This is a genomic window from Qipengyuania sp., assembly GCF_048550555.1.
In the GTDB taxonomy this organism is placed as follows: Bacteria; Pseudomonadota; Alphaproteobacteria; order Sphingomonadales; family Sphingomonadaceae; genus Qipengyuania.
In genome coordinates this window covers 1-111,539 of the sequence record NZ_JBLYYF010000034.1, presented here as the reverse complement: position 1 = coordinate 111,539, position 111,539 = coordinate 1, and the positions used below count along the sequence as shown (strand labels likewise).

109 protein-coding genes (1 of these 109 running past the window's edge) are annotated in these 111,539 nt (G+C 66.9%); 74 read left to right on the top strand and 35 right to left on the bottom strand.

The annotated features are described in order from the left end of the window. On the top strand, positions 1–682 hold the 3' portion of the coding sequence (locus ACN4E0_RS08645) for an outer membrane protein assembly factor BamD (protein WP_419567154.1). The gene continues 122 nt to the left of window position 1, outside the view; only the last 682 of its 804 coding nucleotides appear in the window; its start codon lies beyond the left edge, outside the window; its stop codon occupies positions 680–682. A 15-nt stretch (positions 683–697) separates the two neighbouring features. Here the strand turns inward: ACN4E0_RS08645 and ACN4E0_RS08640 are convergent, their stop codons facing one another. After that, positions 698–1,852, bottom strand: a complete 1,155-nt coding sequence (locus tag ACN4E0_RS08640; RefSeq protein ID WP_419567153.1) for a diguanylate cyclase — start codon at positions 1,850–1,852, stop codon at positions 698–700. 129 nt (positions 1,853–1,981) lie between these two features. On the opposite strand from ACN4E0_RS08640, the gene recN reads away from it, so the two are divergent. Genes recN through ACN4E0_RS08625 form a run of 3 tightly spaced genes read left to right on the top strand, consistent with a single transcriptional unit; the run spans position 1,982 to position 6,340 of the window. Beyond that, positions 1,982–3,646, top strand: coding sequence for a DNA repair protein RecN (gene recN / locus ACN4E0_RS08635; RefSeq protein WP_419567152.1), 1,665 nt, complete (start codon positions 1,982–1,984; stop codon positions 3,644–3,646). Next, positions 3,646–5,847 carry an NAD-dependent DNA ligase LigA gene (gene ligA, locus ACN4E0_RS08630; RefSeq protein WP_419567151.1) on the top strand — a complete coding sequence of 734 codons (2,202 nt, stop codon included), beginning with the start codon at positions 3,646–3,648 and terminating at the stop codon, positions 5,845–5,847. The genes recN and ligA overlap by 1 nt, the downstream gene beginning before the upstream one ends. A gap of 1 nt (position 5,848) precedes the next feature. Continuing rightward, positions 5,849–6,340 (top strand): CinA family protein, encoded by a 492-nt coding sequence (locus ACN4E0_RS08625; protein ID WP_419567149.1) that lies wholly within the window; start codon positions 5,849–5,851, stop codon positions 6,338–6,340. On the opposite strand, the gene ACN4E0_RS08620 is transcribed toward ACN4E0_RS08625, so the two are convergent. Then, complete coding sequence (locus ACN4E0_RS08620) at positions 6,341–7,012, bottom strand: SDR family oxidoreductase (protein WP_419567147.1); 672 nt, start codon at positions 7,010–7,012, stop codon at positions 6,341–6,343. It abuts the gene before it with no gap. Between the two features lie 143 nt (positions 7,013–7,155). Here ACN4E0_RS08620 and ACN4E0_RS08615 point away from each other — a divergent pair, with 143 nt between their 5' ends. After that, entirely contained in the window at positions 7,156–8,625 is a 1,470-nt protein-coding gene (locus ACN4E0_RS08615) for an FAD-binding protein (RefSeq protein ID WP_419567146.1), read from the top strand. A gap of 12 nt (positions 8,626–8,637) precedes the next feature. On the opposite strand, the gene ACN4E0_RS08610 is transcribed toward ACN4E0_RS08615, so the two are convergent. The 4 genes from ACN4E0_RS08610 to ACN4E0_RS08595 form a co-directional block, all read right to left on the bottom strand. Next, a complete protein-coding gene (locus tag ACN4E0_RS08610) occupies positions 8,638–9,219 on the bottom strand; it encodes a DUF2061 domain-containing protein (protein ID WP_419567145.1) in 582 nt (193 codons plus the stop codon). Between the two features lie 70 nt (positions 9,220–9,289). Continuing rightward, positions 9,290–10,195, bottom strand: a complete 906-nt coding sequence (locus ACN4E0_RS08605) for a 50S ribosomal protein L11 methyltransferase (protein WP_419567144.1) — start codon at positions 10,193–10,195, stop codon at positions 9,290–9,292. Continuing rightward, the gene (gene bla, locus ACN4E0_RS08600) at positions 10,188–11,108 is read right to left on the bottom strand and encodes a subclass B3 metallo-beta-lactamase (protein ID WP_419567143.1); all 921 of its coding nucleotides are present in this window, start codon (positions 11,106–11,108) and stop codon (positions 10,188–10,190) included. The genes ACN4E0_RS08605 and bla overlap by 8 nt, the downstream gene beginning before the upstream one ends. A gap of 1 nt (position 11,109) precedes the next feature. Next, positions 11,110–11,820 (bottom strand): SDR family NAD(P)-dependent oxidoreductase, encoded by a 711-nt coding sequence (locus ACN4E0_RS08595; protein WP_419567141.1) that lies wholly within the window; start codon positions 11,818–11,820, stop codon positions 11,110–11,112. A 109-nt stretch (positions 11,821–11,929) separates the two neighbouring features. Between ACN4E0_RS08595 and sdhC the strand changes: the two genes are divergently transcribed. Genes sdhC through sdhA form a run of 3 tightly spaced genes read left to right on the top strand, consistent with a single transcriptional unit; the run spans position 11,930 to position 14,552 of the window. Continuing rightward, on the top strand, positions 11,930–12,310 hold the full coding sequence (sdhC, locus tag ACN4E0_RS08590) for a succinate dehydrogenase, cytochrome b556 subunit (RefSeq protein ID WP_221602768.1): 381 nt from the start codon (positions 11,930–11,932) through the stop codon (positions 12,308–12,310). Between the two features lie 11 nt (positions 12,311–12,321). Beyond that, positions 12,322–12,708 carry a succinate dehydrogenase, hydrophobic membrane anchor protein gene (sdhD, locus tag ACN4E0_RS08585; protein WP_419567140.1) on the top strand — a complete coding sequence of 129 codons (387 nt, stop codon included), beginning with the start codon at positions 12,322–12,324 and terminating at the stop codon, positions 12,706–12,708. Continuing rightward, on the top strand, positions 12,708–14,552 hold the full coding sequence (gene sdhA / locus ACN4E0_RS08580; RefSeq protein WP_419567138.1) for a succinate dehydrogenase flavoprotein subunit: 1,845 nt from the start codon (positions 12,708–12,710) through the stop codon (positions 14,550–14,552). Before sdhD ends, sdhA begins: the two co-directional genes overlap by 1 nt. Positions 14,553–14,600: 48 nt before the next feature. On the opposite strand, the gene ACN4E0_RS08575 is transcribed toward sdhA, so the two are convergent. Together ACN4E0_RS08575 and ACN4E0_RS08570 are read right to left on the bottom strand one after the other, a co-directional pair. After that, positions 14,601–14,891, bottom strand: coding sequence for a type II toxin-antitoxin system RelE/ParE family toxin (locus ACN4E0_RS08575; protein WP_419567137.1), 291 nt, complete (start codon positions 14,889–14,891; stop codon positions 14,601–14,603). Then, on the bottom strand, positions 14,884–15,135 hold the full coding sequence (locus ACN4E0_RS08570; protein ID WP_419567136.1) for a type II toxin-antitoxin system ParD family antitoxin: 252 nt from the start codon (positions 15,133–15,135) through the stop codon (positions 14,884–14,886). The genes ACN4E0_RS08575 and ACN4E0_RS08570 overlap by 8 nt, the downstream gene beginning before the upstream one ends. Before the next feature lie 75 nt (positions 15,136–15,210). On the opposite strand from ACN4E0_RS08570, the gene ACN4E0_RS08565 reads away from it, so the two are divergent. Further along, entirely contained in the window at positions 15,211–16,518 is a 1,308-nt protein-coding gene (locus tag ACN4E0_RS08565) for a M20/M25/M40 family metallo-hydrolase (RefSeq protein WP_419567135.1), read from the top strand. 24 nt (positions 16,519–16,542) lie between these two features. Here ACN4E0_RS08565 and ACN4E0_RS08560 read toward each other — a convergent pair whose 3' ends face one another. Both ACN4E0_RS08560 and ACN4E0_RS08555 read right to left on the bottom strand, forming a co-directional pair. Further along, the gene (locus ACN4E0_RS08560; protein ID WP_419567134.1) at positions 16,543–17,619 is read right to left on the bottom strand and encodes a jacalin-like lectin; all 1,077 of its coding nucleotides are present in this window, start codon (positions 17,617–17,619) and stop codon (positions 16,543–16,545) included. A 464-nt stretch (positions 17,620–18,083) separates the two neighbouring features. Next, the gene (locus tag ACN4E0_RS08555) at positions 18,084–18,743 is read right to left on the bottom strand and encodes a peptidylprolyl isomerase (RefSeq protein ID WP_419567133.1); all 660 of its coding nucleotides are present in this window, start codon (positions 18,741–18,743) and stop codon (positions 18,084–18,086) included. Between the two features lie 130 nt (positions 18,744–18,873). Here ACN4E0_RS08555 and ACN4E0_RS08550 point away from each other — a divergent pair, with 130 nt between their 5' ends. Together ACN4E0_RS08550 and ACN4E0_RS08545 are read left to right on the top strand one after the other, a co-directional pair. Then, on the top strand, positions 18,874–19,263 hold the full coding sequence (locus tag ACN4E0_RS08550) for a BlaI/MecI/CopY family transcriptional regulator (RefSeq protein ID WP_221599741.1): 390 nt from the start codon (positions 18,874–18,876) through the stop codon (positions 19,261–19,263). Beyond that, positions 19,260–21,020, top strand: a complete 1,761-nt coding sequence (locus tag ACN4E0_RS08545; protein ID WP_419567132.1) for a M56 family metallopeptidase — start codon at positions 19,260–19,262, stop codon at positions 21,018–21,020. The genes ACN4E0_RS08550 and ACN4E0_RS08545 overlap by 4 nt, the downstream gene beginning before the upstream one ends. A 90-nt stretch (positions 21,021–21,110) precedes the next feature. Here ACN4E0_RS08545 and ACN4E0_RS08540 read toward each other — a convergent pair whose 3' ends face one another. After that, on the bottom strand, positions 21,111–21,965 hold the full coding sequence (locus tag ACN4E0_RS08540) for a neutral zinc metallopeptidase (RefSeq protein WP_419567130.1): 855 nt from the start codon (positions 21,963–21,965) through the stop codon (positions 21,111–21,113). 89 nt (positions 21,966–22,054) lie between these two features. Here ACN4E0_RS08540 and ACN4E0_RS08535 point away from each other — a divergent pair, with 89 nt between their 5' ends. From ACN4E0_RS08535 to ACN4E0_RS08515, 5 genes are all read left to right on the top strand, one after another. Continuing rightward, the gene (locus ACN4E0_RS08535; RefSeq protein WP_419567129.1) at positions 22,055–22,810 is read left to right on the top strand and encodes a 3-hydroxybutyrate dehydrogenase; all 756 of its coding nucleotides are present in this window, start codon (positions 22,055–22,057) and stop codon (positions 22,808–22,810) included. A 6-nt stretch (positions 22,811–22,816) separates the two neighbouring features. Continuing rightward, positions 22,817–23,161: a hypothetical protein gene (locus ACN4E0_RS08530; RefSeq protein ID WP_419567128.1), complete on the top strand. Its 345-nt coding sequence runs from the start codon at positions 22,817–22,819 to the stop codon at positions 23,159–23,161. Positions 23,162–23,218: 57 nt separating this feature from the next. Beyond that, entirely contained in the window at positions 23,219–24,682 is a 1,464-nt protein-coding gene (gene guaB / locus ACN4E0_RS08525) for an IMP dehydrogenase (protein WP_419567127.1), read from the top strand. A 151-nt stretch (positions 24,683–24,833) separates the two neighbouring features. Continuing rightward, positions 24,834–26,006, top strand: coding sequence for an RsmB/NOP family class I SAM-dependent RNA methyltransferase (locus ACN4E0_RS08520; protein WP_419567125.1), 1,173 nt, complete (start codon positions 24,834–24,836; stop codon positions 26,004–26,006). 68 nt (positions 26,007–26,074) lie between these two features. Beyond that, the gene (locus tag ACN4E0_RS08515) at positions 26,075–26,581 is read left to right on the top strand and encodes a tetratricopeptide repeat protein (RefSeq protein WP_419567124.1); all 507 of its coding nucleotides are present in this window, start codon (positions 26,075–26,077) and stop codon (positions 26,579–26,581) included. Between the two features lie 35 nt (positions 26,582–26,616). On the opposite strand, the gene ACN4E0_RS08510 is transcribed toward ACN4E0_RS08515, so the two are convergent. Both ACN4E0_RS08510 and ACN4E0_RS08505 read right to left on the bottom strand, forming a co-directional pair. Further along, positions 26,617–27,093, bottom strand: coding sequence for an RNA pyrophosphohydrolase (locus tag ACN4E0_RS08510; protein ID WP_419567123.1), 477 nt, complete (start codon positions 27,091–27,093; stop codon positions 26,617–26,619). Continuing rightward, positions 27,090–28,040, bottom strand: a complete 951-nt coding sequence (locus ACN4E0_RS08505) for an alpha/beta hydrolase (RefSeq protein WP_419567122.1) — start codon at positions 28,038–28,040, stop codon at positions 27,090–27,092. The genes ACN4E0_RS08510 and ACN4E0_RS08505 overlap by 4 nt, the downstream gene beginning before the upstream one ends. Before the next feature lie 178 nt (positions 28,041–28,218). Between ACN4E0_RS08505 and ACN4E0_RS08500 the strand changes: the two genes are divergently transcribed. Both ACN4E0_RS08500 and ACN4E0_RS08495 read left to right on the top strand, forming a co-directional pair. Then, on the top strand, positions 28,219–30,162 hold the full coding sequence (locus ACN4E0_RS08500; protein ID WP_419567121.1) for a 2-oxoacid:acceptor oxidoreductase subunit alpha: 1,944 nt from the start codon (positions 28,219–28,221) through the stop codon (positions 30,160–30,162). Then, complete coding sequence (locus tag ACN4E0_RS08495; protein ID WP_419567119.1) at positions 30,159–31,193, top strand: 2-oxoacid:ferredoxin oxidoreductase subunit beta; 1,035 nt, start codon at positions 30,159–30,161, stop codon at positions 31,191–31,193. The genes ACN4E0_RS08500 and ACN4E0_RS08495 overlap by 4 nt, the downstream gene beginning before the upstream one ends. Positions 31,194–31,221: 28 nt before the next feature. On the opposite strand, the gene ACN4E0_RS08490 is transcribed toward ACN4E0_RS08495, so the two are convergent. Beyond that, positions 31,222–31,935, bottom strand: coding sequence for a phosphatase PAP2 family protein (locus ACN4E0_RS08490; protein WP_419567117.1), 714 nt, complete (start codon positions 31,933–31,935; stop codon positions 31,222–31,224). Between the two features lie 45 nt (positions 31,936–31,980). On the opposite strand from ACN4E0_RS08490, the gene ACN4E0_RS08485 reads away from it, so the two are divergent. Genes ACN4E0_RS08485 through ACN4E0_RS08470 form a run of 4 tightly spaced genes read left to right on the top strand, consistent with a single transcriptional unit; the run spans position 31,981 to position 36,854 of the window. Continuing rightward, positions 31,981–32,946 (top strand): metal-dependent hydrolase, encoded by a 966-nt coding sequence (locus ACN4E0_RS08485; protein ID WP_419567190.1) that lies wholly within the window; start codon positions 31,981–31,983, stop codon positions 32,944–32,946. 6 nt (positions 32,947–32,952) lie between these two features. Further along, positions 32,953–34,344, top strand: a complete 1,392-nt coding sequence (locus ACN4E0_RS08480) for a cryptochrome/photolyase family protein (RefSeq protein WP_419567116.1) — start codon at positions 32,953–32,955, stop codon at positions 34,342–34,344. Between the two features lie 51 nt (positions 34,345–34,395). Continuing rightward, positions 34,396–35,640, top strand: a complete 1,245-nt coding sequence (locus ACN4E0_RS08475) for a class I SAM-dependent methyltransferase (protein WP_419567115.1) — start codon at positions 34,396–34,398, stop codon at positions 35,638–35,640. Between the two features lie 2 nt (positions 35,641–35,642). Then, the gene (locus tag ACN4E0_RS08470; protein ID WP_419567114.1) at positions 35,643–36,854 is read left to right on the top strand and encodes a serine hydrolase domain-containing protein; all 1,212 of its coding nucleotides are present in this window, start codon (positions 35,643–35,645) and stop codon (positions 36,852–36,854) included. Between the two features lie 40 nt (positions 36,855–36,894). Here ACN4E0_RS08470 and ACN4E0_RS08465 read toward each other — a convergent pair whose 3' ends face one another. The 3 genes from ACN4E0_RS08465 to purF all read right to left on the bottom strand — a co-directional run bounded on the left by ACN4E0_RS08465 (position 36,895) and on the right by purF (position 39,535). Beyond that, positions 36,895–37,242 carry a PilZ domain-containing protein gene (locus tag ACN4E0_RS08465; RefSeq protein ID WP_419567113.1) on the bottom strand — a complete coding sequence of 116 codons (348 nt, stop codon included), beginning with the start codon at positions 37,240–37,242 and terminating at the stop codon, positions 36,895–36,897. 110 nt (positions 37,243–37,352) lie between these two features. After that, positions 37,353–38,063, bottom strand: coding sequence for an SDR family NAD(P)-dependent oxidoreductase (locus ACN4E0_RS08460; RefSeq protein WP_419567111.1), 711 nt, complete (start codon positions 38,061–38,063; stop codon positions 37,353–37,355). Further along, positions 38,063–39,535, bottom strand: a complete 1,473-nt coding sequence (gene purF, locus ACN4E0_RS08455) for an amidophosphoribosyltransferase (protein WP_419567110.1) — start codon at positions 39,533–39,535, stop codon at positions 38,063–38,065. The genes ACN4E0_RS08460 and purF overlap by 1 nt, the downstream gene beginning before the upstream one ends. Before the next feature lie 171 nt (positions 39,536–39,706). On the opposite strand from purF, the gene ACN4E0_RS08450 reads away from it, so the two are divergent. From ACN4E0_RS08450 to ACN4E0_RS08410, 9 genes are all read left to right on the top strand, one after another. Next, positions 39,707–40,948 (top strand): lipoprotein-releasing ABC transporter permease subunit, encoded by a 1,242-nt coding sequence (locus ACN4E0_RS08450; RefSeq protein WP_419567109.1) that lies wholly within the window; start codon positions 39,707–39,709, stop codon positions 40,946–40,948. Continuing rightward, entirely contained in the window at positions 40,941–41,627 is a 687-nt protein-coding gene (locus ACN4E0_RS08445; protein ID WP_419567106.1) for an ABC transporter ATP-binding protein, read from the top strand. The genes ACN4E0_RS08450 and ACN4E0_RS08445 overlap by 8 nt, the downstream gene beginning before the upstream one ends. Positions 41,628–41,677: 50 nt before the next feature. After that, positions 41,678–41,956 (top strand): hypothetical protein, encoded by a 279-nt coding sequence (locus tag ACN4E0_RS08440; RefSeq protein ID WP_419567105.1) that lies wholly within the window; start codon positions 41,678–41,680, stop codon positions 41,954–41,956. An 82-nt stretch (positions 41,957–42,038) separates the two neighbouring features. Further along, the gene (locus ACN4E0_RS08435; RefSeq protein WP_419567104.1) at positions 42,039–42,548 is read left to right on the top strand and encodes a hypothetical protein; all 510 of its coding nucleotides are present in this window, start codon (positions 42,039–42,041) and stop codon (positions 42,546–42,548) included. Between the two features lie 7 nt (positions 42,549–42,555). Further along, positions 42,556–43,035: a glutathione peroxidase gene (locus ACN4E0_RS08430; protein WP_419567102.1), complete on the top strand. Its 480-nt coding sequence runs from the start codon at positions 42,556–42,558 to the stop codon at positions 43,033–43,035. Between the two features lie 74 nt (positions 43,036–43,109). Further along, the gene (dnaE, locus tag ACN4E0_RS08425) at positions 43,110–46,586 is read left to right on the top strand and encodes a DNA polymerase III subunit alpha (RefSeq protein WP_419567101.1); all 3,477 of its coding nucleotides are present in this window, start codon (positions 43,110–43,112) and stop codon (positions 46,584–46,586) included. Between the two features lie 128 nt (positions 46,587–46,714). Then, the gene (locus ACN4E0_RS08420) at positions 46,715–48,313 is read left to right on the top strand and encodes a long-chain fatty acid--CoA ligase (RefSeq protein ID WP_419567100.1); all 1,599 of its coding nucleotides are present in this window, start codon (positions 46,715–46,717) and stop codon (positions 48,311–48,313) included. Next, positions 48,306–48,824: an N-acetyltransferase family protein gene (locus tag ACN4E0_RS08415; protein WP_419567098.1), complete on the top strand. Its 519-nt coding sequence runs from the start codon at positions 48,306–48,308 to the stop codon at positions 48,822–48,824. Before ACN4E0_RS08420 ends, ACN4E0_RS08415 begins: the two co-directional genes overlap by 8 nt. Further along, entirely contained in the window at positions 48,821–49,252 is a 432-nt protein-coding gene (locus ACN4E0_RS08410) for a DUF1330 domain-containing protein (protein ID WP_419567096.1), read from the top strand. Before ACN4E0_RS08415 ends, ACN4E0_RS08410 begins: the two co-directional genes overlap by 4 nt. Before the next feature lie 88 nt (positions 49,253–49,340). On the opposite strand, the gene ACN4E0_RS08405 is transcribed toward ACN4E0_RS08410, so the two are convergent. The 5 genes from ACN4E0_RS08405 to ACN4E0_RS08385 form a co-directional block, all read right to left on the bottom strand. Further along, positions 49,341–49,532 (bottom strand): DUF559 domain-containing protein, encoded by a 192-nt coding sequence (locus ACN4E0_RS08405; RefSeq protein ID WP_419567095.1) that lies wholly within the window; start codon positions 49,530–49,532, stop codon positions 49,341–49,343. A 199-nt stretch (positions 49,533–49,731) separates the two neighbouring features. Then, complete coding sequence (locus tag ACN4E0_RS08400) at positions 49,732–50,829, bottom strand: PA0069 family radical SAM protein (RefSeq protein ID WP_419567093.1); 1,098 nt, start codon at positions 50,827–50,829, stop codon at positions 49,732–49,734. A gap of 150 nt (positions 50,830–50,979) precedes the next feature. After that, complete coding sequence (moaB, locus tag ACN4E0_RS08395; protein WP_419567092.1) at positions 50,980–51,507, bottom strand: molybdenum cofactor biosynthesis protein B; 528 nt, start codon at positions 51,505–51,507, stop codon at positions 50,980–50,982. Between the two features lie 12 nt (positions 51,508–51,519). After that, a complete protein-coding gene (locus ACN4E0_RS08390; protein WP_419567091.1) occupies positions 51,520–53,238 on the bottom strand; it encodes a transglycosylase SLT domain-containing protein in 1,719 nt (572 codons plus the stop codon). After that, positions 53,235–54,020 (bottom strand): hypothetical protein, encoded by a 786-nt coding sequence (locus ACN4E0_RS08385; RefSeq protein WP_419567089.1) that lies wholly within the window; start codon positions 54,018–54,020, stop codon positions 53,235–53,237. Before ACN4E0_RS08385 ends, ACN4E0_RS08390 begins: the two co-directional genes overlap by 4 nt. Positions 54,021–54,099: 79 nt before the next feature. Between ACN4E0_RS08385 and ACN4E0_RS08380 the strand changes: the two genes are divergently transcribed. The 7 genes from ACN4E0_RS08380 (at position 54,100) to ACN4E0_RS08350 (ending at position 62,285) form a co-directional block, all read left to right on the top strand. Then, positions 54,100–55,749: an electron transfer flavoprotein-ubiquinone oxidoreductase gene (locus tag ACN4E0_RS08380; RefSeq protein ID WP_419567087.1), complete on the top strand. Its 1,650-nt coding sequence runs from the start codon at positions 54,100–54,102 to the stop codon at positions 55,747–55,749. A gap of 107 nt (positions 55,750–55,856) precedes the next feature. Continuing rightward, positions 55,857–56,666 (top strand): 4-(cytidine 5'-diphospho)-2-C-methyl-D-erythritol kinase, encoded by an 810-nt coding sequence (locus ACN4E0_RS08375; RefSeq protein ID WP_419567085.1) that lies wholly within the window; start codon positions 55,857–55,859, stop codon positions 56,664–56,666. Further along, positions 56,666–57,391 (top strand): N-formylglutamate amidohydrolase, encoded by a 726-nt coding sequence (locus ACN4E0_RS08370; RefSeq protein WP_419567189.1) that lies wholly within the window; start codon positions 56,666–56,668, stop codon positions 57,389–57,391. The genes ACN4E0_RS08375 and ACN4E0_RS08370 overlap by 1 nt, the downstream gene beginning before the upstream one ends. Before the next feature lie 89 nt (positions 57,392–57,480). Further along, positions 57,481–59,325 carry a dihydroxy-acid dehydratase gene (ilvD, locus tag ACN4E0_RS08365; protein WP_419567084.1) on the top strand — a complete coding sequence of 615 codons (1,845 nt, stop codon included), beginning with the start codon at positions 57,481–57,483 and terminating at the stop codon, positions 59,323–59,325. Positions 59,326–59,363: 38 nt separating this feature from the next. After that, positions 59,364–59,714 carry a hypothetical protein gene (locus ACN4E0_RS08360; RefSeq protein WP_419567082.1) on the top strand — a complete coding sequence of 117 codons (351 nt, stop codon included), beginning with the start codon at positions 59,364–59,366 and terminating at the stop codon, positions 59,712–59,714. Next, positions 59,707–61,092, top strand: coding sequence for an NAD(P)H-hydrate dehydratase (locus ACN4E0_RS08355; RefSeq protein ID WP_419567081.1), 1,386 nt, complete (start codon positions 59,707–59,709; stop codon positions 61,090–61,092). The genes ACN4E0_RS08360 and ACN4E0_RS08355 overlap by 8 nt, the downstream gene beginning before the upstream one ends. Further along, the gene (locus ACN4E0_RS08350) at positions 61,089–62,285 is read left to right on the top strand and encodes a class I SAM-dependent RNA methyltransferase (RefSeq protein ID WP_419567080.1); all 1,197 of its coding nucleotides are present in this window, start codon (positions 61,089–61,091) and stop codon (positions 62,283–62,285) included. Before ACN4E0_RS08355 ends, ACN4E0_RS08350 begins: the two co-directional genes overlap by 4 nt. Here ACN4E0_RS08350 and ACN4E0_RS08345 read toward each other — a convergent pair. Genes ACN4E0_RS08345 through ACN4E0_RS08330 form a run of 4 tightly spaced genes read right to left on the bottom strand, consistent with a single transcriptional unit; the run spans position 62,282 to position 65,046 of the window. Further along, positions 62,282–63,058 carry a hydrolase 1, exosortase A system-associated gene (locus tag ACN4E0_RS08345; RefSeq protein WP_419567078.1) on the bottom strand — a complete coding sequence of 259 codons (777 nt, stop codon included), beginning with the start codon at positions 63,056–63,058 and terminating at the stop codon, positions 62,282–62,284. The genes ACN4E0_RS08350 and ACN4E0_RS08345 overlap by 4 nt on opposite strands. After that, on the bottom strand, positions 63,055–63,735 hold the full coding sequence (locus ACN4E0_RS08340; protein ID WP_419567077.1) for a hypothetical protein: 681 nt from the start codon (positions 63,733–63,735) through the stop codon (positions 63,055–63,057). The genes ACN4E0_RS08345 and ACN4E0_RS08340 overlap by 4 nt, the downstream gene beginning before the upstream one ends. Positions 63,736–63,743: 8 nt before the next feature. Beyond that, positions 63,744–64,046: an acyl carrier protein gene (locus tag ACN4E0_RS08335; protein ID WP_370034023.1), complete on the bottom strand. Its 303-nt coding sequence runs from the start codon at positions 64,044–64,046 to the stop codon at positions 63,744–63,746. 34 nt (positions 64,047–64,080) lie between these two features. After that, complete coding sequence (locus ACN4E0_RS08330) at positions 64,081–65,046, bottom strand: GNAT family N-acetyltransferase (protein WP_419567076.1); 966 nt, start codon at positions 65,044–65,046, stop codon at positions 64,081–64,083. A 26-nt stretch (positions 65,047–65,072) separates the two neighbouring features. Here ACN4E0_RS08330 and ACN4E0_RS08325 point away from each other — a divergent pair, with 26 nt between their 5' ends. The 12 genes from ACN4E0_RS08325 (at position 65,073) to ACN4E0_RS08270 (ending at position 80,166) form a co-directional block, all read left to right on the top strand. After that, positions 65,073–66,587 carry an acyl-CoA ligase (AMP-forming), exosortase A system-associated gene (locus ACN4E0_RS08325; protein ID WP_419567075.1) on the top strand — a complete coding sequence of 505 codons (1,515 nt, stop codon included), beginning with the start codon at positions 65,073–65,075 and terminating at the stop codon, positions 66,585–66,587. Then, entirely contained in the window at positions 66,584–67,810 is a 1,227-nt protein-coding gene (locus ACN4E0_RS08320) for a pyridoxal-dependent decarboxylase, exosortase A system-associated (RefSeq protein ID WP_419567074.1), read from the top strand. Before ACN4E0_RS08325 ends, ACN4E0_RS08320 begins: the two co-directional genes overlap by 4 nt. Positions 67,811–67,971: 161 nt before the next feature. Then, on the top strand, positions 67,972–68,616 hold the full coding sequence (locus tag ACN4E0_RS08315) for an XrtA/PEP-CTERM system exopolysaccharide export protein (RefSeq protein WP_419567073.1): 645 nt from the start codon (positions 67,972–67,974) through the stop codon (positions 68,614–68,616). Between the two features lie 15 nt (positions 68,617–68,631). Next, the gene (locus ACN4E0_RS08310) at positions 68,632–70,149 is read left to right on the top strand and encodes an XrtA system polysaccharide chain length determinant (RefSeq protein WP_419567072.1); all 1,518 of its coding nucleotides are present in this window, start codon (positions 68,632–68,634) and stop codon (positions 70,147–70,149) included. 15 nt (positions 70,150–70,164) lie between these two features. After that, positions 70,165–71,223, top strand: coding sequence for a capsular biosynthesis protein (locus tag ACN4E0_RS08305; RefSeq protein ID WP_419567070.1), 1,059 nt, complete (start codon positions 70,165–70,167; stop codon positions 71,221–71,223). Positions 71,224–71,227: 4 nt separating this feature from the next. Continuing rightward, entirely contained in the window at positions 71,228–72,898 is a 1,671-nt protein-coding gene (locus ACN4E0_RS08300; RefSeq protein ID WP_419567069.1) for a preprotein translocase subunit YajC, read from the top strand. 13 nt (positions 72,899–72,911) lie between these two features. Then, entirely contained in the window at positions 72,912–74,111 is a 1,200-nt protein-coding gene (locus ACN4E0_RS08295; protein WP_419567067.1) for an XrtA/PEP-CTERM system-associated ATPase, read from the top strand. 15 nt (positions 74,112–74,126) lie between these two features. Next, complete coding sequence (locus ACN4E0_RS08290; RefSeq protein ID WP_419567065.1) at positions 74,127–74,996, top strand: XrtA system polysaccharide deacetylase; 870 nt, start codon at positions 74,127–74,129, stop codon at positions 74,994–74,996. Further along, entirely contained in the window at positions 74,993–76,051 is a 1,059-nt protein-coding gene (locus tag ACN4E0_RS08285) for a FemAB family XrtA/PEP-CTERM system-associated protein (protein ID WP_419567064.1), read from the top strand. Before ACN4E0_RS08290 ends, ACN4E0_RS08285 begins: the two co-directional genes overlap by 4 nt. Position 76,052: 1 nt before the next feature. Then, positions 76,053–77,276 (top strand): TIGR03087 family PEP-CTERM/XrtA system glycosyltransferase, encoded by a 1,224-nt coding sequence (locus tag ACN4E0_RS08280; protein ID WP_419567063.1) that lies wholly within the window; start codon positions 76,053–76,055, stop codon positions 77,274–77,276. Beyond that, positions 77,266–78,255, top strand: a complete 990-nt coding sequence (gene xrtA / locus ACN4E0_RS08275; protein WP_419567061.1) for an exosortase A — start codon at positions 77,266–77,268, stop codon at positions 78,253–78,255. The genes ACN4E0_RS08280 and xrtA overlap by 11 nt, the downstream gene beginning before the upstream one ends. A gap of 12 nt (positions 78,256–78,267) precedes the next feature. After that, entirely contained in the window at positions 78,268–80,166 is a 1,899-nt protein-coding gene (locus ACN4E0_RS08270; RefSeq protein ID WP_419567060.1) for an XrtA/PEP-CTERM system amidotransferase, read from the top strand. On the opposite strand, the gene ACN4E0_RS08265 is transcribed toward ACN4E0_RS08270, so the two are convergent. From ACN4E0_RS08265 to ACN4E0_RS08250, 4 genes are all read right to left on the bottom strand, one after another. Then, on the bottom strand, positions 80,163–80,861 hold the full coding sequence (locus ACN4E0_RS08265; protein WP_419567058.1) for a pirin family protein: 699 nt from the start codon (positions 80,859–80,861) through the stop codon (positions 80,163–80,165). The two genes, ACN4E0_RS08270 and ACN4E0_RS08265, sit on opposite strands and share 4 nt — an antisense overlap. A 102-nt stretch (positions 80,862–80,963) precedes the next feature. Continuing rightward, positions 80,964–82,076, bottom strand: coding sequence for a cell division protein ZapE (zapE, locus tag ACN4E0_RS08260; RefSeq protein WP_419567057.1), 1,113 nt, complete (start codon positions 82,074–82,076; stop codon positions 80,964–80,966). Continuing rightward, positions 82,073–82,543, bottom strand: coding sequence for a PaaI family thioesterase (locus ACN4E0_RS08255; RefSeq protein ID WP_419567056.1), 471 nt, complete (start codon positions 82,541–82,543; stop codon positions 82,073–82,075). Before ACN4E0_RS08255 ends, zapE begins: the two co-directional genes overlap by 4 nt. Next, positions 82,543–83,325, bottom strand: a complete 783-nt coding sequence (locus ACN4E0_RS08250; RefSeq protein WP_419567055.1) for a succinate dehydrogenase iron-sulfur subunit — start codon at positions 83,323–83,325, stop codon at positions 82,543–82,545. The genes ACN4E0_RS08255 and ACN4E0_RS08250 overlap by 1 nt, the downstream gene beginning before the upstream one ends. A 214-nt stretch (positions 83,326–83,539) precedes the next feature. Between ACN4E0_RS08250 and ACN4E0_RS08245 the strand changes: the two genes are divergently transcribed. Beyond that, positions 83,540–84,265 (top strand): SDR family NAD(P)-dependent oxidoreductase, encoded by a 726-nt coding sequence (locus ACN4E0_RS08245; protein WP_419567054.1) that lies wholly within the window; start codon positions 83,540–83,542, stop codon positions 84,263–84,265. Positions 84,266–84,447: 182 nt separating this feature from the next. Here ACN4E0_RS08245 and ACN4E0_RS08240 read toward each other — a convergent pair whose 3' ends face one another. Further along, positions 84,448–85,464, bottom strand: a complete 1,017-nt coding sequence (locus tag ACN4E0_RS08240; RefSeq protein ID WP_419567052.1) for a D-alanine--D-alanine ligase family protein — start codon at positions 85,462–85,464, stop codon at positions 84,448–84,450. Between the two features lie 143 nt (positions 85,465–85,607). Here ACN4E0_RS08240 and ACN4E0_RS08235 point away from each other — a divergent pair, with 143 nt between their 5' ends. Continuing rightward, on the top strand, positions 85,608–86,237 hold the full coding sequence (locus tag ACN4E0_RS08235) for a class I SAM-dependent methyltransferase (RefSeq protein WP_419567051.1): 630 nt from the start codon (positions 85,608–85,610) through the stop codon (positions 86,235–86,237). Positions 86,238–86,276: 39 nt separating this feature from the next. On the opposite strand, the gene ACN4E0_RS08230 is transcribed toward ACN4E0_RS08235, so the two are convergent. Beyond that, the gene (locus ACN4E0_RS08230) at positions 86,277–88,961 is read right to left on the bottom strand and encodes an Rne/Rng family ribonuclease (protein ID WP_419567050.1); all 2,685 of its coding nucleotides are present in this window, start codon (positions 88,959–88,961) and stop codon (positions 86,277–86,279) included. Between the two features lie 56 nt (positions 88,962–89,017). On the opposite strand from ACN4E0_RS08230, the gene ACN4E0_RS08225 reads away from it, so the two are divergent. The 10 genes from ACN4E0_RS08225 (at position 89,018) to ACN4E0_RS08180 (ending at position 99,094) form a co-directional block, all read left to right on the top strand. Next, a complete protein-coding gene (locus ACN4E0_RS08225) occupies positions 89,018–89,281 on the top strand; it encodes a hypothetical protein (protein WP_419567049.1) in 264 nt (87 codons plus the stop codon). 131 nt (positions 89,282–89,412) lie between these two features. Next, complete coding sequence (locus ACN4E0_RS08220) at positions 89,413–90,276, top strand: N-acetylmuramoyl-L-alanine amidase family protein (protein WP_419567048.1); 864 nt, start codon at positions 89,413–89,415, stop codon at positions 90,274–90,276. A 76-nt stretch (positions 90,277–90,352) separates the two neighbouring features. Further along, positions 90,353–92,851 carry a penicillin-binding protein 1A gene (locus tag ACN4E0_RS08215; protein ID WP_419567047.1) on the top strand — a complete coding sequence of 833 codons (2,499 nt, stop codon included), beginning with the start codon at positions 90,353–90,355 and terminating at the stop codon, positions 92,849–92,851. Between the two features lie 43 nt (positions 92,852–92,894). Next, positions 92,895–93,437 (top strand): peroxiredoxin, encoded by a 543-nt coding sequence (locus ACN4E0_RS08210; RefSeq protein ID WP_419567045.1) that lies wholly within the window; start codon positions 92,895–92,897, stop codon positions 93,435–93,437. Positions 93,438–93,514: 77 nt separating this feature from the next. Continuing rightward, complete coding sequence (prfB, locus tag ACN4E0_RS08205) at positions 93,515–94,642, top strand: peptide chain release factor 2 (protein WP_419567043.1); 1,128 nt, start codon at positions 93,515–93,517, stop codon at positions 94,640–94,642. 1 nt (position 94,643) lies between these two features. Next, entirely contained in the window at positions 94,644–95,678 is a 1,035-nt protein-coding gene (locus ACN4E0_RS08200; protein WP_419567042.1) for a hypothetical protein, read from the top strand. A gap of 19 nt (positions 95,679–95,697) precedes the next feature. Further along, on the top strand, positions 95,698–96,525 hold the full coding sequence (locus tag ACN4E0_RS08195; RefSeq protein ID WP_419567040.1) for a caspase family protein: 828 nt from the start codon (positions 95,698–95,700) through the stop codon (positions 96,523–96,525). Between the two features lie 20 nt (positions 96,526–96,545). Next, on the top strand, positions 96,546–97,292 hold the full coding sequence (locus tag ACN4E0_RS08190) for a class I SAM-dependent methyltransferase (protein ID WP_419567039.1): 747 nt from the start codon (positions 96,546–96,548) through the stop codon (positions 97,290–97,292). Positions 97,293–97,296: 4 nt separating this feature from the next. Further along, the gene (locus ACN4E0_RS08185) at positions 97,297–98,703 is read left to right on the top strand and encodes an NAD(P)H-dependent flavin oxidoreductase (RefSeq protein WP_419567037.1); all 1,407 of its coding nucleotides are present in this window, start codon (positions 97,297–97,299) and stop codon (positions 98,701–98,703) included. A 7-nt stretch (positions 98,704–98,710) separates the two neighbouring features. Next, positions 98,711–99,094: a hypothetical protein gene (locus ACN4E0_RS08180; RefSeq protein ID WP_419567036.1), complete on the top strand. Its 384-nt coding sequence runs from the start codon at positions 98,711–98,713 to the stop codon at positions 99,092–99,094. Between the two features lie 25 nt (positions 99,095–99,119). On the opposite strand, the gene ACN4E0_RS08175 is transcribed toward ACN4E0_RS08180, so the two are convergent. Further along, entirely contained in the window at positions 99,120–100,136 is a 1,017-nt protein-coding gene (locus tag ACN4E0_RS08175; protein ID WP_419567035.1) for a 2-hydroxyacid dehydrogenase, read from the bottom strand. A 107-nt stretch (positions 100,137–100,243) separates the two neighbouring features. Between ACN4E0_RS08175 and ACN4E0_RS08170 the strand changes: the two genes are divergently transcribed. Further along, a complete protein-coding gene (locus ACN4E0_RS08170; protein ID WP_419567033.1) occupies positions 100,244–100,711 on the top strand; it encodes an SH3 domain-containing protein in 468 nt (155 codons plus the stop codon). 13 nt (positions 100,712–100,724) lie between these two features. Here the strand turns inward: ACN4E0_RS08170 and ACN4E0_RS08165 are convergent, their stop codons facing one another. Then, entirely contained in the window at positions 100,725–101,156 is a 432-nt protein-coding gene (locus ACN4E0_RS08165; RefSeq protein ID WP_419567031.1) for a hypothetical protein, read from the bottom strand. Between the two features lie 62 nt (positions 101,157–101,218). Further along, positions 101,219–102,415 (bottom strand): thiolase family protein, encoded by a 1,197-nt coding sequence (locus ACN4E0_RS08160; RefSeq protein ID WP_419567030.1) that lies wholly within the window; start codon positions 102,413–102,415, stop codon positions 101,219–101,221. A 104-nt stretch (positions 102,416–102,519) separates the two neighbouring features. Between ACN4E0_RS08160 and ACN4E0_RS08155 the strand changes: the two genes are divergently transcribed. From ACN4E0_RS08155 to ACN4E0_RS08105, 11 genes are all read left to right on the top strand, one after another. After that, positions 102,520–103,950 carry a coniferyl aldehyde dehydrogenase gene (locus ACN4E0_RS08155; RefSeq protein ID WP_419567029.1) on the top strand — a complete coding sequence of 477 codons (1,431 nt, stop codon included), beginning with the start codon at positions 102,520–102,522 and terminating at the stop codon, positions 103,948–103,950. Further along, positions 103,947–105,197, top strand: coding sequence for an SMP-30/gluconolactonase/LRE family protein (locus ACN4E0_RS08150; protein WP_419567028.1), 1,251 nt, complete (start codon positions 103,947–103,949; stop codon positions 105,195–105,197). Before ACN4E0_RS08155 ends, ACN4E0_RS08150 begins: the two co-directional genes overlap by 4 nt. A gap of 118 nt (positions 105,198–105,315) precedes the next feature. Then, the gene (ndhC, locus tag ACN4E0_RS08145; protein WP_221604010.1) at positions 105,316–105,690 is read left to right on the top strand and encodes an NADH-quinone oxidoreductase subunit A; all 375 of its coding nucleotides are present in this window, start codon (positions 105,316–105,318) and stop codon (positions 105,688–105,690) included. A 4-nt stretch (positions 105,691–105,694) separates the two neighbouring features. Further along, positions 105,695–106,261 (top strand): NuoB/complex I 20 kDa subunit family protein, encoded by a 567-nt coding sequence (locus ACN4E0_RS08140; protein WP_247715180.1) that lies wholly within the window; start codon positions 105,695–105,697, stop codon positions 106,259–106,261. A gap of 9 nt (positions 106,262–106,270) precedes the next feature. Beyond that, entirely contained in the window at positions 106,271–107,188 is a 918-nt protein-coding gene (locus ACN4E0_RS08135; protein WP_419567027.1) for an NADH-quinone oxidoreductase subunit C, read from the top strand. Further along, the gene (locus tag ACN4E0_RS08130; protein ID WP_419567025.1) at positions 107,188–107,727 is read left to right on the top strand and encodes a hypothetical protein; all 540 of its coding nucleotides are present in this window, start codon (positions 107,188–107,190) and stop codon (positions 107,725–107,727) included. Before ACN4E0_RS08135 ends, ACN4E0_RS08130 begins: the two co-directional genes overlap by 1 nt. Continuing rightward, positions 107,724–108,941, top strand: coding sequence for an NADH-quinone oxidoreductase subunit D (locus ACN4E0_RS08125; RefSeq protein WP_419567024.1), 1,218 nt, complete (start codon positions 107,724–107,726; stop codon positions 108,939–108,941). Before ACN4E0_RS08130 ends, ACN4E0_RS08125 begins: the two co-directional genes overlap by 4 nt. Beyond that, complete coding sequence (locus ACN4E0_RS08120; protein ID WP_419567023.1) at positions 108,941–109,609, top strand: complex I 24 kDa subunit family protein; 669 nt, start codon at positions 108,941–108,943, stop codon at positions 109,607–109,609. The genes ACN4E0_RS08125 and ACN4E0_RS08120 overlap by 1 nt, the downstream gene beginning before the upstream one ends. Continuing rightward, a complete protein-coding gene (locus ACN4E0_RS08115; protein WP_419567022.1) occupies positions 109,609–109,749 on the top strand; it encodes a hypothetical protein in 141 nt (46 codons plus the stop codon). The genes ACN4E0_RS08120 and ACN4E0_RS08115 overlap by 1 nt, the downstream gene beginning before the upstream one ends. Continuing rightward, positions 109,746–111,041 carry an NADH-quinone oxidoreductase subunit NuoF gene (gene nuoF / locus ACN4E0_RS08110; RefSeq protein ID WP_419567020.1) on the top strand — a complete coding sequence of 432 codons (1,296 nt, stop codon included), beginning with the start codon at positions 109,746–109,748 and terminating at the stop codon, positions 111,039–111,041. Before ACN4E0_RS08115 ends, nuoF begins: the two co-directional genes overlap by 4 nt. Next, a partial coding sequence (locus ACN4E0_RS08105) for a 2Fe-2S iron-sulfur cluster-binding protein (RefSeq protein ID WP_419567019.1) occupies positions 111,041–111,539 on the top strand: 499 nt, incomplete at its 3' end. The genes nuoF and ACN4E0_RS08105, both read left to right, overlap by 1 nt.

The window sequence follows — 111,539 nt, the reverse complement described above, 5'->3', positions numbered from 1 at the left end:
GCGCGACGTGGAAACGCTCTATTGGGAGGCGAAGCGGCGGCTCGACAACGGCCAGGCCGATCTGGCCGCGGCGCTGTTCGACGAGGTCGAGCGGCAGCACCCCTATTCGCCCTGGGCCCGCCGCGCGCAGCTGATGAGCTCGTTCAGCTATTACGTCGGCAAGGATTACAACAAGGCGATCCAGTCCGCCCAGCGCTTCCTGCAGATCCATCCGGGCAACAAGGACGCGCCTTACGCCTTCTACCTGATCGCCCTGAGCTATTACGAGCAGATCAGCGACGTCCAGCGCGACCAGAAGATCACCGACCAGGCGCTCACCGCGCTGCAGGAGATCAACCGCCGCTATCCCAATACCGACTATGCTGCCGACGCGCGGCTCAAGATCGACCTCGTCCGCGATCACCTCGCCGGCAAGGAAATGGAAATCGGCCGCCATTACGAACGCTCGGGCAAGTGGATCGCGGCGCAGATCCGCTTCCAGAACGTGGTCGACACCTACCAGACCACGAGCCACGCGCCCGAAGCGCTCTACCGCCTGACCGAAACCAGCCTCGCGCTCGGGATTCCCGACGAAGCGGTCAAATATGCCTCGGTGCTCGGCGCCAACTATCCGGGCAGCGAATGGTACGAGAAGGCCTATGAGCTGGTGCAGGACCACGCCGCCGGGGTCCAGCCGAGCTGATCGGGCGAGCGCGCGTCAGGCCCGCAGGGCCTGCGGTTCAGTCTGGAATCGGTCCGGATCAGCGCCCGACTGGTGCGTCATGACCCGGTTGCGTCCGTCGTTCTTGGCGCGATAGAGCGCCCGGTCGGCCTGCGCATAGAGCGGGTTCCAGTCCTCCGGGCTCGATACGACGGCATCGGCCACACCGATGCTGACGGTAATCGTTTCACCATGCGGCATGCGGGCGCAGCCGATCTCGCGCAGCAATTGCAGCGCGATGGCCGGATCGAGCGCTTCGGCGCTGCCGAGCAGGCCGAATTCCTCGCCGCCGAGCCGCGCGGCGCAGATCTCGCCACGCGCGTGGCTGGCCAGCAGCGTGGCGAGCGTGCGCAGGACCCGGTCGCCCATGTCGTGGCCGAAGCGGTCGTTAATCGTCTTGAAGCGGTCGATGTCGACCACCATCAGACGCACTGCCCCGGACCTCTCGGCGAAGGCCTCGAAGCGCTCGATCAGCGCCCGCCGGTTGGCGAGGCCGGTCAGCGGATCGCGCCGAGCGAGTTCGGCCGACCGGTGACGCTCCTCGACGAGGCTCAGCAGCAGGCGCTGGTGGCGCACCATCATGGTCAGCTGGAACCCGACGCCGATCGCCATGGCGATCGCAAGGACCAGATCCATGACCATGCCGGTGCTCGCCAGGACCGCGATCGTCGGCCCCATGGTGACGACGACCACCGTCATGCCCACGCTGCGTTCGGCCATCAGGCAATAGCCGAGCACGAGCCCGCCGATCGACATGATCGCGGGATAGTAGATGCGCGTCTCGAGCGGTGCGCTGGCCCAGCTGGCGATGCACCAGATACTGCCCACCGCGGCGGTCAGCAGACACAGTTTCCAGACCGTGTCGATGATCCGGCGCGCGTCGCCGAAATCCCCCTCGGCGCGAGGGCGCGAAAGGAGGACCAGGCCGGTGGCCGAGAGCAGCAGGATGATCAGCGGCAGCCCGTAGGCGACCAGCGCGCCGGCCCCGGCGCTGGCACCGTAGACCACCATCGGCAGGCTGAGGATGAAGCCGACGAACAGCAGGCGTGCCTGGCCGCGCATGTGCTCCGCGGTCAGCAGGGTGAAGTCCTCGCGCAGATGCGCGGGAACGTCCGGTCCCGACAGGGCTCCGAGGAAGCGTCGCGAAGTCACCATCCGGTCCTAGGCGCGCAATTGCTAAGGCGGCGTTTACGCATGCGCTCGACAGCGGCGCGGCGTGCTTGTCGATAGGATTTGCCGGCCTGCTGACTTGGGTGCCGGCTTTGGCTAGGAAGCAGGAGCATGCTGACCCGGCTTTCCATCCGCAACATCGTGCTGATCGAGTCGCTCGACCTCGCCTTCGGGCGCGGACTCGGCGTGCTCACCGGCGAAACCGGGGCGGGCAAGTCGATCCTGCTCGACGCGCTCGGCCTCGTGCTGGGCAACCGCGCCGACAGCGCGCTGGTGCGCGGGGGCGAGGACAAGGCGAGCGTGACGGCGACTTTCGAATTCGCCGTCCTGCCCGCCGGACTCGCCGCGGTGCTCGACGATGCCGATCTCGAGATCGAGGAGGGCGAGCCGCTGATCCTGCGCCGCCAGCTGAAGGCGGACGGCAAGAGCAAGGCCTTCGTCAACGACCAGCCGGTGAGCGTCGGCCTGCTGCGCGAGATGGCGGGATTCCTGGTCGAACTGCACGGCCAGCACGACGACCGCGGGCTGGTCAATCCGCGCGGCCACCGTGCCCTGCTCGACCGCTTTGCCGGGGGCGAGACCGGTCGTGTGGCGAAGAACTGGACGAGATGGCGCAGCGCCGAGGAGGCGCTGGCGGAGGCGCGCGAAGCGGTCGAGAACGCCAAGGCCGACCAGGATCTGCTGCTCGCGCATCTCGCCGAGCTGACCGCGCTCGAGCCGCAGGCGGGCGAGGAGGCCCGGCTCGCCGAGACGCGCGCGAGCATGCAGAAGGGCGAGAAGCTGTCGGGCGACCTCGAGGAACTGCGGCACCTGTGGGAGGGTTCCGATTCGCCGCTCGCGGCGTTTCGGGTGGCCGCGCGGCGGCTCGACCGGATCGCGCCCGAACATCCCTTGCTCGCCGATGCGCTCGCCGCGCTCGATCGCGCGGTGATCGAGGCGGGCGAGGCCGAGGACAAGCTCCAGGCCGCGGCCGAGGCGCTCGAGCACGATCCCGCCGCGCTCGACGCCGCCGAGACGCGGCTGTTCGAATTGCGCGCACTCGCCCGCAAGCATCGCTGCGAGGTCGACGAACTGCCGCGGATCATGCGCGAGATGCGCGCCGCGCTCGATTCGATCGAGGGTGGCGAGGCGCAGCTCGACGCGCTCGAAGCGGCGGCGAAGGATGCCGGCCAGCGCTATCGCGCCGAGGCCGAGGCGCTCCATGCGACGCGGGTAGCGGCGGCGATGCGGCTCGACGAGGCGGTAGCGCGCGAACTCGCGCCCCTGAAGCTCGATGCCGCGCGTTTCCACACCGCGGTGAGCGAACTGCCCGAGGAGAAATGGGGTGCGAGCGGCATGGACAGCGTCGAATTCCTCATCGCCACCAATCCCGGCGCCGATTTCGCGCCGCTCGCCAAGATCGCCTCGGGCGGCGAGCTGTCGCGCTTCATCCTCGCGCTCAAGGTCGCGCTGGCCGAGCAGGGCGGAGCGGCGACGGTGATCTTCGACGAGATCGACCGCGGCGTCGGCGGCGCGGTTGCTTCCGCCATCGGCGAACGGCTCGCGCGGCTTTCGGCCGACGGGCAGTTGCTCGCGGTGACGCACAGCCCGCAGGTCGCCGCGCGCGGGCGGACGCACTACATGATCGCCAAGTCGAGCGACGGCACCGTCACCAAGACCGGCGTGGTGCTGCTTGACGAGGCCGGCCGCCAGGAAGAGATCGCGCGGATGCTCAGCGGCGCCGAAGTGACGCCCGAAGCGCGGGCGCAGGCGGATCGGCTGCTGGAGGGGGTGTGATGGCAACGCCACATGCGGCGGCGACCGATCTCACCGAGGCCGATGCCGCCAATGAATTGATGCGCCTGGCGAAGCAGATCGCGCATCACGACCGGCTCTATCACGCCGAGGACGCGCCCGAGATCAGCGACCAGGAATACGACGCGCTGGTGCGGCGCAATGCCGAACTCGAGGCGGCGTTTCCGCAGCTGGTGCGCGCGGATTCGCCGAGCCGAAAGGTCGGGCATACCGCGTCCTCCTCGCCGCTGAGCAAAGTGAGGCACGAGGTGCGCATGATGAGCCTCGACAACGCCTTCTCGGCGGAGGAGGTCGAGGAATGGGTCGCGCGCGTGCGGCGCTTCCTTGCGCTCGACGAGAAGGCGCCGCTGGCCTTCACCGCCGAAGACAAGATCGACGGATTGTCCTGCTCGCTGCGCTACGAAAAGGGCGCGCTGGTGCGCGCGGCGACGCGCGGCGACGGGCAGGTGGGCGAGGACGTCACCGCCAATGTCGCGCATATCGCCGATATCCCGCAGCAGCTCGGCGGCGATGCGCCCGAAGTGTTCGAGATTCGCGGCGAGGTCTATATGGCGCGCGCCGATTTCGAGGCGCTCAATACGCGGCTGATGGAGGAGGCGCGCGACGCGGCAAAGGAGAAGGGCGAGGAATTCGACGCGGCCAAGGTCCGCCAGTTCGCCAATCCGCGCAACGCGGCCGCCGGATCGCTGCGGCAGAAGGATGCCGACGTCACCGCGCAGCGGCCGCTCAAATTCTGGGCGCATGGCTGGGGCGCGGCGTCGGAGGTGCCGGGAAAGACGCAGACCGAGGTGGTGCGCCGGATCGAGGCCTGGGGTGTGCCCGTCTCGCCGCTGTTCGCGCGGTTCGAGAGCGCTTCGGAGATCCTCGAGCATTACGCGAAGATTGCGGAACAACGCGCTGACCTACCGTATGAAATCGACGGCGTGGTCTACAAGGTCGATAGTCTCGACTACCAGCAGCGGCTCGGCTTCGTCGCCAAGGCGCCGCGCTGGGCGCTGGCACACAAGTTCCCGGCCGAACGGGCCGAGACCACGCTCGAGGCGATCGACATCCAGGTCGGGCGCACGGGCAAGCTGACCCCGGTCGGCCGGCTCGCCCCGGTGCTGGTGGGCGGGGTGACGGTGACCAATGTCACGCTCCACAATCGCGACGAGATCGCGCGGCTCGGCGTGCGCCCCGGCGACCGCGTCGTGGTCCAGCGCGCGGGCGACGTCATTCCACAGCTTGTGGAAAACCTCACCCGCGATGCGGATCGCCAGCCGTGGCATTTCCCCGACCACTGCCCCGAATGCGGCAGCGAAGCGGTGGCCGAGGAGGGCGAGGTCGATGTGCGCTGCACAGGCGGTCTCATCTGTCCGGCGCAACGCACGGAAAGACTGAAACATTTCGTCAGCCGCGGCGCGCTCGACATCGACGGTCTGGGCGAGAAGACGATCGACCAGTTCTTCGCCCTCGGCTGGCTCGAAAGCCCCGCCGACATCTTCCGTCTGAAGCATCGGCGCGGGGAGATTCTCGCGCTCGAAGGGTGGCAGGAGCGGTCTGTGGATAACCTGTTGGCAAGCATCGAGGCGCGGCGCGAGCCCGATGCGGCACGGCTGCTGTTCGGGCTCGGTATTCGCCATGTCGGCGCGGTCACCGCGCGCGACCTGATGAATGGGCTGGGCGATATCCGCCTGCTGCCCGAAAAGGCCGCGGAGTTCGCCGCCTATCGCGACGACAATCCGCGCGGCGAGGACGAGAAGGAAAGCCCGTTCAACACCCGCATGGTCGAGGCGGTGAAGCGTATCTTCGAGGTCCGCACCGGCGGCATCGGGACAGCGGTCGGCCATTCGCTGGCGGATTTCTTTCACGAGGACCACAACCGGGCGGTGTGGAACGACCTGATCGGCGCCGAACCCGGCGCGGGCGTCGTCGATCCGCCGCGTTACGAGGTCGAGACGCGCGCTAGCCGCGTCAGCGGCAAGACCGTCGTCTTCACCGGCAAGCTCGAGACGATGAGCCGCGACGAGGCCAAGGCGCAGGCCGAACGGCTCGGCGCCAAGGCCAGCGGCTCGGTCAGCGCCAAGACCGACCTGCTCGTCGCCGGGCCGGGCGCGGGGAGCAAGCTCAAGAAGGCCGCCGAACTCGGGATCGAGGTCATCGACGAGGCAGGCTGGGCCGAAATCGTGAAGGCGGCGGGCTAGCATGCTCGGCGCAATGCACCCGCAGGCGCTGCGCATCGCCGCACTGCTGCGCGAACGCGGCGAAAAGCTCGCGGTGGCGGACGGGGCGACCGGCGGGATGATAGCCGCCTCGCTGCTCACCGTGCCGGGGGCGCTCGATTTCTTCGTCGGGGGCGGGGTGGTCTATTCCTTCCGCGCGCGCGACGTGCTGTTCGCGCTTCCCCGCGATGCCTACGAGGGGATGCGCGGGGCGAGCACGGACTATGCGCTGCTCCAGGCCCAGGCGATCCGCGACAATTTCGGCGCCGACTGGGGCCTCGCGGAGAGCGGCTCGGTCGGCGGATCGACCCACCCGGGCGGCGCGCCCGCGGGGCGCAGCTGCGCCGCGGTGGTCGGCCCCGACGGATTCGCATTCACCCGGCTCACCGAGACCGGCCGCGACGACCGCATCGCCAATATGGAAGCCTTCACCCGCGCCGCGCTGCAGGCGCTGGAGGAGGCGCTGTCGCGCTGATCAGTCGTTGGGCATGATGTGGATCTCGCGCACCGCCGAAGTCTTCGGCTGCGCGAGCGCGAAGACCACCGCATCGGCGACATCCCCGGGCTGGATCTTGTCGCGCTTGGGCTCGTCGAAGAAGGGCGTGTCGACCATGCCCGGCGTGATCACCGTGCAGCGCCCGCCCCATTCGCGCATTTCCTCCGCGAGATTGCCCGCCAGACCCTGCACGAACCATTTGGTCGCGCCATAGACCGAGCCCTTGAGATGGTCGCGCCCGGCCTTCGACCCGGTGACGACGAAATGCCCCCGGGTCTTGCGCAGGTGCGGCAGGGTCGCATGCGCCGTTGTCAGCACGGCGAGCACGTTCAGATGGATCATTGCGTGCCACTCGTCGGGATCGCCCGTCTCGATACCCGGGCTGGAAACCCCCGTTCCGGCATTGGCGAAGACCGCATCGAGCCCGCCGAAGCGCGCCACCGCCCGCTCGACCGCGCGCTCGAGTTCGTCGCGCTGCGTGATGTCGCAGGGCAGCGCCAGCGCGCTCGCGCCGATCTCGCCGGCGAGATTCTCGAGCCTGTCCTTCGAGCGCGCGAGCAGCGCGAGGTTCCAGCCTTCGGCAGCGGCGGCGCGCGCGGTGGCGGCGCCGATGCCGCTCGACGCGCCGGTGATGAGCAGGGTTCTGGGCATGGGGTCTCCTTGGCGTTTTCGCTTCGCTGGAAGAGCGTCCCCGCCATGCGGAAGTTCCCTCGCGGGACATGTCGTTCCTGTCCTCGCATCGCCGCGCGGAAATGGTTATGACGCGCGTACAGGGACTTGGCAGGGGGGACGCCATGATCGCAGTCTATCGACGTACCATGCGAAAACGCGCCGATGCGCGCGCCGTGGGGACCGAAGGCAAACGTTGGGTTCGCTCGTGGATCAATGTCTATCGCACCGAAACCGAAGCGCGCGTGCCCGCCGACGAGGCGCGCCTCGGCAGCCTGATCGGCGAGGGACTCTACAGCTGCGTCGGCAAGTCGCACAGCTACAACGGCGTGCAGGTGGTGCCCGGCGTCACCGCGATGATGATGCGGGAGGGCGGGCTCAAGACGCTCGCCTACGATCCGGCGACCGGCAGGGTGCGGGTCGGTGCCTCGGTCTCGGTGCGCGAGCTCAAGACCTTTCTGCGCGACGAGCATGGCCGTGGCCTGCTCAATTCGGGCAATTACATGGAGCAGTCGGTGATCGGCGCGCTGGCCACGGGCACGCACGGTTTCGGCCCTCGCGCGGTGATGGCCGACAGCATCGTCGAGCTGACCTTCCTCGATGGCGCGGGCAGGCGCGTGACGCTGAAGCGCGGCGATCCCGATTTTCGCTATGTCGCGCTGTCCTTCGGCACGATCGCGCCGATCATCGAGCTGGTGCTCGAGACCAAGCCGCTCGAACCCTATGTCTCGGTCAGCTCGATGAGCCGCATGTCCAAGCTGGACGAGCTCAAGCAGGGCTCGATCGCCGCCAATTGGGCGGTCATGCCCTATACCGATCCCGAGGATCCGGTGGTGATGCTCCACGCGCTCGCCGAGTGCCACGAGGCGGAAAATCTCCAGGCGCATCCGGAACCCAAGGGCGGGAAGGGCAAGTTCGCCGCCTGGGTGCTCAAGCGCTACTACGCCCTGGACCGTTTCCTGCCCGCCTTGCGCCGCCCGATGCAGCGCTTCATCGACTGGCTCGACCTCAAGCAGAGCGAGCGGGTGATCACCGACCCGGGCGACCTCGATTTCCTCTACGACCCCAAGCCGGGGCTCAAGGAGAACCGCGCGCCGAGCATCACCCGGGGGCTCTTCTCGACCACCTACACCGGCTACAATCTCGCCTTCTTCGTCCCGCTCGAAAAGGCGCCGGCGGTGGTCAAGTTCATCATCCGCGAGGCCGACGCGCTGCGCGACCTCGGCTTCTACCTCAAGGGCATCATCTCGGTGCGAGAACTGCCGGGCACGGCGGGGCCGGTTTTCGCTGCCAACGCCCACCGGCCGGTGGCTGCGATCGACCTCTTCGCCGACCCCCGCGACTATGCCTGGCTCGAGCGGCTGCAGCGGCTGGTGATGCATTACGAGCCGGAGACGCGCCCGCATTTCGGCAAGAGCGCGCTGGGGCCCGATTTCTGCTCCGCACTCGACGACAATCATCTCGCCGAGCTGATGCGCATCCACCGGCAACATTATCCGCAAGGGCGGCTGATGTTCTCCGAACGCGTGCGGACGATGCTCGGCGTCGGGCGTCCGCTGCCCGGAGAATCGGCGGCGGATGCGGGCTTCGCCTGAGCGGCGCCAGCGTCAGGAAGTGAGGGGTTCGGCCGGCGCGGGGTCGGGTGCGAGCGCGACCGGGGTGGCGGCGACGAGGCCATACCCGATATGCGCCCAGGCGCGCTCGTGGAAGAAATAGAGCACCAGCTTGGTCGCCACCTCCAGCCCGCCGATCGAGGCGGCGGTGGCGACGTTGCCGGTGAAGAGCCAGGCGAGCAGCGTGGTGTCGAGCGAGGCCAATATGCGCCAGGTCGCGGTCTTGGTGGTGCTGCGACTATAGCTTTCGCGGCGCCGGTTGCCGGTGTGGCTGGTCCCCCAGCTGGTCCATTCCCAGAACCGTTCGTGCAGATAGTAGAGCACCATCTTGGTCGCGACTTCGGTCAGCGCGATCATGCTGGCCGCGCCGAGCGCCTGGCGCGAAGTGTGCTCGAGCCCGACCAGCGGTCCGAGATAGGTGATCAGCAGATAGGACAGCAGCAGCGTGTCGAGCGAGCCCACGGCGCGCCACGACACTGCCTTGGCCAGCGACCTGCGACGCGTGGCCTGATGCTGTACCGGGAGCGCGGCCGGCGTGTCGGATCCGGTCATCGGAGGCTCGGCGGCGGTGCGCATCACCTTGGTTTAACCGTCAACCCGGCGGTTTGTCGAGCGTTTGCGTGCGCAGGGCCGCGAGGGCGCAGGACTAGCGCACGCGGCTCCTGCGCAGCCACAGCACCGACCAGTCGCCCTTGACCAGCCGGCGCGCGAGACGGAAGCCGCGCGCGCGATAGGCGCGGCGCACGCGCGCTTCCTGCGTTTCGAGCAGGCCGGCCAGCAGCAGATTGCCGCCCGCGGGGATCGCCGCGGCGAAGGACGGGGCGAGTTCGACCAGCGGGCCGGCAAGGATATTGGCGATGAACAGGTCGTAAGGGCCGCGCAGCTCGAGCAGGGGATCGTCCATCCCGTCGGCGATCACCATGGTCAGTTCGCCTGCGCCGTCGCCTTCGGTCACGCGGTTGAGGGCCATGTTGTCGCGGACCACGCCGGCGCAGACCGGGTCGATGTCCGATGCGGTCGCCTGCGCGCGCGGCCACAGGTGCATCGCGGCGAAGGCGAGCAGGCCCGTCCCGGTGCCGATATCCGCGATCCTGCGCGCGACGATCCCCTCGCGCTTCATCAGGTCGAGCATGGCAAGGCAGCCGGCGGTGGTCTGGTGCTGGCCGGTGCCGAAGGCCTGGCTGGCGGGGATGACGAAGTCGACCATCGCCGGATCGGCCCGGTGTTCGGGGGTATGGACGTGAAATCGCCCCGCGCGGATCGGCTCAACCCCCTTCTGGCTTTCGGTCACCCAGTCGGTTTCGGGCAGCTTCTCGACCGCGAATCCGGGCGGCTCGTCCGCGAACAGCCTGCCGACGCGCTCGAGGTCGAAGGAGGTCGGTTCCCGGTCGAGATAGACTTCGAAGACCCATTCCTCGGGCAGGTGGTCGGCCACTTCCATGCCGGTCACGACCCATGTGTCGGGCCAGTCGACCGCGTCCTCATGAGCGACGAGTGCCGCCCGCGCGACGGTCTTGGACACCTCGGCGGAGATCTTCCAAGCGTCAGTCATCGCCGCGCTCCCTGGCGAGGCGCCGGTCGAGCCGCTCGGCGACGGCGGCGGCATAGGCGCGGCAGCCGCCGCGATCGACCAGCGGCGCTTCGCCCAGCAGCCGGTCGCGCATCTTCGCTGCGCTGGGGTGCGGGGCCAGGACGATGTCGCAATCGAGCGCGGCGATGTCGGCAATCCCCTTGCGGAATGCCGCGAGGAGTGCGGGATGGTCGGAGAAGCGATAGGTGTCGTCGCTGATCGGGTTCATGCTGTCGACATAGACGATGCGCTTGCACTCACCGCCTTCGCACTCCTGCCAGGTCCAGCTCGTCGCGCCGAGCGTATGCCCCGGAGACGCGATCGGCTTGAACTCGTGCCCGGCCGCGGTGATTGCGCGCCATTCGGGGTCGAGCACCTCAAGCGCGTCGTCCTCGACCGGCGAAAACGGCGGATGGCCGCTGCCCGCCTGCGGGTCATCGGTCGAGACGTGTCCCGTGCGCAGCACCGCGGCCGCCGGGGCGCTGGCGGTAACGGTCGCGCCGGTCGCCGCCAGAAACCGCGCCATGCCGCCGACGTGATCGAAATGCTCATGGCTCATGAACACGCGGCGCACATTGCGCGGGTCGAAGCCGAGGGTGCGGATATTGGCGAGGACGATTTCCGCTCCGTTTTCGGTGCCGGTATCGATCACCACATCGCCCTCGGCTCTGCCGACCACGAGGATCGCGGCGATCCCGCAGGTCCCGACGTAATAGGTATCGCCGTAGATCCGGAAGGGCGGCCCGGGCTTGTCCCATTCGTCGAAATCGGTGCAGCGTTCCGCCCACGCGCGGCGTGCAGCAGCATCCACCGCATTGTCCGGCGACGCGGCCATCTCCGCGGTCTCGGTGGTGGTGCATGCGGCCGCCATCAGCGCGAGCGCAAGCCCGGACATCCTAGCGGACATAGCTGGCCCCGTTCGCGTCGAGCGTCGCGCCGGTCAGGCTGGGCGGGGCGTCGAGCGCGCAGAACTCGATGAGCTTGGCGATCTCCTCGGGCTCGGCGACGCGGCCGAGCGGGATGTCGGCGAGCAGGCCGGGTCCGCCGCGGCTCGCCAGATAATCGCCCGCCATCGCGGTATCGGTGAAGCCGGGGGTGATGGCGAAGCTGAGGATGCCTTCGCCGGCATAGGCGCGGGCGATGCTCTTGTGCATCGCCAGCATCCCGCCCTTGCTCGCGGCATAGTGCCAATGCGCCGGCGAATCGCCGCGATGCCCGGCGCGGCTGGCGACATGGACGATGCGTCCGGGAATCCCGCGTTCCTGCCAGTGCTTCACGGCGAAGCGGCTGAGCTGGGCCGATGCGGTGAGGTTGATCCGCATCGTGTCTTCCCAGGCATCGAGCCATTCGATGTCCGACCGGTCGATCGGATTGGGATCGAACAGGCCGGCATTGTTGACCAGCACGTCGATCTGCCCGCCCGCGCGGGCGAGCGCGGCGAGCCACAGTTCCTGCGGCGCGGTGGGCTCGGTGAAATCGGCGGGGACGGTGTCGACCGAGGAGCTGTGCGTCGCCTGGCCGACGACCCGCGCGCCGCGCGCCTCGAGCGCGGCCTTGGCCGCCGCGCCGATCCCGCGGCTCGAGCCGGTGAGAAGAATGCATGTCATGCGAAGCCTCTTCGAAAAATTTGCGCAACTTGTCGAGGCCGCGCGCCTTGTCACGCACGTTCACATCGCTAAGGGAGGCACACCAATTCGTTTGAACCGGAAGATGACCATGGCCAATCGCCCGATGGCGCCGCACCTGCAAATCTGGAAATGGGGGCCGCACATGGCGGTCTCGATCCTCCACCGCATCACCGGCGACGGGCTCGCGCTGGTCGGCCTCGGCGTGCTGCTGTGGTGGCTCGGTGCGATGGCGGCGGGGGCCGAGGCCTATGCCGTCTTCGCCGAGGCGATGGGATCGCCGCTCGGCCTGGTCGTGCTGGTCGGCCTGTCCTGGGCCTTCTTCAGCCATATGATGAGCGGCCTCAGGCACTTCGTGCTCGATATTGGCGCGGGCTACGAACTCGACACCAACAAGACCTGGTCGATCCTCGCGCCGCTGCTCGGCATCCTTCTAACCGCGGGCTTCTGGGCCCTCATCCTGCTTCGCTAAAGGCAAGACCCATGGCTAACGGAACCCCCATTGGACGCGTGCGCGGGCTCGGCTCGGCGCATGAGGGCGCGCATCACTGGCTGCTGCAGCGCTTCACCGCGATCGGCAATCTGGTGCTGATGCTGTTCCTCGCGATCAGCCTCGCGCTGCTGCCCAACTACAGCTTCGGCACCGTCACCGGCTGGGCCGGGCAGACGCTGCCCGCGACCGCACTGGCGCTGCTGATCGTCTCGGTCTTCTGGCACGCACGGCTCGGCCTGCAGGTGCTGATCGAGGACTATGTCCACGACGCCGGAACCAAGTTCGGCGTCCTTGCCCTTCTCAATCTTGCAACCATTGGCGGCGGCGCCTTCGGCCTCGTCTCGATCGCCCGCATCGCCCTTGGAGGAGCCGCCTGATGGCCCGGAACGAAACCTTCAGCATCAACGGTCGCGAATATCCGATCACCGACCATACCTATGACGTGGTGGTCGTCGGCGCGGGCGGTTCGGGCCTGCGCGCCACCATGGGCGCGGCCGAGAGCGGCCTCAAGACCGCCAACATCACCAAGGTCTTCCCGACCCGCAGCCACACCGTCGCGGCGCAGGGCGGCATCGCCGCCAGCCTCGGCAACAACACGCCCGACCACTGGCAGTGGCACATGTACGACACCGTCAAGGGCTCCGACTGGCTCGGCGACCAGGACGCGATCGAATACATGGTGCGCGAGGCGCCGCAGGCGGTCTACGAGCTCGAGCACGCCGGCGTGCCCTTCAGCCGCAACGACGACGGGACGATCTACCAGCGCCCGTTCGGCGGTCACATGCAGAACATGGGCGAGGGCCCGCCGGTGCAGCGTACCTGCGCCGCCGCCGACCGTACCGGCCACGCCATGCTCCACGCACTCTACCAGCAGAGCCTGAAGTACGACGCCGACTTCTTCATCGAATATTTCGCGCTCGACCTGATCATGAAGGAAGGCGCCAACGGCGAGAAGGAATGCGTCGGCGTCATCGCCATGTGCCTCGACGACGGCACCATCCATCGCTTCCGTTCGAAGGCGGTGGTGCTGGCGACCGGCGGCTACGGCCGCTGCTATTTCACCGCGACGAGCGCGCATACCTGCACTGGCGACGGCGGCGGCATGGTGCTGCGCGCCGGCCTGCCGCTGCAGGACATGGAGTTCGTGCAGTTCCACCCGACCGGCATCTACGGCGCGGGCGTGCTCATCACCGAGGGTGCGCGCGGCGAGGGCGGTTACCTGACCAATTCCGAAGGCGAGCGCTTCATGGAGCGCTATGCACCGAGCGCGAAGGACCTCGCCAGCCGCGACGTCGTCAGCCGCTCGATGGCGCTCGAAATGCGCGAAGGCCGCGGCGTGGGCCCCGAAAAGGACCACATCTACCTCCATCTCGACCACATCGACCCCGCGGTGCTCGCGCAACGCCTGCCCGGCATCACCGAGAGCGGCAAGATCTTCGCCGGGGTCGACCTGACCCGCGAACCGCTGCCGGTTACGCCGACGGTCCATTACAACATGGGGGGCATCCCCTGTAACTATCACGGCGAAGTGATGGCAGGCGATACCAGCGATCCCGAAAAGATCGTCCCCGGCCTGTTCGCGGTGGGCGAGGCGGCCTGCGTTTCGGTCCACGGCGCGAACCGCCTCGGCTCGAACTCGCTGATCGACCTCGTGGTCTTCGGCCGCGCGACCGGCCATCGCCTCAAGGAGCTGATCACCCCGGGCACGAGCTTCGACGAGCTCCCCGCCGACAGCGCCGAGCTGGCGCTGACCCGGCTCGACCACTTCCGCTATGCCGACGGCGGCACCTCGACCGCGGCACTGCGCGCCGACATGCAGAAGTCGATGACCCGCCACGCCGCGGTGTTCCGCGACAGCAAGCTGCTTGCCGAAGGCGTCGACCAGCTCAAGGAGATCAACAAGCGGATGACGGACATCAAGGTCCACGACCGCTCGCTGATCTGGAACAGCGATTTGATCGAGACGCTCGAACTCGACAACCTCATGGCGCAGGCCAATGTCACCATGGCTTCGGCCGAAAACCGCAAGGAAAGCCGCGGCGCCCACGCGCACGAGGACTTCCCCGACCGCAACGATGCCGAGTGGATGAAGCACACCATCGCCTGGTTCGAAGGCTGGGGCGGCAAGGGCGGCGGCGTAAAGATCGACTACCGCCCGGTCCACGAATATACGTTGACCGACGACGTGACCTACATCCAGCCGAAGAAGCGGGTTTATTGATCCCGACGAGGCGCCGCTGCGCTATGCGGCGGTGCCTCGGGACCTGCGTCAGAGCTGGTCGCTCGGGTCCATCCGGCTGTGCAGCACGCGGACGACGAGAATAGTGTTACCCTCTAGTCGGTAGTAGATTCGGTGGTCACCGCTTGGCGCCCGGTGGAAGGGGCCGAAGGCGCTGTCATAGCGCGGGTGCCGCTGCGGGAAATCGCCTAGGTCATCCATCACCGCCCTCAGCGAGGCGAGATACTGGCGCGCCTGATCGCGACCCCATTGCTGCTTGGTATAGGTGGCAATTGCGTCGAGGTCGGCCTCAGCCGAAGGCAGGACCACGACATCAGGCATCGGTGTCGCTACCGAAGTGGCGCTCCATGAAGCTGTCCCAGTCGAACGGGCGCGCGGGGCCGCTGTCGAGGCCTTCCTTGAGCGCGCGGTCGAGTGCCTCGCGCCTGGCGTCCTGCGCCATATAGTGCCGCATCGCCTCGCGCACTACCTCGCTGGTGGTCGCGAATTCACCGCTCTCGACCTTCTTGCGCGCGAAGTCGGTATAGGGTTTGCCGAGGGCGATCGAAGTGTTCTTGCTGGCCATCGCTCGAGGATACCAAAAATTGGTAAAGCCGGCAATCGCGTTGACTTGAGGCAGGGCGCCGGGCCAGTTTGTGGCATGCGCAAAATCCTCCCCGTGCTGGCCATGGTGGCCAGCTTCGCCTCGCCCCTCGCCGCCCAGCTTTCGCAGCCCGAACACGCTATCGTCGCTTCGGTCGAGGATGGCTACGAAACCGATGTCGCGCTGCTCGAAAAGATCACGCTGATCAATTCGGGCTCGCACAACCATGCGGGCGTGAAGGCCGTGGCCGATGCGCTGGTGCCCGAATTCGAGGCGCTGGGCTTCACTACCGAATGGATCGACCAGTCGGCCGCAGGTCGGGCAGGGCACCTCTTCGCGCGGCACGAGGGCGCGCCGGGTAGCACCAAGATGCTGCTGATCGGCCATCTCGACACCGTCTTCGAGCCCGATTCTCCCTTCACCGGTTTCGTCCGCGACGGAGACACGGCGGTCGGCCCCGGAATCCTCGACGACAAGGGCGGGGTGATCGTTATCCTTTCCGCATTGCGCGCGATGCAGGCGGCGGGCACGCTCGACGATGCGAATATCGTCGTCGCGCTAACCGGCGACGAGGAGGATGCGGGCGACCCGCTCGAACTTGCGCGCAAGGATCTGATCGAGGCGGGGCAATGGGCCGATGTCGCGCTCGGGTTCGAGGCGTTGTCGATCCTCGATGGCAAGGATACGGGCGTCGTCGCGCGGCGCTCCTCGGGCAGCTGGACGCTCACCACCAGCGCGAAGAGCGGGCACAGCTCGGGCATTTTCGCCGAGGGCGTGGGCTATGGCGCGATCTACGAGATGGCTCGCATTCTCGATGCCTTCCGGCGCGAGCTGCCGGAAGAGAACCTTACCTACAACGTCGGCTTCATGGCGGGCGGAACGCCAGCGGAAATCGGCGCGGACGGCCTCTCCGCCACCACCACGGGCAAGACCAACATCATACCCTCGACCGCGGTCGCGCGCGGCGACCTGCGCGCGCTGACGCAGGAGCAGAACGAGCGCACGGCGGAAAAGATGAGGGCGATCGTCGCCGAGCACCTGCCCGGGACCGAGGCCGAAATCGCCATCGAGTTCCGCTATCCGCCAATGGCCCCGACCGCGGGCAATGACGCGCTGCTCGCCCGGCTCAACGCGATCAATGCCGATCTCGGGCTGGAGGCGATGGCGCCCTATCCGCCCTCGCGCCGCGGCGCCGCCGATATCAGCTTCGTCGCGCCTTATGTCGACGGGCTGGCGGGCATGGGCCCCTCGGGCAGCGGCAGCCATGCCGCGGGCGAATCGATCGACCTGCGCTCGATGGTGCGCCAGGCGCAGCGCGCCGCGATCCTAATGAGCCGGCTGGCGCAGGAGAGTCCGGCGCGATAGCCGCCCCACCGCTCGCGCGCGGCTTCAGCTTTCGATCCAGCGATCGTCGAGCGGCTTCGCACCGGCCGCAGCGTTGACGTCGGTCACTTTGACATGGACCTTCGTGTAGGTGATGCCATCGTAGCTTCCGTTCACGTCGAAGACGAGTTCGGATCCGTCGGTCGTCACGACCTTGACCTGTGCATTGTAGGGCAGGGAGATGTCGGCGCGGCCGATCGTCATTGTCGCATCGACCGTGGTCTTGGCCGGCACCTTGATCGGAAACTTCCAGGTCTCGGTCTTTTCCTCGGTGTTTTCCTGGCCGTAGGTGCCCGAAACGCTGACCTTGAAAGAGAATCCGGTCTCGGTCTGGGCGACGATCGGGATGCCTGCGGTGACCTTGTAGGACAGGGCGAATTCCATTCCCGCGGTGATCGACCAGGCTTCCTTGCGGGTCAGCTTCTTGCTCGCCTCGAACGTGTATTCCTGCGGCTCGTCGAGCTCGTTCTCATAGGTCGTCGACGCGATCGAATCAGGGCGGACATTGGGTGTTTCCAGGCCGATGGTCGGATAATTCATGTTGAGCATGACCGATTCCCGGATCGGTTTGACGAACACGAAGCCCATGCTGTCGACATCGCTCCCGGCGCGCCCCATCACGCCCACGCAAAGCCCCGAGCCGACATCGATCGGATATTCCTGCTTGAGGCCCCACTTGTTCATCTTGGCAAAGAATTCGCGGTTGCGATTGGTCTTGAACTTGATCGCGCCCAATCGCGTACCGGCGCCATTGCCCCATAGCGACATGCTGGTGATGAGTTCGCCCTTCTCGAAGGCGAATTCCTGATAGGGGCCCGAGCCGTTGCCGAATTGCTCGACCCTCCCGTTCGTCAGCCAGACCTTGACCGCCTTGATCTGCCAGCCGCCGATCCAGACGCCGATCTTTTCGATCATCGCGCCATCGGAACCGCCATAGAAGGAGAATGCCGTCCCGCCCCCTCCGCCGATGATCAGGACCCTGACATAGGGCGTTGTGGCGGAGACATCCGCAGCGAGTTTTTCGACCGCATCGTCGCGCTGCTCGTCTTCGGACGGCGCCGCCGGTGTGTGATCTGTCCACATGATCGAAATCCCCTCTGCTTATTGAAAATCAAGGAAAATGAATACCAAATTATCATCCCTAAGTAATCGAGTCGCTACTGGACTTTACACCAACACCAAGGAGTCAAAAAGTGCTTTCGCAAAATTCTATTGAGAATGTGGGATTGTAATATTCCCGTCATCGATTTCGAGGGGTTGATAGAGTCGGGAGTATTTCTTGCGGACGCTGGACTGCCGCGACGGCAGGTGTTTGCCATCGGGCTCCACTCATCTGGCGCCGCACGCGCCGGCATGACACGATGAACGTGGCGAGCCGGTCGGTATCGCGGTCTCTGAATCGACCTATCTCTCGGCGCGCGACGCGATCGCCCTTCCCGGCACCGAAGTGCACGTCTTGAGGTGCGTCGACGAGGTGAAGATCCTCAGCGTCGATACGGTGACGGTCTCTGAGCAGGGCGGCGCATTGCCGACCTGGCCGGGGCGGGTTACTCGGACGAGGACTCTTCGGGGACCGCCTCCACCCGGCGCATGTCGAGGATCTCGACCGGCTCGGCGAGCAATTGCCCCTTCATCCAGCCTTCGCCCTTGTCGGGATCGGGCGGCATGGCGTGGATCGCGTGGACCACGTCCATCCCCGCGACGACATGGCCGAACACGGCGAAACCGGCCTGCAGGCTCGGATCGGACGAGCCGGGGGTGGCGTCGAGCCCCGTCTGATCCTTGATCATGATCGAGAAGTCTCCGGTCGCACTGCCCGGATCGTAGCGCGCCATCGACAACGCCCCGTCGGTATGACTGAGCCCTGTCTCGGTGGTCGGTTCATGCGCGATCGGCGGCAGCACGCGTTCGGGGTCCATCTGCGTCCCGCCCTGCAGCAGGCCGTTGGGTGGCTCGCCCCAGTCGAGGTGCATCGCGCGGTAGAAATGCGTGCCGTCGAAGCGGTCCTCGTCGACATAGCGCAGGAAATTGGCCGCGGTGATCGGCGCGCGCTCGGTCTCGATCGCCACGGTGATGTCGCCCTTGGTGGTCTCGATCACCACCAGCTGCGTTGCGAACTCCTCCGGCGCGGCGGGTGCCTCGTCCTGCGCGAGCAGCGGCGAGGCGAGGAGCGCGAGGGGGGCGAGCAGGGCGAATGCGCGTGTCATTCATCCACCCTGATAGGGCGTTGGTCGAGAAGCAAGCGCGTTTCGCGCCCGTTCAGCCAGGCTACAGGTTTACAGGCGTAGTCGTTGCGGCTACAGGCGTAATCGAAAAATTACCCTTACGGAGTGGAAAATGGCCAAGCGCAAGGATGCACCGGGAGAACGGATCAGCGAGGCCGAACACGCGGTAATGGAAGTGCTGTGGGACCAGAATCCCATCTCCGCTTCCGAAGTCTGCGACGCGATCTGCGCCCAGCGCGACTGGTCGATCCCCACCGTCAAGACGCTGCTCAGCCGCCTCGTCCAGAAGGAAGTTGTCGGCACCGAACCCGAGGGTCGCAAATTCCTCTATCGTCCACTGATCGAACGCTCCGACTATGTCGGGGGTGAGAGCCGTCGCCTGGTCGACCGGCTGTTCGGCGGGCGCGCAGCACCGCTCTTCGCGCAGCTCGCCGAGAGCGAGGCGCTGAGCGACGAGGATCTCGCCGAAATCGAGGCGCTCTTGAGGGAGATGCGCAAATGACCGAGCTACTCCGCGACTATTGGGACTGGTTCCTGTTCGATACCTTGCTGTGGACCGGCGTGCTGATCGGCTTCGCCCTGCTGCTGCGCCGCCCCGTCGGGCGCCACCTCGGTGCCGGCGCCGCCTATGCGCTGTGGTTCCTGCCGCTCGCCCGGCTGCTGTTCCCGCCGGTCCAGCTACCGGCCTGGATGCAGCCCTCCTTCCTGCAGGCCGAGACCGCCTTCGAACCGGCCATGGCCGAGTTCGATCCCGCGATGGCCGATTTCGCCGCCGCCGTGCCCGCTGCTGACGCCGGGCTGTCGCAGGCGTCCTTCGTTGCCCCGGTCACGCCGGCGCCGCTCGAATCGCCGATCGACTTCGTCACGCCGCTGGTGATCCTGTGGCTGCTGGGCGCCGCGATCTTCCTGACCCGCCGCTTCTGGCTCTATGGCGAGCTGCGCCGCGAGCTGCTCGACGACGCGCGGTCGGTGGGCGAGGTGGGACGCATCCGCCTCGTCGAGACGACCGCGATCTCGGGTCCGATGGCCTTCGGCGTCTTCGACAAGGTCATCGCGCTGCCCGACGGCTTCATGGCCACCCGCCCGCGCCAGGTCCGCGACCTCGCCATCGCGCACGAGCTGGCGCATCACCGCGGCCACGATATCCTGGTCAACGTGCTGATACAGCCGCTCTTCGCGGTGCACTGGTTCAACCCGCTCGGCTGGATGGGCTGGACCGCGATGCGCCGCGACCAGGAGGCCGCCTGCGACGCCCGCGTCGTCGCCAGCCGCAGCCGCGACGAGCGTGCCGCCTATGCCGCGGTGATCGCCGATTTCGCGCGCCGCCCGCAGATATGCCCCCGGCCCGCGCTGGCCGCGCCGATGGCCTGCCCGGTGCTGGGCGACAAGTCGATCATCCACCGCCTGCGCAACTTGCCCATGACCGACGATTCGCGCCGTCGCCGCATCGCGGCGCGCGGGGCGGTGGGCGCCGCGCTGCTGGCGCTGCCGATGACCGCCAGCATCTGCTACGTCGGCGCAGCGCCCGCGCTGGCGCATGAGACGCCTCCGGAAATGACCGAAGTGGTGGCACCGGTGGCGCCGGTGGCACCGCCGGCCGCTCCCGCGCCGCCGGCGATGGTCCATCACGCCGCGCTGACCTATCTGGACGGCGAGGCTATGGCCGAGCACCTGCGCGAGCGGGTCGAGGCCGGCCGCGAACGGGCCGAGCTGGCCCGCGAGAAGTCCGAGCTGGCGCGCGAACGGGCCGGGGAGGCGCGCGACCGTGCCGCAGAGCTGCGTGAGCGCCACGACGAAAGCTATGCCGAGGGCCGTCGGGACTGGGCCCAAGGGCGCATCGAGTATGCGCGCGGCCGCCAGGACTGGGCTGCGGGACGCATCGAGTGGGCGGCGGGACGCGTCGCCCATGCCGAGGCCCGGGCCGAACGCGCCGAGGCGCGTGCCTATGCCGACTCCGGAAGCTGGGGCGAAGACATGGGCAAGGCGATCGCCCAATCGGTGACGGTGGCGGTGAGCAACGTGCCCGAAGTGGTCGAGAGCTGCCGCTATCCCGACAGCCCGGTGACCTCGAAGCAGAAGAACGGCCGGACCGTGATGTATGTCTGCGACACCGCTGGCGACCGCATCGCGCTCAAGGCGCTCGAGCAGACGCGCCGCGGGATCGAAAGCAACGACCGCCTGTCCGACGAGATCCGCCGCGACATCCTGCGCGATCTCGACGAGGAGATCGGCGAACTGCGGCGCTCGACCCGCAGCTGACGCTGAGGACCAAGTTTCGCGCCGACCCTGCGGCGCCATCGAAGAGGACGCGGTCGCCACGGCCGCGTCCTTTCGCTTGTTTGCCGGGGTTCAGCCGATCGCGGTGATGCGGTCGCAGGCGCGGTCGTCGCCCTGGAGGCCGAGCCGCAGGGCATCGCTGCGCTGCTTGCTGGTCCCGTGGGTGAAGTTCTCGCTCGAGACGCGGCCTCCGGTCAGGCGGTCGTCGCCGATCGCTGCGGCGGCCTGCATGCCTTCCTCGATATCGCCCGGTTCGATGAGGTTGCGGTTCTTGCCCGCCCATACGCCGGCATAGCAATCGGCCTGCAGTTCCATCAGCACCTGCAGTTGGTTCGCGCGGCGCGGGTTCTGTTCCTGCGCGCTGCGGATCTGGTTGGAAACCCCGGTGAGCGTCTGGACGTGGTGGCCGTATTCATGCGCGAGTACGTAATAGCGCGCGAAATCGCCGCCCGCGCCGAGCTGGCTCTCCAGCGTGTCGTAGAAGCTGGTGTCGATATAGATCGTCTGGTCGCCGGGGCAGTAGAAGGGACCCATCGCCGAACTGGCATTGCCGCAGGCGGTGCGCACCCCGCCGCCGCCGTAGAGATCGAGCGTCGGCTGCTTGAACTGGTCGCCATAGCCCTGCGCCGAGAAGGTCTGCGACCAGGTCTCGTTGAGCGACTGGAGCCCGTTGCAGGCCTCGCGCGAATAGGGGCTGCTGGTGCAGATCGCCTGTTCGTCGGTATTGGCGGGTCCGGCCTGCTGCTGGCCCTGCTGGACGCTTTCGACCATTCCCGCAGTCTGCATCGGGTCCAGGCCGAAGACGAAATAGCCGAGAGCGGCGATCACGATCGTGCCGCAGCCGATCCCGCCGGCCTTGCCCCCGGGCATGCCGCCGCCGCTCGAACGCACGTCGATATTCCCGGTATTGAACGGATTGAGCCGCATGCACTCCCCCTTTGGCCTGGCCGCTTTACAGCGCACCCCATGTGCGCGATGTCGGCCTTCGATTATCGACATAACGCCTGGAGCCCCGAATGTTTCTCGAAGGAAAACGCGCACTCGTCACCGGATCGACCAGCGGCATCGGCCTCGCCATCGCGCGGGCGCTGGCGGGCGAGGGGGCCAGGGTCGTGCTCAACGGTTTCGGCGACGAAGGCGAGATCGCGAAACTGTGCGAGGAACTTGGCGCCACGCATTCGGGCGCCGACCTGACCGACGTCGCGCAGATCGAAACGATGATGGAGCAGGCGGGGGAGATCGACATCCTCGTCAACAATGCCGGGATGCAGCACGTCGCCCCGGTCGAGGAGTTTCCGGTCGACAAGTGGAACCTCATCCTCGCGCTCAATCTCAGCGCCGCCTTTCACACCACCCGGCTCGCCGTCCCGGCAATGAAAGCCAAGGGGTGGGGGCGGATCATCAACACGGCGAGCGCGCACTCGAAGGTCGCGAGCCCGTTCAAGGGCGCCTACAACGCCGCCAAGCACGGGCTCGACGGCTTTACCAAGACCATCGCGCTCGAACTCGCCGAGCACGGCGTGACGGCGAACTGCATCAGCCCCGGCTATGTCTGGACGCCGCTGGTCGAGAACCAGATCCCGGACACGATGAAGGCGCGCGGGATGACCCGCGACGAAGTGATCAACGACGTGCTGCTGGTGAAGCAGGCGACCAAGAAATTCGTCCAGCCCGAGGAAATCGGCGCGCTCGCCGTGTTCCTTTGCCGCGACGAGATGCAGAACGTCACCGGCGCCAACTGGAGCATCGACGGCGGCTGGACCGCGGAATAACGCTCCATGACTACGGTCGAGATCGCCTTCCTCGCCGCCATGGCGGGCAGCCTGCTCGTCAGTCTTGCCGCGATGGTGCTGGCGCTGCGCGAACCGGGCCTGCCGCGCAAGCCGCTCTGGGCCCTGCTTGCGCTGGTCGGCGTCGGGGGCGGGGCTCTGGTGCTGGCGCGTCCCGACCGAGTCTACTGGTTCCTGGGGATCGCCTGGCCAACGGCATCCTTCACCGGTCGCGGCGCTGGCTGGCAACCGCAGGTGCTGCAGTTCCTGTTTCCCGTCGGGGCGCTGCTCGTCTTCCTCCGCCTGTATCGCCACCGCGCCGGCGGCAAGGAAGTCGGGAGAGGCACTAGCTAGTTTCCCATTCCGTCGTTACATGGGCCGCCACATTTCCCCCGGCAGGCGATTCTCCACGTGGCACATCTCGACATCCCCCTCGGTCTCACTTTCGACGACGTTCTTCTCGTTCCGGCCGAGAGCGATATCCTCCCCTCGATGGCCAATACCGCCACGCGGCTGACGCGCGAGATCGCGCTCAACATCCCGGTCGTCTCGAGTGCGATGGACACGGTGACCGAGGCCGACATGGCGATTGCCATGGCGCAGCTCGGCGGGATCGGCGTGCTACACCGCAATCTCGAAGTCGACGAACAGGCCGCCGCGGTCCGCGCGGTCAAGCGCTACGAGAGCGGCATGGTGGTCAACCCGATCACCATCCATCCCGACGCCATGCTGGGCGAGGCGCAGGAAATCATGGCCAAGAACCGCATCAGCGGTATCCCCGTGACCGATCGCGGCGGCAAGCTGGTCGGCATCCTCACCAATCGCGACGTCCGCTTTGCCGACAATCCGCGCCAGCCGGTGAGCGAGCTGATGACCACCGAGAACCTCGCCACCGTGCCGCTCGGCACCAGCCAGGAGGAAGCGCGCAAGCTGCTCCACCAGCGGCGGATCGAGAAGCTGCTGGTGGTCGACGACAGCGGCCGCTGCGTCGGGCTCATCACGGTCAAGGATATCGAGAAGGCAGTCGCCTATCCCCATGCCACCAAGGATGCGACCGGTCGCCTGCGCGTGGCCGCGGCGACGACCGTGGGCGACAAGGGGTTCGAACGGACCGAAGCGCTGATCGATGCGGAGGTCGATGTGGTGGTGATCGACACCGCTCACGGCCACAACAAGGACGTCGCGCGCTCGGTCGAGCGGGTGAAGAAGCTCTCGAACAGCGTGCAGGTCATCGCCGGCAACATCGCCACCGGCGAAGCGGCCAGGGTGCTCGCGGGCGCGGGCGCCGATGCGGTCAAGGTCGGTATCGGCCCGGGCTCGATCTGCACCACGCGCGTGGTCGCCGGAGTCGGCGTGCCGCAGCTCACCGCGATCATGGACTGCGTCGAGGAAGCGGAGAAGCTGGGGGTGCCCGCGATCGCCGATGGCGGCCTGCGCACCAGCGGCGATGCGGCCAAGGCGCTCGCTGCCGGGGCCTCGTCGATCATGGTCGGCTCGATGCTCGCGGGAACCGAGGAAGCGCCGGGCGAGACCTTCATCTACCAGGGCCGCAGCTACAAGGCCTATCGCGGCATGGGCAGCGTCGGCGCGATGGCGCGCGGCAGTGCAGACCGCTATTTCCAGGCCGATGTCAGCCAGCAGAAGCTGGTCCCCGAGGGGATCGAGGGCCAGGTGCCCTACAAGGGGCCCGCCAGCGCGGTGGTCCACCAGCTGGTCGGCGGGATCAAGGCGGCGATGGGCTATACCGGCAGCGCCACGATCGAGGATCTGCGCAAGAATGCCAATTTCGTGCGCATCACCAATGCGGGCCTGACCGAGAGCCACGTCCACGATGTGGCGATCACGCGCGAGGCGCCGAACTATCCGACGCGCTGAACCTCCCCGACACGGGGAGGGGAACCATGCGCAGCATGGTGGAGGGGCACCCTATGCTTGATCAAGACCTGCAGGTTCGGAGCCTCGGCTCTTGCCACTCCACCCCGAGGCCTGCGGCCTCGCGGTCCCCCTCTCCCCGGGGGAGAGGAGCATGACCCCCGCTGCCAGGGTCCAGACCGCGATCGAGCTGCTCGACGCGATCATCGCGGCGGCGCGCGCCAAGGCCGCGCCTGCCGACCGCATCCTTGCCGACTGGTTCCGCAACAACCGCTTCGCCGGATCGAAGGACCGCCGCGCGATCCGCGAACTGGTCTTCGCCGCGATCCGCGCCTGCGGGCCGGTGCCCGAGACGGGGCGGGCGGCGATGTTGCGGCTGGCCGAAACGGATGACAGCCTGGTTCCGCTGTTCGACGGCTCGAATTACGGCCCGGCGCCGCTGGGCGAGGGCGAGCAGGCGGCCCAGGGCGGCGTCGCGCCTGCCTGGCTCACCGAACGGCTGGCTGCTGCCGATATTGCCGGGCCCGAGGCCGAGGCCCTGCTCGAGCGCGCGCCGCTCGACCTGCGCGTCAACACGCTCAAGGCCGAGCGGGCGACGCTGGCGCTTCCGGCCGATGCGGTCCCCACCGATGCGCCGCAAGGGCTGCGGCTCGAACCCGGAACGCCGGTCGAGCAGTGGGTGGAATTTCGCGAGGGGAAAGTCGAGGTGCAGGACACGGGTTCGCAGCTCGCCTGCCTCGCGGTCGGTGCACAGCCGGGCGAGACGGTGATCGACCTGTGTGCGGGTGGCGGGGGCAAGACGCTCGCGCTCGCGGCGGCGATGGACAATCTCGGCCGGTTGATCGCCTCCGACACCGACCGTGGCCGCCTCTCGCGCCTCGCCCCGCGAGCCGAGCGGGCGGGGGCATCCAATATCGCGACCGTGTTGCTCGACCCGCAGCAGGAACTCGACGCGCTCGCCAGTGTGGCGGGTCGGGCCGATGCGGTCCTGATCGATGCGCCGTGCTCGGGCACCGGCACCTGGCGGCGCAATCCCGAGGCGCGCTGGCGGCTCGACGAAAAGGAACTGGCGCGGCTGACGGCGATCCAGGCGCATCTGCTCGACGTCGCCGCGAAGCTGGTGAAGCCGGGCGGCCGGATCGTCTATGTCACTTGCTCTCTGCTCGACGAGGAGGGTGCGGACCAGTTCGACGCCTTCCTCGCGCGCCATCCGAACGTCGCGGGCCGGGCGCCCGATGTCCCGCTGGGCAGGCCGCGCGGGAAGGGAATGCGCCTGACGCCGTTCCATGACGGCACCGACGGATTTTTCATCGCCTGTGCAGGGTGAACATGTTAGCCATGCCGATTATGGCTGACACGCCTATCCCTGGACGGACTTCCCTTTTGGAGACGATCATGCGTTTCGCACCCGCCGCCGCCGCCCTTTCGCTGGCGCTTGCCATGACTTCCAGCATGAGCTGGGCAGGGCAACGCGAGCCTGCGCCGCGGGCTGCCGTGCTGATCACCGAGGGCCAGGCGGCGCTCAGCCAGGGCGACACGCAGGGTGCGATCGATGCCTATGAGGCGGCGCTGGCGATCGACCCGGGCTATACGCCGATCTTCCTGCGCCTTGCCGAGGCCGCGCGCGCCGAGCGGCTGCAGGGCAAGGCGATCCGCTATTATCGCGAAGCGCTCGTGCGCGACCCGCGCAATCTCGCCGCGATCGCGGGCGAGGGCGAGGCGCTGGTCGAAAAGGGCGCGGTCGAGAAGGCCAAGGGCAATCTCGCCAAACTCGAATCGCTGTGCGGGTCGAGCTGCGCCGAAACGCGCACGCTCTCGGCGCGGATTGCCGCCGGCCCGCCGCCGCGCGTCCAGACCGCCGAAGCGGTCCTGCCCGACGCGACGACGCCGCAGGCGAACTGACCCGGGGCGAACCCCGGGTGCTCCTCCGCTAGCTGCTAGATGAGGTCGCGGAAGGCCTCGACCACCGCGCGATAGACGCGCTTCTTGAACGGGACGATCAGCTCGGGCAGCTGCTCGGGCTCGGCCCATTTCCAGTCGCAGAATTCCGGCGGATCATGCGCCTCGAGATCGATATCGGCATCGCCGCCGGTGAAGCGCGCGAGATACCAGACCTGCTCCTGCCCGCGATATTTGCCGCCCCACAGTCTGCCGATCAGCTCCTCGGGCAGGTCGTAGCGCAGCGGCTCGTCCATCGCCTTGAGGATGGTCACATGTTCGGGCCGCGCGCCGGTTTCCTCGGCGAGTTCGCGCAGCGCGGCGTCCCTGAGGTCCTCGCCCTCGTCGACACCGCCCTGCGGCATCTGCCACCAGTCGCCTTCCTTGTTGTCGATGCGGCGGCCGACGAAGACCTTGCCGTCGCCATTCACCAGCATCACGCCCACGCAGGGGCGGTAACCGAGATTCTCGTTCACCTGTATCGTTCCACCATCAGTTTCGTTGCGTCGAGGAAGGCCTCGAGATCTGTCTGGCCGCTCGGTATCGCTTTTCGCAGTGTCGTAAACCCGTGAATGATGCCGGGAAACTCGAGATAGACCACTTCCGTGCCGAGCTGCACCAGATGTGCGGCGTATTCCCGGCCCGAATCGCGCAATGGGTCGAGCCCGGCGGTGCAGACGACCGTCGGCGGAGTGTTCGAACAATCGCCCACCATCGGCGTGTGGCGCGGGTCGCCGGCATCGCCGCCATACTGGTCGGTGAACCACGCCATCGCCGCGCCGGTCAGCAGGAAGCCTTCGGCGAACATGGCGAGGCTCGAATGCTGGCTGACATCCGAGGCGACCGGGTAGATCGGCGCCTGGACGATCACCGGCACTGCGGCCGGATCGTTCATCAGCTGGTTGGTGGTGACGATGGTCAGATTGCCGCCGGCGCTGTCGCCGGTGATGACGAGGCCGGTGATTTCGCGGCCCAGCTCGGCGGGCGAGGAGGCGACCCAGCGCGCCGCCGCCTCGCAATCGTCGGGCGCGGCGGGGAAGGGGTGCTCGGGCGCGAGGCGGTAGTCGACCGAGACCACCGGCAGGTCGAGATGGTGCGAAATCTCGGTGCACAGCGCGTTGTAGACCTCGAGGTCGCCGATCACGAAGCCGCCGCCGTGGATGAACAGCACGCAGGGGCCCGGATCGCGCCCGGCCTTCACATCGTAGAAGCGCACCGGGATCGGGCCCGCAGGTCCGGGGCAGGTCAGATCCTTCTGCACCGCCATCGCACGCGGCTCGGCCTCGGCCACCGCGCCCAGCGCGCGCATCTGCTGGCGGCCTTCCTCCGCACCGACCTCTTCGACGCCCTTGCCGCCCATCGCCTCGAGCATGTCGAGGAAGCCGCGCACGTCGTCGCGGACATAGTGTTCGGTATCGGCCATTTCGCTCTCTCTCCCAATTGCGTTTCTTTTCGGGACTTAGCGCGTTCGCGGAGCTTTTCCACGCGCCTTTTTTGGCCTAGCAGAGAAACTTCATTGCGAGAGGGTGGGGCGCGGCCTAGGTGGCGCGTCCCTGAGAGAAACGGCGCCGCGAGAGGTGGCGCAGACAAGGATCTACCGGATGGCTTCTGCCGCCAAGACGCCGCAGGACGGCTCCTCCTCCACTCCCGAAGCCGTGGTCGTGCGGTTCGCCGGCGACTCGGGTGACGGGATGCAGCTGACCGGGGGCCAGTTCACGCTGTCGACCGCGCTCGCAGGCAACGACCTCGCCACCTTCCCCGACTTCCCCGCAGAAATCCGCGCGCCGCAGGGCACCCTGTTCGGCGTCTCGGCCTTCCAGATCAACTTCGGTTCGACCGACGTCGATACCGCGGGCGACGCGCCCGACGTGCTGGTGGCGATGAACCCGGCGGCGCTGAAGACCAACCTCCCGGCGCTCAAGCCCGGCGGCCTCGTGATCGTCGACGAGGGCGAGTTCGGGAAGCGCAATCTCGACAAGGCGAAGTACGACGCCAACCCGCTCGAGGACGACACGCTCGCCAAATACGACGTCCTCAAGCTCGACATTTCGGCGCGCACGATCGAGGCGGTGAAGCCCTTCGGCCTAGGTAACAAGGATGCGCTGCGCTCGAAGAACATGTGGACGCTCGGCCTCGCGCTGTGGATGTTCGACCGCGACCGCAAGCCAATCCACGACTGGCTAAAGGCCAAGTTCAAGAACAAGCCCGAGATCGCCGAGGCGAATATCGCCGCGCTCGATGCGGGCCATGCCTATGGCGAAACGGCGGAACTCGCCGGGCCGCTGCGGCAGGTCCATGTCGATCCCGTGCCGACCGCGCCGGGCCTCTATCGCACGCTGACAGGCGCGGAGGGCATTGCGCTCGGCCTCGTCGCGGGTGCCCGCCTGCTGCGCCTGCCGATGTTCTTCGGCGGCTATCCGATCACCCCGGCCTCGGCGATCCTTCACCACCTCGTGCGGATGAAGGAATTCAACGTCACCACCTTTCAGGCGGAAGACGAGATCGCCGCGATCTGCGCCGCCATCGGGGCGAGCTATGCCGGCAGCCTGGGCGTCACCTCCTCCTCCGGTCCGGGCATTGCCCTGAAGACCGAAGCGATCGGTCTCGGCATCATGACCGAACTGCCGCTGGTGATCGTCAATTCGCAGCGCGGCGGCCCCTCGACCGGCCTGCCGACCAAGACCGAGCAGAGCGACCTCTACCAGGCGGTCTATGGCCGCAACGGCGATGCGCCGATGCCGGTGATCGCGGCAAGGAGTCCTGCCGACGCCTTCGAATGCGCGATCGAGGCCTGCCGCATCGCGGTCCAGTATATGACCCCCGTCATGCTGCTGACCGACGGCTACATCGCCAATGCCGCCGAGCCGTGGAAGGTGCCCGATCCAGAGGGGTTCGAGCGGATGCCCGCCGAGTTTCTCACCGAGAAGAACGGCCCGGACGATACGCTGCTGCCCTACAAGCGCGACGAGAAGGGCGCGCGGCCGTGGATCAAGCCCGGCACGCCCGGGCTGACGCATCGCATCGGCGGGATCGAGAAGGCGGTCGACACCGGCCACATCGACTATTCGCCCGGCAACCACCAGGCGATGACCGATGCGCGCAAGGACAAGATCGAAGGTATCCGCGTGCGCGACCAGCAGGTCAGCGTGGGCACCAGGGGCGGCAAGCTCGCCGTGGTCGGCTGGGGCAGCACCTACGGCCCGATCCACCAGGCGGTGAACCGCGCGCGGCGCAAGGGGCTCGACGTCAGCCACATCCACCTTCGCCACATCTGGCCGCTGCCCGCCAATCTCGAGGACCTGCTCAAGAGCTACGACAAGGTGCTGGTGCCCGAAATGAACACCGGCCAGCTCAAGACGCTGCTGCGCGACCAGTATCTGATCGACGCGCAGCCGCTGACCAAGACCAGCGGCCAGCCGTTCCAGATCGCGGAGTTGGAAGAGGCGATCGCGACCTATTTCGACGGCATTCCCGGCAATGCGGGCGGCGAGGAAGTTGCGCCCAACGACGAACAGCTTCCGAGCGTGAAGGCGGTGAACCCATGAACGAGATGACCAAGATCGAGACCACGCTCAAAGACTGGGAAACCGACCAGGAGGTCCGCTGGTGCCCGGGTTGCGGCGACTATGCGATCCTGAAAGCCGTGCAGCGAACGCTGCCCAAGCTCGGCGCGGACCCGTCGAATACCGTGTTCATCAGTGGCATCGGCTGTTCGAGCCGCTTTCCCTATTACGTCGAGAGCTACGGCTTCCACACGATCCACGGCCGCGCGCCGGCGATCGCGACGGGGGTGAAGCTCGCCAATCCCGACCTCGATGTGTGGATCGTGACCGGCGACGGCGACGGAATGAGCATCGGCGGCAACCACACGATGCACATCCTGCGGCGGAACCTGAACTGCCAGATCCTGCTGTTCAATAACGAGATCTACGGCCTGACCAAGGGCCAGGCCTCGCCCACCAGCCGGCTCGGCACACGTTCGCCGACGACCCCCGCGGGCAGTTACGATCGCCCGGCCAAGGCCTGCGCCTTCGCCATCGGCGCGGGTGCGCGTTTCGTCGCGCGCGGTTTCGACGTGTCGAAGAAGCTGCCGGAAGTGCTCGAAGCGGCCTATCGCCACAAGGGCGCGGCCTTCGTCGAAATCTACCAGAACTGCATCGTCTACAACAAGGACGTGTTCGACGGGTTTGCCGCGCCGAAGGGCGCGGAGGACCACCAGCTCTGGCTCGAGGACGGCGAACCCATGCTGTTCGCCAACGGCACCAAGGGCATCACGCTCGACCGCGAAACGCTGCAGTTGGCGATCGTCGATGTGGTCGATGGCGACTGGCAGTCGGCGGGCGTGATCGTCCACAATGTGAAGAACCGCTCGATCGCGCACATGCTGGTCGAGATCCCGTTCCCCGAATTCCCCAAGGCGCTGGGCGTGCTCTACGACGACCCGCGCCCGAGCTTCGAGGGCGAGGTCGCCGACGAAAAGGCACGCCTGTCCGAAGGCAAGGAGCCCAACCTCGCCGCGCTGCTCGGCAAGGGCCAGAGCTGGACCGTCGACGAGGAAGAGGGGCACCCGGCCTGAGCTGGGCCTGACCGGGGCCTGACCGCTGTCAGGCGGGGCTTTCGCCCGGCTGTTCCATCTTGCGGTCTTCCTGCAGGCGGGTGGCGATGAGGCCCATGGCGAGCGCCCAGGTGGCGCCGACGATCCATCCGCCGAGGACGTCGGTCGGGTAGTGGACCCCGAGATAGATGCGGGTGAAGCCGATCGTCAGCACCAGCAGCGCGGCGACGCCGATCACGAAGATGCGCGCGCGCCGCTCCTCGAAGCTGCGCGAGATCATTACCGCCAGCGTCAGGTAGATGATCGCGCTGTTCATCGAATGGCCGCTGGGAAAACTGAGCGAGGTGACTTCGACCAGATGCGGCACGACCGCCGGCCGGGGCCGGGCGAAGAGGCTCTTGAGCAGCGTACCCGCCAGTGCCCCGCCGCCGGCGGCAAGCGCGGTATAAAGCGCCTGCCGGCCCCGGCTGCGGGTCAGCAGGAAGGCCACCGCCAGTGCCGAGACCAGCGTCAATACGGTGACACCGCCGAGCGCAGTCATGTCGCGCATCGCGGACAGCAGCCACCGAGGTCCGATCGGCGTGGCGAGATCCTCTGGCATCCGCAGCGATCTGAGGAAGGCGACATCGAAGGTCTTGGTTTCGCCCTCGGCCATTTCGCCTGCCAGCTTGATGAAGCCGGTCGCCAGTGCGGCACCGACGAGCAGGCCGATCAGCAGCCGCTGTTCGCGATGGACATAGGTCTTGATGTGGGCCAGCGGCACGGTAATTTCCCCAGAAGGACGCATTCGCAACGCGCGGAAGCGTGAATATTTCCGCGGGAGGGTTCGCTGGACAATCTGACGCATTCGTTGGTCGGCGCGCTGATCGGGCAAGCCGGGCTCAAGAAGAAGACCGGGCTCGCCATGCCCGCGCTGATCATCGGGGCGAACCTGCCCGATGTCGATGCGGCATGTTTCTTCTGGCTCGACGGCGTCGAGCATCTCGGCTTTCGCCGGGGGATCACGCATGGGCCGCCCGCGCTGGTGCTGTTGCCGCTGGTGCTGGCGGGGCTGCTCTACGGCTTCGACCGCTGGCAGGCGCGGCGCGGCACGCGGCCGCAGGGGCGGTTGCCGGTGCGGTTCGGCTGGCTCTATGCGCTGGCCTTCATCGCCTGCCTGACCCACCCGGCGCTTGACTGGCTCAATGTCTACGGCATCCGCCTGCTCGAGCCCTTTTCGCACCGCTGGTTCTACGGCGACACGCTGTTCATCATCGATGTCTGGCTGTGGGCGCTGATGGGCTTCGCGACATGGTTCTCGCTGCGGCGCGAGAAACGCGGCGGGGAGTGGCGGCGGCCCGCGCGGATAGCGATCGCCTTGGCACTGGCTTATATCGGGATGAATGCCGCGATCACCGCGGCGAACGAAGGTGCCGCTGGCGATAGTCCGACCGGCAGCGAGATCGTGATTGCCAGCCCAAAACCCTTCGATCCGTTCGAGCGCGAAATGATCCGCGGTGGAAATGGGCTCTACACGCTCGACGAGGATCGGACGTTGCCGGGTGTGCCGCTCGAGCACTGCAGTCTCGCCGCGGCGCGCGCTGGAGACCCCGGCGTCGACGCCTTTCTTTTCTGGGCGCGCACGCCTCTGATCGAACCGCGTGAGGACGGCTCGTTGTGGCTGCGCGATGCACGGTTCTACGATCCCCGGGTCCGCGACCGCTTTGCTGTGAAACTGCCGGAGGGAACCTGCCCCGGCCTCCGTACGGAACCTGCGGGTGGCGAGGGCGGTTAGGTCGGCATGAGTTCACCCCAGATCGTCTGGCTGCGGCGCGACCTGCGCCTGGCCGACCAGCCCGCCTTCCATGCCGCCGCCAAGCTTGGCCCGGTGATCTCGGTCTATGTGCTCGACGGCGCGCGAGCGGGCGACCACGCCTATGGCGGCGCCTCGCGCGTGTGGCTGCATCATTCGCTCGAGAGCCTCGGCAAGACGCTCGGCAGTCGCCGCTCGCGCATCGTGCTGCGCCAGGGCGATGCGCCGCAGGTGCTCGCCGCGCTGGCGGACGAGGTGGGCGCGGGCTGCATCCATGCGCTGCGCCACTACGAGCCATGGTGGAAGGAGGCCGAGGACGAGCTTCGCGACGCGCTCGGGGATGCGTGCAAGCTCTGCCTCTACGACGGCAACTACCTGCTCCCGCCGGGCAGCGTGACCACCGGATCGGGCGATCCCTACAAGATCTACACGCCCTTCTCGAAGGCGATGCTCGACTGCATGCCGCCGCGCGACCCATTGCCCGAGCCGGATACGATCCATTCGCCCGCAAGCTGGCCCGAGAACGACACGCTCGAGGAGTGGGACCTGCTCCCGACGAAGCCCGACTGGGCGGGCGGGATCCGCGACTTCTGGAGTTTCGGCGAAGCCTCCGCGCACGAGCGGCTCGACTGGTGGGTGGACGAAGTCGCCGGCTATGACGAGGGCCGCAACCTGCCATCGCAGGACATCACCTCGCGCCTTTCGCCGCATCTTCACTGGGGCGAGATCAGCCCCGCACAGGTGTGGCACAAGCTGAAGGACAAGCGCAGCGACGGCTGGCGCACCTTCGCCAGGGAGCTCATCTGGCGCGATTATGCGCAGAATGTGATCGACCAGTTCCCCGACTATTCGCGCGAATCCTATCGCGACTACGACGAGCGCAAGCTGTGGCGCAATCCCTATGCCGGGCACCTGATCCGCGCTGACCTCGAGTGCTGGCAGAAGGGCATGACCGGCTATCCGATCGTCGATGCCGGGATGCGCCAGTTGTGGCAGACCGGCTGGATGCACAACCGCGTGCGGATGATCGCGGCGAGTTTCCTCGTGAAGCACCTGCTGATCGACTGGCGCCATGGCGAGCAATGGTACTGGGACACGCTGGTCGACGCCGATTACGGCAACAACGGCGTCAACTGGCAGTGGATCAGCGGCACCGGGGTCGACAGCAACATGTTCGTGCGCATCATGGCGCCGCTCACGCAGAGCGAGAAGTTCGATGCGGCGGGCTATATCCGCACCTATGTGCCCGAGCTTGCCGATCTGTCCGATGCCGAGATCCACGACCCGCCCGATGCGAAGCGCGGTACCTATCCGCTCAAGATGATCGGCCACAGGGAGGCCCGCGAACGCGCGCTCGAGGCCTACCGGTCGGCGAAGTGATGGCGAGCTAGGCGCTTGAGCGCAGCGCCGGGTCGAGTCATACCCACGCCGATGGATATGCCGACCTCTTCGCGCGGTGGCGAACTGCTCGCCGGGGCACAGCGCTTCGCCCGCAAGCCGGGCCTGCTCGCGCGCCTGGTAGCGCCCGGTTTCGCCAAGATCCTCGCCCGCATCGATGCCGCGCTGGTCCGCGGGACGATCCATGCGCGGCTGCCCGACGGGACCGCGCAAACGCTCGGCGGACGCGCGCCGGGTTTCGAATGCACGGTCGACCTGCGCAGCTGGACCGCGCTGCTGCGGCTCGCGACGAATGGCTCGATCGGCTGGTACCAGGCATGGGAAGCGGGCGAATGGGCCAGTCCCGACCCGGTGCCGCTGTTCGCGCTGTTCATGGCCAATGGCGAGGAACTGGGGGATACCGGTCGTGCGCGCGGGCCTTTTCGCCTCGCCGCGCGCTTCGCCCACTGGCTCAACCGCAACACGCCCGCGGGGGCGCAGAAGAACATCGCCGCGCATTACGACCTCGGCAATGATTTCTACGCCGCCTGGCTCGACCCGACGATGAGCTATTCCTCGGGGCTGGAGTTGGGCGAAGACGGGCTCGAAGCGGCGCAACGGCGCAAGTGGGCGGCGCTGGCCGGGCGGATCGATGGCGCCGCCGAGGTGCTCGAGATCGGCTGCGGCTGGGGCGGGCTGGCGGGCGATCTCGCCGCGCGCGGCAGCCGGGTCACCGCGATCAGCCTGTCCGATGCGCAGCTGGCCTGGGCGCGCGAGCGACACGGCGCCGGGGTGGAGTTCCGCAAGCAGGACTATCGCGATTGCTCGGGCCAGTACGATGCCATCGTCAGCGTCGAGATGGTCGAGGCGCTGGGGCGCGAATACTGGCCGACCTTCATGGACTGCATCGCGCGCAATCTGAAGCCGGGCGGGCACGCGGCGATCCAGTATATCTCGATGCGCGACGAACTGTTCGACGCCTATGCGCAGAGCGCCGATTTCATCCAGGCCTATGTCTTCCCCGGCGGCTTGCTCATCCGCACAAGCGAATTCCGGCGGCTGGCGGAGGAGCGCGGGCTCGCCTGGCACGACCAGCGCGATTTCGGGCTCGACTATGCCGGAACGCTCGAGGCTTGGCGGAAGCGCTTCGATGCGGCAGAGGCTGCAGGCCGCCTGCCGGCGGGTTTCGACCAGCGCTTCTGCAATCTGTGGCGCTATTATCTGATGTATTGCGAAGGCGGGTTCCGCGGCGGCGGGATCGACGTCCACCAGGTCACGCTGGTGAAACAGGGAGAATGAGGATGCGCGGGCTTTGGATTTCGACGGCGGCGCTGGCGCTCGCCGGCTGTGCGAGCACCTACGACACGGTGGAGACCGCGCCGGTCGCGCCTGCCGCCACCCCTGCGGTGACCCAGTCCATGCCCGCACAGATGGCGAGCATGGATCCTGGCGATTCGATCCTGTTCTGGAACGACGCGCGCCGCTCGGCAGCCTTCCGCGACATGGAAGGCCTGTTCCCGGGGTTCGAGGTCGCCCCGGCCGGTCGCGTCCGCGAACTGCCGCGCAGCGCAGAGACGCTGCCTGCCGATCTGCAGGCCGCGATGCGCGCATACATGGCCGAAACGCATGCCGCGGGGCTGATGGTGCTGAAGGATGGCAAGGTGGTGTTCGAGGACTACGGCCTCGGCCTCAGACCGACCGACCGCTGGACCAGCTTCTCGGTCGCCAAGAGCTTCACCTCGACGCTGCTCGGCGCGGCGATCGCCGATGGCAAGATAGCCAGCGTCGACACGCCGGTGACCGAGATCGTCCCGGCGCTCGCGGGCACCGCCTATGACGGCGTCACCGTCGGCCAGGTCGCCACCATGACCTCGGGCGTGGCGTGGAATGAGGACTATACCGACCCCGACAGCGACGTTGCCAAGATGCTCGCGATCGCGCCGGTCGCGGGTGAATCGCAGGCGGTGACCTATGCCCGCACTCTGAAGCGAGAGGCGCCCGCGGGCACGAAATGGGTCTACAAGACGCTCGAGACCAACCTCCTCGGTCTGATTGTCGAGCAGGCGGTGGGCAAGTCGCTCGCCGCCTATGCGGCGGAAAAGATCGTCGGACCCGCCGGATTCGAAGGCGGACTGTTCTGGATGCAGGACCTGACGGGCGGCAATATCGGCGGCTGCTGCCTCTCGCTGCGGCTTTCCGACTATGCGCGGATGGGCCAGTTCGCGCTGGAAGGCGGCAAGGGCGTGGTGCCAGACGGCTGGTTCGCCACCGCCGGTTCCCCGCTGGTGGACTTCGCCCCCGAAGCGCCGGGCTTCGGCTATGGCTACCAGTGGTGGACCTATCCCGGCGCCAGCTACGGTGCGCAGGGCATCTTCGGCCAGGCGATCACCATCGTGCCCGAGGACCGGCTGGTTGTCGCGGTGGTCAGCAATTGGGAAACCGCCACCAGCCGTGCCAACCGCGACGGATTCCGCACGCTGGTCGGCAAACTCGTGACCGCGCTCGACGATTGAATCGAGGGGAGGGGGCATCCCCCTCCGCCTCCGGCCCGCCTCAGTAGGGGCGGGCGAGGTCCGCGCTGCCATAGCGCGACAGGATGGACTCGTGGACGATGGGGCTCAGCAACTCGCTGAAGGCGCAGCCGACGAGGCATTCCTCCCACCACACCACCTGCGCCTGGAGCGATTCGAGCCCCGGCAGGGTCAGCCAGCACAGCTGGCCTTCGTGCATGCGGTTGATCGCGGCGGCCGAAAAGCCCGAGATCGAGAGGTCGTGAACCACCGTCTGGAAGGCGCGTCCGCCGCTGGCGCGCAGCTGCGCGGGAATGGTCAGCTTGGTCCGCGGCGCGCAGCGATCTTCCTGCGCGGCGAGCGTGTAACGGTCGTGCGGCTGGTGGATCATCTCACCACCCCTCCTCGGTAAAATCGGTGCGACTTGCCCGCGCAAGGCACGCGGGCACGGCGGAATTATCGCGCCGAGTGGTTTCGCAGGAATGGAGGGCTGTGGTTAATTCACGCCTCGATGCGCTCTCGGTGAAAGCCGTCGAAATCGTTAACCAGCAGTTCGAGCAAGCGGCTGGCGACGTCTTCGGGCGGCTTGACCGTTGCCGGGTCCTCGCCGGGATAGGCCTTGGCGCGCATCGCGGTGCGGGTTGCACCCGGATCGACGAGGGCGACGCGGACCTTGGAAATCTTCTCGACTTCCTGGGCGTAGCTTTCGAGCAGGTTGTCGAACGCCGCCTTGGTCGCGCCATAGGCCGACCAGTAGGCGCGCGGCGTGCCGCCGACGCTGCTGGTGAGGCCGATCACGCGGCCCGCATCGGCGCGCTTGAGCAGCGGGTCGAAATTGGCCAGCAGTGCCTGCGTGGCGAGGAAGTTGACCGTCAGCGCCTGGCTGAGCTGTTTGCCGTCGATCTGCGTAACCGGTGTGAGCATCGGCAGGTAGGCCGCGGAAATGACGAGGTAATCGAGCTTGTCCCAGCGACCGCCGATCGCCGCCGCGAGCCGTGCGATGCCATCGCTTTCGGAAAGGTCGACCGGGGCGATGGTCGAAGCGCCGCCGGCATCGTGGATCGTGTCCTCGACCGCCTCGAGCGCGCGCACGTCGCGCCCCGTCAGCACCACATGCGCGCCCGCCGCAGCGAGCGCCTTGGCGGTGGCGGCACCGATCCCCTGGCTCGCCCCGGTAACGAGGGCAAGGCGGCTGTCGAGCGGTTGTGTCATCAGGCGACCTGTTCGGAAGGGAAGGCGAGCTGTTCCTGCTTGTCGTCGCGCCGTCCCAGATCGGTCAGCGGGGTGGGGTAGTCCCCGGTGAAGCAGGCGTCGCAGAATTGCGGGCAGGCCGAATTGCGGGGCTTTTCGCCGACCGCGCGATAGAGCCCGTCGATCGAGACGAAGGCGAGGCTGTCGGCCTTGATGAATTCGCGCATCGGTTCCACGTCCATCCGCGCGGCGAGGAGCTTGCTGCGCTCGGGCGTGTCGACGCCGTAGAAGCAGCTGTGCGCGGTCGGCGGGCTGGCGACGCGGAAATGGACCTCGGTCGCACCCGCGTCGCGCATCATCTCGACGATCTGCATGCTGGTGGTACCGCGCACGATGCTGTCGTCGATGAGGACGATACGCTTGCCCTCGACCAGCGCGCGGTTGGCGTTGTGCTTGCGCTTGACGCCGGCATGGCGGGCACCGTCGCTGGGCTGGATGAAGGTGCGCCCGACATAGTGCGAGCGGATGATGCCGAGCTCGAACGGGATACCCGATTCCTGCGCATAGCCGATCGCCGCGGGGACGCCGCTGTCGGGCACGGGAATGACGAGGTCGGCCTCGACCGGCTTCTCGCGCGCGAGTTCGGCGCCGATCGCCTTGCGCGCTTCGTAGATGCTGCGCCCGTCGAAGACCGAGTCGGGACGGCTGAAATAGACGTGCTCGAAGATGCAGGGACGCGGCGCGTGGTCGCCGAAGGGGTGGAGCGAATCGACATTGCCGTCGAAATCGACCTTGATCACCTCGCCCGGCTCGACCTGGCGGACGAATTGCGCACCGACAACGTCGAAGGCGACGGTTTCGGAGGCGAACACCGTGGCATCGCCGATGCGGCCCATCTGCAGCGGGCGGATGCCCATCGGGTCGCGGCAGGCGATCATCCCTTCGGGCGTCATCACGATCAGCGCATAGGCACCCTCGAGCAGGCGCAGCGCGTCGATCAGGCGGTCCATGATCGTGGGATAGCGGCTGGTCGCGACGAGGTGGATGATGACCTCGGTGTCGCTGGTCGACTGGAAGATCGAGCCGCGCCGCACGAGATCCTCGCGCAGCATGCCGGCATTGGAGATATTGCCGTTGTGCGCGACCGCGAAGCCGCCGCTGGCGAGGTCGGCATAGAGCGGCTGGACGTTGCGCAGGCCCGATCCGCCGGTGGTCGAATAGCGCACATGGCCCGCGGCCATCGTGCCCGGCAGTTCGGCGATCGCTTCCTGCGACGAGAAATTCTCCGCCACATGGCCGAGCCCGCGGCGAGTGAAGAATTCTGCGCCGTCGAAGCTGGTGATGCCGGCCGCTTCCTGTCCGCGATGCTGGAGCGCGTGGAGGCCGAGAGCGGTCACTGCCGCGGCATCGGATGCGTTGATCGCGCCGAACACGCCGCACTCTTCGCGCAGCTTGTCGCCATCCTCGTCGAGAAACGGGTGGGTGAAGTTCATCGAAAGGCCTGTCCGCCGCGGCTGATCGGGATGCGCGCCCCAATGGCGATGTTACGGCCCGATTACAAGGGTAGTGAGACGGACCGACCCCGCGTAAACACGATTTCATTGCGCGGCAGGCGCTAGCTGCCTACACGCGCATCCCAGCTATAGTCACAGACAAGGGCCGCCTTGATCCTTTCCCCCTTCGAATGGACGATTGCCAAACGCTACCTGCTTCCGGGCAAGGGCGAGGCCTTCATCGCGCTCGTCGCGAGCATCTCGATCGGCGTGGTGATGCTCTCCGTCGCCATGCTGGTGGTGGTGATGAGCGTCATGAACGGCTTTCGCGCCGAACTGCTCGACAAGATCGTCGGCCTCAACGGCCACGCCATCGTCCAGGCCTATGGCGGGCGGATGGACGATTGGGAGAATATCCTCGAGGAAGTGCGCACGACGCCGGGCGTGGTACGCGCCACCCCGCTGATCGAACAGCCGCTGCTGACCAGCTTCAACGGTCGCGTCGAGGCGATCCTCGTCCGCGGCAACACCGCGGAGGATCTGCAGGAGCTGTCGAAGAAAGCGGTTGCCGGCAATTTCGCCGCGCTCCAGCCCGGAGCGAACAAGGTCGCCATCGGCGTCCGCCTGGCGGAGAACATCGGCGCGCGCGTGGGCGACACGATCACCGTCATCAATCCGCAGGGCCGTTCGACGCCTTTCGGCACCGTCCCGCGCCAGATCGGCTACGAGGTCGCGGCCATCTTCGAGGTCGGGATCTACGACTACGACGGGGCCTATGTCGTCATGCCGATGAAGGACGCCCAGCAGCTGATGATGATCGGCGATTCCGTGGGCATGATCGAAGTCACCGTCGAGGACCCCGACGAGGTCGGCGAGATTCTCGCCCCGGTCCAGCGCGCGGTCGAGGGCCGGGCGGTGGTGTCCGACTGGAAGACGATCAACGCGACGCTGTTCGAGGCGCTGCAGGTCGAGCGTGCGGCGATGGCCTTCGCGCTCAGCTTCATGGTGCTGGTCGCCGCCTTCAACATCCTTTCGAGCCTGGTGATGCTGGTGCGCGCCAAGACGCGCGACATCGCGATCATGCGCACTATGGGTGCGACGCGGCAGAGCCTGATGAAGATCTTCGTTACCACCGGCTTCACCATCGGTGCGATCGGCACCGCGGTGGGGCTCGCGCTCGGCTTCCTCATCCTCGCCGGGCGCCAGCAGATCGTCGAGCTGATCGGCGCGGTCACGGGCCAGAATCTGTGGGACCCGCAATACCGCTTCCTCACCACCATCCCGTCGAAGATCGACGCGGGCGAGGTCTCGCTGATCGCACTGCTCGCCCTGGGGCTCAGCTTCCTCGCCACGCTCTACCCGGCGTGGAAGGCGGCGAGCACCGATCCGGTCCAGGTGCTGCGTTATGAATAGCTCGGGCGTGAAACCGGTGGTCGAATTGAAGGGCCTGACGCGCAGTTTCGAGCAGGGTGGCGAGCGCATCGACGTGCTGCGCGGGGTCGACCTCGCGATCCGCCCGGGCGAAATCGTCGCGCTGCTCGGCCCCTCGGGCTCGGGCAAGTCGACGCTGCTGCAGGCGGTCGGCCTGCTCGAGGGCGGCTTCGGCGGCGAGATCGTCATCGCCGGCCACTCGGCGGAGAAATCGGATTCGCGCGCACGCACCGTGCTGCGCCGCGAGCATCTCGGCTTCGTCTACCAGTTCCACCACCTGCTGCCCGATTTCGACGCGCGCGAGAACGTCGTCCTGCCGCAGCTGGTGGCCGGCAGGCCGCGCGCGGAGGCCGAGCGACGCGCGGAAGACCTGCTGGTCGCGCTGGGGCTGTCGCATCGCCTGACCCATCGCCCGAGCCAGCTTTCGGGAGGCGAGCAGCAGCGTGTGGCGGTTGCCCGCGGGCTCGCCAACAAGCCCGATCTGGTGCTCGCCGACGAGCCCACCGGCAATCTCGACGAGGCGACCTCGGACAAGGTCCTGGCCGAATTCCTCGCGCTGGTCCGCGGCGAGGGCAGTGCGGCGCTGATCGCGACGCATAACGAGCGGTTGGCGCAGAAGATGGACCGGGTGGTCCGGCTGCACGAGGGCGTACTCGAATAGCGGACCCGGAGCGCGTTTCGGACGTTGGTCTGGCAAAGGAGAATTTTTGCATGACCGACCACCCCAGCACCTTCAAGGGCGAAGGCACGAACCCCACCGGCGTCGACTGGGACGACCGGGCCGAAATCCACTCTGCGGACGACGGCCAGGGGATTTTCGACGGCGGCAAGGGCGTCCGCGGCGGCACGCTGGCCGAAATGGTTGCGCAGATCATGGCCTACCCGCCCGCCGAGCGCGATCGCTTCGTCATCCAGAAGGCAGGGGACCACCGGCTCGAGAGGGCCGAGATCGAGGCGCTTGCCGCGCGCGCGGATTTCCCCGGTTCGTAGGCAGGCATCGGTTCTCCGTCGATAGCCGCTGGCGCGCGGGTCCCGCGCGGCGCAGCGTGGCGGCATCGGGGGAGAACCGCACATGATTACTGCCGCATTCGCGCTCGTCCTGGCGCAGGCCGCTACCGCTGCCGCGCCGCCTGCCGCCCCACCCAAATGCGAAGGCGAAAGCTTCGACGCCTTCGATTTCTGGGTCGGCGAATGGGAGGTGTTTCCCAGGGGTGGCGAGCAGAAGGTCGCCGAGAGCCGCATCGAGAAGGTCAGCGCGGGTTGCGCCATCCGCGAGACCTGGATGCCGCTGCAGGGCCGCGAGGGATCGAGCCTGAGCACTTACGATCCCGCCGACGCCGCGTGGCACCAGCTATGGGTCGGCGGCGTGCCGGGCCGCGTGTTCTTCGACGGCGGCCCGGTCGATGGCGCGATGGTGCTGACCGGCTATTGGGGCAGGGACACGCAAGGAAGACCCTCGCTCGTGCGAATGACCTATACGCTTGAAGCCGACGGCAGCGTGCGCCAGTACGGTCAGGCGAGTTCGGACCATGGCCGCAACTGGTCCGACAGCTTCGACCTGATCTATCGCCGCAAGGACTAGCCCCGCCATGACGACCATCGCCGATTTCTCCGTCGCCACCAACAAGGGCGAGCAGCTCGACCTGTCGGACAAGCTGGGCACCGTGCTGCTGGTGGTCAACACCGCGAGCAAATGCGGCTTCACCCCGCAATACGACGGGCTCGAAGAACTCTACCAGAGCTACAGGGACCGGGGTTTCGCAGTGCTGGCCTTCCCGTGCAACCAGTTCGGCGGGCAGGAGCCGGGCGATGCCGACGAGATCGCCGAGTTCTGCAAGGTCAATTTCGGCCTGACCTTCCCGCTGATGGCCAAGGTCGAGGTCAATGGCGACCACGCCAGCCCGCTGTTCGACTGGATGAAGGCGGAAAAGCCCGGGCTGATGGGCTCGAAGGCGATCAAGTGGAACTTCACCAAGTTCCTGATCGACCGCGAGGGCAATGTCGTGAAGCGCTATGGCCCGGCCGATGCGCCCAAGACGATCGCCAAGGACATCGAAAAGCTGCTTTGAGCCACCCACAGCCTGTGGAGAATTGAGAGCTCGCGCGACTGGTGAATCGCGCAGGCAATCCGCATATTGCCCCCATGTCCTTCAAGCCTTTCGTCCCCTTCCGCATCCTTTCGGCCTACACGATGCTCGAGGGTGCGATCGATCCCAAGGCGATGGCCAAGCTGGCGAAGGAACGCGGCTTTCCCGCGATCGCGATCGCCGACCGCAACGGGCTCTATGGCGCGGTGATGTTCGCCAATGCGTGCAAGGCCGAGGGCATCCAGCCGATCATCGGAACGCTGCTCGGCGTGGCGCGCGACAGCGAGGGCAAGCAGGTCGACTACCTGCCACTCTATGCGCAGGACGAGACGGGCTACGACAATCTCTGCCATCTCGTCAGCCGGGCGCATCTCGACCGCCCGCTCGAATTCGAACCGCATGTGGCGATGGCCGACTTCGCCGGTCGCACCGACGGGCTGATCGCCTTCACCGGCGCGAGCGAGGGCGGGGTGACACGGCTGCTCGCCGAGGGGCAGCAGGCGCATGCCGAGGCGCTGCTCGACCGGTTGCAGGCGCTGTTCCCGGAGCGGCTCTACGTGGAGCTCGCGCGGCGCGGGAACGAGGTCGAGGAGCGGGCCGAGGCGGCGCTGGTCGATCTCGCCTATGCGCGCGACCTGCCGCTGGTGGCGACCAACCCGGCCAATTTCGCCGAACCGCACATGCACAAGGCGCATGACGCCATGCTGTGCATCGCCCGATCGACGCATGTTGATGCCGAGGAGCGCGTGCGCTCCAATCCGGAAAGCTACGTCAAGACCTACCACATGATGGAGGAGGCCTTCGCCGACCTTCCGGAGGCGGTGCAGAACACGCTCGTCGTGGCACAGCGCTGTGCCTACGCGCCGCCCTATCGCAAGCCGATCCTGCCCAGCCTTGCGGGCGATCTCGAGGGCGAGGCGCGGATGCTGGCGGAGGATGCGCGCAAGGGGCTCGAAGCACGGCTCGAACCCTATGGAGAGATGAGCGCCGAGGAGCGCCAGGTCTATGACGACCGTCTCAAGTTCGAGGTCGACATCATCAACCAGATGGGCTTCCCCGGCTACTTCCTGATCGTTGCCGACTTCATCAAATGGGCCAAGGACCACGACATTCCCGTGGGGCCGGGGCGCGGTTCGGGCGCGGGCAGCCTCGTCGCCTGGGCGCTGACCATCACCGATCTCGACCCGATCAGGCTCGGCCTGCTGTTCGAACGCTTCCTCAACCCCGAACGTGTCTCGATGCCCGACTTCGACATCGACTTCTGCGAAACGCGGCGCGGGGAAGTGATCCGCTACGTCCAGCAGAAATACGGGCACGACCACGTCGCGCAGATCATCACCTTCGGCAAGCTGAAGGCGCGCGCGGTGCTGCGCGATACGGGCCGGATCCTGCAGATGAGCTACGGCCATGTCGATCGCCTGTGCAAGATGGTGCCCAATCACCCGACCGATCCGTGGACGCTCCCGCGCGCGCTCAACGGCGCGGCGGACTTCAAGCACGAATACGACAACGACAATGAGGTGAAGCGGCTCGTCGACTTGGCGATGCAATTGGAAGGCTTCCCGCGCAACAGCTCGACCCATGCCGCGGGCGTGGTGATCGGCGACCGGCCGTTGGCGCAGCTTGTCCCGCTCTATCGTGATCCGCGCTCGGACATGCCCGTGACGCAATACGACATGAAGAATGTCGAGAGCTCGGGTCTGGTCAAATTCGACTTCCTCGGCCTGAAGACCCTTTCGGTGCTCAAGAAGGCCGTCGATCTTCTCGCGCGGCGCGAGATTGCGATCGATTTGTCTCAACTGCCGCTCGACGATCCGAAGGTCTACGAGCTGATGAAGGCCGGCAACACGGTCGGCGTGTTCCAGCTCGAATCGGAAGGCATGCGGCGCACGCTGACCGCGGTGAAGCCGACAAATTTCGGCGATATCATCGCGCTCGTCTCGCTCTATCGCCCCGGTCCGATGGACAACATCCCGCTGTTCGGCAAGCGCAAGGCGGGCGAGGTGGCGATCGAATATCCGCACGCCAAGCTCGAGGGCATCCTCGCCGAGACCTATGGCATCTTCGTCTACCAGGAACAGGTCATGCAGGCGGCGCAGATCCTCGCCGGCTATTCGCTCGGCGATGCCGATCTGCTGCGCCGCGCGATGGGCAAGAAAGTCCAGGCCGAGATGGACGCGCAGCGCCAGCGCTTCGTCGACGGCTGCAAGGAGGTCAGCGGGATCGAGAAGGCCGAGGCCAACGCACTGTTCGACTTGATCGACAAGTTCGCGGGTTACGGTTTCAACAAGTCGCACGCCGCCGCCTATGCGCTGCTCGCCTACCAGACCGCTTGGCTCAAGGCGCATTACCCCGAGGAATTCTACGCCGCCTCGATGTGCTTCGACATGCACCAGTCGGAAAAGCTGGCGATCTTCGTCGACGATGCGCGTCGCAGCGGGATCAGGGTGCTGCCGCCCTCGCTCAACCATTCGGAAGCCGAATATGCGGTCGAGCAGACCGAGGAGGGCTATGCAGTGCGCTATGCGCTGGCCGGGATCCGCAATGTCGGCGAGCGGGCGATGGAAGCGATCGTCGCCGAGCGCGAAGCGGCGGGCCCCTTCCCTACTCTCAAGGACCTGTTCGAGCGCCTGCCCAAGGGTTCGATGAATTCGCGCCAGCTCGAGGCGCTGATCAGTGCCGGGGCGCTCGACGAGTTCGAGCCCCATCGCGCCAGGCTGATGGCCAATGCCGACATGCTGCTCGCCATTGCCGATGCCGCCGAGCGCGAGCGGTCGAGCGGGCAGGGCGGGCTGTTCGGAGGCGAGGACTCCGCGGTCGAGGACGGTTTCCGCCTCAAGGACGCCGATCCCTGGCCGCGCGCCGAGCAGATGGCGCGCGAAAAGGAGAACTTCGGCTTCTACTTTGCCGAGCACCCGGTCGAGGCATGGCGCCAGGTTGCCAGTGCGCAGGGCGCGCGGAGCTATGCCTCGTTGATGGCGGGCGGCGCGCCGCCGGGCGGGCGTGCGGGCGCGGTGATGGCGGCGATGGTCGAGAAAGTGAACAAGGGCACCACGCGGCGCGGCAAGCCCTTCGTCCGCGCCGATTTCTCCGACAGTTCGGGCCAGTTCAGCGCCGCCTGTTTCGAAGAGGGGCTGGTCGAAAAATTCCTCCAGTGGGCGCAGGACCAGACCTGCGTGAAGCTCGACGTCGAACTCGATAGCCCGAGCCCCGACGAACCGCCGCGGATCACCGTGCGCAATGCCGTCCCGCTGGCAGCAGTGAAGGGCAGCATGGCGATGCTGCTGACGCTCGAGGTCGAGAGCGTCGAGGCGCTGACCCAGCTCGCATTCGACCTGGGTGCGGGGGGCGAAGGCGGCGACGAGGTGGTCGCCACGCTGCTGACCGGGGACGCGACTCCGCCCGTGATGCGGCTGGGGCGCAGGTTTTCTATCGACGGAGAGCTTGCCGAACGCTTGGCAAGCGTGCCCGGCCTTGCCAAGGTGCAGCTGACCGCGCGGCGGGGGAAGGCGAATTTGCGCCTCGTCGCGTAAGGCATCGTCATTGCGAGCCCCGGGGCGAAGCAATCCGTCTCCTGCCGTCGTCGCCCCGAGCGGCCCCGGTACCGGATTGCTCCGCTGTTCCGGGCTGTTCGCAAGGTCTTTGAGGGAGAGAGAAAACCATGTCGCTTGGCGCGATGCAGGACTGGAGCATGCGGATCTCGCATGTGATCGACCACGCGGCCCGTGAGGCCCCCAACCGCGAGATCGTCACCCGCTGGGCCGACGGCAGCGAGACCCGCACCGACTGGGCGGGCGTCCATCGCGATGCGAGGAAGATGAGCCAGGCGCTGCTCGCGCTGGGCCTGAAGAAGGGCGACAAGGTCGCCAGTCTGGCCATGAACCACGCGCGCCACCTGGTCAGCTGGTTCGGCGTCGCCGGCATGGGCGGGGTGCTCCACACCTGCAACCCGCGCCTGTTCGAGGACCAGCTCGAATATATCGTCAACCACGCCGAAGACCGGGTCATGCTCTACGACGCGGCCTTCCAGCCGATCGTCGACCGGATGCGCGACAAATGGCCGACGGTGGAGCACTACATCTGCTTCGACTCGGGCGAGCATGCGCCCGCTTTCGAGGACTGGATCGGCGCGCAGGACGGCGATTTCGCATGGGTCGGCGGCGACGAGCGCGATCCTTGCATGATCTGCTACACCAGCGGGACCACGGGCAATCCCAAGGGCGTACAGTACGAGCATCGCTCGACCATCCTCCACGCGGTCTCCGGTCTCCAGCCGAGCACCTTCAACTTCAGCTCGTCCTCGGTGATGCTGCCGGTCGTGCCGATGTTCCACGCGGCGAGCTGGGGGCTGCCCTATTCCGGCGCCATGGCGGGGATCAAATTCGTCTTCTCGGCGGTCAACGATCCCGCCGTGCTGCACGAGCTGATGATCAAGGAAGGGGTCACCGACAGCGCCGGCGTGCCGACCGTCTGGCTCGCGCATTTCCAGTATTGCGACCGCGAGGGTATCGAGCTGCCGCCGCTGCGCGCCGCCACCATCGGCGGTTCGGCCGCGCCGCGCTTCATGATCGAGCGGTTGATGAAGAACGGCACGCGCGTCCAGCACGCCTGGGGCATGACCGAGACCAGCCCCATCGGCACCGTCGGCGGCCCGACCGCGGACTGGGACCAGCTCAGCTTCGAGGAGAAGGTCACCAAGACGATGAAACAGGGGCGCCCGATCTTCGGCGTCGAGCTGCGTACCGTCGATCTCGACGACCCGACCAAAGTCCTGCCGCGCGACGGCGAGACTTCGGGCGCGCTGCAGATCCGCGGGCCCTGGGTGGTCAAGCGCTACTTCAAGGCCGAGCACGACGCGGTGACCGAGGACGGCTGGTTCGACACGGGCGACGTCGGCATCATCCACCCCGACGGCACGCTGCAGCTGACCGACCGGACCAAGGACGTGATCAAGTCGGGCGGCGAATGGATCAGCTCGGTCGAGCTCGAGAATGCCGCTGTGGGCCATCCGGCGGTCGCCGAGGCTGCCTGTGTCGGCATGCCGCACCCCAAGTGGGACGAGCGCCCGGTGCTGTTCGTCGTGCGCAAGGAAGGCACCGACTGCAGCGGCGAGGAGATCACCGAATTCCTCACCGACAAGGTGGCCAAATGGTGGCTGCCCGATGCGGTCGAATTCGTCGACGACATCCCGCACACCGCCACCGGCAAGATCAGCAAGAAGGACCTGCGCGAGCGGTTCGCGGACTACACGCTTGGCTGACACCGTCGTCCGCACCGCGGGGGCCGAGGACGCGGCGGCGGTGCAGGCGATCTATGCCTTCCATGTCGAGCACGGCACCGCGACCTTCGACACCGTGCCGCCAGACGCCGGTTTCTGGCGTGACAAGATTGCGGCAGTGGCTGAGCGCGGCTGGCCCTTCCTGGTGATCGAGCAGGGCGGTGCGGTCGCGGGCTATGCTTATGCCACGCAGTTCCGCGACCGTGCGGCCTATGCGCGTACTTGCGAGAACAGCATCTATATCGTCGACGAGGCGCGTGGCGCGGGGCTGGGCACGCGGCTGCTCGCGGAACTGGTCAAGGCTGCGCGTGCCAGCGGGTTCGAGCAGATGATCGCGGTTATCGGGGGCGGCGAGCCGGCCTCGGTCGCGCTGCATGCCAAGCTCGGCTTCATCCATGCCGGGCGGATGCGCCGGGTGGGCTACAAGTTCGGCCGCAAACTCGATACCGTCTACATGCAACGCGATATGACCGAGGAGGGCGAGACCCCATGAGCGAAACCTATATCGACCCGAGCCGCGCCAATTTCGAGGCCTTCAAGGATCTGCCGCGCGACGAGCCGATCCACATGCTCAACCTGCTGCTCTACCGCGACGAGGCCGAGTATCCCGAGGGCCACGAGCATCACGGCAACGGCTGGAGCGGACGGCGCGCCTATGAGGAATATGGCAAGACGAGCGGCCCGATCTTCCGCCGCGTGGGCGGTTCGATCGTCTGGCGCGGCGCGTTCCAGTGCATGGTGACCGGCCCCGAGGCAATGCGCTGGGACGACGGTTTCGTCGCGCAATATCCCAACTCGGGCGCCTTCTTCGAGATGATCAAGGACCCCGACTACCAGAAGGCGGTGGTCAACCGCACCGCCGCGCTGGTCGATAGCAGGCTCGTGCGCTTCAAGCCGGGCGCTGCGGGGGAGGGATTCTAGCCTCCCGGGAACGGGAAGGGCGACCAGCGAAGCTGGTGGAGGGGCACCTTCAAAAGATCGAGAGATCAGCTGCCCGCGCGGTGCAAATCTAGACCAAACGAACGACCACCGCTTCGATGTTTTCCAGCACAGCCTTCGCCGGAATTTGCGTCGTGGCAATTCCTTGCGACCGCAGGAAAGCCGAGCGGTTCCGGTCCTTCGCGATCGTCTCGGCGCTGTCGTGCGCCCAGCCATCGACCTCGACCGCCAGACGCAGTTGCGCGCAGTAGAAATCCAGCACATAGACGCCCGCAGGGTGCTGACGGCGGAACTTGAACCCGCCCGGCCGCGCGCGAAGCTGCTACCACAGGAGCCGTTCGGGATCCGACATCTCGCTGCGCAATTGCCTTGCGCGTTTGACCGTTTCGCGTGGGCTTCTGATCATGGCACCTGCCCCTCGACCGCCTTCGGCGGTCCCCCTCCCCCTGTAGGGGAGGCTGTCATAGCAGGCGCATCTGCCCGCCCACCGCGGGCGGGCGGAACTGCGTGCAGTCGAGCTCGAATTTCTCCTTGCCGATCCCCGCGCGCTTGCAGGCGAGGCGGAAGCGTGCGCGGAAGAGGTCGGCCCAGACGCCCTCCGGTCTCATGCGGGTGAAGAAGTCGGGATCGTTGTCGCGGCCGCCCCGAATCGAGCGGACGATGCTCATCACCTTGTCGCCGCGCTCGGGGAAATGGACCGAGAGCCATTCGCGGAACAGCGGGGCGACCTCGTGCGGCAGGCGCAGCGGGATCCAGCCGACGCTGCCCACCCCGATCGCGGCGACGCGCTGGACGATCTCTTCCATGAACTCGTCGGTGATCGCCGGGATGATCGGCGAGACCGAGCAATGCACTGGAACACCCACCTCGACCAGTTTCTCAAGTGCGAGCAATCGCTTGGCCGGCGCAGCTGCGCGCGGTTCGAGCTTTCCCGAGAGCTTGGGGTCGAGGCTCGTGACCGAAATTGCCACCGCCACCAGCCGCCGTTCGGCCAGCGCCGCCAGCAGGTCGAGGTCGGCCAGCACGCGGTCGGATTTGGTGGTGATCGTCACCGGGTGGCGCGCGTCGAGGCAGACCTCGAGCACGCTGCGCGTGATGCGATAGCGCGCCTCGATCGGCTGGTAGGGGTCGGTATTGGTCCCCATCGAAATCGGCTTGGGGCGATATTTCGGCTTGGCCAGCGTCGCGCGCAGCACTTCCGCCGCATTGGGCTTGGCGAACAGCTTCGTTTCGAAGTCGAGGCCGGGCGAGAGGTCGTGATAGGCATGCGTCGGCCGCGCGAAGCAATAGACGCAGCCGTGCTCGCAGCCGCGATAGGCGTTGACGGAGCGATCGAAGGGCACGTCGGGCGACTGGTTGAAGCTGAGGATCGTCCTCGGGTGTTCCTCGGTCACCGTGGTGCGCAGCTTTACCGGGGGCTCACCTTCGAGATTGGCCAATTGCTCCATATAGTCGCGCCAGTCGCCATCGGTCTCGCGCGTCGCGAGTCCGAAGCGCGTAGGTACCTCGGCGCCTTGCGCGCCTCGACCGGCAATGGCGGGGGCGAGTCGGCGTTCCATGCACGAGAACATACACGGAACATGCGCTGTATTCCACCGGTCATTGCGAGGAGCGAAGCGACGCGGCAATCCATTTACGGAGGTTGCTCCAAGGCGTGACGGGGGGAGATGGATTGCGTCGCCTTCGGCTCGCAATGACGGGAATCGACCCTACCGCTCGCGCAGACGCGGCATCAGCTCGACGAAATTGCATGGTCGATGACGACTGTCGAGCTGGTGGACGAGGATCTGGTCCCAGCCATCCTTCACCGCGCCGTTCGAGCCGGGCAGGGCGAAGATGTAGGTCCCGCGCGCCAGCACCGCGCAGGCGCGGCTCTGGATCGTGCTGGTGCCGATGCTCGCCATGCTGATGTAGCGAAAATACTCGCCAAAGCCGGGGATGTCCTTGTCCTTGATCCGGTCCAGTGCCTCGGGGGTCACGTCACGCCCGGTGAGGCCGGTGCCGCCGGTGGTGATCACACAATCCACGTTCTCGTCATCGATCCAGCGGTGCAGATGCGCGGCGATCTCGTTGCGGTCGTCGCGGCTGATCTCGCGCGCCGCAAGCTCGTGCCCCGCCGCGGCCATCCGCATGGCCAGGATGTCGCCCGAACTGTCATCGGCGAGCGTCCGCGTGTCCGAGACGGTCAGCAGCGCGATGCGGACCGGCTTGAAGGGGAGGTTTTCGTCGAGGGCCATCAGATCGGCATGTTAGCGCACGCGGGGGAACATCGGCCAGTCGTTTTCGGCCAGCTCGACCCGGCTCGGGGCGGGGGCATCGGCCTGGCGCAGGTACATCCAGTAATTGCGCATCACGATGGCGACATAGCCGCGCGTTTCCCAGTAGGGGATCGACTCCATGTAGAGCAGCGGATCGTCCTGGTCGCGGACCTCGCTTTCCCAGCGGGAGACGGGGCTCGGCCCGGCATTGTAGGCGGCCATGACCTTGGGCAGCTTGCCCTGGGTGAAGGAGGAGCCGCCGAGCGATTCGAGCGTGCGCTGGCCGAAGGCGAGGTTCACCGCCGGGTCCCTGAGGTCGGCATTGGCGCTCATGTTGATTGAAGCGGCATATTCGCGCTGGGTGATCGGCATGATCTGCATCAGCCCGATCGCGCCTGCGGGGCTCACCACGCGTTCACGGAAGTTCGACTCCTGCAGCGCATGCGCGAAGGCCAGCGCCGGGTCGACGTGCCAGCCGCCCACCGGCGCGCGGAAGGTGACGGGGTAGCGCAGACTGGGATGCGCGGCCTCCCCGCGCGGCGCATTGTAGGCCATATAGGTCTGCGCCCCGGTCAGGCCGAGCGCGCGGGCGAGCCGCGCGAGCGCGGGGTAGTCGTCGCCATCGCCGGTCCGGACGAGCCAGGTGAGGTCGCCTTCGGCCTCCTCGCGCCGTCCCACCTCGGCGAGCATGACCGCCTGCCGCACCGCTTCGTTGTCGCGCAGCCGCCGCCAGTCGGCCTCGGTCAGGTCGGGCTGGGTATGCGTCGCGGGCAGGGTGCGTCCCATCTGCTCGTGTGCGAGCATGCCGTAGAGCGTCTCGGGAAAGCGCGCCGCGCCGCGCAATTGTTCGTCCGCCTGTTCGGGCTCGCGGCAGCGGATCAGCGCGCGGCTCGCCCAGTAATGCGCTGCGGAGGTGAGTTCGGGATTAGTCGAGCTCGCGGCCGAGCGGCGGAAGGCCTCGCCAGCCTTGTCGCAATCGCCCAGCCGCCAAGCGGCGAGGCCGGCCGCCCAGTCGCCCTCGGCCACCCAGGCGCCGCCGCCGCCATCGCGCACCGTTTCGGCGAGCGCCCAGGCCTGCGCGTCCTGGTTCTCGATGTAATAGCTCCAGGCGACGCGATAGCGCCATTCGGCGCGCGCCTCGCGGCTGAGCGTCGCGTCGACGCCGTCGAGCAGCAGCCGGGCACCGTCGGGATCGTCATTGGTGATCCGTTCGAGGATCGCCGACTTGACGCTTTCGGGCATGGTCCCGTCCTCGATCGCGCGCGGACGGATGCGCTTGGTCATCCCGGGCTGGCGGACCAGTTCGCGTTCGCGCGGCAGGTTCGGCGAATCCTCGAGCCCGCGCGTCTGCCCCAGGCGGACGATCGCCTCGGCCTCGGGCAGGCGGGCGTAGCGTTCGAGCCAGGCCTCGATACGCGGCAGCTCGATTCGCGGGCTTTCGGGATGGAGGTAGTAGGCGGCCAGCGCCGCGCCGTGCAGCGGGCCGTTCGTGCGGCTCGTCAGCAGTACCTCGACACGGTCCCAGTTCTTCGCGTCGATCGCCTCGAACAGCGAGCCGTAATAGGCCCGGTCCTCGGTCGACAGCAGTTGCGGGAGCGCCACCGAGTGCGAGCGCGTGAAATAGTCGACGCTGCTGTTTTGCGCGAGCGCGGGCGTCGCGGCCAGCGTGGTCGCGGCAAGGGCAAGGGCGGTCAGGGGGCGTGGGCTCATCGGGTCCAGTCCAGCCAGCGGTTCCAGAAATTCTCCCGCCGCACGGCGGAGCGCGCGAGATTGCGCAGGTCGGGTGCGGCGAGCAGCGCGAAGGAGGAGTCGCCATATTCGAGCGCCAGCGGTTCGCGGGCGCGTTCGGCAGGCACGTCGAACAGCGCCATTTGCGCGCGGCCGAACAGCAGCACGCGCTGCGGCTGCGCGAGCGCGATATGGTGGCGCGCCACGGTGCCGATCCCGCTAGCGGCGAGCTGGGCCCAATCCGGCATCGCCATCGGGGCGGGCAGCGCGCTCGCGACATAGGTCTCGTGCTCGGCCACCCCCATCGCGCGCAGCATGGCGGCGACGAAGGGAGCCGCGCCGCCGGTCAGCAGGCCGTCGGTGTCGTCCTCGAAGGGCTGCGGCAGCAACAGCATGAGCCGGGCCCCCGCGACCCCGCGCGGCGGCACGCGGCGATCGAGCGCACCTTCGCCGAGCGCAGGCTCGGTCATCCAGTATTCGCGAAAGTTTTCGAGGCTGTCGGGCAGGCCCCCGGCGGCGATCGCCGGTGCCGCCGTCTCGGGCTGTTCGAGCGCGCGTTCGAACGCGGTCTTGCGCGCAACCGGCGGCGGTGCGGGCGGCGGTGGAGCCGCTACGGCATTCTCGGGCTCGGGCTGAACCAGCCAGCCGCTCGCCTCGTCGAGGAAATCGGCATCGACGCCGGCCTCGCGCCACCAGTCGAGCGCGCCTTCGAGGCTTTCGAGCGCCGTGAACTCGCGCGTTTTCGGGGGATCGGCGTGCATCATTACTTGGGCGCAGGTCTTGACCTCTAAAGCGCCACCAATCAAGGCATCCGCAACAGATACGCGACGAAAAGAGAGAGACATGAGCGAACGCGAATCGATGCCCTGCGACGTCGTCATCATCGGCGGGGGTGTGGCCGGCCTCGCTGCGGCGATCCGGTTGAAGCAGATCAACGAGGACCTCGAGGTGGTGGTGCTCGAAAAGGGCAGCGAAATCGGCGCGCATATCCTCTCGGGGGCGGTGGTCGATCCCAAGGCGCTCAACGAGCTGTTCCCCGACTGGCGCGACATGGACTGCCCGATGGCGGAAACCCCGGTGACCGAGAACCACCACTGGGTGTTGTCCGAAGACGGCAAGTCGGACATGCCCGAATTCCTGCTGCCGCCCTTCATGGGCAATCACGGCAATTATACCGGCTCGCTGGGCAATCTCGCACGCTGGCTCGGCGAGCAGGCCGAGGGGTTGGGCGTGATGGTCTTCCCCGGCTTCCCCGCCGCCGAAGTGCTGTTCGACGAGGCGGGCGCGGTGACCGGCGTGGTGACGCAGGACATGGGCATCGCCGAGGACGGCAACCAGAAGCCGGATTACCAGCCGGGCATGGAGATCCACGCGAAATACACGCTCTTCGCCGAGGGCGCCCGCGGCAACCTCACCAAGCAGATGAAGGCGAAATACGACCTCGAGGCCGATTGCCAGCCGCAGGTCTACGGGCTCGGCATCAAGGAATTGTGGGACATCGATGCCGACAAGCACGAGCCCGGCCGCGTGATCCACACGCAGGGCTGGCCGCTCAGCGAGACCGGCACCTGGGGCGGCGGCTTCCTCTACCACCAGGCCAACGGCCAGGTGGCACTGGGCTTCGTTACCGCGCTCGACTACGCCAATCCCTACGTCTCGCCCTACCAGGAATTCCAGCGCTGGAAGCACCACCCGGCGATCGCCGCGATCCTCGAGGGCGGCAAGCGTGTGGCCTATGGCGCGCGTGTGATCAACGAGGGCGGCTGGCAGAGCGTGCCCAGGCTCGCCTTCCCCGGCGGGGCGCTGATCGGCTGCGCCGCGGGCTTCGTCAACGTGCCGCGGATCAAGGGCAGCCACACCGCGATGAAGAGCGGCATGCTCGCTGCCGAAAGCCTGGCCGCGGCGATTGCCGCGGGCCACGAGCACACCGAGCTGATGGATTACGACGCGGCGGTGCGCGACAGCTGGATCGCCAAGGAACTGAAGCTCGTCCAGAACGCGCAGCCCGCCGTCGCCAAATGGGGCGAGGACCTGGGTACCGTCATCGCGGGCATCGACATGTGGATGCGCACGCTCAAGATCGGCCTGCCGATTTCGATGAAGCACCATCGCGATTACGAGATGCTGCAGCGTGCCGACCTGTACCGGCCGATCGCCTATCCCAAGCCCGACGGCAAATTGAGCTTCGACAAGCTGACCAATGTCAGCTTCAGCTATACCAACCATGCCGAGGACCAGCCGGTCCACCTCAAGGTCAAGGACATGGAGCTGCAGAAGGTCAGCGAGCTGGGCGAATATGCCGGCCCGTCGAACCGCTATTGCCCCGCCGGGGTCTACGAATGGCTGGTCGACGAGGACAGCGGCGAGCCGAAGTTCCAGATCAATTCGCAGAACTGCGTCCACTGCAAGACCTGCGACATCAAGGACCCGAACCAGAACATCGAGTGGACCACGCCCGAAGGCGGCGGCGGGCCGAATTATCCGAATATGTGATCGCCGGCGTCGCTTGCCCTGTCATTGCGAGGAGCGAAGCGACGCGGCAATCCACGGAACCGCCCTGGATTGCTTCGCTTCGCTCGCAATGACGGGGGAGCCGATGGGTGGCCACTGAAACAGCCTACGCCAAGATCAACCTCGCGCTGCATGTCCGCAGGCGGCGCGAGGATGGCTATCACGAGCTCGAGACGCTGTTCGCCTTCGTCGATGCGGGCGATGTGCTGACGGCTAGCACTGCCGCGCAGGACAGCGTGCAGGTTCTTGGTGAATTTGCGGGCGGGCTCAACGATCCCTTCGACAATCTCGTCGCGAAAGCACTCGGCAAGCTGCCGCGTGCCGATGGCTTGGCGATTACGCTCGAGAAGAACCTGCCCGTCGCGGCGGGGCTGGGCGGGGGTTCCGCCGATGCGGGTGCGGTCTTCCGCATCGTCAAGGAACGCTTCGGCCTCCCCGAGGACTGGCACGCGCGCGCCACCGCGCTCGGCGCCGATGTCCCCGCCTGCGTCGAGAGCCGGACCTGCATCGGGCGCGGCACCGGGACCGAACTCGAAGAGGCCGACGACAGCCTTGCCGGAACGAGTGTGCTGCTGGTCAATCCGCGCGTCCCGCTCTCCACCGGTCCGGTATTCAAACACTGGGACGGCGAGGATCGCGGCGCGCTGCCGCAGGGCGATGCGCGCACCATCGCGCTCGAGGGGCGCAACGACCTCGAAGGTCCGGCGATCTCGCTGTGCCCCCAGATCGGGGGCGTGCTCGACGTGTTGCACGGAACTTCACCGTTTCTCGCCCGTATGTCCGGCTCGGGGGCGACGTGTTTCGCGCTCTACGACAGCACGTCCGCTCGTGACGTCGCTGCCCAGCAGATTGGCGAACGCCACCCCGGATGGTGGCAGATGAAAGGCTTCTTGCGATGATGATCGACAACCTCCCCTACCGCCAGGTCGGCACCGAAGACCTGCGTCCGGGGGGGCTGCTCTGCATCGCCGATCACGCCTCGAACTATGTGCCCGACGAGATCGAGCTGGGCATCGATCCCCGGCTGCTCAACGACCATATCGCGGTCGACATCGGTGTGGAAGGCATCGCCGACCGGCTCGCCCGCCGCCACGCCATCCCCGCGCATATCGCTTGCGTCAGCCGCCTCGTTTGCGACCTCCACCGCAAGGAGGACGAGGACGCCGTCGTGCCGACCGAAAGCGACGGCAAGCTTATCGCGGGCAATATCGGCGCCGATGTCGAGGCGCGGCTCGAGCGTTTCCACCGACCCTATCACAACGCGCTGGCCGACCTGATCGAGCGGGCGCAGCCCAAGATGCTGGTCGCGTTGCACAGTTTCACTCCGAGCCTCGACACCAGCGATGAGGACCGGCCGTGGGAAGTCGCGCTGCTCTACAACCACGACGACCGCGCGGCGCGCCACGCGATCCGCCTGTTCGGCGAGCAGGGGCTCACCGTGGGCGACAACCAGCCCTATTCGGGCAAGCAGCTCAATGCGACGATGGATCGCCACGCGGAGGCCAACGGCATCCCCTATTGCACCGTCGAGATCCGCCAGGACCAGATCGAGACCGAGGCCGGCCAGGCGCGATGGGCAATGATGCTGGCGGATGTGATGGGGCGCGTCGCGCTCGAGGTCTAAAGCCGAGCTTGGCCCGGCCGCGAGCAAACTTCCGTTAGCGTGAGCATCGGTCTCTGCTAGGCTTCGCCGGAAGCCAAGAGAGATCCATCATGCCTGCCTATCGTTCCCGCACCACCACCCATGGCCGCAACATGGCCGGCGCGCGCGGATTGTGGCGCGCGACGGGAATGAAGGACGGCGATTTCGGCAAGCCGATCATCGCGGTGGTCAACAGCTTCACCCAGTTCGTTCCGGGTCACGTCCACCTCAAGGATCTCGGCCAGCTGGTCGCGCGCGAGATCGAGGCGGCGGGCGGCGTGGCCAAGGAATTCAACACGATCGCGGTCGATGACGGGATCGCCATGGGGCATGACGGCATGCTCTATTCGCTGCCCAGCCGCGACCTCATCGCCGACAGTGTCGAATACATGGTCAACGCCCACTGCGCCGACGCGATGGTGTGCATCTCCAATTGCGACAAGATCACTCCGGGCATGTTGATGGCGGCATTGCGGCTCAACGTGCCCGCGGTCTTCGTCAGCGGCGGTCCGATGGAAGCCGGCAAGGTGGTGGTGAAGGGCAAGGAGGTCGCGCTCGACCTCGTCGATGCCATGGTCGCCGCGGCGGACGAGGCCTACACAGACGAGGAGGTCACCGCGATCGAGCAGAATGCCTGCCCCACCTGCGGCAGCTGCAGCGGCATGTTCACCGCCAATTCGATGAACTGCCTGACCGAGGCGCTGGGGCTCTCGCTCCCCGGAAATGGCTCGACGCTCGCCACCCATGCCGACCGCAAGGGCTTGTTCGAGCGCGCCGGGCGGCTCGTGGTCACTCTGGCCAAGCGCTATTACGAGGAGGACGACGAAAGCGTCCTGCCGCGCAGCATCGCCAGCTTCGAGGCTTTCGAGAATGCGATGAGCCTCGATATCGCCATGGGCGGCTCGACCAATACCGTGCTCCACCTGCTCGCCGCCGCGCATGAGGCGGGGGTCGATTTCACCATGGCGGACATCGACCGGCTCAGCCGGAAAGTGCCCTGCCTCAGCAAGGTCGCCCCGGCCAAGAGCGACGTTCACATGGAAGACGTCCACCGCGCGGGCGGGATCATGGCGATCCTCGGCGAGCTCGAGAAGGCTGGCCTGCTCCACACCGCGCTGCCCACCGTCCACAGCCCGACCATGGGCGATGCGCTGGACGACTGGGATATCGGCCGCACCGCGAACAACAAGGTGCGCGAATTCTTCGCCGCCGCGCCGGGCGGGGTGCCGACGCAGACCGCCTTCAGCCAGTCGCGCCGCTGGGAGGCTCTCGACCTCGACCGCGAGAACGGCGTGATCCGCAGCGCCGACCACGCCTTCAGCAAGGATGGCGGTCTCGCTGTGCTCTACGGCAATATCGCGCGCGACGGCTGCATCGTGAAGACCGCCGGCGTGGACGCGAGCATCCTGACCTTCTCGGGACAGGCCAAGGTCTACGAGAGCCAGGACGATGCGGTGACCGCGATCCTCACCGGGCAGGTGGTCGAGGGCGACGTGGTGGTGATCCGCTACGAAGGCCCGCGCGGCGGCCCGGGCATGCAGGAAATGCTCTATCCGACGAGCTACCTCAAGTCGAAGGGGCTGGGGGCGGCCTGCGCGCTGCTCACCGACGGGCGCTTCTCGGGCGGCACCTCGGGCCTTTCGATCGGCCACGTCTCGCCCGAGGCGGCCGAGGGCGGTGCGATCGGCCTGGTCGAGGACGGCGATCTCATCGAGATTTCCATTCCCGACCGCACGATCACATTGGCGGTAGCCGACGAGGTGCTCGCCGAGCGCCGCGCCGCGATGGAAGCACAGGGCTGGGCTCCCGCGAAGCCGCGGGAGCGCCGCGTCTCGCCCGCGCTCGAGGCCTATGCCGCCATGACCACCTCGGCCGCGCGCGGCGCGATCCGCGACGTCTCGCAGATCAAGCGCTGAGGCTTGCCCCCGCGCGTGGCGCGTGGCAGCGCGGGGCGATGGCAAAGGCGCGCATCCACTCGATTTCAACCATAGCCCTGCTGCTCGCGCTCGGGGCCTGCGGGCCTGCGCCCGAGCGCGACACAGGGCAGGCGGTCGCCTGCGCGCTCGACGGGGCCGAGGAATTCACCGGGCACTGCCGCCTGGTCGAGGTGGGCGAGGGCGAAGGCGCCTATTTCGTCATGCGTCATCCCGATGGCGGCTTCCGCAAGCTGGCGCCGGCCGACACGCCTTCGGGCTATGTCGAATTCGACGGTGCGCAAGAGGCGCGCAGCTGGCGCGAGGGCGACGATGTGGTGCTGGCGATCGGCCCGGATCGCTACCGCTGGGAGGAGCCGCGCGATGATTGACGCCGTCCTTACGGTCGAGCAGATGCGCGCGGCCGAGCGCGCGGCGATGGACGCCGGGGTCAGCGAATGGGAGCTGATGCAGCGCGCGGGCGAAGGGGCGGCGCAATGGATCATGCGCGTCGCCGCCGGGCGTCCGGTCGCGGTGCTCTGCGGCCCGGGCAACAATGGCGGCGACGGCTATGTCATCGCCGAGGCGCTAATCGGGGGAGGCTATGATGTGCAGGTCGTTGCGCCGGTCGAACCCCGGAGCGAGACCGCACGACGGGCGCGAAAACAATACTCCGGCGCGGTCTTCGCCGCGACCGCACTGCGCCAGCCGGTCGTGGTCGATTGCCTTTTCGGATACGGACTGGCACGCAGGGTCGAGGGTGATTTTGGTAAATTGCTCGAACAATTAGCGACAAACCATTGCTGTAAAATAGCAATTGATGTCCCCAGTGCGGTGGAGAGCGATACTGGAAGGGCGCTCGGCCCGCTGCCCGATTACGATCTCACCCTCGCGCTGGGCGCGTGGAAGCGGGCGCATGGGCTGATGCCCGCGATGGCGGCGATGGGGCAGCGGCGGCTGGTACCTATCGGGCTCGATCTCTCGGGCGCCACGGAAGAGCTATCCCGGCGGCCGCAACTGGCGCCACCCGCGCCCGATGCGCACAAATACCGGCGCGGACTGCTGGCGGTGGTCGCCGGCGCCATGCCCGGCGCGCCGTTGCTCGCCGCGGAGGCGGCAATGCGTGCCGGGGCGGGCTATGTGAAGCTGCTGAGCGACCATGAGCATATGGGCGCCCCGGCCGATCTGGTCATCGAGTGCGGCGATGTGGCGACCAAACTCGACGACGAGCGGATCGCGGCGGTGCTGGCGGGGCCGGGCCTCGGTCGCGACGAGTCCGCCCGAACACGCCTCGCTCACATACTCGCGTGCGGCAAGCCGGGCGTGCTCGACGCCGATGCGCTGCACCTGCTCGACCGGGAGCTTCTCGCGCAGGGCGACGCCGGCAAGCTGTGCGTGACCCCGCATGAGGGCGAACTTCAGAAACTGTGTGAAGTCTTCGGCGTCGGCGACGGAAGCAAGGCCGAGCGTGCGCGGCGACTTCATGACGTCACCGGCCTGACCGTTCTCGCCAAGGGCCCCGACACCGTGCTGGCAAGTGACGTCATGACGTCATTCTTCCCGCGCGGATCTAGCTGGCTTTCGGTGGCAGGAACCGGCGACGTGCTCGCCGGGATCGTCGCATCGCGGCTGGCGGTCCACGGCGATCCGCACCGCGCCTGCGAGGAAGGCGTGTGGCTCCACCACGAGGCCGCACGGCTGGCATCCCCCGCTTTTACCGCGGGCGGGCTTGCGCATGCGGTCGAACCGGCCATGGCGGCACTCTTGTGAGCGAAACCGAAACCGTCATCCGCATCGCCGCGCGCGGCGATGGCGTCACCCCGTCGGGGCGGCACGTCACGGGCGGCGTGCCGGGCGACACGGTCGACGCCGATGGTGCGCTGAGCCCGGGGCCGCACCATGCCACGCCGCCGTGCCCGCATTTCCCCACCTGCGGCGGATGCCAGCTGCAGCATGCCGACGAGGAGGCGCTGCGCGGCTTCGTGACCGATCGCGTGGCGCATGCCGCCGAGGGTCAGGGCCTGGCGATCGGCGAGCTGCTGCCGACGCATCTCTCGCCTCCTCACTCGCGCCGCCGCGCCACCCTGCACGCGTTGAAGGCGGGCAAGGGCGCCGTGGTGGGTTTTCGCGAAGGGGGCAGCCATCGCATCGTCGAGATGCGCGCCTGCCCCATCCTCGCGCCCGAGCTGTTCGCGCTGGTCGCGCCGCTGCGGGCGCTCGTCGCGGCCCATGGCGGACGCCAGGCGGTCGATATCGAGCTGACGCTGGCCGATCAGGGCGTCGACTGCATGCTCAAGGGCATCGCGGCGGAGGGGCTCGCGGCGACCGAAGCACTGCTCGATTTCGCGCGCGACCACGATCTCGCGCGGCTCTCGCTCGACCATGGCTACGGTCCCGAGACGGTGTGGGAACCGCAACCGCTGACGATCACGCTGGGCCAGATCCCCGTGCCTTTCCCGCACGGCAGCTTCCTCCAGCCGACGCGCGACGGCGAACAGGCCCTGGTTGCCGATGCCTGCGCCTATCTCGCGGGGGCGGCGACCGTGGCGGACCTCTTCTCGGGCCTCGGTACCTTCGCCTTCGCGCTGGCGGGTCCGCGCAAGGTGCTGGCGGTGGAGGCGGCACGCGATGCGCATCTCGCCTGCAAGGCGGTCGCCAACGCACGCGGCGTGCCGGTGCTGGCGATGCACCGGGATCTGTTCCGCAACCCGCTCCAGGCCGAGGAAGCGGCCCGTTTCGGCGCGCTGCTGCTCGATCCGCCGCGCGCCGGCGCCCGCGAGCAGGTGGCCCAGATCGCCAGGAGCGGGGCGGAGCGCGTCGCCTATGTCAGCTGCAATCCGGCGAGCTGGGCGCGCGATGCGAAGCTGCTGGTCGACTCGGGCTTCCGGCTCGAGAAACTGCGGCCTGTAGGCCAGTTCCGCTGGTCGACGCATGTCGAACTGACCAGCTATTTCACCCGCTAGGGGGCGAGCGCCTCGATCAGCCGGGCGTGCAGCCAGTCGCGCGCCTCGGGGCTCGAATAGGCGTGATCGGCGCCCGGGCAACGCGCGATCCGCGTGTCGCCCGCGTCCCACCTGTCGGCGAAGACCTGCGCGGTCCGGTCGCCCTCGGCGAGAAGGATCCGCGCCAGGCCGGGGAATTCGGCGAGGCCCTGTCGCATTTCTTCGGCAAGCGAAGAGGGGGCGCTGCGCGGCTGCGAGGCACGCAAGAGCCCGCGGGTCAGCTTCTTGAGATCGACGCCGCCTGAGACAAGGCGGATAACTTCCTTGGGATTCTTGAGTTTTTCGAGATAGCGCGCACGGATTGCCGCGGGCGGAGGCGTCGCGTCCTCGCTGTCTTCGATGGTCCAGGGATTGCTAAGGACCAGCGCGTCGCATCCCGCGCCTCCCGCCAGCATCAGCGCGCTTGCTGCGTCGCAATTGCCGAAACCGACGATGCGCTCGACCTGCGGCGCCATGGCCCGGAAGGCTAGCAGCGCAGCGGCGATGTCTTTGGTCGAGCGGCGGAAGCCGCGGTTCTCGCCCTCGCTGTCGCCGATCCCGCGACGGTCGAAGCGGAACACGGGGAAGCCCGCCGCCGCAATCTCCGCCGCCAGTCGCGCCTGCCCGTTGAAGGCACCCGCGCGGATCTCGTTGCCGCCGCTCACAAGGAGCAACCCGGTCTTGCCCGGCGCCGTGTCGAGCGTCGCGCCGCAGCGGGCGCCCTGGCATTCGAAAGTGAGCGGCAGGCGGCTCATGCGTCGGCCATTCCCGCTGCGACTAGTGCTGCCAGCGCGTCGGCCTGCGCAGGATCGACGTCGTTCTCGGCACGCAGCCACAGCGGCTTGCCCCCGACCTCGGCCTGTTCGATCGCCGTCAGTGCCTCGGGAAGCACGAAGGCGTTCTCCTCGAGTTCGCGCACCAGTTCCGCACCCAGCGGCCATCCGGCGAGTTCGAGGCCTCGCTCGCGCCCCTCGACCAGCAGCGCCTCCGCGCTCTCGCTCCGACCGGCCTCGCGCGCGGCCAGCGTGCGCGCGCGGAGCATGCCCCGCAGCACCTGGCCCGGCTTGGCCGGGGCATAGGCCCATCCGGCAGATCCCTCGGGTGCCAGCCATGCCCCCGATCGGATGGCGAGGACGCGCCCGGTGCGGAAATGCGTCGCGGCGGCCGCGACGGTCGCCCGCCAACGGGTGATGCTCTGTTCGCCGTGCGGCGCTAGGCTCTCGTTGCAGCCGGGCAGGTCAGGGACGAAACAGTCTATCCCCTGTGCATCAAGGCGACGCATGATTTCAAAGGTTTGATGGCGAAACTTGTTGGCTTCGTCGAACAGGGGCGCGATCACCAGCAGACGCTTCGACCGTGCATGATCGAAGCCCAGCACCATTTCCTCGCCCGGCGAGCCATCGGGCTGCGGGCAAGGCCAGGATGCGTACATCGCAGGGTTTATCCCTCGACGACCTTGGCTTCGGCGAAGGCGAGCAGGCCGCCATAGGTCTCGAGCATCTCGCCATCGACGTCCTCATCCTCGATCACGATGTCGAGCCGGTCCTCCATCTCGGTGAGCAGGCCGGCGACCGCCATGGAATCGAGTTCGGGGAGATGGCCGAACAGGCCGGTATCGCCGTCGAAGCCCTCGACCTGCTCCCGGTCGAGGCCGAGCACGTCGCACAGGATCGCGCGCAGCGTCTGGTCGATATCGCTGCGGCTTGGCCCGGTCGGCGCGGCATTTGCGGTTTCGGCGGTCATTCCTGAGGCTTCCCCTGCTTCGAAGGCGATGCCCTTAGCTGGGCCGTTTGTGCGGTGCAAGGTGGCGCAGGAGCGCCCTGGCGAGTGCCGGCCATGCGGTCGGTTGCCGCCAGTCGAGACAGGTGAGGCGATAGCGTGGACGGTTTACTTCCATCCAGTCTCGCTTGTAGGCATCGCTGCCGGTGCCGAAATCGACCAGCTCGACCCGGTCGGTATCGATGACATGCTCGAACAGCGCGGCGCTGAGCGTCGTCCCGGCCGAGAGCGGCTTGGCCGCTTCCGTGTGTGCCAGCTTGTGGATGTAGGCGGTGCGGTTTTCGACGGTCCAGAATTGCGCGGCCACGGGCACGCCTTCGGCGCGGGCGATGCCCAGGCGGATGCGCCCCGCATCGCCTTCGGCGCGGGCGAAGGCCTCGAGGATGTCGGCGCGCTCCTCCTCGGGTTTCCAGCTCTCGGCGTAGATCGCCTGATAGCCCTGCCACGCAGCCTCGTCGAAGCGAGTGAGTATTTCGACTTCGACCTTCTTCGCCTTGCGCTTGAGCGTGGTGCGCATCTTGCCGGGCCGCGTCGACCAATAGTCGGCGAAGCTGCGTCCCGACACGGGGAGCACGTGGTTCTCGTCGCAGGGCTCGCCGAAGACGACCCAGCCGGCGGCGCGGAAGGCGTCTTCGATCCGGGTGGCGCTGCCGTCCTCGCCGGGAAGCGGTGACAGCGTGATGCGGTGGGTGCGTTTGCGCAGATCGCCGGCGAGGGCAGTGAGCAGGCGGGGGTCCCGGCCCAAAGGCTGCCAGGTGAAGCTGAACCAGTTGGTCAGGCTGGCGAACCCGTCATCGGTACGGCGCAAGGCCAGCGCCACGCGGTCGCCGCCCCCTTCGGCCATCGCGATCAGCGGCTTGTCCAGCAGCGCGAACCAGTCGAGCCTGTCGAAAGGCCCGGCCGCGGGCCAATCCAGCGCTTGCAGTTTGGTAAGGCTGTCGTGATAGCTGACCGCGATGTCCACCCGGAATTCCTCGCTCAGGAGCGTTAATGCCTGATCCCACGCCCTATCCGCTCGATCAACTGGCCGAGCGCGGACGTGCACAGGCGCCTGCGCTGGTGCTGCGCGATCGCACGGTTAGCTTCGAGGAGTTGAGGAAACGTGTCGCCCTGCTCGCCGGGTGGCTGGAGACGAAAACCGGGAAGGGTGCCCGTGTGGCGAGCTGGGCGGCCAAGGGCGAGCTAACCTGCCTGCTGCCGCTCGCGGCGGCGCGGGCCGGGCTGGTCCATGTGCCGATCAACCCCCTGCTCAAGCGTACGCAGGTGGCGCATATCCTGTCCGACAGCGGCGCGGTGCTGCTGATGGGCACGAAGGCGCGGCTCGCGTCGCTCGAAGAGGGCGATGCGCCGGCGGACTGCCAGATCCTCGACGAAGGCGAAGTGCTGGCACAAGCGGAGGCCTGGGGCAGGGCGCTCGGCCCCTCGGACCATGATCCCGGCGCCCTGGCGGCGATCCTCTACACCAGCGGTTCGACCGGCAAGCCCAAGGGCGTCATGCTGAGTCATGCGAACATGTGGCTCGGCGCGGTCAGCGTGGCGCACTACCTCGGCCTCGAGGAAGACGACGTCACGCTAGCCGTGCTGCCGCTGAGCTTCGACTATGGTCAGAACCAGCTGCTTTCGACCTGGTATGCCGGAGGCAGCGTCGTCCCGCTCGACTTTCTCTTCCCGCGCGACGTGGCCAAGGCCTGCGCCAGCCATGGTGTGACCACGCTTGCGGCAGTGCCGCCGCTGTGGGTTCAGCTGACCGGGCTGGAATGGCCGGACCAAGCGGTCGCGAGCATGCGGCGGCTGACCAATTCGGGCGGAGCACTGACCGTCGATCTGGTGCGAGATCTGCGTACCAAGTTTCCGGAAACGAAGCTTTTTCCCATGTATGGCCTGACCGAAGCCTTCCGCTCGACCTTTCTCGACCCGGCGCTTGTCGATACGCACCCGACCTCGATGGGCAAGGCCATTCCCTTCGCCGAAATCCTCGTCATCGCCGACGATGGCACGCCCGCTGCGGCAGGGCAGGAGGGCGAGCTGGTCCATTGCGGGCCGCTGGTGGCGCAAGGATACTGGCAGGATGCCGAGCGCACCGCCGAGCGGTTCAAGCCTGCGCCGGCCATGTCCGAACACGGGGGCACGGCGGTCTGGTCGGGCGACCGGGTCAGGCGGGACGATGACGGCCTGCTCTATTTCGTCGGCCGCCGCGATGCGATGATCAAGAGCGCGGGCAACCGCATCAGCCCGCAGGAAATCGAGACTGCGGCGCTTGCTACCGGGCTGGTTGCCGAGGCCGTCGCGCTGGGGGTCAAGGACGAACGCCTCGGGCACGAGATCCATCTCGTGGTGCGTCCCGCAGCCGGTGCTGCCGATGCCGAGGCGGCGCTGCCCAGGGCCTTGCAGAAGGAGCTGCCCAATTTCATGCAACCGCATGTCATCCACTGGCGCGAAAGCCTGCCGCTCAATCCCAATGGCAAGCTCGACCGGACGGCGATCGCAGCGGAGATCGGCGCGTGAAGCCGCTCGGTCCCATTCCGCAGGGCTACGCAGCCATCGATGGCGAGCTGGCGATCGGCGGCAGGCCTGCGAGCCATTGGGTCGAGCAGGCAGGGCGGACCCCGCTGTTCGTCTATTCGCAGGATCTGATCGCGCGGCGCCTTGCCGCGCTGCGAGCGGCTATGCCAGATCGATTGAAGATCAATTACGCGATTAAAGCCAACAGCTTTGCCCCACTTTTGAAGTTCGTTTCCAACCTAGTTGATGGGCTCGATATCGCCTCGGGCGGTGAGTTGGAAATGGTCCGGGAGAGCGGTTTCGATCTGGCGCGCGTGAGCTTCGCAGGACCGGGCAAGCGCGAGGAGGAAATCGAGGCGGCGATCGCCGCCGGCGTCACCCTCAACCTCGAAAGCGAGACTGAAGCCGAGCGCGCATTCGCCATTGCCGAGCGTCTCGGGGCGCGGCCGCGCCTGGCGGTCCGGGTCAATCCGGATTTCGAACTCAAGGGTTCGGGCATGAAAATGGGCGGCGGTGCCAAGCCTTTCGGCGTCGACGCCGAGCGGGTCCCGGCGCTGATCCGGCGCATCGTCGAGGCGGGAGCCGAATTCCGCGGCCTGCATATCTTCACCGGCAGCCAGGCGCTCTCGGCCGAAGCGGTCATCGACATGCAGGCCAAGGTGCTCGACTGCGCCGATCGCCTGGCGAGCGAAGCGCAAGTGACCCTGCCCAAGCTCAACATGGGCGGGGGCTTCGGCATCCCTTATTTCCCCGGCGATGCCCCGCTCGATATCGCGGCGGTAGGCGCCGCGCTGGAGGATCGTTTCTCCGACCTGCCCGACACGCTCGCGGATGCCGAACTCTTTATCGAGCTTGGCCGCTATCTCGTTGGAGAAGCAGGGGTTTATCTCACCAGCATCATCGACCGGAAGGTCAGCTACGGCGAAACCTATCTCGTCACCGACGGCGGGCTGCACCACCAGCTCGCCGCCTCGGGCAATTTCGGCACCGTGGTGCGGCGCAACTACCCCGTCGCCATAGCCAGCCGTTTTGACGCCGAGGGGGAGGAAGAAGTCAATGTCGTCGGCTGCCTGTGCACACCGCTCGATCGCCTCGCCGACAAGGCGCTGCTCCCGCGTGCGGCGGTGGGCGATCTGGTCGCGGTCTTCTGTGCGGGGGCCTATGGCGCGAACGCGTCACCCAGTGCCTTTCTGGGACAGGGTCCTGCAGCCGAAATGCTTGTCTGAAACCTCTGTGATAAGGCGCGCAAAACGCGGGATTTCGGCGTGGTCGCTGTCCCATGGCTAACCGACTGTTCACCTTTTTCGGGCAATAGTCGGTTCAATCAGGCGATTATCGGGCGCAGCATGCGTCCGGATCGACCGCGGACGAGACCAGGGATACACATATGCGTTTCACCCGAACTGCCAGCCTGCTTGCCGGATGCGCCGCATCCACGCTCGTGCTGGGCGGCTGCGCCGCCGGGCCGGAGACCGAGCTGCCGCCGGCGACCTTCGTGGCCATGCAGGAAGGGCCCGGCGAGGAATATGTCATCGGCCCGCTCGACGAGCTGACCATCCATGTGTGGCGCAATCCCGAACTGGGCGCGGAGAAGATCCAGGTGCGCCCCGACGGACGCATCACCATCCCGCTGGTCAAGGACATGCCTGCTGTGGGCAAGACTCCCTCGATGCTCGAGGAGGACATCCGCCTCCAGCTGAGCCAGTATATCGAGGATCCGCTGGTTTCGGTGATCGTCAACGAATTCGCCGGCACCTTCAGCCAGCAGGTCCGCATCGTCGGTGCGACCGAAAAGCCGGCCTCGCTGCCTTATCGCGCGAACATGACCGTGCTCGACGCGATGATCGCGGTCGGCGGCCTGTCCGAATTCGCCGCCGGCAACCGCGCCAAGCTGATCCGTTTCGACAAGCAGCTCGGCCGCCAGCGCGAATATGCGCTGCGCCTGAGCGACCTGCTCAAACACGGCGACAGCAAGGCCAATGTCCTCCTCCAGCCGGGCGATGTGATCATCATCCCCGAAAGCACGTTCTAGAAGGGGCCGGGGGGCATGCAGGACGTTCTCGACGAACTTCGCAGCGCGCTGCATACGGTGTGGAACCGCCGCTGGGTCGCGCTCGCCGTGGCCTGGGTTGTCTGCATCCTCGGCTGGCTCGCGGTCGCCTTCATCCCCAACAGCTATGAAAGCCGCGCGCGGATCTATGTCGAGCTCGAGGACGTGCTGTCCGAGCAGCTCGATATTTCGGGCGACGGCAAGCAGGCGATCACCAAGGTCCGCCAGACGCTGGTCAGCGCGGTCAATCTCGAGCGCGTGATCCGCAGCACCAAGCTCGGCGAAAAGATCGCCACCGATGCCGAAATGCAGGGCGCGGTGCAGGATCTGACCAAGAACATCGTGGTCAAAAGCGAGGAGGACAACCTCTTCGAGATCACCGCAACGGTCGGCAAATCCAGCCTCAGCGACGCGGAAAACGCCGCGCTTGCCAAGGATGTGGTGCAGAGTCTGATCGACATCTTCCGCGAGTCCAACATCGCCGGCAATCGCGGCGAAGTCGCAGGAACCCTCGCCTTCCTCGACCAGCAGCTCGACGATCGCAAGCGTGAGCTCGAGGCGGCCGAACAGCGGCGCCTGGCCTTCGAGGCCGAACATCCCGACCTTATCGGGGGCACCGGCACGGTGTCGAGCCGCCTCCAGACCATGCGGACCGAAATGCGCGGGATCGATGCCGATATCGCTGCGGCGCAGAGCGCGCTGGCGGCGATCAACGGGCAGATTTCGAGCACGCCGCGCAGCATACTGACCTCCGAAAGCGGCGGCGCGCGGGGCGCGCTGCTGCAGGCGCAGGCACAGCTTGCCGCGATGCGCGCGAAGGGCCTGACCGACAGCCATCCCGACATTCAGGCGCAGAAGCGCCAGATCGACGCGCTGCGCGACCAGGCGGCCGGCGAGCCGGCCGGCTCGAGCGGATCGCCCAATCCGGCCTATACTTCGCTGGTGTCGATCCGCGCCGAACGCCAAGCCAATGTCCAGGCACTCGAGGCGCGCAAGGCCGCGCTCCAGTCGGACATCTCGGCGATGATCGCGACGCAGGCCGACGAGCCTGCAGTGGCGGCCGAAGCCAACCGCATCAGCCGCGACTACGAGGTGCTCAAGGGCAAGTATGACGAACTGCTCAAGAACCGCGAGGAAATGCGCCTGCGCGGGCAGGTGGAAACCGAGCGCAGCGCCTTCCAGTTCGAGGTGATCGATCCTCCGACCGCCCCGCGCAATCCCGCGGCACCCAACCGGCCCCTGCTTCTGCTCGGCGTGCTGGTCGTGGGTATCGCCGTGGGCAGCGGCGTGGCCTTCTTGATGGGTCAGATCAAGTCGAGCTTCACCACCGCCGAGAAGCTCGAGCGGACGCTCGACCTTCCGGTCATCGGGACGATCTCGCGCTCGATGACCGACGCTGCGAGGGTGCGCGAAAAGCTGCGCCTCAAGCAGTTTCTTGCCGGTGCCGGCGGTTTGGGAGCCGTGTGCTTCCTGCTGCTGGTGGTCGAAATGATCCAGGTCGGCTCGGTGGCCTGAGGGGGATACGTGTCAGTGAACAAGCCCACCAACATCGAGCCGCCCAAGGATGGTGCGAAGGACGAGAGCGCCAAGCCCAAGCGCGGCTCGCTGCTCGAACGCGCCAGCGGCACCTTCGGCTTCGACAAGCTCGCGCCCGCCGCGGTGCCGGACAAGCTGGATAGCGACAAGGCCAAGAAATTCGCCCCCAGGCGCACGACGGAAACGCCTGCGTCGGCCCCGACCTCCGCCGAGCCGCCCCGTCGCCGGGCCTCGGACTGGATCGGCGAGGCGACCGCGCCCGACGCCGCACCCACGGCAGCGACGCCTGCTGCGCCCGCCGAGCCCGATGGTCCCGCCGTTTCCTTCAGCGGAGCCAAGCGCGAAATCGTCCGCTCGCTGCTGCGCGAGCAGGGCCTGATCGATCCCGATGGCGGCGCCTCGATGCTGCTTGAGGAATTCCGCATCGTGAAGCGCCAGGTCCTCGCGTCCGCCAAGGCCGCCGGCACCCAGCATGCGCGCCGGGTGCTCGTCTGCTCGCCGCATCCCAACGAGGGCAAGACCTTCTGTGCGCTCAACCTGGCGATCGCGCTGGCTGGCGAGCGCGACATGGAAGTGCTGCTGATCGATGCCGATTTCGGCAAGCCCTCGATCATGGCCAAGCTCGGCCTCGATGCGGGCAAGGGCTTCATGGACGTGCTCGCCGACCCCTCGGCGCATGTCGAGGACTACGTCGTCGGGACCGACATTCCCGGCCTGTTCGTGCTGCCTGCGGGCCAGCGCACCGGACGCGACAGCGAATATCTCGCCAGCGAACGGACCTGGTCGGTCCTCAACCGCCTGACCCGCGGCGCGCCCAACCGGGTGATCGTGTTCGACAGCCCGCCCGCGCTCGCCGCGACCCCGGCCGCCGAGCTCGCCAAGCATGTCGGCCAGGCGCTGCTCGTCGCGCGCGCAGACATGACCGGTCGCGCCGCGCTCGAGGACGCGATCGATCTCCTGTCGGCCTGTCCAGACATCAAGCTGCTGCTCAATGATGCGACCTTCAGTCCGAGCGGCCGCAAGTTCGGCACCTATTACGGATATGGGGAGTAAACCCATGGCCCATTGCACGAAATTCGCGTTGTTTGCCGCCACCACGCTGGGCGCGGCGCTGCTCCACGGGGTGCCGCTGCACGCGCAGTCCTACGAGGGCGCCGATTCCGGCGACAGCGAGTCCGAACGCGTCGCCTATGGCGGCGGGCGGACCAGCATCGATCCCTATATCGAGGCCAACTCGCTCGCCAGTTGGCAGATTTCGCCGGGCAGCGATGTCGTCACCTACACCCAGCTCGCCGCCGGGGTGGATGCCTCGATCGTCGGTCGCAACAACGGCGGCAGCGTCTCGCTGCGCTACGAACGCAATTTCGCGCATCAGTCGGAAGGCGCCGATTCGGACACCATCACCGGGGTCGCGCGCGGCTACGCCTCGATCATCCCGCGCGTCCTGACTGTGGAAGCCGGTGCGCTCGCCAGCAGCACGCGTGTCGATGCGCAGGGCCGCTCGGTGATCAACCCGATCGTCGACGACAATCTCACCACCCAGACCTATTCGGCCTACGCCGGACCGACCCTGCAGACGCGTGCGGGCGACGTCGACGTCAGCGCGAACTATCGCATCGGTTACACGCGCGTCGACGGACCCGATTTCGTGACCACCACGGGGACCACGGCGGACCTGTTCGACGAGAGCATCACGCATAGCGCGAACCTGCGCGCGGGAACGCGCCCGGGCGAACCGCTGCCCGTCGGGATCGGCGTCGGCGCGGGCTATTACCAAGAGGATGTCTCCAACCTCGACCAGCGCGTGCGCGATGCCTACGTCCGCGGCGACGTGACCGTGCCGCTTTCGCCGACGCTGGCCGTCGTCGCCGGCGCGGGTGTCGAGGACGTCGAGGTTTCGAGCCGCGATGCGGTGCGCGACGCGGCGGGCAACCCGGTGATCGGCACCGACGGTCGCTATGTCACCGATCCGGCGAGCCCGCGCATCATCGCCTACGAGGCGAGCGGACTGATCTGGGACGTCGGCGTGGTCTGGTCGCCCAGCAGCCGTACCCAGCTCGAGGCGCATTTCGGACATCGCTACGACAGCGAGACCTTCTACGGCAATTTCAGCTGGAGGCCGAGCAGCCGCAGCAACCTCTCGATCGGCGTCTATGACGGGATCCAGGGCTTCGGCGGCCGCCTGAACAATGCGCTCGCCGCGCTGCCGACCGATTTCACCGTCACCCGCGACCCCGTCACGGGCGAGCTGACCGGATGCGTCAACACGCTCGACGGCAGTGGATGCCTAGACGGCCTGTTCGGCTCGGTGCGCTCCTCGGTCTTCCGCGGGCGCGGCGTGGTCGCCAGCTATTCGCGCCAGATCGGCCGCATGACCGCGCAGGTCGGCGCCGGATACGACCGGCGCAAGTTCATCGGCGCGCCGGGCACGGTGCTCGCACTCGCCGACGGCGTGGTCGACGAAAGCTACTATGTGGCGGCAGGGCTCGGCGGTCCGGTCGGCCCGCGCGGTTCCTTCTCGGTCAACACCTATGCCAGCTGGTTCGACAGCGGCACGGCCGGCGCCGGCGATGTCAGCGCGATCGGCGGTTCGGCGAGCTACAGCGAAGAGGTGTTCCGCAACCTTTCGGCCCGCGCTGCGGTGGCGATTTCGATGCTCGACAGCGATCTCGCACCGGATAACTTCACGACCGCATCGGCCCTCCTCGGCCTGCGCTACGATTTCTGATAGGACGCACCTGATGTACGAAGAATTCTACGGTTTCAGCGAGCGGCCTTTCCAGCTCACTCCCGATCCGGCGTTCTATTTCGAGAGCGTCACGCACAAGAAGGCGCTGAGCTATCTTGGCTATGGCCTCAACCAGGGCGAGGGCTTCATCGTCATCACCGGCGAGGTCGGCTCGGGCAAGTCGACGTTGGTCGCGCATCTCAAGCAGAAGCTCGACGACAAGCGCATGACCGTGGGCGAGGTCGTCACCAGCGCGCTCGACGGCGAGGAAATGATCCACGTCGCCGCGCGCAGCTTCGGTCTCGACGTCGAGGGCGGCGACAAGGCCGCCGCGCTCGCCTCGATCGAGCTCTTCCTGCACGAGGAAGCCCGCCACGGGCGGCGCTGCCTGCTGATCGTCGACGAGGCGCAGAACCTCTCGATCGGGGCGCTCGAAGAGCTGCGCATGCTGTCGAACTTCCAGCTCGGCTCGCATCCGCTGCTGCAGACGCTGTTGCTCGGCCAGCCTGAGTTCAAGCAGCTGCTGGCGCATTCGGACGAGCTTGAGCAGCTGCGCCAGCGCGTCATCGCCGCGCACCACCTGGAACCGATGCAGCCGGGCGAAATCGAACCCTACGTGATGCATCGCCTGCACCACGTCGGCTGGAACGGCACTCCGGAGATGGCCAGCGGCATCTGGGTCAAGCTGCACAAGGCCACCGGGGGCATCCCGCGCAAGGTCAACCAGGTCATGACCCGCCTGCTGCTGCTGGGTGCGGTCGAGGAACAGGCCGTTCTCGAACCCGACATGCTCGATGCGGTGGTCGAGGAGATGGCCGGCGACGCGGCACCCGAGGTGCCGGTTGCGGCGAAGCGGCGCCCGGATCGCGATCTTCCCGCAGCCGACGCGATTGCACGCGCGCGCGACGAGGACCGGCCGTCAGCGGCAGCTCCCGCCGCGGAGCCCGACCCGACGCGCGAGAAGGGTCTGCTCGATCATCAGATCGAAGCGATCGAGGCCGCCTTCGCCGAGCGCGACAAGCATCTCGCCTCGTTGCGCCGCGAAGTCGAAAGAATGGGTGAGAATCGCGCCTCGGGCGATATGTCCGAGGAAGTCGATCAGCGCCTGGCGGCGATCGAGGCGCGGCTCGACGAGCAGGAACGCTCGCTGCGCCATGTGCTGACCATGATGATCGACTATTTCGAAGCGCAAGGGTCGCGCGCGGCCGCATAGCTTTCGGGAGGGGGCGTGGACAACAGCACCATCGTCAACGGCCTGTCGGTCGATGTCGAGGACTGGTTCCAGGTCGGCGCGTTCGAGAACACCATCTCGCGCGGCGACTGGGACGGCCTCGAATTGCGCGTGGGCGACAATGTCGCGCGCATCCTCGACCTGTTCGACGGGGCCGGGGTCAAGGCTACCTTCTTCACGCTGGGCTGGGTTGCCGAGCGCAACAAGCCCGCCATGCGCGCCATCGTCGAGCGCGGCCACGAACTGGCCAGCCACGGCTACGACCATACCCGCGTGTTCACCTTCACGCGCGCGCAATTCGTCGACGACATCGCGCGGGCGCGGGCGATCCTCGAAGATGCAGGGGGGCAGAAGGTCACCGGCTATCGCGCGCCGAGCTTCTCGATCGATGCGCGCAATCGCTGGGCGCACGAGGTGCTGGCCGAGCACGGCTATGCCTATTCCTCCTCGGTCGCGCCGGTCGTGCACGACCATTACGGCTGGCGCGAAGCACCGCGCTTTGCCTTCAATCCCGTGTCGGGCAGCGACCTCGTCGAAATTCCGGTGACCACGGCACTCTTTCGCGGGCGTCGTCTCGCGGCGGGCGGCGGTGGCTTCTTTCGCGTGCTGCCCTATGGCTTCAGCCGCTGGGCGATCCGGCAGGTCAATAGCGAAGGGCGGCCGGCGGTGTTCTATTTCCATCCATGGGAAGTCGATCCCGGGCAGCCCCGGGTGGTGGAGGCGCCGCTGCGCTCGCGGCTGCGGCATTACACCAATCTCACCCGCATGGAGGGCAAGCTCGCCACCTTGCTCGGCGATTTCGCCTGGGGCCGCATGGATGCGCTCGCCGCGCGCGAGATACCGCGCAGCCTTGCCTGGGCCGCATGAGCAGCGCGTCGGGGCCCGGATTGCTCGTCCGCCAGGCGGACATTCGCGACGCGCAGGAACGAGCGCGGATCGAGGCCTTCGTCGCCGAGCACGGCGCGACGCCGTTCCACCGGCCCGCCTGGCTGCTGGCGATCGAGGAGGGCACCGGCCAGCGCGGCCTCGGGCTGGTGGCCGAGCGCGCGGGCGTTATCGCGGGCTGGCTGCCGCTGACCGAAGTGCGCTCGGCACTGTTTCCCCCGGCTCTCGTCTCCAGCGGTTTCGGGGTCGGTGGCGGGGTACTCGCCGAAACCGAGGACGCGGGTGCCATGCTGTGCCGTGCAGCACAGGAAATGGCACAACGCCTGTCGGTTTCCTCGGTCGAACTGCGGGGCGGTACGGCGGATGAGGGCTGGGAGCCGATCACCGGCAAGCACGCCAACTTCTCGCGTCCGCTGGCCGCGGACCACGAAGCCGAACTCGAGGCGATCCCGCGCAAGGCGCGTGCCGAAGTGCGCAAATGCCTCCGTTCACCGCTCGAGATCGTGGCGGGACACAGCGATCATCTCGACACATTCTATCGCTGCTATGCCGCCAGCGTGCACAATCTCGGTACGCCGGTCTTCCCGCGCAAGCTCTTCGCGGCGGTGCTCGATCATTTCGGCAAGGACGCCGATATCCTGACCGCGCTGCACGAAGGGCGCGCCGTGTCGAGCGTGCTGTCGCTCTATCACAATGGCGCGGTCATGCCTTTCTGGGGCGGGGGCGGAGTGGAAGCGCGCGCGCTCAAGTCGAACGAGCGCGTCTATTTCGAGCTGATGGATCACGGCCGCGCGCGCGGCTGCACACATTACGACTACGGTCGCTCGAAAGTTGGCAGCGGCCCCTACAACTTCAAGAAATGGCAGGGCTTCGAACCCGAGCCGCTGACCTATTGGAGCTGGACCGCCCCCGGCAGCACGGCGCGCAATGTCGACCCCACCGACCAGAGCTATTCGACGAGCATCGCTCTGTGGAAGAAGCTCCCACTGTCGGTGGCGACGCGGATCGGACCCTTCATCGCGCGCGGGCTGGGCTGACGTGAGCGAGATCCTGTTTCTCGCGCACCGTGTGCCCTTTCCCTCGGATCGCGGCGACAAGATCCGCTCGCATCATCTGCTCAAGGGACTGGCGAAGCTCGGCCCGGTGCATGTCGGCACCTTCGGCGAGACCGCGCTGGACATGGCGCAAAAGCCCACCCTGGCCGGGATCGCCAAGACGCATGCACTGATCCACCGCACCAAGCCGCTGCCGCTGGCGGGGGCGGAAGCGCTGTTGAGGGCGAGGCCGGTGAGCCTGACCGCGTTCGAGGATGCGGCGATGCACCGCTATGTCGCAAAGACGCTGACCAACCATCCGGTCGAGACGATCTTCGTCTTCTCCGGCCAGATGGGGCAGTACATTCCCGACGGCTATCGCGGGCGCGTGCTCTTCGACCTGTGCGATGTCGATAGCGCCAAGTTCGAAGCCTATGCCGATGCCGGGCAGCGCACGTGGATCAATCGCCGCGAGGGGCGGCTGCTCGCGCGCGAGGAGGAACGGCTGGCCCGCCGCGCGGAAGTCACCTTGCTGATCAGCGAGAACGAAGCCGAGCTGTTCCGCTCGCGGCTCGCCGATCCTGCCGCAGTGCGTTTGCGGGCGCTCGGCAACGGGATCGACGCCGAATTCTTCGACCCTTCGCCGGTGGCGCTGCAGCCGGACCTCGAGGAAGGCGAGGACCCGCAGCTCGTCTTTACCGGGCAGATGGACTACGCGCCCAATATCGCTGCCGCCGAATGGATGATCGAAGAGATCATGCCCGCGCTGCGCAAGACCCATGCGCGGGCCCGGTTCCACGTCGTCGGCCGCGCTCCGGTCAAGAGCCTGCGCGACCGCCATGGCGAAAACGGGACGCGTGTCTGGGGCGAAGTGCCCGATGTCCGTCCCTATCTCAAATCGGCCGATCTGGTCGTCGCGCCGCTGCTGATCGCGCGCGGCGTCCAGAACAAGGTGCTCGAGGCGATGGCGATGGCGCGTCCTGTGGTGCTGACGCCAGGCGCAGCCACGGGGATAGATGCCCATGACGGCGAGCATCTTGCCGTGGCTCGTGCGGAACCCGCCACCATGCTGGCGCGGATCGAGGCGCTGCTCGGCGAGCCCGAGCGCGCGCGGTCGATGGGGCTGGCGGCGCGCCGCTTCGTCGTCGACCGGATGAGCTGGGATGGTGTCGAGGCTGCGCTTGCCGAGCTGGTCGGCGAGGGGGCGTCGGCGCGCGATGCCGCGTGACCTCGCCTTGAACAGCTCTGCCACGGCTGCGCGGGTGCATCCAGGGTTGATGGTCCTGTGCGCAGGCATCGTGCTGATCGCGCTGACCTTTGCCGACTGGCGCGAAATGGCGCACCAGTGGTGGGACATCGACACCTATAGCCACATCCTGCTCGTCCCGCCGATCATCGCCTGGCTGGCATGGCTCCGCCGGGATGAACTGGCAAAGGTGCCGCTCGCCGGGTGGTGGCCGGGCCTGCTGTGGATGCTGTTCGGTCTGGCGACATGGCTGGCCGGTCGGAATCTGGGGATCAACACCATTGCGCAGGGTGGGGCGGTGCTGTCGCTGCAGGGGGCGGTGCTCGCGATCCTGGGTCTGCGCGCCGGGCTCATTCTGGCTTTCCCGCTCGCCTATGCTTTTTTGCTGGTTCCCTTCGGCGGCGAATTCATCCCGCCGCTGCAGATGATTACCGCAGAAATCGCCACCGCGCTGTCGCAGCTGAGCGGCATCGAGACCGTCGCGGACGGTATCCATATCGACACGCCGGCGGGCCTGTTCATCGTCGCGGAGGAATGCTCGGGGGTGAAATTCCTCATCGCCATGCTCGCGCTCGGCGTGCTCGTGGCGCATAGCTGCTTCACCAGCTGGTCGCGGCGCTTCCGGTTTATGCTCGCCTGCATCGTCGTTCCGATCGTCGCCAATGGGATTCGCGCCTGGGTCACGATCTACATCGCGCAGTTCGTCGGCGCCGAGGCGGCGGGAAGCTTCGATCACATCGTCTACGGCTGGGTCTTCTTCGGCGTGGTCATCGCGCTGGTGCTGGGCGTGGCCTGGCGCTGGTTCGAGCGCGAACCGGAAGAGGCGGGCTGGTCCGCCGACGAGGCCGGTGCGATGCCGCTCGTTCGCCGGCTCGAGGGTCGGAGCATCAGCCCGGCGCTGGCCTTCGGTGCGGTGCTGGCTGCCGCATTGGTCTTTGCCGTGCTCGCGCGGCTCGGCTAGGCACGCTCGCCTATGTGCGGGATCGCGGGACTCTTCCATTTCGAGACGGTCAAGCCGGTCGATCCCAGGCGGGTCGAGCGGATGACCGATGCGCTGGCCCATCGCGGCCCCGACGGCAGCGGCGTATGGACCGCGCCCGGAGTGGGGCTGGGGCATCGCCGCCTGTCGGTGATCGATCTCGAGGGTTCGCCGCAGCCGATGCATTCGACTGACGGCCGCACGGTGATCGTCTTCAATGGCGAGATCTACAATTACCGCGCGCTGCGCCGCGAGCTCGAACAGGGCGGAGCGGTTTTCCGCACCGACGGCGATACCGAAACCATCCTCGCCGCCTGGCAGAAATGGGGGCCCGATTGCCTTTCGCGCTTCGACGGGATGTTCGTTTTCGCGCTCTACGATCTCGACCGGCGGCAGCTGTTTCTCGCGCGCGACCGGCTTGGTGTGAAGCCGCTCTACCTCGCGCGGCTGGAGGGCGGGGCGCTCGCCTTCGCCAGCGAGATGAAGGGGCTGCTCGCCCACCCGCTGATGCGCCGGCAGATCGACCCGCTGGCGATCGAGGACTACATGACCTGGGGCTATGTCCCCGACCATCGCGCGATGCTCAAGGGAGTGGAGAAGCTTCCCGCGGGCCATTTTCTGCTGCTCGAACACGGGCGCGATCCCGGGCCGCCGCAGCAATGGTGGGATGTGAGTTTCGCCGAGCGCGAGAGAGGGCGGACCGAGGACCTTTCGGCGCAGTTGCTCCACCTGATGCGCGAAGGCGTCACCAGCCGCATGGTCGCCGACGTCCCGTTGGGCGCTTTCCTGTCGGGCGGGGTCGACAGCTCCTCGGTCGTCGCGCTGATGAGCGAGGCGAGCGCGACGCCGGTCACGAGCTGCTCGATCGGTTTCGACGTCGAGAGCGTCGACGAGACCCGCCATGCGCGGCAGGTGGCCGAGCTCTTCGGGACGGACCATCACGAGCGGATCGTCTCGGCCGACCAGTTCGGCGAGATCGACCGCATCGCCGCGATCTTCGACGAGCCCTTCGCCGATGCCAGCGCGCTGCCGACGCTGCGCGTGTGCGAGCTGGCGCGCGAACACGTCACCGTGGCGCTGTCGGGCGATGGCGCGGACGAGGCCTTTGCCGGCTATCGCCGCCAGCTGTTCCAGATGCGCGAGGAACAGGCGCGATCGATCCTGCCGCGCGCCTTGCGCCAGCCGCTGTTCGGGACGCTGGGGCGCGCGTGGCCGAAGGCCGACTGGGCGCCGCGTCCGCTCCGCGCGAGGACGACCTTGCTGTCGCTGGCCGCAAGCGGGGACGCTGGCTATGCGCGCGCGCTCGCCATCCTCGCCCCCGAACAGCGCGACCGGCTCTATGGCGAGGTGCTGCTCCGAGAGCGGGGAGCATACCGGGCAGAGCAACCGTTCGAGAAGCTGATGCGCGAGGCGCCCGCGCGGAGCGGGCTCGACCGCGCGCAATATGCCGATCTCAAGTTCTGGCTGCCGGGCGACATCCTCACCAAGACCGACCGCACGAGCATGGCGGTGGCGCTCGAGGCGCGCGAGCCGCTGCTCGACCACCGGCTGATCGAGTTCGCCGCGCGGCTGCCACACCGCCAGCGGCTGCGCGGCAACACCGGCAAGTGGCTGCTGAAGCACACGATGGAGCGCTACCTGCCCGAGGACATTCTGTACCGCCAGAAGCAGGGCTTCGTGACCCCGCTCGCGGAATGGTTCCGCGGGCCGCTTGCCGGCGCGACGCGGGCGGTCGCCTCGAGCGAGCTCCTCACCGGCAGCGGATGGTTCGCCCGCAAGGCGCTCTCACGCCTCGCGGACGACCATATCGCAGGCCGTTCGGATCACGGCCGGGTCCTGTGGCAGCTGCTGATGCTCGAGCGTTCGCTGCGGCACCTGCAGCCGAACGCCTAACGCGCGTCGACCAGTACCACCTCGGCGTCGTCGAGCGCCTCGACCACGATGGTGGTCTCGCCGGTCACGGCGATCCCGTCGCGCGGCTGCGCCTCGACGCCATTGACCTTCACCCGGCCCTTAGGGGCGACGAGATACTGGTGGCGCTCGCCCGCAGTCGTCCACGTCGCGCTCTGACCCGCCGCCAGCGTCGCCGCGGCGACCTTCGCATCGGTACGGATCGGCAGCGCGTCGTCGGCCTCGGGCGTTCCGCTCGCGAGCACCTCGAAGCCGCCCTCGCGGGTTGCCTTGGGGAACTCGCGCTGGCCCCAGCCGGGCTGTTCGCCCGCGCGATCGGGGATGATCCAGATCTGGAACAGCGTCGTGTCCTCGTCCTCTAGGTTCATCTCGGCATGGGTGATGCCCGTGCCCGCGCTCATCACCTGCACGTCGCCCGCCGCGGTACGGCCTTCGTTGCCGAGGCTGTCGCGGTGGCTGATCGCGCCTTTGCGGACGAAGGTGACGATTTCCATGTCGCGGTGCGGGTGCGGGGGAAAGCCGGACTGCGCAGCGATCGTGTCATCGTTCCACACGCGGATGCTGCCCCAGCCCATGCGCTCGGGATCGTGGTAGTTGGCGAAACTGAAGTGGTGCCGCGCATCGAGCCAGCCGTGGTTGGCATGTCCGAGCGAGGCGAAGGGACGGATATCGATCATTGGTTTTCTCACATCGGCGGGGTGTTGACGCCGGGATGCGTCCGATGTGGGCGCCGCTCCGGGGCCGTCAAGAAACACGGGTGTGACTACCCGGTTTCCGGCCTATGCGAGGCCGTGGCCCCGCGCCATGTAGTCGGCGCTCTGCATTTCCTTGAGGCGGCTCACCGTCCGCTCGAATTCGAAGGCGCCATCGCCTGCGGTATAGAGGTTCTCGGGTTCGGCGGCCGCGGTGACGAAGAGCTTGACGTTGTTCTCGTAGAGCGCGTCGACCAGCTTGGTGAAGCGGATCGCCTCGTTGCGATTGTCGGGCGACATCGCGGGAATGCCGACCACGATCACCGTGTGATAGGCATGCGCGATGGCGAGATAGTCCGCCGCGCCGCGGTTCTCGCCGCACAGCCGCTTGAAGCTGAAGACGCCGACGCCCTTGAGGCTCTTAGGCACATGCAGCGTCCGCCCGCCGCCGAGATCGAGTTCGCCCGACGGAACGTTGTCGGCATCCTCGGGCTTGTAGTCGGTCAGGCGGAAGAAGGCCTCGCGCACCTGCGCCGTCGCGGCCTCGCCGAGCGGGGCGTGCCAGGTCCCCATGTCGCCCAGCCGGTCGAGCCGGTAGTCGGTCGGCCCGTCGAGCGGGAGAACGTCGAGCTCTTCCTCGACCAGGTCGATGAAGGGGAGGAAGAGCGAACGGTTGAGCCCGTCCTTGTAGAGGTCCGCAGGTGGACGGTTGCTGGTGGTGACGACGGTCACGCCCTGGTCGCGGATCAGCGCGGTGAAGAGGCGCGCCATGATCGCCGCATCGGCAGTGTTGGTGACCACCATCTCGTCGAAGGCGAGGCAGCGCACGTCGGCGGCGATGTCGCGCGCGACCTTGCCCGTGGGGTCCCCCGGATCGCTGGTCCGCCGGTCGCGCATCCGCCGATCGACTTCGAGCATGAACTCGTGAAAGTGCGCGCGCCGCTTCTCCGCGATGCCTAGCGTGTCGACGAAGAGGTCCATCAGCATCGACTTGCCGCGCCCGACGCCGCCCCACATGTAGACACCCTGCGGTCGCGCCTTCTTCGGTCTGAACAGCTGCGAGAGCAGGCCGCCCGAAGTGTCGGCCTCGAGGTCCTTCTGCAGCCGGTCGAGCCGCTCGGCGGCGCGGCGCTGGTCGGCATCGGCCCTGAGTTCGCCCGCAGCGACGAGGCGCTCGTAGCGGGCGAGCATGCCGGTCACGGGGTGGCCCGGCGCTTCATCTTCTTCACGATGCCCGAGAAGCTGGCGACGATATGATCGTCCTGCTCGACCGCGCCGCGGACGAAGACCATGCTGCCCGTCTCGCGGACGATCTCGCAGACCGCGTCGAGCGGCCGGTCCACCTGGCCGGCGCCGACGAACTGGGTCGACAGTTCCAGCGTGACAGAGGGCCCGGCATTGCCCGATCCGATCGTGTGCATCGTGGTGAACAGGCTGATGTCGATCAACGAGAGCGTCACCGCGCCATGGACGATGCCCTGCAGGTTCTCGTGCCGCCGTTCGGGGAACATGCGCAGCCGCGCCTTCCCGTCGTCGTCGACGCGGGTGATGAGCTTGCCCATCACCGCGCCGTTGAACAGCGTCTGGTCCTTCAGGTTCCAGTGGCGCCAGCCCGGGTTCTCCGGATCGGGGCCGTGTTCGAAGATCTCGTCGGAGAGCCGCGCCATCAGATGGCGCGTTCGGCGATCATCTTCTTGGTTTCGGCGATCGCCTTGGCCGGGCTGAGGCCCTTGGGGCAGACGTTCGCGCAGTTCATGATCGTGTGGCAGCGATAGAGGCGGAAGGGGTCCTCGAGCGCATCGAGGCGTTCGCCGGTCATCTCGTCGCGGCTGTCGGCGAGCCAGCGATAGGCCTGCAGCAGGATCGCCGGGCCGAGGAACTTGTCGCTGTTCCACCAATAGCTGGGGCAGGCGGTCGAGCAGCAGGCGCAGAGGATGCATTCGTAGAGCCCGTCGAGCTTCTCGCGCTGTTCGGGCGACTGGAGGCGTTCCTTGCCTGAGGGCGTGGTCGAGACGGTCTGCAGCCAGGGGCGGATGCTGGCGTATTGCGCGTAGAAATGGGTGAAGTCGGGGACGAGGTCCTTGATCACATCCATGCTCGGCAGCGGGGTGATGCGGATTTCGCCCTTGAGGTCCTCGATCGCGGTGGTGCAGGCGAGGCCGTTCTTGCCGTTGAGGTTCATCGAGCAGGACCCGCAGATGCCTTCGCGGCACGAGCGGCGGAAGGTCAGCGTGGGGTCGATCTCGTTCTTGATCTTGAACAGCGCATCGAGGACCATCGGGCCGCACTCGTCGAGATCGAGCTCGAACGTGTCGTAGCGCGGGTTCTCGCCGCTGTCGGGATCGTAGCGGTAAATCTTGAACTTGCGGATGCGCGCGCCGCCCTCGGCCTTGTGGGTGCGGCTCTTGCCGGTGAGCTTCGAATTCTTGGGAAGGGTGAAGGTCGCCATTACGCTATCGGTCCTGTTGCTTTGCGAAACCCATCTAGCGGTTCGGGCGAGGGGTGCAAGGCCGAGTGTACCGCTAATCCTCGGCAGCGCATTCCTACGACATGGACCGGGTGTTACACGGTCCAGGGCCAAAATGCCTTCTTCCGCCAAATGCCCGGTAAACCGGGCGAATCCGGGGAACCGGCACATGCTGCGGGGGGTCTATGCCGGTAGGATGGATGTAGGAAAAACCTTTCGGCGCGCGGCAATCTTTGGCGCCAGCGGCGGTATCGGCGGGGCGCTGGCACGTGCGTTGGCCGACCGAGGCGTCGAGGTCTGGGCGGGGAGCCGCTCGGGCGAGACGTCCGATCCGCGCTTTCGGACCTTTCGGTTCGATCTCACTGACGAGAGCACGATCGCGGACGTGGCGAAGGCGATGGCAGAAGGCCCGCCCGATCTGGTGCTGGTGGCGAGCGGTGTGCTCACCTTGTCCAGTGGAACGGGGCCCGAGCGGAGCCTGCGCCACATCGACGCCGCGACGATGGAGGAGGCCTTTCGGCTCAACACGGTCGGACCGGCCCTGGTCGCCAAGCACATGCTCCCCCTGCTGCCGCGCGAGCGGCGGAGCGTCTTCGCGGCGCTCTCCGCGCGGGTCGGATCGATCGGCGACAACCGGCTGGGTGGCTGGCACAGCTATCGCGCGAGCAAGGCGGCGCTCAACATGCTGCTCCGGAATTTCGCCATCGAACTGGCACGCACGCATCCCCAGGCGGTGGTTTCCGGGTTGCACCCGGGCACGGTCGACACCGCGCTGTCGCAGCCCTTCCAGAGCAACCTGCCCGAAGGCCAGCTGACCGCACCGCAGGACGCGGCGCGCAATCTGCTGGCGGTGATCGAGCGGCTTACCCCCAGCGACAGTGGCAAGGTCTTAGACTGGAACGGCGTGGAAGTGCCCGCCTAACCCATCAGGCCATGGCGCCGTAGCGACTCCGCGAGGATCGTCTCGATCAGCTCTTCCTGTTTCCAGCCCGCCATCGCCGCGGCGCGATCCCAGCGGCGTGGCTATCCGGTCATCAACATGGCGACCTGCGTGTTTTGGTGTCGTTCACTGCGTGCGTTGTGCAGTGCCCGGTCAGGCGGTGGTTATTGCGCTACCAGTCCGTTGCGCCGCCAGCTTTCCGCGAGCAGCGTTTCGATCAGATCGGCATGGCTGAAGCCCGCATGGGCGGCCGCCTTGGCCATGACCTTTTCCGACCAGAGATTGCAGTTGAGATTGATCTCGATGAAATTGATGTCGCCGGTCTTGAGATCGAGCCGGAATTCGATGCGGCCATAGTCGAAAGGCAGGAATTCCTGCGCCACCTTCTTCGCCATGGCTTCGATCCTGGGGGCCAGCTCGGGATCCTCGAACCTCTTGAGCGCGGCCTTTTCCTTGTTCTCGACCAGGTCGCGCTTCTCGTAATAGGTCCACAGGCGCTGCGTATCCTCGCGTTCGTACCACAGCATCGGCAGCGCGACCGGCTCGTCGTCGATGGTGATGAAGGCGCACTGGATGTCGTATCCGTCGAGATAGGGTTCGACGATCGCGTCGTGGCCTTCGGAATGGATGCGCCAGACCGCATTGGCGACCTCGTTCCATTCGTGGGCATCGGTGATGCCCCAGCTGGCGGAGGAGGCATTGGGCTTGACCACCCAGCGGCCGGCATCCCGGGCGGGCAGGTTCGCTTCGAGGACCGGGGCGCCGCGGCGATAGCAGAACCACGGTGCGGTGGGCACGCCGGCATGGTCGCAGACCAGCTTCGACACCGACTTGTCGTCGCCCAGTCCGCGCAGGAAGGGCATGGCGCCGAGGTAGGGGATGCCGTGCTTGTTGCACAGGATCGGGATCAGCATCTCGCTGTTCACGAAACCGCCGCGATTGAGCAGGGGGAAGACGAAGTCGACGTCGGGCTTGGAATAGAGCACTTCGAACTGGTTGGCGAGCTGGAGATTGAGGCCGAGCCCCTCCAGCGTCGTGCGCACTTCGTGATGGTAGATGGCGTGATTGCCGTCCTCGGGATGCATGCCGCCGCCGAACAGGGCATGCTTGGCCATGAACAGCATGCGGAGGCGCTGCTTGGCTTCTTCGGGGATGCGAAGGGGTGCGATGGATTTGGTCATGTCGGCCCGTTGAACTGTTTGCGCGCCCCTTTAGTCGCGCTGGTGCCCCTCCACCAGAACTTTGTCACGCACCGGTTTCCGCTTGCGCCGAGGCGATTCCGCGATAGCCTCGGAATTGTCGCGCAATCGGAGGAGTTTGCGGCGTGGGTATGAAGGCCTGGTACGACCGACACATTATGCCGCGCTTGATCACCGCCGCCTGCGGGCAGGAAGGGATCGAGAATCGCCGCAAGCAAGTGGTGCCTCTGGCGCAGGGGCGGGTGTTCGAACTGGGTTGCGGGGGCGGGCTCAACCAGGCGCTCTACGATCCCGCCCGGATCACCTCTTTTTCGGGCATCGATCCGCACGAAAAGCTGCTCGACGGGGCGAGGGCGCGCGCCAGAGAGAAAGGCTGGGAGACCGACATCCGGCAGGGCGTGGGCGAGGATATTCCCTTTGCCAGCGGCTCCTTCGATACGGTGGTCTGTACCTACACGCTCTGTTCGGTCGAGGATCCGGGCGCGGTGCTGGCGGAAATGTGGCGCATTCTCGCGCCGGGCGGCAAGTTGCTGTTCCTCGAGCATGGGCGTGCGCCCGATGCCGGGGTGGCGCGGTGGCAGGAACGGGTCGAACCCGTGTGGAAGCCGCTCGCCGGCGGATGCCACCTGACCCGTCCGATCGGCGCATCGCTGCGCGGCGCGGGCTTTGCGGTCGAACCGCTCGGTCAGGCCTATCTCGACAAGACGCCCAAGGTTCTGGGCTGGATGGAATGGGGCGTGGCGCGCAAGGCTTGAGGGCCGGCGGGCAAGTGCCGCGCCGACCCTCTGCAATGCCTATTCGTCGCCGAAGGTGCGCTGCCACCAGCCGCGCTTGGGCTTGGCGGTCTCTTCGGGGTCGACGCTGTCGTGCGGCGCAGGTTCGGGAGCCGGTTCGGCACTAGCCTCGACCGGCGCCTCCGCGGGCTGTTCGGCCTCGGTCTTCTTCTTGCGCGGCGCACGCTTCTTGGGCGCGGGCTTGGCTTCGGTTTCGGCACCGGCGTCGGCCGCTTCCGGCGTCTCGCTCGGGGCCTCGGCGTCTGCCTTCTTCTTGCGCGGCGCACGCTTCTTGGGCGCGGGCTTGGCCTCGGCTTCGTCTTCCGCCTTTGCGGCAGCGTCGGTGTCGGCCTTCTTCTTGCGCGGCGCGCGCTTCCTGGGCTTGGGCTTCTCGTCGGCGTCCGCGTCGGCGGCAGCTTCTGCCGTTTCGGGCTCGCCTTCGGGCCCGGCGACCACTGCCATGTCCTCTTCGACGGCTTCGGAGACCTGCTCGAGCTGTTCGGCGTCCTCGGAAGTCACCTCGTCGGACTTGCGCCCGCGTCCGCGACCGCCCCTACGGCGTCCGCCGCGGCGACGGCGCTTCTTCGGACGGTCGTCGCCGTCCTCGCCTTCGTTCGCTTCCTCGGTGTCGTCGCCATCGTCGGCGTCGTTGCCAACATCGTCGGAATGGTCCTGATCGTCGTCGTCCCGCTGGCGGGTCTTGCTGCGCCCGCGTCCACCACGGCGGCGGCGGCGCTTGTTGCGCGGACGATCGTCGTCCTCGCCCTCGTCCTCGTCGGTCTCGTCGACGATGTCTTCGTCCTCGTCGCTATCATCGACGATCGGATCGAAGCGCGGCGCATCCTTGGGCTTGGGGCCGTGGCTCGAGACGCTCATCTTGGCGCCTTCGTCCTCGCCCTCGGGGACCACTTCGACGGTCACGTGATAGCGCTGTTCGATCTCCATCAGATCGGCGCGCTTTTCGTTGAGCAGGTAGATCGCCGCTTCGGTGCTGGCGGCGAGGCGGATGGTCGAACCCTTGCCCTTGGCGGCTTCGTCCTCGATCAGGCGCAGTGCCGAAAGGCCCGCGCTCGATGCCGTGCGGACGAGGCCGGTGCCGTCGCAATGCGGGCAGTCGCGCGTGGTCGCCTCGAGCACGCCGGTGCGCAGGCGCTGGCGGCTCATTTCCATCAGCCCGAAGCTGGAGATGCGGCCGACTTGGATGCGCGCGCGGTCGTTCTTGAGCGCTTCCTTCATCGCCTTCTCGACCTTGCGCGTGTTCGAGTGATGCTCCTGGTCGATGAAGTCGATGACGACGAGGCCGGCCATGTCGCGCAGGCGCAGCTGGCGGGCGATCTCGCGCGCGGCCTCGAGATTGGTGTGCAGCGCGGTCTGCTCGATATTGTGCTCCTTGGTGGAGCGGCCCGAGTTGATGTCGATCGAGACCAGCGCTTCGGTCGGGTTGATGACGAGGTAACCGCCGCTCTTCAGCTGAACGACCGGGTCGTACATCGCCTTGAGCTGGTCCTCGGCGCCGTAGCGCTGGAACAGCGGGACCGGGTCCGAATACTGCTTCACCCGCCGCGCATGGCTGGGCATCAGCAGCTTCATGAATTCCTTGGCCGACTTGTAGCCGGGCTCGCCCTCGACGACGACTTCCTCGATCTCGCGATTGTAGATGTCGCGGATGGCTCGCTTGATCAGGTCGCTGTCCGAATGGATCAGCGCGGGCGCGGAAGAGGACAGCGTGCGTTCGCGAATCTCGTCCCACAGGCGGGCGAGATAGTCGAAGTCGCGCTTGATCTCGGTCTTGGTGCGGCTGAGGCCCGCGGTGCGGACGATCAGGCCCATCGACTTGGGCAGGCTGAGGTCCGAGACGACCTGCTTCAGACGCTTGCGGTCCGACGCGCTCGAGATCTTGCGCGAGATGCCGCCGCCGTGGCTGCTGTTGGGCATCAGCACGGTGTAGCGCCCGGCAAGGCTGAGATAGGTGGTCAGCGCGGCGCCCTTGTTGCCGCGCTCTTCCTTGACGACCTGGACCAGCAGCACCTGGCGGCGCTGGATGACGTCCTGGATCTTGTAGCGGCGGCGCAGCGCCATGCGCTTGGCGCGCGCTTCGTCGACTTCCTTGGCGCGGGTGCGGCCACCCCCCTTGCCCTGGCGGCGGCCACGACCACGGCCGCGACCACGACCGCGCGAACGGTTGTCGTCCTCGTCCGATTCCTCGTCGGAATCGTCTTCGTCGTCCTCGTCGCCGTCGAGATGGCCTTCCTCGATTGTCGCGACCTCGTCCTTGTCGGAGGTGTCGACTTCCTCGAGGCCGTCTTCGGCGAGATCCTCGGCGAGCGCTTCGGAACTTTCGTCCTCGGCGTCGTATTCCTCGCCGGGCATTTCGCCGCGGTCTTCTTCCTCGTCGCGCAGGCGGGCTTCTTCCTCGGCCGCCTCGGCTTCGGCGGCGAGCAGCGCCTCGCGGTCTTCCTTGGGGATCTGGTAGTAGTCGGGGTGGATTTCGCTGAAGGCGAGGAAGCCGTGGCGATTGCCACCGAAATCGACGAAGGCCGCCTGCAGCGAGGGTTCGACCCGCGTAACCTTGGCTAGATAGATATTGCCCTTGATCTGCTTGTGATCGGCAGATTCGAAATCGAATTCCTCAATCCGGTTGCCCTTGAGCACCGCCACCCGGGTTTCTTCCTGGTGGCGCGCATCGATAAGCATGCGCGTTGCCATGTAGTAATCTCCAGCCGCGTGCGCGCAGGGCAGGCCCTGCCAGGCCGCGGCGTATCATGTTGGAAAATCCGCGGCCCGTCCTGGGCGACGCGGTGTTTGCGAACCGGCCGATGCCTGCATATGCGACGGGCCGGGTATTCGTGACTGCGGGACTGGTCCTGCGCTGCGATTGCGCTGTCCGGCCCGACGATGCGGCAAAGGCGGAAGCCTGTGCTGCGCTGGTCGGGGAAAAACGGGCCATGTCCGGCATCAACCTGTATTGCATTGGGTCGGAGCGGCGGCGCCGCTGCGTCCTGAAAAAGAACGGTTTTTTCCGATGACCCTCTTCGTCGCGTCGATATCGCGCCGATCGGAGGCACCGGGCAAACCGGTAATATCTCGCTAGCACCGTGGGTTTCGTACGGCAACCATATTGCGTCATTCGGCAACAAGGCCCTAACCAAGCGGAGTAATGTCGATCCGGGCCCAACTCATGCTGCTGGTCCTGCTGCCGCTCGCCCTCGTCGCGGCGCTGGTGGCAACCGCGCAGCGCATTCCGGTGCCGACGCTCGGACGCGCCTATGTCGTGCGCGTGACCCTGCCGAAGGCCGACGCGCCTGCTGCTCTGCCGCAGGTCGCGGGGCGGGCGGGGTTGCCGCTGGTCGTGATCGACGCCGGCCATGGCGGTCACGATCCGGGCGCCTCGGGGCAGGGCTATCGCGAGAAGGCGATCGTGCTCGGGCTGGCACGCGCTCTGCGCGACGAGCTCGAACGCGAGGGCAAGGTCCGCGTGGCGCTGACGCGCGACGACGATCGCTATCTCGTCCATGCCGAACGCGTGGACATCGCCCGGCGGCTCGACGCCGACCTGTTCCTCTCGATCCATGCCGACAGCGCGGGCGACGCGGAACAGGTGACCGGGGCGAGCACCTACACACTGTCGAGCAAGGCATCGAGCGAGGCGGCGGCGCGGTTCGCCGAGCGCGAGAATGCCGCCGACCGTCTCAACGGGATCGACATCGGCGGGCAGAGCGATGTGGTGAGCACGATCCTGGTCGAACTGTCGCAGCGACGCACGCAGGAACAATCGGCCGAATTCGCGCGACTCATCCGGCGCGAGGGCGAGGGCACCATCCGCTTCCACCCGCAGGCGGCGCGGTCGGCGGCGCTCAAGGTCCTGCGCGCGCCCGACGTCCCCTCGGTGCTGTTCGAAAGCGGCTACATCACCAACGAGGCCGACGCACAGCGGCTCGCCTCTCAAGAGGGCCGCGCCCGCTTCGCCAAGGTCATGGCGCGCGCCATCCGGATCTATTTCGCCCGCCAGCAGGCGGGCTGAGCGGGTCAAAATTCTCCAACGCATTCTTCGTTCTGGCGAATTGCAGAATGAGCGTGCTAGAGGCCCCATCCACATCATGTCAGACCAGCCCGCCCTCGACTATTACCGCTACCGCATCAGCCGCGATCCCAGGCGGTTGGTCGCTTGGTTCAACGACAATTGGGCGCACAACCGCAAGCTGCGCATCGCCTGCTATCTCGGCGGCATCGCGGTGGTCATGCTGGTGCTCGCCTGGGCGACCTTGGGGCGCAACCTGCCCGACGCCGAATCGCTGCTCGAATACGAAACTCCGCTGCCGACGGTGGTCCGCGGAATCGATGGCGAGATCGTCAACACCTATGCCCGCGAACGCCGGGTGCAGCTGCAGTACGGCGATTTCCCGCAGAAGCTGATCGAGGCCTATCTTTCGGCCGAGGACAAGACCTTCTTCAGCCACGGCGGGGTCGACATCACCGGCACGCTGGGGGCGGTCGTCGACTACGCGACCAAGTTCGGTTCCGGGGAACGCGCGGTCGGCGGATCGACCATCACCCAGCAGGTCGCCAAGAACCTGCTGCTGGGCGACGAATATTCGGTGACGCGCAAGCTCAAGGAGATGATCCTGGCCACGCGCATCGAGAGCGTGCTGACCAAGCAGGAGATCCTCGAGCTCTATCTCAACGAGATTCCGCTGGGGCGCCGCAGCTTCGGCGTTCAGGCGGCGGCGCGGGCCTATTTCGACAAGGACGTCGGTGATCTCGACCTTCACGAGATGGCCTTCCTCGCGATCCTCCCCAAGGCGCCCGAACGCTATGGCCGCGCCAAGTTCCACGACATGGCGATCGCGCGGCGCAATTTCGTGCTCGACCAGATGGTCGCCAACGATTTCATCACTGCCGAGGAAGGCGCCGCGGCCAAGAGCGAGGATCTCGGCCTCGTCCAGCAGCGCACCGAGCGCTCGGCCGATGCCGGCTATTTCCTCGAGGAAGTGCGCCGCCAGCTGATCGACAAGTTCGGCGAGACCGCCGAGGACGGGCGCAACAGCGTCTATTCGGGCGGATTGTGGGTGCGCACCTCGCTCGATACCGAACTGCAGGATGCGGCCCGCGACGCGCTGCGGGCGCAGTTGATCCTCTATCATGGCAATCGCGGCTTCACCAAGCCGATCGCCACGCTCAATCCCGACAATGGCAGCCTGACGTCGCAGCTGGCCTCATCGAACATCGCGATCAACTACAAGGACTGGCGCGTCGGCGTGGTCACCGCGCCGGGCCGCATCGGCTTCGGCGATGGCGAGGAATATCCGCTTTCGGGCGGGCCTTCGACGCTCAAGGCAGGCGACGTGGTCGCGGCCGCAAAATCGGGCGGCGGCTATGCCATCCGCGGGGTTCCCGAGGTGTCGGGTGCCTTCCTTGCCGAGGCGCCGCAGACCGGGCGCATCCTCGCCATGCAAGGCGGGTTCGACAGCCGCCTGGGCAGTTTCAATCGCGCGACGCAGGCGCTGCGCCAGCCGGGGTCGACGATCAAGCCTTTCGTCTATGCATCCGCGCTCGACCAGGGGATGACGCCGGCGACGCAGGTCCCCGACCAGACCTTCTGCGTGTGGCAGGGCGCCAATCTGGGCGAGAAATGCTTCCGCAACTTCGGCGGCGGGGGCGGGGGCGTGCACACCATGCGCTGGGGCCTCGAGCAGAGCCGCAACCTGATGACCATTCACATCGCCGACGACACCGGCATGGACAATGTCATCAAGACCTTCCAGCGCGTCGGCATCGGCAGCTACGACCCCTATTATTCCTTCGCGCTGGGGGCGGGCGACACCACCGTCGCGCGGATGGTCAACGCCTATGCGGCGCTTGCCAACTGGGGCCGCCAGAACGCCGGATCGGTGATCGATTACGTCCAGGATCGCGACGGGAAGGTCATCTTCCGCACCGACAAGCGCGATTGTTCGAGCTGCAACATGCCCGAATGGGACGGGCAGCCGATGCCGCGCTTCGACATATCGGGCAAGCAGGTGCTCGATCCCCGCACCGCCTTCCAGGTGGTCCACATGCTGCAGGGTGTGGTCACGCGCGGCACCGCGGTGCGGCTGCGCAGCCTCGAACTGCCGCTGTTCGGCAAGACCGGGACCACCAACGGCCCGACCAATGCCTGGTTCGTCGGCGGTTCGCCCGATATCATCGCCGGTATGTATGTCGGCTTCGACCAGCCGCGCAATCTCGGGGGCTGGGTACAGGGCGGCAATACGGCGGCCACGATCATGAAGCGCTTCATCGAAGCAACGCGCGAGCGCTGGCAGGCAGAGGATTTCGTCGCCCCGCCGGGTGTCCGCATGGTCAAGATCGACCGGCGCAGCGGCAAGCGCGTGTTCGAGGGCACGCCCTCCGACGAGCCGACCGCTTCGATCATCTGGGAGGCCTTCAAGCCCGATACCGAACCGCCGCGCGCGACGCGTTCGGACGCCATCGCCGCCAGGCGCAACGAAATCCTCGAGCTGATCCGTCGCGGACGCCAGGGAGCGCAGGCGGCCCGCGCCAGCGATAGCGGCGACAAGCCCAACGACTTCGTCGAGGACCAGGGCGGAATTTACTGATCGGCGCTTGGCAGGCGGACGTGGAGGGTTCATGATGCGGGGCATGAAGATTTTCCGCACCCTGCTGGCGGCCGCCGCGCTCGGCCTTGCTGCAACGCCTGTCCTTGCCGCTCTCACCACCGGCGATCAGGCACCCAAGTTCACCGCCCAAGGCGCTCTGGCCGGCAAGCCGATCCGCGTCGATCTCGCCACTTCGCTCAAGAAGGGGCCTGTGGTGCTGTACTTCTTCCCCGCGGCCTTCACCTCGGGTTGCAACCTCGAGGCACAGGCCTTCGCCGCGGCGATCGACGATTTCCGCGCCGCGGGGGCCACCGTCATCGGCATGACCGGAGGAAATACCAATCAGCTGCGCGATTTTTCGGCGAAGCATTGCGCCGGCCAGTTCCCTGTCGCCTCGGCCTCGAAGGAGCTGATCGCGCAATACGACGTCTCGCTGGGCCTCACGGACGACAAGGCAGGATGGAGCAACCGCACCACCTACGTCATCGACACCGACGGGACGGTGGCCTTCGTCTATTCGGACCTCAAGCCGAACGACCATATCGCCCGCAGTCTCGCCGCGGTGCGCTCGCTCGCGCGCAAGTAGGCAAGCCAACCCATCTTTCCCGCGCCGCGCGTCTGCGCTAGGCGGCGCGCCCGCTTACCTTTTTCCAGGAGAGTTCCATGCGTGCCGAAGGGCAGGCCCAAATCGACCGCATCGAAGCCGCATTGGCGCTGGTCCGGCAATCGCTCGACTGGGAGCGCGCCCTGCGCCGGCTCGACGAGCTCGACGCGCGCGTGCAGGACCCGACGCTGTGGGACGACCCCAAACAGGCGCAAGCGATCACGCAGGAGCAGAAACGGCTGGAGACCGCGATCAACACCGTGCGCGAGATCGAGAGCGAGATGGCCGACGCGATCGAATTCGTCGACATGGGCGAGGCCGAGGGCGATGCCGAGGTCGAACGCGAAGGGCTGGATACGCTCTCGCAGCTCGCCGAACGCGCCGATCGCGACAAGGTCCAGGCACTGCTTTCGGGCGAGGCCGACGGCAATGACACCTATCTCGAAATCCACGCCGGCGCGGGCGGTACCGAAAGCCAGGACTGGGCGGAAATGCTGCTTCGCATGTATGCCCGCTGGGCCGAACGCCGCGGCTTCAAGGTCGAGACGGTCGAATACCAGGCGGGCGACCAGGCCGGGATCAAGAGCGCCACGTTGTTGATCAAGGGCGAGAACGCCTATGGCTACGCCAAGACCGAAAGCGGCGTCCACCGCCTGGTGCGGATCAGCCCCTACGACAGCTCGGCGCGGCGCCACACCAGCTTCAGTTCGGTCTGGGTCTACCCGGTGATCGACGACGACATCGACATCGAGATCAACCCCGCCGACCTCAAGATCGACACCTACCGCGCTTCGGGCGCTGGGGGCCAGCACGTCAACACGACCGACTCGGCGGTGCGCATCACCCACCAGCCGACCGGGATCGTCGTCGCCAGCCAGAACGACCGCAGCCAACACAAGAACCGGGCCACCGCGATGAGCATGCTCAAGGCGCGCCTGTTCGAACGCGAGATGGCCGAGCGCGAGGCGGCGGCATCGGGCGAATATCAGGAAAAGAGCGACATCGGCTGGGGCCACCAGATCCGCTCCTATGTGCTCCAACCCTATCAGATGGTTAAGGATTTGCGCACCGGCGTGACCTCGCCTACACCCGACGACGTGCTCGACGGTGCGCTCGATCCGTTTATCTCGGCGGCGCTCGCCCAGCGCGTGACCGGGGAGACGGTCGAGGTGGAGGATACCGAATAGGATGAAAGCACAGTCTGTCATGGTCAGTCTCGCGGTACTGGCCGCGGCAGTTGCCACGCCCGCCCATGCCGATGTCGTGATCGGCCCGCGCGTGTCCTATTATTTCGACAATTCGAACCTGCGTACCTCGGGGCTCGACTCGGGTCTCGAGGAGGGCGAGGTGCTCGAGCCGGAGGATGCGGCGGTCCTGCGTGCCGCCTTCGGCCAAGAGCCGGCGTTCGCCACCCGTTCGGAATCCGAAGGTTTGCGGGCCGATCAGATCGGCTATCCGATGGTCGGCGCCATGGTCAATTTCGGCAATGATCGCGACCGGTTCACGCTGACCGCGATGTACGGGAGCGGGGAAGGCGATGTCGAACAGTCGGCGGCGTTCTCGCGGTCGCTGACGCTGGGGGATGTCCAGTTCGTCGATACCGTCAATTTCGCCGCGCGAGCGGTGAACAAGAGCCACCGGCTGGATCTCGAGATGACATGGCAGCGACGCGAGAGCGAGAGCGTCGCCTTCCTCGCGGGCGTACGGTACGAGCGGCTCGACAGCAGCTACGACGGATCGCTGCGGATCGTGCAGGGGAACTCCATTCCGACGCTGATCGCCCAGGCGGAAGCCATCGTCGGCGGCGATCCGATACCGCCCGGCTTTCCGGCCATTCCCGCGATCGAGGCAGGCGTCTTCCAGGAGGGCGTCATCCAGACCTACAGCGCCCGTGCCGGAGCCACCGCTTTCGTGCCGTTCAGCGAAACCGGCGTGGCCTTCTTCAACGGCATGCTGCAGGCGAGCTATCAGCCCGACTTCGACGTCTTGACCGTGATCGACGATCCCAGCGGCGCATTCAGCGGCACCGACGAAAGTCCCGAGGAAGGCGAATTCAGCATCGGTCCCGATTTCTCGGTGGGGGCGCAAATCATCCTGTCGCAGAACCTCGCGCTCGACCTGCGTTATCGTGCGGTGCTGTTCTTCCCGCTTTCGGGGGCCGCGAGCTTCAGCGATGCGCGGGTCAATCACGGCGTCAATCTGGGGCTGTCGCTGCGGCTGTGACCCTGTGGGGAGAGAGACGATGCTGGCTGTCCTGCGTATTTTCATGACCGCGGTTGCCGCGCTGGCGATGACCGCTCCGGCGCAGGCCGGGGTGAAGGCCCTGCTGTTCGCGAGCGACTACGTCGCTTCGCAGGACAAGCGACTGCAGCTCGACAATCCGGTCACCGATGCGCGGATGATCGCGGCGGCGTTGCGGCGCACGACGGTCGACGAGGTCGAACTGGTCGAGGAGCCCGATGCCGCCCGCTGGGAAGCGGCGTTCGAGAACTTCACCGCATCGCTCAGCGGTGACGACATCGCCCTGGTCTATTTCGCCGGGCACGGCTTCCAGATCGACGGCAGCAATTACCTGCTGGCGGCCGACGGGCGCTCGCTGGTCGGGCTCGACGCCATGCTGCGGCGGCTGACCGAGGCAGCGCACGGAGTGGTTTTCGTGGTCGATGCCTGTCGCAACAACCCGATGCTGGACGCCGACAGTTCGACGGCGCTGGAAATCGTCGAGGTCGAAGGAAACATGCGCGCGCTCGAGACGGTCACGCTCGACGACATCGTCTTTTCGAACAAGGGGCTGGCACAGGTCGGCAGCCTGCGTGGACTGTCGGCAGTGGTGTTCTTTTCGACCGAGCCGGGCAATGTCGCCGAGGATGGCGAGTCGGCGGGCAAGGGCAGCCCCTTCGCGATCGAGTTCGCGCGCGAGATCCGCCGCAGGCAGTCGCTCGATGAAACCTTCCGCAAGACCGCGGTCGCGGTAAACGAGCGCACGGGGGGACGCCAGTCGCCGTGGCGGCAGGGCGATCTTCCCTTCGATGTGTTCATCGGGGGGATGCGGGCATTGCCCATCCCCTGACTCGGCGGCATAGGCGCTGCATGACTCGGATTGCTGCCATCTGCCTGATCGCGCTCGCACTGGGCGCCTGCGACGCGCCTGCGGAGCAGGGCGACCGTTTTCCCGAGCCCGACCGGCCGGTTTCGGAGATCGGGTCGAACCAGTTCTCGACCGAGGATCAGCGCGACAGCCGGGGCGAGGCGCAGACGGTGATGGACCTGGCCCAGCTCGAACCGGGCATGACCGTGGCCGATATCGGCGCGGGCAACGGCTATTACACCGTCCGTCTGGCGGAGCGCGTGGGCGCCAAGGGGCGGGTGCTGGCGCAGGATATCGATCGCGATGCGCTCAGCCGGCTGGGTCGGCGGATCGAGCGCCAGCGGCTCGAAAACGTCTCGATCCGGCTCGGCGAGGTGGCCGATCCCCGGTTGCCGGCGAACAGTTTCGACCGCATCTTCATGGTCCACATGTACCATGAGATCGGGCAGCCCTACGAGTTCCTCTGGCGCATGTGGCCCTCACTGCGCCAGGGCGGCCAGGTGGTGGTGGTCGACATCGACCGGCCGACCGACCAGCACGGCATCGATCCGCTGCTGCTGAGCTGCGAATTCGAGGCGGTCGGCTACGAGCTGGTCGAATTCAAGGACGCGCCCCAATTGGCGGGGTACTATGCACAGTTCAAGGCAGCCGCTACGAGGCCCGCTCCCGGAGAGATAGAGCGCTGCCGCGGCGACCGTGCCGCGCTGCGCAACGGGGCCTCGCGCCCCGCGAAAAGAGAGAAAGCGTAAGCATATGAGTTTCAAGGGTCTCGAGCCGATCACCTATGGCGGCAAGGAAGTCTGGCCGCTGGTCGAAGGCGGCAAGGGCGTGTCCGCCACCAATCACATGAGCTCGGGTGCCTGGGCCGCCGCAGGCGGTATCGGCACGGTCAGCGCGGTCAATGCCGACAGCTACGATGTCGATGGCAATCCGATTCCCCAGGTCTATCCGCAGGCGACCCGCACCGAGCGCTTCGAGCAGCTCGTACGCTACGGCATCGAGGGTGGCACCGAGCAGGTCAAGCGCGCGCACGACATCGCCGGGGGCAAGGGCGCGATCAACATCAACGTACTGTGGGAAATGGGCGGTGCCCAGCAGGTCCTCGAAGGCATTCTGGAGAACTGCCCGGGCCTCGTCACCGGCGTCACCTGCGGCGCGGGCATGCCCTACAAGCTCGCCGAGATCGCGGCCAAGCACAATGTCCACTACCTGCCGATCGTCAGCTCGGCACGCGCCTTCCGCGCCCTGTGGAAGCGCAGCTATTCCAAGGTTCCGCACCTGTTGGCCGCGGTGGTCTACGAAGACCCCTGGCTCGCGGGCGGGCACAACGGCCTCTCCAACGCCGAGGATCCGACCAAGCCGGAAGATCCCTATCCGCGCGTCAAGGCGCTGCGCGATACCATGCGCGCCGAGGGCGTGTCCGAAGATACCGCCATCGTCATGGCCGGCGGCGTGTGGTTCCTGCGCGAGTGGGATGACTGGATCGACAATCCCGAACTGGGCAAGATCATGTTCCAGTTCGGCACGCGCCCGTTGCTGACGCATGAAAGCCCGATCCCGCAGGTGTGGAAGGACATGCTGCGCACGGTCGAGCCGGGCGACGTCCTGCTGCACAAGTTCAGCCCCACCGGCTTCTATTCCAGCGCGGTCAAGACACCCTTCCTCTATGACCTGATGCACCGCAGCGAGCGCCAGATCCCGATCTTCAAGCGCGACGAGGAAGAGGGCACGATTCCGCTCGCCGACCACGGCAAGGCCAAATATTTCTTCGTCCACCCCGGCGACCAGCGCAAGGCGCAGGCGTGGATGCACGAAGGCTTCACCGAGGCGCTCAAGACGCCCGATGACACGGTGGTCTTCACCACGCCCGAGAGTGCCGAGCAGATCCGTGCCGACCAGCAGGGCTGCATGGGCTGCCTGTCGCACTGCCAGTTCTCGAGCTGGAAGGATCACGACAACCACACCACCGGACGCCTGGCCGATCCGCGCAGCTTCTGCATCCAGAAGACGCTGCAGGACATCGCCCACGGCGGCGACCCGGACGAGAACCTCGCCTTCGCCGGCCACGCGGCCTACCGCTTCAAGCAGGACCCGTTCTATTCGAACAATTTCACCCCGACGGTGAAGGAACTGGTCGAGCGGATCCTGACGGGGGACTGATCGGGCCTTGGTCCTGGCGATTTCATTTGACCCGCCGTTGAATGACGAGTTCGACGACGACCGTTGCAAAGTCGTTGTCGACATCGGGACCTTTCGCGGCGAAACCCGCTATCGCAACGTATCTGCCACAGAGTTCGACAAGCTCGCCAAAGAGGTTGGGCAATTCCCTCTGCCTGGCAAGCTGGAATATGAATGGTTTGACGGCTTGTTGAAGCTGAGCATCGAACAGCGCGGCAGCCTAGGGCAGCTCAACCTGTCCCTCACTCTCGCCGAAGAGATCGATTTCAATAGTGTCGAGATCGAATCGACCATTACCTACTCTGAGTTGCAGCGCTTCTCTGAACAACTGAGGCTTTTGATCGCGCAAGATCAGGGTACGGCCTCGCTCTAAATCGAGGCGACACGCGCGCCTCCTTTTAGCCGAGGCCGGAAAGCACCTGATCCGGCGGCCGATGACCGTCGGCCCACATGCGGATGTTGGCGATGACCTTGAGGCCGCTCTCCTGGCGCCCTTCGCGCGTGGCGCTGCCGATATGGGGGAGGGTCATCACATTGCGATGGCGGATCAGGCGCGGATCGACATTGGGCTCGTCGGGATAGACGTCGAGCCCCGCACCCGCGAGCGTACCGTTTTCGAGCGCCGCGATCAGCGCCTCCTGGTCGACGAGGTCGCCGCGTGCGGTGTTGATGAGGCTCGCGCCGTCCTTCATCAGCGCGATCCGGCGCGCGTCGATCATGTGGTGCGTATCGGGCCCGGCGGGGCAGTGGAGCGTGAGGATGTCGGCCTCGGCCATGAGCGCGTCGAGGCTGTCGACCCAGCGCGCGTGGAACATGCGCTCGACCGCTTCGGGCAGGCGCTTGCGGTTGTGATAGGCGATTTCGAGCCCGAAGGCGCGCGCGCGGTGCGCCACGGCCTGGCCGATGCGGCCCATGCCGACGATGCCGAGCACCTTGCCGGCGAGCTTGGTGCCGAGCAGCGCGGTCGGGGTCCAGCCGCTCCACTTGCCGCTCCGAATGAGTTCGACGCCCTCGCGGATGCGGCGGGGCACTCCGATGATCCCGGCCATGGCGAGGTCGGCGGTGTCGTCGGTGAAGACCCCGGGCGTGTTGGTGACGAGAATGTGCCGCGCAGCTGCGGCCTCGAGATCGATATGCTCGGTCCCCGCGCCGAAATTGGCGATCAGGCCGAGATTGTCGCCGGCCTCGGCGATCATCGCGGAATCGATCCGGTCGGTGACGGTCGGGACCAGCACGTCGTATTCCTGCATCGCGGCGACGAGTTGCTCGCGCGTCAGCGGGACATCTTCGGTATTGAGACTTACCTCGAACAGTTGGCCCATACGCTCCTCGACGCCGGGCATCAGATGGCGCGTCACGAAGACGCGGGGCTTGCGATCGAGGCGTTTGGCGGGGCGGGAGTCGGTGCTGTCCATGTGCTGCCCAGCGCTAGGCCGCGCGGCGGGGAGCGGTCAAGGATTCGCACCCGGGCGATCCGCGAAGGGCGTTGACTGTCGGCGCGCATTGCCCGATTCAGCGCGCCATGTTCGCACGGCTTTTCATACCTTTCCTTCTGCTCGCCGGACTTGCGGCCCCTGCCGGGGCGCAGGACCGCGACCTCCCCTATTGGGCGACGATTCGCGCCAGCGTGCTCAACCTCCGCGTGGGGCCGAGCGCCGACTACATGATCGACTGGGTCTATCGTCGCCCCGGCCTGCCGGTGAAGGTGGTGCGGCTGATGGAAGGCTGGCGGCTGATCGAGGACCCCGACGGGGCGCGGGGCTGGGTGGTCGCCCGGCTGCTGAGCCCAGACCGCGGGGCGATCGTCATCGGCGAGGGGCTGGCGGCGATGCGGGCCGGTGCCAGCGCGGATGCCGCGCTCAAATGGAGGGTCGAGCCGGGCGTCGTCGGCGTGCTGGGCGACTGCGACGATGGCTGGTGCGAATTCGCGGTCGAAAATCGCCGCGGCTACGTGCTCGAATCGCGCCTTTGGGGTGTCGGCGAGCCCTGAGGCTCGGGGCCAACTAGCCCTCTGGTGCAGTCTCGGCGACGGGCTCGGGCTCGGTTTCCATCTTGCGAACCGAGGACTGGACCTTGCCATCCTCGCCGCGCATTTCGAAGGCGCCGTCCTCGCCCGGCGCACCGCCGGCGTAGCATTCTTCGGGATCGTCGCCTTCGGGGTCGAAGCACATCGTGCCTTCGTCGCCCGTGCGCCAGGTTCCGCCCCCGGTGCGCGTGCCGTCCGCCGTCGCTTCGACATAGGTGCCGTCGGCATTGATCGTCTGGATCGTGACGGTGCCGTCGGCCAGCTTCACTTCATAGGTGCCGGCAAGATCGCCGGTCGCGGTGCTCTCGAGCGTGGCGTCGGTTGGTACCACCGCCTCCGCGGGTTCGTCCTTGGAGCCGCAGGCGGCCAACGAAATGCCGGCCGCCGCGAGAAACAGCAATCGTTTCATCGCCAATCCCCCTTCGCTGTGGGTCGTGTCGTGACGCAGGGCGAGGGGAGTGGTCCGCGCCATCAGGCGAGCTCGACTGCCACCGCGGTGGCCTCGCCGCCGCCGATGCAGAGCGAGGCGACGCCGCGCGTCTTGCCCTGCCGCTTGAGCGCATTGAGCAGGGTGACGATGATACGCGTCCCGCTGGCGCCGATCGGATGACCGAGCGCGGTACCGCCGCCGTTGACGTTGATCTTGTCGTGCGGGATGCCGATGTCGCGCATGGCGAACATGGCGACGCAGGCGAAGGCCTCGTTGACTTCCCACAGGTCGACGTCCTCGGCCGACCAGCCCGCCTTTTCGAGCACCTTCTCGATCGCGCCGATGGGGGCGACGGTGAACTGCGACGGCTCCTGCGCATGCGCGGCCATGGCGACGATCTTCGCCACCGGCTCCTGGCCATTGGCCTTGGCCACGCTCTCGCGCGTCAGCACGACAGCTGCCGCGCCGTCGGAAATCGAGCTCGATGTCGCCGCGGTGATCGTGCCGTCCTTGGCGAAGGCCGGGCGCAGGGTCGGGATCTTGTCGGGCTTGCCCTTGCCGGGCTGTTCGTCGTGTTCGACCGTCTGTTCGCCCGCGCGGGTCGAGAAGGTCACCGGCACCACTTCGTCGGCGAAGGCGCCGCTCTCGATCGCGGCATTGGCGCGGCGCAGCGATTCGATCGAATAGGCGTCCATCTCCTCGCGGGTGAGCTGGTATTCGTTGGCGGTGTCCTGCGCGAAAGTGCCCATCGCGCGGCCTTCCTCATAGGCGTCTTCCAGCCCGTCGAGGAACATGTGGTCATAGGCGGTATCGTGGCCGAGCCGCGCGCCCGAGCGGTGCTTCTTGAGCAGGTAGGGCGCATTGGTCATGCTCTCCATCCCGCCCGCGACGACATAGTCGATGGTACCGCTGGCGAGCGCTTCGGCGCCCATGATCACCGTCTGCATGCCGCTTCCGCAGACCTTGTTGACCGTGGTCGCCTGGACCGACTTCGGCAGGCCGGCCTTGATCGAGGCCTGGCGGGCAGGGGCTTGGCCGAGTCCGGCAGGAAGGACGCAGCCCATGTAGGTGCGATCGAATTGGTCGGCCCCGACGCCCGAGCGCTCGACCGCCGCCTTGATTGCCGTCGCGCCGAGTTCGGTCGCGGAAACATCGGCGAGGGCACCCTGCATGCCGCCCATGGGGGTGCGGGCGTAGGACAGGATGACGACGGGATCGGACGCGCTGAACTGGGGCATGCTTGTGCTGTTCCTCTTGATCTGGAATATCGGTTGCCAAAGGCGACCTAAATGGTGGCCTGCAATCTAGTGCTGCGTTGCACCAATATCAAACGGAGAGAGCGATGGCGGATAATCGTAAGAGCGACATGGAAGCCGTTTTGCGCAAGCAGCGCGCCGCGCACCACCAGATGCGTCCCGAGCCGATGGCGCTGCGCAAGGACCGCATCCAGCGGGCGATGACGCTGCTCAAGAAGCACGGTGAGGACCTGTGCAAGGTGATGGCCGCCGACTTCGGCAATCGCTCGCCGCACCAGTCGATGATCACCGACATCGCCGGCACGGTCAATTTCGGCAAATATTGCCTCAAGAACATGGACAAGTGGGCGCGGGCGGAAAAACGCCACGTCCAGTTCCCGCTCGGCCTGCTGGGTGCCAAAGCCGAGGTGCGCTACGAACCCAAGGGCGTGATCGGCATCCTCAGCCCGTGGAACTTCCCGGTCAATCTCAGCTTCGGCCCGCTGATGCAGGTCTTCGCCGCGGGCAATCGCGCGATGATCAAGCCGAGCGAGTTCACCGAGAAGACCAGCCTGCTGACCAGGGAACTGGTGGAGGAATACTTCACCCCCGACGAATGCGCGGTGTTCACCGGCGGTCCCGAAGTGGCGCATGCCTTCAGCCAGCTGCCCTTCGATCACCTCGTCTTCACCGGCTCGACCGCCACCGGGCGCAAGGTGATGGAGGCTGCGGCGCAGAACCTCGTCCCGGTGACGCTCGAACTGGGCGGCAAGAGCCCCGTGTTCATGGGCGAGAGCGCCGATTTCGCCAAGGCGGGCGAACGCGTCGCGCTGGGCAAGATGATGAATGCGGGCCAGATCTGTCTCGCGCCCGACTATCTCTACGTGCCCGAGAGCAAGCAGGACGAGGCGATCCACGGCGTGTGGCAGGGGACGGCCAACATGTACCCGACGCTGCTCGAGAACGAGGACTATGCCAGCGTCGTCAGCGACCGGCACTTCGACCGGCTGCAGGATCTCGTCGCCGATGCGCGCGACAAGGGTGCCGAGGTGATCGAAGTCAATCCGGGCAACGAGGATTTCTCGAGCACCAACGCCCGCAAGATGCCGCTGACGATCCTCAAGAACGTGACCGAGGACATGAAGGCGATGCAGGAGGAGATCTTCGGCCCGGTGCTGCCGGTCAAGACCTACACCAGCATCGACGATGCGATCGACTATGTGAACGAGCACGACCGCCCGCTCGGCCTCTACTACTTCGGTCAGGACAGTGAGGAGCGCGAGAAGGTGCTGACCAGGACGATCAGCGGCGGGGTGACGGTCAACGACGTGATCTTCCACGTCTCGATGGAGGACCTGCCCTTCGGCGGGGTCGGGCCGAGCGGCATGGGCAGCTATCACGGGGTCGAGGGCTTCCGCGAATTCAGCCATGCGCGGAGCATCTACACCCAGCCCAAGATCGACGTCGCAAAGCTCGGCGGCTTCAAGCCCCCCTATGGCCCCGCGACCGAGAAAGCCGTGAAGACGATGATGAAATGAGGGCGCTGGGCGCAGCGCTGGCCATCGCGCTCGCCGGCTGCGCCAGCTACCCACACGCGCAGGAGGCGGCGCCCGCGCGTACTGCGCTCTGGCGCCCGGTAGATGCCGGGACCGGTGCGATCGCCGAGGTCGAGGCTCTCGAGGCGCTGGCCGCGGCCTATCCGGACAGCGGTTCGGTCCGCTTGCGCCTCCTCAACGCGCAGCTCGGGGCGGAGGATTACGACGCCTCGATCCCGACGCTCCGCTGGCTCGACGAGCGGGGCTATGTCTTCTCGGAGGCCGCGCGCCGCGAGCTGCCCGAGCTGGTCGGGGCCGAGCGTGCGGCCCAGGTCTCGGCTCTGATACGCGAGCCCGCCGAGCCGGTCGCCGCCAGTACGGTCTTTGCCACCGTCCCTTCGCAGGCCGGACTGGTCGAAAGTCTCGCGATCGATCCCGGCACCGGCTTGATGGCGGCAACATCGGTTTCGCGGCATAGCGTCTGGCTCGGCTCCGCTGACGGCGACTGGCGGGAGTTCGCGCCTCCCGGAGCGGGCAATCTCTCGGGTATATTCCTCGATCCTGGGCGCAAGACGCTGTGGGTGGCTGTGGGACATATCGACGGCGGACCGGAGGAGAGCGCGGGATTCGCCGGGCTGATCGCAATGTCGCCCGAAGGCGCGGAACAGCAGCGTATCGCGGCGCCCCCGGGCGCGAATCTTTCGGATATCCATCACGCCCCCGACGGCACCATCTTCGCCAGCGATCCGCGCGGTGGCGGTATCTACAGGCTCCGGCCCGGCAGCGATGCGCTCGAGACGCTCGTTTCTCCGGGCAGCTTCCGCTCGCCCCAAGGGCTCGCGACGAGTGCAGATGGCATGCGGCTCTACGTCAGCGACTACCGCTACGGGATCGTGGTTGTCCCACTCGACGGCCAGCCGATCGAGCGGCTGGCGACCGACCTTCCGATCCTGCTCGACGGGATCGACGGGCTCTGGCGCCACGGCAGCGAATTGATCGCGGTGCAGAACGGGACCAGCACGATGCGGATCGTGGCGCTGCGACTGTCCGAAGACGGGCGGCGGATCACCGGGCATCGGGTTCTCGAACAGGCCAATACGGACTGGACCGAACCGCTGTCTGGCTATCTTGGCCAGGATGCGCTCTACTACGTCGGCAATGGCCAGTGGGATCGCCTGGTGGAGGGGCGGCCGGACCCGTCCAGGCCCTTCGTCGAGACGCGGGTCCGCAAGCTCCCGCTCGATCGTTGATAGGCCTCGCCGGAAGCGCAACAGGAGATGAGGGAATTGCGCCATGCGCACCCTTGCACCAACTTCGCGACGGGCCTAGAGGCGGGCGCGAACCAAGCCCGACGCCTAGGAATCATTCGTGGTCGATCTCGAACAATACCTGCCCATCCTGATCTTCCTGTTCATCGCCGTCGGCCTGTCGGCCCTCTTCGTCTTCCTCCCCATGGGCGTTGCCCGGCTGACCGGCGCGCACAAGCCCGATGCGGAGAAGAACAGCGAGTATGAATGCGGTTTCCCTGCCTTCGAGGACCCGCGCAGCCAGTTCGATGTGCGCTTCTACCTGATCGCCATCCTGTTCATCATCTTCGACCTCGAAGCGGCCTTCCTGTTTCCCTGGGCGGTAAGCCTCGACCTGACCGGCTGGCCGGGCTGGATCACCATGATGGTGTTCCTCGGCGAACTCGCCGTCGGCCTCGCCTATGCGTGGAAGGTCGGCGCGCTGGAGTGGGAGTGATCGCATGACCCAGTCGACCATCATCACGCCGCCGAACGCGGTGCCCGCGGCGCAAGGCGGCGAAGTGCGCCAGCCCGACGCGGATTATTTCAACGCGCTCTCGACCGAGGTGAACGACAAGGGCTTCCTCGTCACCAGCACCGAGGACCTGTTCCAGTGGGCGCGTACCGGCAGCCTGTGGTGGATGACCTTCGGCCTCGCCTGCTGCGCGGTCGAGATGATCCACGTCAACATGCCGCGCTACGACATGGAGCGCTTCGGCGTCGCGCCGCGCGCCTCGCCGCGCCAGTCGGACGTGATGATCGTCGCCGGCACTCTGTGCAACAAAATGGCTCCGGCGCTGCGCAAGGTCTACGACCAGATGTCGGAGCCCAAATACGTCATTTCGATGGGTAGCTGCGCCAATGGCGGCGGCTACTATCACTACAGCTATTCGGTGGTGCGCGGCTGCGACCGGATCGTCCCGGTCGACATCTATGTCCCCGGTTGCCCGCCGACGGCCGAAGCGCTGCTCTATGGCGTGATGCAGCTGCAGCGCAAGATCCGCCGTTCGGGCACGATCGAGAGGTAAGGGCGTATCATGGCTACTCTCCATTCCGCGCCCCGCTTCACGCAGATCGACGGGCTCAAGGCCACCCTTTCGAGCGCGCTCGGCGAGCACCTGCTCGAGGCGCATGAAGAGCATGGCGAACTGCTGCTCACGGTGAAGCGCGACAGCGTCGAGGATGCGCTGCGCATCCTGCGCGACGACCACGCCTACCAGCAGCTAATGGAAATCGCCGGGGTCGACTATCCCTCGCGGTCCGAGCGCTTCGAAGTGGTCTACATGCTGCTCTCGCTGACCATCAACAGCCGCATCATCGTCAAGTGCTCGGCCTCCGAAGACACGCCGGTGCCGACGGTGACCACGCTGTGGCCCAATGCCGGCTGGCTCGAGCGCGAGGTGTTCGACCTCTACGGCGTCCTCTTCGCGGGCAATACCGACCTGCGCCGCATCCTCACCGACTACGGGTTCGAGGGGCATCCCTTCCGCAAGGACTTCCCGCTCACCGGTTATCAGGAACTGCGTTACTCCGAAGACGAGAAGCGCGTGGTCTACGAACCGGTCGAGCTCGCGCAGGACCTGCGCCAGTTCGACTTCATGAGCCCGTGGGAAGGCGCGGACTACGTCCTTCCGGGCGACGAAAAGGCGACCACGTCTCCGGTCGAGGAAGCCAAGACGACCGACAAGCCCTCCGATACCGGCGCCGGCAAGAAGGCCGACGACAAGGCTGCCGACGCGGTCAGCAAAGGTGCGCCCGCCGAGGAAGATGGCGGCAAGGACGCGCCCGCGCCGAAGCCGACCGAAGACCGCCCGACCCGCGCCAAGCGCCAGGGCAAGGCGAAGGATACGGCCAAGGCAACCGAGCCGAAGAAGGCTCCCGCCAAAAAGAAACCCGCTGCCAAGAAGGCTCCCGCCAAGCGCAAGCCTGCCGCCAGGAAGAAGGACGACAAGTGATGACCCGCCTGTTTCTTCCCCTTGCCGTGCTCGCGCTCGCCGCATGCTCGTCCGAGCCTGCCGAGCAGGACAGCGCGGATGATTTCGCCAACCGCATCGGCCAGAACGGCGAGGGCGCACAGCTCGATCCGTCGCAGCCCGATCCCAACGCGCCCAATACCGCGAACGCAGCGCCACCTGCCGGGGCCGATCTCACGCAGCTCGCCCAGCTGGGCGACATCGGCGGCGTGAACCTCGGCCCGCGCGACGGTGGCTGCACGCTGATGGTCGGAAACGAGGAAATGCTCATCGCCGCCGGAATGAAGGACAAGGCGCTGCCCGGCAAGGCGGTGGTCCGTGTTGGCGACAGCCTGACCATGGTCGACGCCGACGTCGGCGGGCTCGATGCGATCAAGCAGGGTACGACCTTCAACGGCGAAGGCTTCACCGTCACCGTCGCCCCCGAGGCCGGCGACCAGCAGAGCCGCCCGGCCAACGTCACCGTGCGCGACGCGGCGGGCAAGACCCAATCCTACAGCGGCAAGTGGATCTGCGCATGAGCCACGCCATGCATCTCGAAGAGTCGCCGACCACCGGCGACGAGGTCATCACCAACTACACGATCAACTTCGGGCCCCAGCACCCCGCGGCGCACGGCGTGCTGCGCATGGTGATGGAGCTCGACGGCGAGATCATCGAACGGATCGATCCGCATGTCGGCCTGCTCCACCGCGGCACCGAGAAGCTGATCGAGCACAAGACCTATCTCCAGGCGCTGCCCTATTTCGACCGGCTGGACTATTGCTCGCCGCTCTGCATGGAGCACAGCTACGTCCTCGCGATCGAGAAGCTGCTCAATGTCGAGGTGCCCGAGCGGGCGCAATATCTTCGCGTGCTGTTCGCCGAGCTGACGCGCATCTGCAACCACATGCTCAACATCGGCGCGCATGTCATGGACGTCGGCGCAATGACGCCCAACCTGTGGGTGTTCGAGCTGCGCGAAGATTGCATGAACTTCTTCGAGCGCGCGTCTGGCGCGCGCATGCACAGCGCCTGGTTCCGCCCCGGCGGCGTCCATCAGGACGTGCCCGAGAAGCTGCTGGTCGATATCGGCAACTGGGTCGACACGCGGCTGCCCCAATTGTTCGGCGATGCGATGAGCCTGGTGCTAGACAACCGCATCTTCAAGCAGCGCAATGTCGACATCGCCGTGGTGAGCAAGGACGATGCGGTCGCCTGGGGCTTCTCCGGCCCGATGATCCGTGCGGCGGGCATTCCCTGGGACCTGCGCAAGAGCCAGCCCTACGATGTCTACGACCGGATGGAGTTCGACATCCCCGTCGGCACTGCCTCGGACTGCTACGACCGCTTCATGGTCCGCGTGAAGGAAGTCTACGAGAGCGCCAGGATCATCAAGCAGTGCCTCGCGCAGATGCCGACCGGCCCGGTGTGCTCGGACGACCGCAAGGTCGCGCCGCCCAAGCGCGCCGAGATGAAGCAGTCAATGGAAGCGCTGATCCACCACTTCAAGCTCTACACCGAGGGCTTCCACGTGCCCGCGGGCGAGGTCTACGTCGCCACCGAAAGCCCCAAGGGCGAATTCGGCGTCTATCTCGTCAGCGACGGGTCGAACAAACCCTACCGCTGCAAGATCCGCCCGACCGCCTTCAGCCACCTTCAAGCAATGGATTTCATGAGCAAAGGCCACATGCTGCCCGATGCCACCGCCATCCTCGGCGCCATCGATGTCGTGTTCGGGGAGTGCGACCGCTAATGGCTGATCGTTCCCCCGCACCCGATACTCCCGAGCTGCGCGAGCGCTGGGGTGCTTTCGAATTCACCGAGAGCTACCGCGAGCGCGCGGACAAGGCGATTGCGCGTTATCCCGAGGGGCGCCAGCGCTCCGCGGTGATGCCGCTGCTCGACCTTGCCCAGCGCCAGGTCGGCGAAGAGACGAACACGCAGGGCTGGCTGCCGCTGCCGGTGATCGAATATGTCGCCGACTATCTCGACATGCCGGTCATCCGCGTGCTCGAGGTCGCCAGCTTCTACTTCATGTACAACATGGTGCCGGTGGGTAAGTACCACGTGCAGGTCTGTGGCACGACGCCCTGCATGCTACGCGGCTCCGACGGGCTGTTCGAGACCTGCAAGAAGCGCGGCATGAAGAAGGGCCATGTGTCCGAAGACGGGCTGTGGACGCTCACCGAAGTCGAATGCATGGGCAATTGCGCGACCGCGCCGATGGTCCAGATCAACGACGACAATTACGAGGATCTCACGCCGGAGAGCCTCGACGCCATTCTCGACGCACTGGCCAAGGGCGAGCAGCCCAAGACCGGCACGCAGATTCCCGGCAAGCGCACCAGCGAACCCGAAGGCGGCCCGACCACGCTGAAGGAAATGGTCGACGCCAACCACGATTACCGGAAGGAATGGTGATGAGCATTGCCACCATCCTCATCGCGCTGGTCGTCTGTTTCATCGCCTGGAAGGTGCTGACCGGCATCATCAAGTTCGGGCTGATCGCCGTGGTCATCCTCGGCGCACTTTATTTCCTCTCGCAGGGAGGGGCCTTATGATGCTCGCCGACAAGGATCGCATCTTCACCAATCTCTACGGCTTCCAGGACTGGGGGCTGAAGGCGGCGCAGCAGCGCGGCGACTGGGACGATACCAAGTCGCTGATCGCGCGCGGGCACGACAATATCATCGAGGAGATGAAGGCCTCGGGCCTGCGCGGTCGCGGCGGCGCAGGCTTCCCGACCGGCCTCAAATGGTCGTTCATGCCGAAGGAATCGAAGGACGGCCGTCCGAGCTTCCTCGTCATCAATGCCGACGAATCCGAACCCGGTTCGTGCAAGGACCGCGAGATCATCCGCCACGATCCGCACAAGCTGATCGAAGGCGCACTGGTCGCGGGCTACGCCATGCGGGCGAGGGCGGCCTATATCTACATCCGCGGCGAATACATCCGCGAGGCCGAGACGCTGCAGGCGGCGATCGACGAGGCCTATGACGCCGGGCTGATCGGCAAGAACGCATCGAAGTCGGGCTACGATTTCGACGTCTTCCTGCATCGCGGCGCGGGCGCCTATATCTGCGGCGAAGAAACCGCGATGATCGAGAGCCTCGAAGGCAAGAAGGGTCAGCCGCGCCTCAAGCCGCCGTTCCCGGCGGGCGCGGGCCTCTACGGTTGCCCGACCACGGTCAACAATGTGGAATCCATCGCCGTCGTCCCGACCATCCTGCGCCGCGGCGCAAGCTGGTTCGCCAGCTTCGGACGCGAGAACAACAAGGGCACCAAGCTCTTCCAGGTCAGCGGCCATGTGAACAAGCCCTGTGTGGTCGAGGAAGCGCTCAGCATCCCCTTCAGCGAGCTGATCGAGAAGCATTGCGGCGGCATCGTGGGCGGCAAGGACAATCTCCTCGCCGTGATCCCCGGCGGTTCCTCGGTCCCGCTGGTCCCGGCAGAGCAGATCTGGGACGCGCCGATGGATTTCGACGGGCTCAAGGACTTGGGTTCCGGCCTCGGCACGGCAGGTGTCATCGTGATGGACAAGTCGACCGACATCGTCCGCGCGATTTCCCGCCTCAGCTACTTCTACAAGCACGAGAGCTGCGGGCAGTGCACCCCCTGCCGCGAAGGCACGGGCTGGATGTGGCGCATGATGGAACGCCTGCGCACCGGCGATGCGGCGATCGAGGAAATCGACATGCTGCAGCAGGTCACCAAGCAGGTCGAGGGCCACACCATCTGCGCACTCGGTGACGCGGCTGCGTGGCCGATCCAGGGCCTCATCCGCCACTTCCGCCCCGAGCTCGAGCGCCGGATCACCGAACACAATGCGAAATTCGCAGAGGCAGCCGAATAATGCCTAAAGTCACCGTAGACGGACAGGAAATCGAGGTTCCGGACGGCGCGACCGTCCTTCAGGCGTGCGAGCTCGCAGGCAAGGAAATCCCGCGCTTCTGCTATCACGAGCGGCTGTCGATCGCCGGCAACTGCCGCATGTGCCTGGTCGAGGTGAAGCCCGGGCCGCCCAAGCCGCAGGCTTCGTGCGCGCTGCCCGCCACCGAAGGCCAGGAAATCCGCACCGACACGCCGATGGTCAAGACCGCGCGCGAAGGGGTGATGGAGTTCCTCCTCATCAACCATCCCCTCGACTGTCCGATCTGCGACCAGGGTGGCGAATGCGACCTGCAGGACCAGTCGGTCGCCTACGGCCGCGGGGGCTCGCGCTATCACGAGAACAAGCGCGCGGTGACCGAGAAGTACATGGGCCCGCTGATCAAGACGGTCATGACCCGCTGCATCCACTGCACCCGCTGCGTGCGCTTCTCCGAAGAGATCGCCGGCGTGGACGAAATCG

Bases quoted from the DNA above. Each gene is read 5' to 3' on its own strand.
- recN (WP_419567152.1), top strand. From the start codon at position 1,982: ATGCTGACCCGGCTTTCCATCCGCAACATCGTGCTGATCGAGTCGCTC.
- ligA (WP_419567151.1), top strand. From the start codon at position 3,646: ATGGCAACGCCACATGCGGCGGCGACCGATCTCACCGAGGCCGATGCC.
- ACN4E0_RS08625 (WP_419567149.1), top strand. From the start codon at position 5,849: ATGCTCGGCGCAATGCACCCGCAGGCGCTGCGCATCGCCGCACTGCTG.
- ACN4E0_RS08620 (WP_419567147.1), bottom strand. From the start codon at position 7,012: ATGCCCAGAACCCTGCTCATCACCGGCGCGTCGAGCGGCATCGGCGCC.
- ACN4E0_RS08615 (WP_419567146.1), top strand. From the start codon at position 7,156: ATGATCGCAGTCTATCGACGTACCATGCGAAAACGCGCCGATGCGCGC.
- ACN4E0_RS08610 (WP_419567145.1), bottom strand. From the start codon at position 9,219: ATGCGCACCGCCGCCGAGCCTCCGATGACCGGATCCGACACGCCGGCC.
- ACN4E0_RS08605 (WP_419567144.1), bottom strand. From the start codon at position 10,195: ATGACTGACGCTTGGAAGATCTCCGCCGAGGTGTCCAAGACCGTCGCG.
- bla (WP_419567143.1), bottom strand. From the start codon at position 11,108: ATGTCCGGGCTTGCGCTCGCGCTGATGGCGGCCGCATGCACCACCACC.
- ACN4E0_RS08595 (WP_419567141.1), bottom strand. From the start codon at position 11,820: ATGACATGCATTCTTCTCACCGGCTCGAGCCGCGGGATCGGCGCGGCG.
- sdhC (WP_221602768.1), top strand. From the start codon at position 11,930: ATGGCCAATCGCCCGATGGCGCCGCACCTGCAAATCTGGAAATGGGGG.
- sdhD (WP_419567140.1), top strand. From the start codon at position 12,322: ATGGCTAACGGAACCCCCATTGGACGCGTGCGCGGGCTCGGCTCGGCG.
- sdhA (WP_419567138.1), top strand. From the start codon at position 12,708: ATGGCCCGGAACGAAACCTTCAGCATCAACGGTCGCGAATATCCGATC.
- ACN4E0_RS08575 (WP_419567137.1), bottom strand. From the start codon at position 14,891: ATGCCTGATGTCGTGGTCCTGCCTTCGGCTGAGGCCGACCTCGACGCA.
- ACN4E0_RS08570 (WP_419567136.1), bottom strand. From the start codon at position 15,135: ATGGCCAGCAAGAACACTTCGATCGCCCTCGGCAAACCCTATACCGAC.
- ACN4E0_RS08565 (WP_419567135.1), top strand. From the start codon at position 15,211: ATGCGCAAAATCCTCCCCGTGCTGGCCATGGTGGCCAGCTTCGCCTCG.
- ACN4E0_RS08560 (WP_419567134.1), bottom strand. From the start codon at position 17,619: ATGTGGACAGATCACACACCGGCGGCGCCGTCCGAAGACGAGCAGCGC.
- ACN4E0_RS08555 (WP_419567133.1), bottom strand. From the start codon at position 18,743: ATGACACGCGCATTCGCCCTGCTCGCCCCCCTCGCGCTCCTCGCCTCG.
- ACN4E0_RS08550 (WP_221599741.1), top strand. From the start codon at position 18,874: ATGGCCAAGCGCAAGGATGCACCGGGAGAACGGATCAGCGAGGCCGAA.
- ACN4E0_RS08545 (WP_419567132.1), top strand. From the start codon at position 19,260: ATGACCGAGCTACTCCGCGACTATTGGGACTGGTTCCTGTTCGATACC.
- ACN4E0_RS08540 (WP_419567130.1), bottom strand. From the start codon at position 21,965: ATGCGGCTCAATCCGTTCAATACCGGGAATATCGACGTGCGTTCGAGC.
- ACN4E0_RS08535 (WP_419567129.1), top strand. From the start codon at position 22,055: ATGTTTCTCGAAGGAAAACGCGCACTCGTCACCGGATCGACCAGCGGC.
- ACN4E0_RS08530 (WP_419567128.1), top strand. From the start codon at position 22,817: ATGACTACGGTCGAGATCGCCTTCCTCGCCGCCATGGCGGGCAGCCTG.
- ACN4E0_RS08520 (WP_419567125.1), top strand. From the start codon at position 24,834: ATGACCCCCGCTGCCAGGGTCCAGACCGCGATCGAGCTGCTCGACGCG.
- ACN4E0_RS08515 (WP_419567124.1), top strand. From the start codon at position 26,075: ATGCGTTTCGCACCCGCCGCCGCCGCCCTTTCGCTGGCGCTTGCCATG.
- ACN4E0_RS08505 (WP_419567122.1), bottom strand. From the start codon at position 28,040: ATGGCCGATACCGAACACTATGTCCGCGACGACGTGCGCGGCTTCCTC.
- ACN4E0_RS08500 (WP_419567121.1), top strand. From the start codon at position 28,219: ATGGCTTCTGCCGCCAAGACGCCGCAGGACGGCTCCTCCTCCACTCCC.
- ACN4E0_RS08495 (WP_419567119.1), top strand. From the start codon at position 30,159: ATGAACGAGATGACCAAGATCGAGACCACGCTCAAAGACTGGGAAACC.
- ACN4E0_RS08480 (WP_419567116.1), top strand. From the start codon at position 32,953: ATGAGTTCACCCCAGATCGTCTGGCTGCGGCGCGACCTGCGCCTGGCC.
- ACN4E0_RS08475 (WP_419567115.1), top strand. From the start codon at position 34,396: ATGGATATGCCGACCTCTTCGCGCGGTGGCGAACTGCTCGCCGGGGCA.
- ACN4E0_RS08470 (WP_419567114.1), top strand. From the start codon at position 35,643: ATGCGCGGGCTTTGGATTTCGACGGCGGCGCTGGCGCTCGCCGGCTGT.
- ACN4E0_RS08465 (WP_419567113.1), bottom strand. From the start codon at position 37,242: ATGATCCACCAGCCGCACGACCGTTACACGCTCGCCGCGCAGGAAGAT.
- ACN4E0_RS08460 (WP_419567111.1), bottom strand. From the start codon at position 38,063: ATGACACAACCGCTCGACAGCCGCCTTGCCCTCGTTACCGGGGCGAGC.
- purF (WP_419567110.1), bottom strand. From the start codon at position 39,535: ATGAACTTCACCCACCCGTTTCTCGACGAGGATGGCGACAAGCTGCGC.
- ACN4E0_RS08445 (WP_419567106.1), top strand. From the start codon at position 40,941: ATGAATAGCTCGGGCGTGAAACCGGTGGTCGAATTGAAGGGCCTGACG.
- ACN4E0_RS08440 (WP_419567105.1), top strand. From the start codon at position 41,678: ATGACCGACCACCCCAGCACCTTCAAGGGCGAAGGCACGAACCCCACC.
- ACN4E0_RS08435 (WP_419567104.1), top strand. From the start codon at position 42,039: ATGATTACTGCCGCATTCGCGCTCGTCCTGGCGCAGGCCGCTACCGCT.
- ACN4E0_RS08430 (WP_419567102.1), top strand. From the start codon at position 42,556: ATGACGACCATCGCCGATTTCTCCGTCGCCACCAACAAGGGCGAGCAG.
- dnaE (WP_419567101.1), top strand. From the start codon at position 43,110: ATGTCCTTCAAGCCTTTCGTCCCCTTCCGCATCCTTTCGGCCTACACG.
- ACN4E0_RS08420 (WP_419567100.1), top strand. From the start codon at position 46,715: ATGTCGCTTGGCGCGATGCAGGACTGGAGCATGCGGATCTCGCATGTG.
- ACN4E0_RS08410 (WP_419567096.1), top strand. From the start codon at position 48,821: ATGAGCGAAACCTATATCGACCCGAGCCGCGCCAATTTCGAGGCCTTC.
- ACN4E0_RS08400 (WP_419567093.1), bottom strand. From the start codon at position 50,829: ATGGAACGCCGACTCGCCCCCGCCATTGCCGGTCGAGGCGCGCAAGGC.
- moaB (WP_419567092.1), bottom strand. From the start codon at position 51,507: ATGGCCCTCGACGAAAACCTCCCCTTCAAGCCGGTCCGCATCGCGCTG.
- ACN4E0_RS08390 (WP_419567091.1), bottom strand. From the start codon at position 53,238: ATGAGCCCACGCCCCCTGACCGCCCTTGCCCTTGCCGCGACCACGCTG.
- ACN4E0_RS08385 (WP_419567089.1), bottom strand. From the start codon at position 54,020: ATGATGCACGCCGATCCCCCGAAAACGCGCGAGTTCACGGCGCTCGAA.
- ACN4E0_RS08380 (WP_419567087.1), top strand. From the start codon at position 54,100: ATGAGCGAACGCGAATCGATGCCCTGCGACGTCGTCATCATCGGCGGG.
- ACN4E0_RS08370 (WP_419567189.1), top strand. From the start codon at position 56,666: ATGATCGACAACCTCCCCTACCGCCAGGTCGGCACCGAAGACCTGCGT.
- ilvD (WP_419567084.1), top strand. From the start codon at position 57,481: ATGCCTGCCTATCGTTCCCGCACCACCACCCATGGCCGCAACATGGCC.
- ACN4E0_RS08360 (WP_419567082.1), top strand. From the start codon at position 59,364: ATGGCAAAGGCGCGCATCCACTCGATTTCAACCATAGCCCTGCTGCTC.
- ACN4E0_RS08355 (WP_419567081.1), top strand. From the start codon at position 59,707: ATGATTGACGCCGTCCTTACGGTCGAGCAGATGCGCGCGGCCGAGCGC.
- ACN4E0_RS08345 (WP_419567078.1), bottom strand. From the start codon at position 63,058: ATGAGCCGCCTGCCGCTCACTTTCGAATGCCAGGGCGCCCGCTGCGGC.
- ACN4E0_RS08340 (WP_419567077.1), bottom strand. From the start codon at position 63,735: ATGTACGCATCCTGGCCTTGCCCGCAGCCCGATGGCTCGCCGGGCGAG.
- ACN4E0_RS08335 (WP_370034023.1), bottom strand. From the start codon at position 64,046: ATGACCGCCGAAACCGCAAATGCCGCGCCGACCGGGCCAAGCCGCAGC.
- ACN4E0_RS08325 (WP_419567075.1), top strand. From the start codon at position 65,073: ATGCCTGATCCCACGCCCTATCCGCTCGATCAACTGGCCGAGCGCGGA.
- ACN4E0_RS08315 (WP_419567073.1), top strand. From the start codon at position 67,972: ATGCGTTTCACCCGAACTGCCAGCCTGCTTGCCGGATGCGCCGCATCC.
- ACN4E0_RS08310 (WP_419567072.1), top strand. From the start codon at position 68,632: ATGCAGGACGTTCTCGACGAACTTCGCAGCGCGCTGCATACGGTGTGG.
- ACN4E0_RS08300 (WP_419567069.1), top strand. From the start codon at position 71,228: ATGGCCCATTGCACGAAATTCGCGTTGTTTGCCGCCACCACGCTGGGC.
- ACN4E0_RS08295 (WP_419567067.1), top strand. From the start codon at position 72,912: ATGTACGAAGAATTCTACGGTTTCAGCGAGCGGCCTTTCCAGCTCACT.
- ACN4E0_RS08285 (WP_419567064.1), top strand. From the start codon at position 74,993: ATGAGCAGCGCGTCGGGGCCCGGATTGCTCGTCCGCCAGGCGGACATT.
- xrtA (WP_419567061.1), top strand. From the start codon at position 77,266: ATGCCGCGTGACCTCGCCTTGAACAGCTCTGCCACGGCTGCGCGGGTG.
- ACN4E0_RS08270 (WP_419567060.1), top strand. From the start codon at position 78,268: ATGTGCGGGATCGCGGGACTCTTCCATTTCGAGACGGTCAAGCCGGTC.
- ACN4E0_RS08265 (WP_419567058.1), bottom strand. From the start codon at position 80,861: ATGATCGATATCCGTCCCTTCGCCTCGCTCGGACATGCCAACCACGGC.
- ACN4E0_RS08255 (WP_419567056.1), bottom strand. From the start codon at position 82,543: ATGGCGCGGCTCTCCGACGAGATCTTCGAACACGGCCCCGATCCGGAG.
- ACN4E0_RS08250 (WP_419567055.1), bottom strand. From the start codon at position 83,325: ATGGCGACCTTCACCCTTCCCAAGAATTCGAAGCTCACCGGCAAGAGC.
- ACN4E0_RS08245 (WP_419567054.1), top strand. From the start codon at position 83,540: ATGGATGTAGGAAAAACCTTTCGGCGCGCGGCAATCTTTGGCGCCAGC.
- ACN4E0_RS08240 (WP_419567052.1), bottom strand. From the start codon at position 85,464: ATGACCAAATCCATCGCACCCCTTCGCATCCCCGAAGAAGCCAAGCAG.
- ACN4E0_RS08230 (WP_419567050.1), bottom strand. From the start codon at position 88,961: ATGGCAACGCGCATGCTTATCGATGCGCGCCACCAGGAAGAAACCCGG.
- ACN4E0_RS08225 (WP_419567049.1), top strand. From the start codon at position 89,018: ATGTTGGAAAATCCGCGGCCCGTCCTGGGCGACGCGGTGTTTGCGAAC.
- ACN4E0_RS08220 (WP_419567048.1), top strand. From the start codon at position 89,413: ATGTCGATCCGGGCCCAACTCATGCTGCTGGTCCTGCTGCCGCTCGCC.
- ACN4E0_RS08215 (WP_419567047.1), top strand. From the start codon at position 90,353: ATGTCAGACCAGCCCGCCCTCGACTATTACCGCTACCGCATCAGCCGC.
- ACN4E0_RS08210 (WP_419567045.1), top strand. From the start codon at position 92,895: ATGAAGATTTTCCGCACCCTGCTGGCGGCCGCCGCGCTCGGCCTTGCT.
- prfB (WP_419567043.1), top strand. From the start codon at position 93,515: ATGCGTGCCGAAGGGCAGGCCCAAATCGACCGCATCGAAGCCGCATTG.
- ACN4E0_RS08200 (WP_419567042.1), top strand. From the start codon at position 94,644: ATGAAAGCACAGTCTGTCATGGTCAGTCTCGCGGTACTGGCCGCGGCA.
- ACN4E0_RS08195 (WP_419567040.1), top strand. From the start codon at position 95,698: ATGCTGGCTGTCCTGCGTATTTTCATGACCGCGGTTGCCGCGCTGGCG.
- ACN4E0_RS08190 (WP_419567039.1), top strand. From the start codon at position 96,546: ATGACTCGGATTGCTGCCATCTGCCTGATCGCGCTCGCACTGGGCGCC.
- ACN4E0_RS08185 (WP_419567037.1), top strand. From the start codon at position 97,297: ATGAGTTTCAAGGGTCTCGAGCCGATCACCTATGGCGGCAAGGAAGTC.
- ACN4E0_RS08175 (WP_419567035.1), bottom strand. From the start codon at position 100,136: ATGGACAGCACCGACTCCCGCCCCGCCAAACGCCTCGATCGCAAGCCC.
- ACN4E0_RS08170 (WP_419567033.1), top strand. From the start codon at position 100,244: ATGTTCGCACGGCTTTTCATACCTTTCCTTCTGCTCGCCGGACTTGCG.
- ACN4E0_RS08165 (WP_419567031.1), bottom strand. From the start codon at position 101,156: ATGAAACGATTGCTGTTTCTCGCGGCGGCCGGCATTTCGTTGGCCGCC.
- ACN4E0_RS08160 (WP_419567030.1), bottom strand. From the start codon at position 102,415: ATGCCCCAGTTCAGCGCGTCCGATCCCGTCGTCATCCTGTCCTACGCC.
- ACN4E0_RS08155 (WP_419567029.1), top strand. From the start codon at position 102,520: ATGGCGGATAATCGTAAGAGCGACATGGAAGCCGTTTTGCGCAAGCAG.
- ACN4E0_RS08150 (WP_419567028.1), top strand. From the start codon at position 103,947: ATGAGGGCGCTGGGCGCAGCGCTGGCCATCGCGCTCGCCGGCTGCGCC.
- ACN4E0_RS08140 (WP_247715180.1), top strand. From the start codon at position 105,695: ATGACCCAGTCGACCATCATCACGCCGCCGAACGCGGTGCCCGCGGCG.
- ACN4E0_RS08135 (WP_419567027.1), top strand. From the start codon at position 106,271: ATGGCTACTCTCCATTCCGCGCCCCGCTTCACGCAGATCGACGGGCTC.
- ACN4E0_RS08130 (WP_419567025.1), top strand. From the start codon at position 107,188: ATGACCCGCCTGTTTCTTCCCCTTGCCGTGCTCGCGCTCGCCGCATGC.
- ACN4E0_RS08125 (WP_419567024.1), top strand. From the start codon at position 107,724: ATGAGCCACGCCATGCATCTCGAAGAGTCGCCGACCACCGGCGACGAG.
- ACN4E0_RS08120 (WP_419567023.1), top strand. From the start codon at position 108,941: ATGGCTGATCGTTCCCCCGCACCCGATACTCCCGAGCTGCGCGAGCGC.
- ACN4E0_RS08115 (WP_419567022.1), top strand. From the start codon at position 109,609: ATGAGCATTGCCACCATCCTCATCGCGCTGGTCGTCTGTTTCATCGCC.
- nuoF (WP_419567020.1), top strand. From the start codon at position 109,746: ATGATGCTCGCCGACAAGGATCGCATCTTCACCAATCTCTACGGCTTC.